This window comes from Pseudomonas sp. SWI44, from assembly GCF_002947915.1.
Classification (GTDB): Bacteria; Pseudomonadota; Gammaproteobacteria; order Pseudomonadales; family Pseudomonadaceae; genus Aquipseudomonas; species Aquipseudomonas taiwanensis.
The window spans coordinates 3,603,649-3,718,322 of the sequence record NZ_CP026674.1 but is presented as its reverse complement, the minus strand read 5'-3'; the positions used below and the strand labels follow the sequence as shown (position 1 = coordinate 3,718,322).

Annotated in this window: 106 protein-coding genes (2 of these 106 only partly in view); 55 read left to right on the top strand and 51 right to left on the bottom strand. The window is 62.7% G+C overall.

Annotated features, from left to right (window positions below; all coding sequences use genetic code 11):
* The 4 genes from guaA to C4Q26_RS17480 form a co-directional block, all read right to left on the bottom strand.
* Window positions 1-1,060: the 5' portion of a glutamine-hydrolyzing GMP synthase gene (guaA, locus tag C4Q26_RS17495; protein ID WP_023382078.1), read on the bottom strand. The gene continues 518 nt to the left of window position 1, outside the view; the window shows 1,060 of its 1,578 coding nt (coding positions 1-1,060); the start codon lies at window positions 1,058-1,060; its stop codon lies beyond the left edge, outside the window.
* A 78-nt stretch (window positions 1,061-1,138) separates the two neighbouring features.
* Complete coding sequence (guaB, locus tag C4Q26_RS17490; protein ID WP_023382079.1) at window positions 1,139-2,608, bottom strand: IMP dehydrogenase; 1,470 nt, start codon at window positions 2,606-2,608, stop codon at window positions 1,139-1,141.
* An 86-nt stretch (window positions 2,609-2,694) separates the two neighbouring features.
* The gene (locus C4Q26_RS17485) at window positions 2,695-3,252 is read right to left on the bottom strand and encodes a hypothetical protein (protein WP_023382080.1); all 558 of its coding nucleotides are present in this window, start codon (window positions 3,250-3,252) and stop codon (window positions 2,695-2,697) included.
* A gap of 46 nt (window positions 3,253-3,298) precedes the next feature.
* Window positions 3,299-4,054 carry a sulfite exporter TauE/SafE family protein gene (locus C4Q26_RS17480; protein WP_023382081.1) on the bottom strand — a complete coding sequence of 252 codons (756 nt, stop codon included), beginning with the start codon at window positions 4,052-4,054 and terminating at the stop codon, window positions 3,299-3,301.
* A gap of 294 nt (window positions 4,055-4,348) precedes the next feature.
* Between C4Q26_RS17480 and xseA the strand changes: the two genes are divergently transcribed.
* From xseA to leuA, 3 genes are all read left to right on the top strand, one after another.
* Entirely contained in the window at window positions 4,349-5,728 is a 1,380-nt protein-coding gene (gene xseA / locus C4Q26_RS17475) for an exodeoxyribonuclease VII large subunit (RefSeq protein WP_104884055.1), read from the top strand.
* A gap of 3 nt (window positions 5,729-5,731) precedes the next feature.
* The gene (locus C4Q26_RS17470; RefSeq protein ID WP_027906566.1) at window positions 5,732-6,559 is read left to right on the top strand and encodes a M23 family metallopeptidase; all 828 of its coding nucleotides are present in this window, start codon (window positions 5,732-5,734) and stop codon (window positions 6,557-6,559) included.
* A 412-nt stretch (window positions 6,560-6,971) separates the two neighbouring features.
* Window positions 6,972-8,645, top strand: a complete 1,674-nt coding sequence (gene leuA, locus C4Q26_RS17465) for a 2-isopropylmalate synthase (protein ID WP_023382084.1) — start codon at window positions 6,972-6,974, stop codon at window positions 8,643-8,645.
* A gap of 280 nt (window positions 8,646-8,925) precedes the next feature.
* Here leuA and C4Q26_RS17460 read toward each other — a convergent pair whose 3' ends face one another.
* The 3 genes from C4Q26_RS17460 to zwf are packed head-to-tail and all read right to left on the bottom strand — an operon-like array spanning window position 8,926 to window position 11,793.
* Window positions 8,926-9,606 carry a bifunctional 4-hydroxy-2-oxoglutarate aldolase/2-dehydro-3-deoxy-phosphogluconate aldolase gene (locus C4Q26_RS17460; protein ID WP_027906568.1) on the bottom strand — a complete coding sequence of 227 codons (681 nt, stop codon included), beginning with the start codon at window positions 9,604-9,606 and terminating at the stop codon, window positions 8,926-8,928.
* 17 nt (window positions 9,607-9,623) lie between these two features.
* A complete protein-coding gene (gene pgl, locus C4Q26_RS17455) occupies window positions 9,624-10,337 on the bottom strand; it encodes a 6-phosphogluconolactonase (protein ID WP_104883352.1) in 714 nt (237 codons plus the stop codon).
* On the bottom strand, window positions 10,324-11,793 hold the full coding sequence (gene zwf / locus C4Q26_RS17450) for a glucose-6-phosphate dehydrogenase (RefSeq protein ID WP_027906570.1): 1,470 nt from the start codon (window positions 11,791-11,793) through the stop codon (window positions 10,324-10,326). The genes pgl and zwf overlap by 14 nt, the downstream gene beginning before the upstream one ends.
* Before the next feature lie 210 nt (window positions 11,794-12,003).
* Here zwf and hexR point away from each other — a divergent pair, with 210 nt between their 5' ends.
* Window positions 12,004-12,867 carry a DNA-binding transcriptional regulator HexR gene (gene hexR / locus C4Q26_RS17445; RefSeq protein ID WP_177325267.1) on the top strand — a complete coding sequence of 288 codons (864 nt, stop codon included), beginning with the start codon at window positions 12,004-12,006 and terminating at the stop codon, window positions 12,865-12,867.
* Here the strand turns inward: hexR and C4Q26_RS17440 are convergent.
* From C4Q26_RS17440 to C4Q26_RS27900, 11 genes are all read right to left on the bottom strand, one after another.
* Window positions 12,860-13,714: a D-hexose-6-phosphate mutarotase gene (locus C4Q26_RS17440; protein WP_104881323.1), complete on the bottom strand. Its 855-nt coding sequence runs from the start codon at window positions 13,712-13,714 to the stop codon at window positions 12,860-12,862. The two genes, hexR and C4Q26_RS17440, sit on opposite strands and share 8 nt — an antisense overlap.
* 116 nt (window positions 13,715-13,830) lie before the next feature.
* Complete coding sequence (locus C4Q26_RS17435) at window positions 13,831-15,123, bottom strand: carbohydrate porin (RefSeq protein WP_256583408.1); 1,293 nt, start codon at window positions 15,121-15,123, stop codon at window positions 13,831-13,833.
* A 102-nt stretch (window positions 15,124-15,225) separates the two neighbouring features.
* Entirely contained in the window at window positions 15,226-16,380 is a 1,155-nt protein-coding gene (locus C4Q26_RS17430; protein WP_023382091.1) for an ABC transporter ATP-binding protein, read from the bottom strand.
* Between the two features lie 3 nt (window positions 16,381-16,383).
* Window positions 16,384-17,229 carry a carbohydrate ABC transporter permease gene (locus tag C4Q26_RS17425; RefSeq protein WP_023382093.1) on the bottom strand — a complete coding sequence of 282 codons (846 nt, stop codon included), beginning with the start codon at window positions 17,227-17,229 and terminating at the stop codon, window positions 16,384-16,386.
* Complete coding sequence (locus C4Q26_RS17420; RefSeq protein WP_023382094.1) at window positions 17,222-18,130, bottom strand: carbohydrate ABC transporter permease; 909 nt, start codon at window positions 18,128-18,130, stop codon at window positions 17,222-17,224. Before C4Q26_RS17420 ends, C4Q26_RS17425 begins: the two co-directional genes overlap by 8 nt.
* A 167-nt stretch (window positions 18,131-18,297) precedes the next feature.
* A complete protein-coding gene (locus C4Q26_RS17415) occupies window positions 18,298-19,584 on the bottom strand; it encodes an ABC transporter substrate-binding protein (protein WP_023382095.1) in 1,287 nt (428 codons plus the stop codon).
* Window positions 19,585-19,769: 185 nt separating this feature from the next.
* Window positions 19,770-21,224: an ATP-binding protein gene (locus C4Q26_RS17410; RefSeq protein WP_023382096.1), complete on the bottom strand. Its 1,455-nt coding sequence runs from the start codon at window positions 21,222-21,224 to the stop codon at window positions 19,770-19,772.
* A complete protein-coding gene (locus C4Q26_RS17405) occupies window positions 21,205-21,930 on the bottom strand; it encodes a response regulator (RefSeq protein WP_027906573.1) in 726 nt (241 codons plus the stop codon). Before C4Q26_RS17405 ends, C4Q26_RS17410 begins: the two co-directional genes overlap by 20 nt.
* Window positions 21,931-22,057: 127 nt before the next feature.
* Window positions 22,058-23,017 (bottom strand): glucokinase, encoded by a 960-nt coding sequence (locus C4Q26_RS17400; RefSeq protein WP_023382098.1) that lies wholly within the window; start codon window positions 23,015-23,017, stop codon window positions 22,058-22,060.
* Window positions 23,014-24,840 carry a phosphogluconate dehydratase gene (gene edd / locus C4Q26_RS17395; RefSeq protein ID WP_023382099.1) on the bottom strand — a complete coding sequence of 609 codons (1,827 nt, stop codon included), beginning with the start codon at window positions 24,838-24,840 and terminating at the stop codon, window positions 23,014-23,016. Before edd ends, C4Q26_RS17400 begins: the two co-directional genes overlap by 4 nt.
* A 72-nt stretch (window positions 24,841-24,912) precedes the next feature.
* A complete protein-coding gene (locus C4Q26_RS27900; RefSeq protein ID WP_148299931.1) occupies window positions 24,913-25,107 on the bottom strand; it encodes a hypothetical protein in 195 nt (64 codons plus the stop codon).
* Here C4Q26_RS27900 and gap point away from each other — a divergent pair.
* The 6 genes from gap to C4Q26_RS17365 all read left to right on the top strand — a co-directional run bounded on the left by gap (window position 25,106) and on the right by C4Q26_RS17365 (window position 31,848).
* Window positions 25,106-26,107: a type I glyceraldehyde-3-phosphate dehydrogenase gene (gene gap, locus C4Q26_RS17390; protein ID WP_023382100.1), complete on the top strand. Its 1,002-nt coding sequence runs from the start codon at window positions 25,106-25,108 to the stop codon at window positions 26,105-26,107. The genes C4Q26_RS27900 and gap overlap by 2 nt on opposite strands.
* A gap of 188 nt (window positions 26,108-26,295) precedes the next feature.
* Window positions 26,296-26,808, top strand: coding sequence for an RNA polymerase sigma factor (locus C4Q26_RS17385; RefSeq protein WP_104883350.1), 513 nt, complete (start codon window positions 26,296-26,298; stop codon window positions 26,806-26,808).
* Window positions 26,809-26,899: 91 nt separating this feature from the next.
* On the top strand, window positions 26,900-27,862 hold the full coding sequence (locus C4Q26_RS17380) for a FecR domain-containing protein (RefSeq protein WP_104883349.1): 963 nt from the start codon (window positions 26,900-26,902) through the stop codon (window positions 27,860-27,862).
* A gap of 178 nt (window positions 27,863-28,040) precedes the next feature.
* Window positions 28,041-30,632 (top strand): TonB-dependent receptor, encoded by a 2,592-nt coding sequence (locus C4Q26_RS17375; RefSeq protein ID WP_104883348.1) that lies wholly within the window; start codon window positions 28,041-28,043, stop codon window positions 30,630-30,632.
* Window positions 30,633-30,775: 143 nt separating this feature from the next.
* Complete coding sequence (locus C4Q26_RS17370; protein ID WP_104881320.1) at window positions 30,776-31,372, top strand: biliverdin-producing heme oxygenase; 597 nt, start codon at window positions 30,776-30,778, stop codon at window positions 31,370-31,372.
* A 53-nt stretch (window positions 31,373-31,425) separates the two neighbouring features.
* Window positions 31,426-31,848: a YbaN family protein gene (locus tag C4Q26_RS17365; RefSeq protein ID WP_023382105.1), complete on the top strand. Its 423-nt coding sequence runs from the start codon at window positions 31,426-31,428 to the stop codon at window positions 31,846-31,848.
* On the opposite strand, the gene arcD (C4Q26_RS17360) is transcribed toward C4Q26_RS17365, so the two are convergent.
* Entirely contained in the window at window positions 31,828-33,255 is a 1,428-nt protein-coding gene (gene arcD, locus C4Q26_RS17360) for an arginine-ornithine antiporter (RefSeq protein WP_104881319.1), read from the bottom strand. The genes C4Q26_RS17365 and arcD (C4Q26_RS17360) overlap by 21 nt on opposite strands.
* Window positions 33,256-33,684: 429 nt before the next feature.
* Here arcD (C4Q26_RS17360) and arcD (C4Q26_RS17355) point away from each other — a divergent pair, with 429 nt between their 5' ends.
* The 12 genes from arcD (C4Q26_RS17355) (at window position 33,685) to C4Q26_RS17300 (ending at window position 48,027) form a co-directional block, all read left to right on the top strand.
* A complete protein-coding gene (arcD, locus tag C4Q26_RS17355) occupies window positions 33,685-35,112 on the top strand; it encodes an arginine-ornithine antiporter (protein WP_023382107.1) in 1,428 nt (475 codons plus the stop codon).
* 33 nt (window positions 35,113-35,145) lie between these two features.
* Entirely contained in the window at window positions 35,146-36,399 is a 1,254-nt protein-coding gene (gene arcA / locus C4Q26_RS17350; RefSeq protein WP_023382108.1) for an arginine deiminase, read from the top strand.
* A 69-nt stretch (window positions 36,400-36,468) separates the two neighbouring features.
* The gene (locus C4Q26_RS17345; RefSeq protein ID WP_023382109.1) at window positions 36,469-37,479 is read left to right on the top strand and encodes an ornithine carbamoyltransferase; all 1,011 of its coding nucleotides are present in this window, start codon (window positions 36,469-36,471) and stop codon (window positions 37,477-37,479) included.
* Between the two features lie 155 nt (window positions 37,480-37,634).
* Window positions 37,635-38,564, top strand: coding sequence for a carbamate kinase (arcC, locus tag C4Q26_RS17340; protein WP_023382110.1), 930 nt, complete (start codon window positions 37,635-37,637; stop codon window positions 38,562-38,564).
* A 57-nt stretch (window positions 38,565-38,621) separates the two neighbouring features.
* Complete coding sequence (locus C4Q26_RS17335) at window positions 38,622-38,990, top strand: DUF5064 family protein (protein ID WP_023382111.1); 369 nt, start codon at window positions 38,622-38,624, stop codon at window positions 38,988-38,990.
* Window positions 38,991-39,182: 192 nt separating this feature from the next.
* Window positions 39,183-40,691 carry a sigma-54-dependent transcriptional regulator gene (locus C4Q26_RS17330; protein ID WP_023382112.1) on the top strand — a complete coding sequence of 503 codons (1,509 nt, stop codon included), beginning with the start codon at window positions 39,183-39,185 and terminating at the stop codon, window positions 40,689-40,691.
* Between the two features lie 289 nt (window positions 40,692-40,980).
* Window positions 40,981-41,364, top strand: a complete 384-nt coding sequence (gcvH, locus tag C4Q26_RS17325) for a glycine cleavage system protein GcvH (protein ID WP_023382113.1) — start codon at window positions 40,981-40,983, stop codon at window positions 41,362-41,364.
* Between the two features lie 10 nt (window positions 41,365-41,374).
* Entirely contained in the window at window positions 41,375-44,230 is a 2,856-nt protein-coding gene (gcvP, locus tag C4Q26_RS17320; protein WP_027906578.1) for an aminomethyl-transferring glycine dehydrogenase, read from the top strand.
* Between the two features lie 132 nt (window positions 44,231-44,362).
* Window positions 44,363-45,739: an L-serine ammonia-lyase gene (locus tag C4Q26_RS17315; RefSeq protein ID WP_023382115.1), complete on the top strand. Its 1,377-nt coding sequence runs from the start codon at window positions 44,363-44,365 to the stop codon at window positions 45,737-45,739.
* Window positions 45,740-45,765: 26 nt separating this feature from the next.
* Window positions 45,766-46,887: a glycine cleavage system aminomethyltransferase GcvT gene (gene gcvT / locus C4Q26_RS17310; RefSeq protein ID WP_104883347.1), complete on the top strand. Its 1,122-nt coding sequence runs from the start codon at window positions 45,766-45,768 to the stop codon at window positions 46,885-46,887.
* A gap of 346 nt (window positions 46,888-47,233) precedes the next feature.
* Window positions 47,234-47,446: a cold-shock protein gene (locus C4Q26_RS17305; protein WP_003257941.1), complete on the top strand. Its 213-nt coding sequence runs from the start codon at window positions 47,234-47,236 to the stop codon at window positions 47,444-47,446.
* A gap of 92 nt (window positions 47,447-47,538) precedes the next feature.
* Entirely contained in the window at window positions 47,539-48,027 is a 489-nt protein-coding gene (locus C4Q26_RS17300; RefSeq protein WP_023382117.1) for an RDD family protein, read from the top strand.
* A gap of 256 nt (window positions 48,028-48,283) precedes the next feature.
* Here C4Q26_RS17300 and lptG read toward each other — a convergent pair whose 3' ends face one another.
* Window positions 48,284-49,345, bottom strand: coding sequence for an LPS export ABC transporter permease LptG (gene lptG, locus C4Q26_RS17295; protein ID WP_023382118.1), 1,062 nt, complete (start codon window positions 49,343-49,345; stop codon window positions 48,284-48,286).
* The gene (gene lptF, locus C4Q26_RS17290; protein WP_023382119.1) at window positions 49,338-50,453 is read right to left on the bottom strand and encodes an LPS export ABC transporter permease LptF; all 1,116 of its coding nucleotides are present in this window, start codon (window positions 50,451-50,453) and stop codon (window positions 49,338-49,340) included. Before lptF ends, lptG begins: the two co-directional genes overlap by 8 nt.
* Before the next feature lie 300 nt (window positions 50,454-50,753).
* Between lptF and C4Q26_RS17280 the strand changes: the two genes are divergently transcribed.
* From C4Q26_RS17280 to rlmF, 5 genes are all read left to right on the top strand, one after another.
* Window positions 50,754-52,247: a leucyl aminopeptidase gene (locus tag C4Q26_RS17280; protein WP_104883346.1), complete on the top strand. Its 1,494-nt coding sequence runs from the start codon at window positions 50,754-50,756 to the stop codon at window positions 52,245-52,247.
* Window positions 52,248-52,297: 50 nt separating this feature from the next.
* Window positions 52,298-52,726, top strand: coding sequence for a DNA polymerase III subunit chi (locus C4Q26_RS17275; RefSeq protein WP_023382121.1), 429 nt, complete (start codon window positions 52,298-52,300; stop codon window positions 52,724-52,726).
* Between the two features lie 5 nt (window positions 52,727-52,731).
* Window positions 52,732-53,097 (top strand): hypothetical protein, encoded by a 366-nt coding sequence (locus C4Q26_RS17270; RefSeq protein ID WP_023382122.1) that lies wholly within the window; start codon window positions 52,732-52,734, stop codon window positions 53,095-53,097.
* Window positions 53,098-53,294: 197 nt separating this feature from the next.
* On the top strand, window positions 53,295-56,141 hold the full coding sequence (locus C4Q26_RS17265; protein ID WP_023382123.1) for a valine--tRNA ligase: 2,847 nt from the start codon (window positions 53,295-53,297) through the stop codon (window positions 56,139-56,141).
* Between the two features lie 172 nt (window positions 56,142-56,313).
* Window positions 56,314-57,267 carry a 23S rRNA (adenine(1618)-N(6))-methyltransferase RlmF gene (gene rlmF, locus C4Q26_RS17260; RefSeq protein ID WP_023382124.1) on the top strand — a complete coding sequence of 318 codons (954 nt, stop codon included), beginning with the start codon at window positions 56,314-56,316 and terminating at the stop codon, window positions 57,265-57,267.
* A 50-nt stretch (window positions 57,268-57,317) separates the two neighbouring features.
* Here rlmF and C4Q26_RS17255 read toward each other — a convergent pair whose 3' ends face one another.
* Window positions 57,318-57,599 (bottom strand): HU family DNA-binding protein, encoded by a 282-nt coding sequence (locus tag C4Q26_RS17255; RefSeq protein ID WP_023382125.1) that lies wholly within the window; start codon window positions 57,597-57,599, stop codon window positions 57,318-57,320.
* Between the two features lie 392 nt (window positions 57,600-57,991).
* Between C4Q26_RS17255 and yejK the strand changes: the two genes are divergently transcribed.
* Complete coding sequence (gene yejK / locus C4Q26_RS17250) at window positions 57,992-58,999, top strand: nucleoid-associated protein YejK (RefSeq protein ID WP_023382126.1); 1,008 nt, start codon at window positions 57,992-57,994, stop codon at window positions 58,997-58,999.
* Window positions 59,000-59,030: 31 nt separating this feature from the next.
* Here yejK and C4Q26_RS17245 read toward each other — a convergent pair whose 3' ends face one another.
* The 4 genes from C4Q26_RS17245 to C4Q26_RS17230 form a co-directional block, all read right to left on the bottom strand.
* Window positions 59,031-59,321 (bottom strand): GIY-YIG nuclease family protein, encoded by a 291-nt coding sequence (locus C4Q26_RS17245; protein WP_023382127.1) that lies wholly within the window; start codon window positions 59,319-59,321, stop codon window positions 59,031-59,033.
* 39 nt (window positions 59,322-59,360) lie between these two features.
* Window positions 59,361-59,831 carry a nuclear transport factor 2 family protein gene (locus tag C4Q26_RS17240; RefSeq protein WP_023382128.1) on the bottom strand — a complete coding sequence of 157 codons (471 nt, stop codon included), beginning with the start codon at window positions 59,829-59,831 and terminating at the stop codon, window positions 59,361-59,363.
* Window positions 59,832-59,983: 152 nt separating this feature from the next.
* Window positions 59,984-61,264 (bottom strand): MFS transporter, encoded by a 1,281-nt coding sequence (locus C4Q26_RS17235; protein WP_104883345.1) that lies wholly within the window; start codon window positions 61,262-61,264, stop codon window positions 59,984-59,986.
* 13 nt (window positions 61,265-61,277) lie between these two features.
* The gene (locus C4Q26_RS17230; RefSeq protein WP_023382130.1) at window positions 61,278-61,928 is read right to left on the bottom strand and encodes a FadR/GntR family transcriptional regulator; all 651 of its coding nucleotides are present in this window, start codon (window positions 61,926-61,928) and stop codon (window positions 61,278-61,280) included.
* A 141-nt stretch (window positions 61,929-62,069) separates the two neighbouring features.
* On the opposite strand from C4Q26_RS17230, the gene C4Q26_RS17225 reads away from it, so the two are divergent.
* Window positions 62,070-63,227: an alkaline phosphatase family protein gene (locus C4Q26_RS17225; protein ID WP_104881315.1), complete on the top strand. Its 1,158-nt coding sequence runs from the start codon at window positions 62,070-62,072 to the stop codon at window positions 63,225-63,227.
* Window positions 63,228-63,327: 100 nt separating this feature from the next.
* Here C4Q26_RS17225 and hisC read toward each other — a convergent pair whose 3' ends face one another.
* The 10 genes from hisC to C4Q26_RS17175 all read right to left on the bottom strand — a co-directional run bounded on the left by hisC (window position 63,328) and on the right by C4Q26_RS17175 (window position 71,253).
* A complete protein-coding gene (gene hisC / locus C4Q26_RS17220) occupies window positions 63,328-64,374 on the bottom strand; it encodes a histidinol-phosphate transaminase (protein ID WP_023382132.1) in 1,047 nt (348 codons plus the stop codon).
* Between the two features lie 2 nt (window positions 64,375-64,376).
* On the bottom strand, window positions 64,377-65,702 hold the full coding sequence (gene hisD, locus C4Q26_RS17215) for a histidinol dehydrogenase (protein WP_023382133.1): 1,326 nt from the start codon (window positions 65,700-65,702) through the stop codon (window positions 64,377-64,379).
* Window positions 65,703-65,828: 126 nt separating this feature from the next.
* Window positions 65,829-66,464 (bottom strand): ATP phosphoribosyltransferase, encoded by a 636-nt coding sequence (gene hisG, locus C4Q26_RS17210; RefSeq protein WP_023382134.1) that lies wholly within the window; start codon window positions 66,462-66,464, stop codon window positions 65,829-65,831.
* Window positions 66,465-66,557: 93 nt separating this feature from the next.
* Window positions 66,558-67,823 (bottom strand): UDP-N-acetylglucosamine 1-carboxyvinyltransferase, encoded by a 1,266-nt coding sequence (gene murA / locus C4Q26_RS17205; protein WP_023382135.1) that lies wholly within the window; start codon window positions 67,821-67,823, stop codon window positions 66,558-66,560.
* Window positions 67,824-67,846: 23 nt separating this feature from the next.
* A complete protein-coding gene (locus C4Q26_RS17200; RefSeq protein WP_003255121.1) occupies window positions 67,847-68,086 on the bottom strand; it encodes a BolA family protein in 240 nt (79 codons plus the stop codon).
* Between the two features lie 119 nt (window positions 68,087-68,205).
* Window positions 68,206-68,508 (bottom strand): lipid asymmetry maintenance protein MlaB, encoded by a 303-nt coding sequence (locus C4Q26_RS17195; protein WP_023382138.1) that lies wholly within the window; start codon window positions 68,506-68,508, stop codon window positions 68,206-68,208.
* Window positions 68,505-69,152: a phospholipid-binding protein MlaC gene (locus C4Q26_RS17190; protein ID WP_023382139.1), complete on the bottom strand. Its 648-nt coding sequence runs from the start codon at window positions 69,150-69,152 to the stop codon at window positions 68,505-68,507. Before C4Q26_RS17190 ends, C4Q26_RS17195 begins: the two co-directional genes overlap by 4 nt.
* 9 nt (window positions 69,153-69,161) lie before the next feature.
* Complete coding sequence (gene mlaD / locus C4Q26_RS17185; protein WP_023382140.1) at window positions 69,162-69,647, bottom strand: outer membrane lipid asymmetry maintenance protein MlaD; 486 nt, start codon at window positions 69,645-69,647, stop codon at window positions 69,162-69,164.
* Window positions 69,647-70,444 (bottom strand): lipid asymmetry maintenance ABC transporter permease subunit MlaE, encoded by a 798-nt coding sequence (mlaE, locus tag C4Q26_RS17180; protein WP_023382141.1) that lies wholly within the window; start codon window positions 70,442-70,444, stop codon window positions 69,647-69,649. The genes mlaD and mlaE overlap by 1 nt, the downstream gene beginning before the upstream one ends.
* Window positions 70,444-71,253 carry an ATP-binding cassette domain-containing protein gene (locus C4Q26_RS17175; protein WP_012270662.1) on the bottom strand — a complete coding sequence of 270 codons (810 nt, stop codon included), beginning with the start codon at window positions 71,251-71,253 and terminating at the stop codon, window positions 70,444-70,446. The genes mlaE and C4Q26_RS17175 overlap by 1 nt, the downstream gene beginning before the upstream one ends.
* A 248-nt stretch (window positions 71,254-71,501) precedes the next feature.
* Here C4Q26_RS17175 and C4Q26_RS17170 point away from each other — a divergent pair, with 248 nt between their 5' ends.
* The 10 genes from C4Q26_RS17170 to C4Q26_RS17125 all read left to right on the top strand — a co-directional run bounded on the left by C4Q26_RS17170 (window position 71,502) and on the right by C4Q26_RS17125 (window position 78,512).
* Window positions 71,502-72,476, top strand: a complete 975-nt coding sequence (locus C4Q26_RS17170) for a KpsF/GutQ family sugar-phosphate isomerase (protein ID WP_023382142.1) — start codon at window positions 71,502-71,504, stop codon at window positions 72,474-72,476.
* Between the two features lie 13 nt (window positions 72,477-72,489).
* A complete protein-coding gene (locus tag C4Q26_RS17165; protein WP_023382143.1) occupies window positions 72,490-73,014 on the top strand; it encodes an HAD family hydrolase in 525 nt (174 codons plus the stop codon).
* Window positions 73,015-73,022: 8 nt separating this feature from the next.
* Window positions 73,023-73,595, top strand: coding sequence for an LPS export ABC transporter periplasmic protein LptC (lptC, locus tag C4Q26_RS17160; RefSeq protein WP_023382144.1), 573 nt, complete (start codon window positions 73,023-73,025; stop codon window positions 73,593-73,595).
* Window positions 73,582-74,106 carry a lipopolysaccharide transport periplasmic protein LptA gene (gene lptA, locus C4Q26_RS17155; protein ID WP_023382145.1) on the top strand — a complete coding sequence of 175 codons (525 nt, stop codon included), beginning with the start codon at window positions 73,582-73,584 and terminating at the stop codon, window positions 74,104-74,106. The genes lptC and lptA overlap by 14 nt, the downstream gene beginning before the upstream one ends.
* Window positions 74,107-74,832 carry an LPS export ABC transporter ATP-binding protein gene (gene lptB, locus C4Q26_RS17150; protein ID WP_003257916.1) on the top strand — a complete coding sequence of 242 codons (726 nt, stop codon included), beginning with the start codon at window positions 74,107-74,109 and terminating at the stop codon, window positions 74,830-74,832.
* Window positions 74,833-75,004: 172 nt separating this feature from the next.
* Complete coding sequence (locus C4Q26_RS17145; protein ID WP_023382146.1) at window positions 75,005-76,498, top strand: RNA polymerase factor sigma-54; 1,494 nt, start codon at window positions 75,005-75,007, stop codon at window positions 76,496-76,498.
* Window positions 76,499-76,576: 78 nt separating this feature from the next.
* Complete coding sequence (gene hpf / locus C4Q26_RS17140; protein ID WP_023382147.1) at window positions 76,577-76,885, top strand: ribosome hibernation-promoting factor, HPF/YfiA family; 309 nt, start codon at window positions 76,577-76,579, stop codon at window positions 76,883-76,885.
* A 12-nt stretch (window positions 76,886-76,897) separates the two neighbouring features.
* Window positions 76,898-77,362: a PTS IIA-like nitrogen regulatory protein PtsN gene (gene ptsN / locus C4Q26_RS17135; RefSeq protein ID WP_023382148.1), complete on the top strand. Its 465-nt coding sequence runs from the start codon at window positions 76,898-76,900 to the stop codon at window positions 77,360-77,362.
* Window positions 77,363-77,364: 2 nt separating this feature from the next.
* Window positions 77,365-78,219, top strand: a complete 855-nt coding sequence (rapZ, locus tag C4Q26_RS17130; RefSeq protein WP_023382149.1) for an RNase adapter RapZ — start codon at window positions 77,365-77,367, stop codon at window positions 78,217-78,219.
* Between the two features lie 20 nt (window positions 78,220-78,239).
* Window positions 78,240-78,512, top strand: coding sequence for an HPr family phosphocarrier protein (locus C4Q26_RS17125; RefSeq protein ID WP_023382150.1), 273 nt, complete (start codon window positions 78,240-78,242; stop codon window positions 78,510-78,512).
* Window positions 78,513-78,653: 141 nt separating this feature from the next.
* Here C4Q26_RS17125 and C4Q26_RS17120 read toward each other — a convergent pair whose 3' ends face one another.
* From C4Q26_RS17120 to pmbA, 3 genes are all read right to left on the bottom strand, one after another.
* Window positions 78,654-80,030: a lyase family protein gene (locus C4Q26_RS17120; RefSeq protein WP_027906583.1), complete on the bottom strand. Its 1,377-nt coding sequence runs from the start codon at window positions 80,028-80,030 to the stop codon at window positions 78,654-78,656.
* Window positions 80,023-80,424, bottom strand: coding sequence for a hypothetical protein (locus C4Q26_RS17115; RefSeq protein WP_027906584.1), 402 nt, complete (start codon window positions 80,422-80,424; stop codon window positions 80,023-80,025). Before C4Q26_RS17115 ends, C4Q26_RS17120 begins: the two co-directional genes overlap by 8 nt.
* 161 nt (window positions 80,425-80,585) lie before the next feature.
* Window positions 80,586-81,932 carry a metalloprotease PmbA gene (pmbA, locus tag C4Q26_RS17110; protein WP_023382153.1) on the bottom strand — a complete coding sequence of 449 codons (1,347 nt, stop codon included), beginning with the start codon at window positions 81,930-81,932 and terminating at the stop codon, window positions 80,586-80,588.
* 108 nt (window positions 81,933-82,040) lie between these two features.
* Between pmbA and yjgA the strand changes: the two genes are divergently transcribed.
* Window positions 82,041-82,562, top strand: coding sequence for a ribosome biogenesis factor YjgA (gene yjgA, locus C4Q26_RS17105; RefSeq protein WP_023382154.1), 522 nt, complete (start codon window positions 82,041-82,043; stop codon window positions 82,560-82,562).
* Window positions 82,563-82,653: 91 nt separating this feature from the next.
* Here the strand turns inward: yjgA and tldD are convergent, their stop codons facing one another.
* The 8 genes from tldD to mreB form a co-directional block, all read right to left on the bottom strand.
* Window positions 82,654-84,093, bottom strand: a complete 1,440-nt coding sequence (tldD, locus tag C4Q26_RS17100) for a metalloprotease TldD (RefSeq protein WP_027906586.1) — start codon at window positions 84,091-84,093, stop codon at window positions 82,654-82,656.
* 2 nt (window positions 84,094-84,095) lie between these two features.
* A complete protein-coding gene (locus C4Q26_RS17095; RefSeq protein WP_027906587.1) occupies window positions 84,096-84,947 on the bottom strand; it encodes a carbon-nitrogen hydrolase family protein in 852 nt (283 codons plus the stop codon).
* 14 nt (window positions 84,948-84,961) lie between these two features.
* Window positions 84,962-88,777, bottom strand: a complete 3,816-nt coding sequence (locus tag C4Q26_RS17090; RefSeq protein ID WP_104883344.1) for a YhdP family protein — start codon at window positions 88,775-88,777, stop codon at window positions 84,962-84,964.
* A gap of 82 nt (window positions 88,778-88,859) precedes the next feature.
* Complete coding sequence (gene rng / locus C4Q26_RS17085; protein WP_023382158.1) at window positions 88,860-90,317, bottom strand: ribonuclease G; 1,458 nt, start codon at window positions 90,315-90,317, stop codon at window positions 88,860-88,862.
* A 54-nt stretch (window positions 90,318-90,371) separates the two neighbouring features.
* Entirely contained in the window at window positions 90,372-90,983 is a 612-nt protein-coding gene (locus C4Q26_RS17080; RefSeq protein ID WP_023382159.1) for a nucleoside triphosphate pyrophosphatase, read from the bottom strand.
* 33 nt (window positions 90,984-91,016) lie between these two features.
* Window positions 91,017-91,505 carry a rod shape-determining protein MreD gene (gene mreD / locus C4Q26_RS17075; protein ID WP_023382160.1) on the bottom strand — a complete coding sequence of 163 codons (489 nt, stop codon included), beginning with the start codon at window positions 91,503-91,505 and terminating at the stop codon, window positions 91,017-91,019.
* Complete coding sequence (mreC, locus tag C4Q26_RS17070; RefSeq protein ID WP_238546530.1) at window positions 91,505-92,530, bottom strand: rod shape-determining protein MreC; 1,026 nt, start codon at window positions 92,528-92,530, stop codon at window positions 91,505-91,507. Before mreC ends, mreD begins: the two co-directional genes overlap by 1 nt.
* A 196-nt stretch (window positions 92,531-92,726) precedes the next feature.
* Window positions 92,727-93,764 (bottom strand): rod shape-determining protein MreB, encoded by a 1,038-nt coding sequence (gene mreB, locus C4Q26_RS17065; protein WP_003255163.1) that lies wholly within the window; start codon window positions 93,762-93,764, stop codon window positions 92,727-92,729.
* Window positions 93,765-93,967: 203 nt separating this feature from the next.
* Here mreB and gatC point away from each other — a divergent pair, with 203 nt between their 5' ends.
* From gatC to C4Q26_RS17035, 6 genes are all read left to right on the top strand, one after another.
* Window positions 93,968-94,255: an Asp-tRNA(Asn)/Glu-tRNA(Gln) amidotransferase subunit GatC gene (gene gatC, locus C4Q26_RS17060; RefSeq protein ID WP_023382162.1), complete on the top strand. Its 288-nt coding sequence runs from the start codon at window positions 93,968-93,970 to the stop codon at window positions 94,253-94,255.
* Window positions 94,256-94,270: 15 nt separating this feature from the next.
* Window positions 94,271-95,722, top strand: coding sequence for an Asp-tRNA(Asn)/Glu-tRNA(Gln) amidotransferase subunit GatA (gatA, locus tag C4Q26_RS17055; protein ID WP_023382163.1), 1,452 nt, complete (start codon window positions 94,271-94,273; stop codon window positions 95,720-95,722).
* A gap of 11 nt (window positions 95,723-95,733) precedes the next feature.
* On the top strand, window positions 95,734-97,179 hold the full coding sequence (gatB, locus tag C4Q26_RS17050; protein WP_023382164.1) for an Asp-tRNA(Asn)/Glu-tRNA(Gln) amidotransferase subunit GatB: 1,446 nt from the start codon (window positions 95,734-95,736) through the stop codon (window positions 97,177-97,179).
* A gap of 138 nt (window positions 97,180-97,317) precedes the next feature.
* Entirely contained in the window at window positions 97,318-97,692 is a 375-nt protein-coding gene (locus C4Q26_RS17045) for a septal ring lytic transglycosylase RlpA family protein (RefSeq protein ID WP_023382165.1), read from the top strand.
* Between the two features lie 61 nt (window positions 97,693-97,753).
* The gene (locus C4Q26_RS17040; RefSeq protein WP_027906590.1) at window positions 97,754-98,797 is read left to right on the top strand and encodes a calcium/sodium antiporter; all 1,044 of its coding nucleotides are present in this window, start codon (window positions 97,754-97,756) and stop codon (window positions 98,795-98,797) included.
* Between the two features lie 10 nt (window positions 98,798-98,807).
* The gene (locus C4Q26_RS17035; RefSeq protein WP_023382167.1) at window positions 98,808-99,179 is read left to right on the top strand and encodes a carboxymuconolactone decarboxylase family protein; all 372 of its coding nucleotides are present in this window, start codon (window positions 98,808-98,810) and stop codon (window positions 99,177-99,179) included.
* Between the two features lie 70 nt (window positions 99,180-99,249).
* On the opposite strand, the gene C4Q26_RS17030 is transcribed toward C4Q26_RS17035, so the two are convergent.
* From C4Q26_RS17030 to C4Q26_RS17015, 4 genes are all read right to left on the bottom strand, one after another.
* Window positions 99,250-100,608, bottom strand: coding sequence for an amino acid permease (locus C4Q26_RS17030; RefSeq protein WP_023382168.1), 1,359 nt, complete (start codon window positions 100,606-100,608; stop codon window positions 99,250-99,252).
* 54 nt (window positions 100,609-100,662) lie between these two features.
* Window positions 100,663-101,604: an AEC family transporter gene (locus tag C4Q26_RS17025; RefSeq protein ID WP_023382169.1), complete on the bottom strand. Its 942-nt coding sequence runs from the start codon at window positions 101,602-101,604 to the stop codon at window positions 100,663-100,665.
* A gap of 197 nt (window positions 101,605-101,801) precedes the next feature.
* Entirely contained in the window at window positions 101,802-102,362 is a 561-nt protein-coding gene (locus C4Q26_RS17020; RefSeq protein ID WP_016391130.1) for a response regulator transcription factor, read from the bottom strand.
* On the bottom strand, window positions 102,359-103,618 hold the full coding sequence (locus C4Q26_RS17015; protein WP_023382170.1) for an ATP-binding protein: 1,260 nt from the start codon (window positions 103,616-103,618) through the stop codon (window positions 102,359-102,361). Before C4Q26_RS17015 ends, C4Q26_RS17020 begins: the two co-directional genes overlap by 4 nt.
* Before the next feature lie 202 nt (window positions 103,619-103,820).
* On the opposite strand from C4Q26_RS17015, the gene C4Q26_RS17010 reads away from it, so the two are divergent.
* The 9 genes from C4Q26_RS17010 to C4Q26_RS16970 form a co-directional block, all read left to right on the top strand.
* On the top strand, window positions 103,821-104,537 hold the full coding sequence (locus tag C4Q26_RS17010) for an SIMPL domain-containing protein (RefSeq protein ID WP_023382171.1): 717 nt from the start codon (window positions 103,821-103,823) through the stop codon (window positions 104,535-104,537).
* A 337-nt stretch (window positions 104,538-104,874) separates the two neighbouring features.
* A complete protein-coding gene (locus C4Q26_RS17005) occupies window positions 104,875-106,500 on the top strand; it encodes an ABC transporter substrate-binding protein (protein ID WP_023382172.1) in 1,626 nt (541 codons plus the stop codon).
* A gap of 123 nt (window positions 106,501-106,623) precedes the next feature.
* Window positions 106,624-108,216, top strand: coding sequence for an ABC transporter substrate-binding protein (locus C4Q26_RS17000; RefSeq protein WP_104881313.1), 1,593 nt, complete (start codon window positions 106,624-106,626; stop codon window positions 108,214-108,216).
* A gap of 200 nt (window positions 108,217-108,416) precedes the next feature.
* Window positions 108,417-109,796: an OprD family porin gene (locus tag C4Q26_RS16995; protein WP_023382174.1), complete on the top strand. Its 1,380-nt coding sequence runs from the start codon at window positions 108,417-108,419 to the stop codon at window positions 109,794-109,796.
* Between the two features lie 73 nt (window positions 109,797-109,869).
* Complete coding sequence (locus C4Q26_RS16990; RefSeq protein WP_104883343.1) at window positions 109,870-111,465, top strand: ABC transporter substrate-binding protein; 1,596 nt, start codon at window positions 109,870-109,872, stop codon at window positions 111,463-111,465.
* Window positions 111,466-111,540: 75 nt separating this feature from the next.
* Window positions 111,541-112,551 (top strand): ABC transporter permease subunit, encoded by a 1,011-nt coding sequence (locus C4Q26_RS16985; RefSeq protein WP_023382176.1) that lies wholly within the window; start codon window positions 111,541-111,543, stop codon window positions 112,549-112,551.
* Between the two features lie 10 nt (window positions 112,552-112,561).
* Window positions 112,562-113,488, top strand: a complete 927-nt coding sequence (locus C4Q26_RS16980) for an ABC transporter permease subunit (protein ID WP_023382177.1) — start codon at window positions 112,562-112,564, stop codon at window positions 113,486-113,488.
* Between the two features lie 10 nt (window positions 113,489-113,498).
* Window positions 113,499-114,467 (top strand): ABC transporter ATP-binding protein, encoded by a 969-nt coding sequence (locus tag C4Q26_RS16975; RefSeq protein ID WP_023382178.1) that lies wholly within the window; start codon window positions 113,499-113,501, stop codon window positions 114,465-114,467.
* Window positions 114,467-114,674, top strand: the 5' portion of a protein-coding gene (locus C4Q26_RS16970; RefSeq protein ID WP_023382179.1) for a peptide ABC transporter ATP-binding protein. It continues 761 nt past the right edge of the window; only the first 208 of its 969 coding nucleotides appear in the window; it begins with the start codon at window positions 114,467-114,469; its stop codon lies beyond the right edge, outside the window. Before C4Q26_RS16975 ends, C4Q26_RS16970 begins: the two co-directional genes overlap by 1 nt.

Sequence of the window (114,674 nt, the reverse complement as noted above, 5' to 3'; positions counted from 1 at the left end):
CGTGAGCCTTGCCGCTCTTGGCGCCAGCCGACTCGATCACGTCCGGGTAGATGGTGCCTTGGGCGAGGAACTGAATGTTCTCCAGCTTGCTGGCTTCGGCATCGAACACGTCGATGAAGGTGCGGCCGATGATCTTGCGCTTCTTCTCTGGGTCGGCTTCGCCGGCCAGATTGTCGAGGAACTGTTTTTCAGCGTCGGCGCGGATGACCTTGACGCCCATGTTTTCCTTGAACATGGCCATGACCTGGTCGCCTTCGTGCAAGCGCAACAGACCGTTGTCGACGAACACGCAGGTCAGCTGGTCGCCGATGGCGCGGTGCAGCAGCGCGGCGACCACGGAGGAATCGACGCCGCCGGACAGACCCAGCAGGACGTTGGCCGAACCGACTTGCTCGCGAACCTGGGCAATGGCGTCTTCGACGATGTTGGACGGGGTCCACAGGGCTTCACAGCCGCAGATGTCCTGAACGAAACGGGACAGGATGCGACCGCCTTGCTTGGTGTGGGTCACTTCCGGGTGGAACTGCACGCCGTAGTAGCCCAGGGCATCGTCGTACATGCCGGCGATCGGGCAGCTCGGGGTGCTGGCCAGCACGTGGAAGTTGCCCGGCATCTGGGTAACCTTGTCGCCGTGGCTCATCCACACGTCCAGGCCCAGTACACCGTCGTCATCGACGTGGTCTTCGATGCCATCGAGCAGGCGGCTCTTGCCTACTACATCAACGCGGGCATAGCCGAACTCACGCAGGTCGGAACCTTCGACCTTGCCGCCCATCTGCTCGGCCATGGTTTGCATGCCATAGCAGATACCCAGCACCGGGACCTTCAGGTCGAATACCGCTTGTGGAGCGCGGGGGCTGTTGGCTTCGTGGACCGACTCGGGGCCGCCGGCGAGGATGATACCGCGCGGGTTGAATTCGCGGATCGCTTCATCGGCCATGTCGAACGGATGCAGCTCGCAGTACACGCCGATTTCGCGCACGCGGCGGGCGATCAGCTGGGTGTACTGGGAACCGAAATCGAGGATCAGGATGCGGTGAGCGTGAATGTCGAGGGCCATGACTCAATCTCGTCAGTGGAAATCGGAAACGACGCGGGGCTGTCATGACAGCCCCGCTTTCTGTTGTAGCTGGAAGCCTCAACCTACGCGGTAGTTAGGGGCTTCTTTGGTGATCTGCACGTCATGCACGTGGGACTCGGCCATGCCGGCACCGGTGATGCGCACGAACTCCGGCTTGGTACGCATCTCTTCGATGGTCGCGCTGCCGGTGTAGCCCATGGACGAACGCAGGCCGCCCATCAGCTGGTGGATGATCGCAGCCAGGGCGCCTTTGTAAGGGACGCGGCCTTCGATGCCTTCCGGAACCAGCTTCTCGGCACCGGCCGAGGAGTCCTGGAAGTAACGGTCCGAGGAGCCTTGCGCCTGTGCCATCGCGCCCAGCGAGCCCATGCCGCGGTAAGCCTTGTAGGAACGGCCCTGGAACAGCTCGACTTCACCCGGTGCTTCTTCGGTACCGGCGAACATCGAACCCATCATCACGCACGAGGCGCCAGCAACGATGGCCTTGGACAGGTCACCGGAGAAGCGAATGCCACCGTCGGCGATCAGCGGGACACCCGTGCCTTCCAGTGCAGCGGCAACGTTGGCGATGGCGCTGATCTGCGGCACGCCGACACCGGCGACGATACGGGTGGTGCAGATGGAACCTGGGCCGATACCGACCTTGACCGCATCGGCGCCGGCTTCAGCCAGGGCCTTGGCAGCAGCGCCGGTGGCGATGTTGCCGCCGATCACCTGCACGTGCGGGTAGTTTTCCTTGACCCAGCGAACGCGGTCGATGACACCCTTGGAGTGACCGTGGGCAGTGTCGACGACGACGACGTCAACGCCAGCGGCAACCAGGGCGGCAACGCGCTCGCCGGTGTCCTTGCCGGTACCGACGGCGGCGCCAACGCGCAGACGACCCTGGTCGTCCTTGCTGGCCAGCGGGTAGGCCTTGGCCTTTTCGATGTCCTTGACGGTCATCATGCCCTTGAGGTTGAACTTGTCGTCGACGATCAGGACTTTTTCCAGACGGTGCTTGTGCAGCAACTCGCGGACTTCGTTCTTGTCGGCGCCTTCGCGAACGGTGACCAGACGCTCTTTTGGCGTCATCACGTCGCGGACCTTGGCGTCCAGACGGCTTTCGAAGCGCACGTCACGGGAGGTCACGATACCGACCAGGTCACCGTTCGCCAGCACCGGAACGCCGGAGATGTTGTTCAGGCGGGTCAGGTCGAACAGGTCGCGCACGGTGGCGTCGGCGTCGATGGTGATCGGGTCCTTGACCACGCCAGCCTCGAACTTCTTGACCTTGCGGACTTCGCCGGCCTGCTGTTCGATGGTCATGTTCTTGTGGATGATGCCGATGCCGCCTTCCTGGGCCATGGCGATGGCCAGGCGCGCTTCGGTCACGGTATCCATGGCAGCGGAAACCAGCGGAATGTTCAGCTCGATGCCACGGGTCAAACGGGTCTTGAGACTGACTTCATTGGGCAGTACCTCGGAATAACCAGGTACAAGGAGGATATCGTCGAAGGTCAGGGCTTCTTGGCTGATACGCAGCATCGCGGGGGCTCCCGGGCGGGAAAAATGGAAGCGCGCCATTATACTCATCCACGGCGCGCCGCTCAATGCAAAAAAGGGGCCTTCGGTCAGGCGCGTGGCACTTTTACCTGTACCACCGCCACCGGCTGGTCGAGCCAGTCGGCGAAGCTGTCAAGGAAGGCTTGGGTGAATCCGGCCTCGCCCCAGTTGTTGAAGATGAATCCCAGGTTGGAAAAGGCACATGGCTGGAGGAAGAGAAAGCCATTGATGTCATCTTCGAAACCACACAGCGGGCAGGTGAAGTTATCGCTGACGCCGGGCATCCACTCCTCCAGGCTTTCGAACAGCGGCTCGCCCACTTCGCGGCGGCACTCCGGACAGCCGGCCTCTTCGAGAAAACCTTCGGTCGGGGTATAGATGCAGCGCTTGAGCACCACTTCCAGCCCGTTGACCTGCTCGCCGAAAGGCAGTTTCTCGGGATGCAGCGCGACCTTGCGCGCGCCTTCGGACAGGGCATGGCCCATGCGGTTCCCGGTTCGACCACAGGTGGTCAGGTGCTCCTCGACGATCTTCTCGCGCACCAGCCAGCGCAGGATGGCCCTGGCACGGGCTTCGTGCACGGGCACGGTGGAAAGTTTCGGAACGATGATGCTTTGGGTGTTCATCAAGCAAGCGAGCCTACGGACTGCGGTAATGAGGCAATTCTAACGCTCACGCACTCAGGTAGCGACCGATCAGGGCCAGGCCGCTGGCCAGGACCAGCCAGGTGACCAGGCGCACGAAGGCTTCGCGGGACAGCTTCGTGGTCAGCCGGCGCCCGGACCACAGGCCTATGAACATCACCGGCAGCAGGGAGACTGCCAGCAGTAGCAGGCTCGCATCGGCATAGACACCGGCGATCAGGAACAGCGACAAGCGCACCACCGTGCTGCAACTGATCAGCGCGCTCTGGGTTGCCCTGACCTGCTCTTTCGCGTCCAGCCGTGCGCTCAGGTAAATGGCATACAGGAAACCACCACTGCCGAACAACGCCCCGAACAGGCCGCCGACCGTTCCCATCGGCACCGCCCACCAGCCGGCCAGCCTGGCCGGTCGCACCTTCACAGCCAGGCCATAGATCGCGTAGGCGGTGACGAACAGCCCCATCAGTAACAGCAGCAGGTCGGACTTGAGCCCCAGCAGGAACACCACGCCCAACGTGCAGCCCACCGCCATGCATGGCAGCAGGCGCAGCAGCTCACCGCGCACCACATCACGGCGTGACGGCAGCAGGTTGCCGAATGCGGCGACGAAGTCGAGCAACACCAACAGCGGGATGATGCGGGACAGCGGCATGAAGTGGATCAGCACCGGGCCGGCCACCAATGCCGTGCCGAAGCCAGCGATACCGAAGACGATGTAGGCAACGCCAATGGCGAGGAGAATGGGTAGCCAGTCGAGAGGGCTAAGTGACAGCTGGGTCAGCATCTTGCTTGATTCCTGTGGAGTCCTTGGTGTGTCCGTCACCGGATTGCGCCGAGGCGGACAGGGTCATGCCTTTAGGGTTATAGCGCGTGGGTAATCGAGCGCCGCCCGCGCGGCGCATCGCGAGCAAGGCTCGCTCCTACCGTTGTTTCGGGCCAATAATGCCTGTCGAAGGCGCGCGCGACCGCCCGGTATCTCGCAGGAAAAACAAGCGTAGGCGGCGCTCGATCGCGACAGCATCATAATTCTCCCGCCATGCACTTGGCGCCCCCCACCCTCCCCCTTATCATGCCCACCATGATCAAAGACCCCTTCGAACGACTCGGCCTGGACCGCGAGGTCCTCACCGTCAGCCAGCTCAACGGCCGCGCCCGGGTGCTGCTGGAAGATGTATTCCGCAGTGTCTGGGTGGAAGGCGAAATTTCCAACCTCGCCCGCCCGGCCTCCGGCCACATGTACTTCACCCTCAAGGACAGCGGGGCGCAGGTGCGCTGCGCGCTGTTCCGGCAGAATGCCGCGCGCGTGCGCCAGGCCCTGCGCGATGGCCTGGCGGTACGCGTACGCGGCAAGGTCTCGCTGTTCGAAGGGCGTGGCGACTATCAGCTGATTCTCGACACCGTCGAGCCCGCTGGCGACGGCGCCTTGCGCCTGGCATTCGAGGCCTTGAAGGAAAAGCTCGGCGCCGAAGGCCTGTTCAGCGCCGAACGCAAGAAGCCGCTGCCGGCCCATCCGCAACGCATCGGCATCATCACCTCGCCCACCGGCGCGGTGATCCGCGACATCATCAGTGTGTTCCGCCGCCGCGCACCACAGGTCGAGCTGAACCTGATCCCCACTGCGGTGCAAGGACGTGAAGCCATCGGCCAGATCGTCCGGGCCCTGCGACTGGCCGATAGCCGTGGCTTCGATGCATTGATCCTGGCCCGTGGCGGCGGCTCGCTGGAGGACCTCTGGTGCTTCAACGAAGAAGCCGTGGCCCGCGCGGTGGCCGCCTGTGCCACGCCAATCGTCAGTGCGGTAGGCCATGAAACCGATGTATCGATCAGTGATTTCGTCGCCGACGTGCGGGCTCCGACACCTTCGGCGGCCGCTGAACTGCTGGCCCCGGACAACAGTGGCCTGCAACAGCGCCTGGACGGTTTGCAGCGGCGCTTGCTGCTGCGCATGCAAAACCGCCTGACCCATGACCGTCTGCGCCTGGAGTCCCTGACCCGTCGCCTGCGCCACCCTGGCGAACGCCTGCGCCAGCAAGCCCAGCGCCTGGACGACCTGGACATGCGCCTGCGCCGAGCGTTCATGCTAGACCTGAACCAGCGCCGCGAACGCCTGGCACGCCTGGACACCCGCCTGGCCACGCAGCATCCGGGCCGCGCCCTGAAACTGCTGGGCCAGCGCCTGGACAGCCTCGCCGAGCGCCTGCCAAGGGCCATGCGCGAAGTGCTCAAGGACCGCCGTCAGCGCTTCCAGGCGCAACTGCAGACGTTGCAGGTGGTCAGCCCACTGGCGACCCTGGCCCGCGGTTACAGCATCCTGCTCGACGAACGCGGCAAGGCCATCCGCAGTGCCGATCAGACCCACAACGGCCAGCGCCTGACCGCCCGCCTCAACGAGGGCGAACTGCAGGTGCGGGTCGAAGACAACCACCTGACCCCGGTCACCCTCCCCCTACTGGACTGACTCATGCCTCGCCTGATCGCGCCCCTGCTCGCCCTTTCCCTGCTGCTGCTTGCCGGCGGCGCCCAGGCCAGCTACATCACCCGCACCTTGAACAAGCCGGTGCCCGGTGGCGTCGCAGTCATCGACCTGGGCCCCTCGGCAACCGCACCCAGCGCACGTTTCGATGGCAAACCGGTGCTGGTGGTCAAGGAACAGGACAACTGGCTGGCCATCGTCGGCATTCCGCTGACCCAGAAGCCGGGCACCGCCGTCCTCAACCAGGGCGGTCGCAACCTGCGCTTCACCGTCGGCAGCAAGAAGTACCCCGAGCAGCACATCACCCTGAAGAACAAGCGCCAGGTCAACCCCAACCCCGCCGACCTGAAACGCATCGACCGCGAACTGGCCGAACAGATCAACGCCTACCGCAGCTTCAGCCCGGCCCTGCCGAGCAACCTGATCCTCGACAAGCCGGTCAACGGCCCGCTGTCGAGCAAGTTCGGCGTGCGTCGTTTCTTCAATGGCGAAGAACGCAACCCGCACGCAGGCCTGGACTTCGCGGTACCTGCCGGCACGCCGATCAAGACGCCCGCCAACGGCAAGGTGATTCTGGTGGGCGACTACTTCTTCAACGGCCGCACCGTTTTCGTCGACCACGGCCAAGGCTTCATCAGCATGTTCTGCCACCTGTCGAAGATCGACGTACAACCAGGCCAGACGCTGCGCAGAGGTGATGTGATCGGGCGAGTGGGTTCGACCGGGCGGGCTACCGGGCCACATATGCACTGGAATGTCAGCCTGAACGATGCCCGAGTGGATCCGGCGATTTTCATCGGTGCGTTCCAGCCCTGATATCGACGGCGCTTTTTTCGCGGGTAAACCCGCTCCCACGGGGGTATCACACCTGTAGGAGCGGGTTTACCCGCGAACGGGACCGCCTAATTGAACCCCTCTTCACCTTGTTGCGCCATTGAAAAATACCGCGCAAGAAATCCAAATACACAGACGAATATCAGCGATAAAATCTCGTCACTGCGCTTTTTTTAAGCATTCCTCTCAATTTTTTCTGAACACTTGCCATCCCCCACCCCACTGGTTAGGGTTGAAGGCATGAAAACCTTCAGCACCCTCATTCTGCTCCGACAACATCGCAGCCTCTGCCTGGTCAGCGCCCGACTACCAGGTTGAATCGCGTCGCCTCGCCTCTTCATCTCGTTATCGCTCGGCAGGCCCGATCTCGGCCGCACACAAAAGGATTGCTTCCATGACCATGCTCAAAGACCCTTCGAAGAAATACCGCGCCTTCCCGACTATCGACCTGCCCGACCGTACCTGGCCGTCGAAAACCATCACCCAGGCGCCGATCTGGTGCAGCTCCGACCTGCGTGATGGCAACCAGTCGCTGATCGAGCCGATGGACTCGGAGAAGAAACTGCGCTTCTGGAAGACCCTGGTGCAGGTTGGCGTGAAAGAAATCGAGGCATCGTTCCCGTCCGCTTCGCAAACCGATTTCGACTTCGTGCGCATGCTGATCGAAGAAGGCCACATTCCCGACGACACCACCATCCAGGTGTTGACCCAGGCCCGCGAAGACCTGATCGCCCGCACCTTCGAGTCGCTGCGCGGCGCGAAAAAGGCCATCGTCCACCTGTACAACGCCACCAGCCCGTCGTTCCGCCGCATTGTCTTCAACCAGGACAAGCAAGGCGTGAAGGACATCGCGGTGAACGCAGCCAAGCTGTTCGTCAAATATGCCGCCCAGCAGCCGGAAACCCAGTGGACCTTCCAATACTCGCCTGAAACGTTCAGCGCGACCGAGCTGGAGTTCGCCAAGGAAGTCTGCGACGCAGTCATCGACGTGTGGAACCCGACCCCTGAGCACAAGATCATCCTCAACCTGCCGGCCACCGTGGAAGTTGCCACGCCGAACATCTACGCCGACCAGATCGAGTGGTTCTGCCGCAACATCAACCGCCGTGACAGCGTGATCATCAGCTTGCACTGCCATAACGACCGCGGCACCGGCATCGCCGCCACCGAGCTGGGCCTGATGGCCGGTGCCGACCGCGCCGAAGGCTGCCTGTTCGGCAACGGCGAGCGTACCGGCAACGTCGACCTGGTGACCCTGGCGTTGAACCTCTACACCCAGGGCATCGACCCAGGGCTGGACTTCTCCGACATCGACGGCGTGCGCAAGGTGGTCGAAGAGTGCAACCAGCTGCCGGTACACCCACGCCACCCGTACGTTGGCGACCTGGTCCACACCGCATTCTCCGGCTCGCACCAGGACGCCATCCGCAAGGGCTTCGCCAAGCAGAAGGAAGGCGAGCTGTGGGAAGTGCCGTACCTGCCGATCGACCCGGCCGACATCGGCCGCAGCTACGAGGCGGTGATCCGCGTCAACAGCCAGTCGGGCAAAGGTGGCATCACCTACCTGCTCGAGCAGGAATACGGCATCAGCCTGCCACGCCGCATGCAGATCGAATTCAGCCAGGTGGTTCAAGGAGAAACCGACCGTCTGGGCCTGGAGATGACCGCCCAGCAGATCTACAGCCTGCTGCACAAGGAATACCTCCAGGCCAACAGCCCTTATGCGCTGGTCAGCCATCGTCTGCAGGAAGAGAACGGCCACAGCGCCGTGGAAGTGGAAGTCGCCGGTGAAGGCGAGACCACCCTGCACTGGCGCGGCAAGGGCAATGGCGCCCTGGAAGCCCTGGTAGCCGGCCTGCCGGTTGCAGTGGAAATCATGGACTACAACGAGCACGCCATCGGCGCGGGCACCAACGCCAAGGCGGCGGCCTACATCGAGCTGCGCGTGGCCGGTGGCCGTCCGGTGCACGGCGTGGGTATCGATGAGAACATCACCACCGCCAGCTTCAAGGCCCTGTTCAGCGCGCTGAACCGCTCGCTGAGCCAGCAGGAAGCCAAGGCCGCCTGAGCCTTACCCTGATGGACAAGAAAGCCCGCATCATTGGATGCGGGTTTTTTTTGCGTTCGCCACAGCATTTTTAGCGTCGATGCAATCGAGCGCCGCCCGCGCGGCGCATCGCGAGCTGCGCTCGCTCCTACGTTTGTCTCGGGCCAGTAACGCCTGTGAAAGGCGCTCGCGATGTGCCGCGCGGGCGGCGCTGGATCTCACAGGCGCCACCCAACCCACGCCAGGCAAAAAAAAGGGGCGCCGACCAAGCGCCCCATAAGCCGTAAAGCACACAACAAATTCAGTTGGCATCCAACAGCGCAATCGCCTCGGCACTGCATGCCTCGATCCGCGCCCAGTCGCCATTCTTGATCCAGCTGCTGTCGAGCATCCACGTACCGCCCACGCACATCACGTTGGGCAGGGCCATGTAGTTACGCACGTTGGCCGGGTTCACGCCGCCAGTCGGGCAGAAACGAATATCGCCGAACGGGCCAGCAAAGGCCTTGATTGCCGCCACGCCACCGCTGATTTCCGCCGGGAACAGCTTGAAGCGGCGGTAACCCAGGGCATAGCCCATCATGATTTCAGACGGTGTGCTGATACCTGGCAGCAGCGGGATCTCACTGTCCACGCCCGCTTCGAGAATGTCCTGGGTGATGCCAGGGGTAACGACGAACTGCGCACCTGCAGCTTCGACGGCAGCGAACATGCTGCGATCGAGCACGGTACCGGCGCCAACGCACAACTCCGGGCGCTGCTCACGCAGCACTTGGATGGCCTTAAGACCGTGCTGCGAGCGCAGGGTCACTTCCAGGGTACGGATGCCGCCAACGGCCAGAGCGTCGGCCAGAGGCAGGATGTCTTCCTCACGGGCGATGGTGATCACCGGCAGGATGCGCGCCGCTTTGCAGATGGCATCGATCCGTGCAGCTTTCTCGGCCATCGAGAGCTTGGGCTGTGGGCGTTCGAGGGTGGTCATGACAGTGGATCCTTGGCTCATGGGCACCAGTAGATGTCCAGGGGGTCGTGAAGAAAAGCGCGAATGGGCATTTCGGAAAGGTCGTTGCCCGCCAGGGCGGCGCGCAGGGTAGCGAGTTTGCCCTCGCCTTGCACGGACAGCGCGATGAATGCGGCGCTGGCGAGCAGTGAACGGGTCATGGTCAGGCGTTGGCGCGGCACGCTCGGCGCCAGCATCGGCAGGATGCGGCGCGGGCTTGAAAGGTTCAGGCCTTCGCGCAACAACGGGCTACCTGGGAACAGCGAAGCGGTATGGCCATCATCGCCCATGCCCAGCACCAGCACGTCGATGGGTGGCAGTTCGGCCATCAGCTGGTCAGCCAGCTCGGACGCAGCTTCGAGGTTGACCGCACTCTGGTACAGGCCGACAAAACGCGCCTTGGCCGCAGGCCCCTTGAGCAGGTGCCGGGCCAACAGGCCCGCATTGCTGTCGGCATGTTCCACCGGCACCCAACGCTCATCGGCCAGGCTCACCGTCACCTTCGACCAATCCAGCGATTGCACCGCCAGTTGCTCGAGGAAGGGTACCGGGCTGCGCCCCCCCGACAGCACCACGCAGGCGTGGCCCTTGGCGGCGATGGCAGCGCGCAAGCGGTCGGCGACATCCTCGGCCAGCGTGGTCGCCAGGGCCTTGGCGTCGGCTAATTGATGGGCCTTGATCGCCGCCGGCAGATTCAGTTCAGATATCGCCATACCATGCCCTCCCATCGCGGGTAATCAATGCAATCGAGCTCATCGGCCCCCAGGACCCCGCCGCGTATGGTTTGGGCGCGTCCCCGGCGTTGCGCCAGCCTGCGATCAGCTGGTCACACCACTTCCAGGCGTACTCGATCTCGTCCTTGCGCACGAACAGGTTCTGGTTGCCGCGCATCACTTCGAGCAACAAGCGCTCATAGGCATCCGGGATTCGTGTACTGCGCCAGGTGTCGGAAAAATTCAGCTGCAGAGGGCCACTGCGCAGTTGCATGCCCTTGTCCAGGCCCTGCTCCTTGGTCATTACCCGCAGGGAGATGCCTTCATCCGGTTGCAGGCGAATGATCAGCTTGTTACCGATCTGCAAACGCTGTTCCGGAGCGAAGATGTAATGCGGCGTCTCCTTGAAGTGGATGACGATCTGCGAGAGCTTCTGCGGCATGCGCTTGCCGGTACGCAGGTAGAACGGCACGCCCGACCAGCGCCAGTTGCGGATGTCGGCACGCAGAGCGACGAAGGTCTCGGTATCGCTCTGGGCGTTGGCGTTATCCTCTTCAAGGTACCCTGGCACCGGTTTACCGTCGCTGTAGCCGGCAATGTACTGGCCACGCACCACGGCAGTGCTCAGACGCTCGCCGGTGATCGGTGCCAGTGCCTTGAGCACCTTGACCTTCTCATCGCGGATGCTGTCGGCAGACAGGTCGCTGGGCGGGTCCATGGCGATCAGGCACAGCAGCTGCAGCAGGTGGTTCTGGATCATGTCACGCAGCTGGCCGGCCTTGTCGAAGTAACCCCAACGGCCTTCGATGCCAACCTTCTCGGCCACGGTGATTTCCACGTGGGAGATGGAATTCTGGTTCCACTGGGTTTCGAACAGGCTGTTGGCAAAACGCAGGGCAATCAGGTTCTGCACCGTCTCTTTGCCCAGGTAATGGTCGATGCGGTAGACCCGGCTTTCGGGGAAGAACCTGGCCACGGCGTCATTGACCCGGCGCGACGACTCCAAGTCATGGCCGATGGGCTTTTCCAGCACCACGCGGGTACGTGCGGCGAGCCCAACCTTGTCGAGGTTCTCGCAGATCGCCCCGTAAACCGCCGCCGCGGTGGCGAAATAGGCGATCAACGGCAGCTCGTCCGGCAGTTGCTCGGCCAGGGCCTGGTAGCCCTCAGGCTGCAGGAAGTCCAGGTGCTGATAGCTCAGGCGCCCAAGGAAACGCCCAAGCGCGGCCGGCTCGATGTCGGCCTCCGTCACGTGCCGACGCAGATGGGCTTCGATGGTACCCAGATGCTCCTGCGCACTCCCAGGCTCACGGGCCAGCGCCAGCAAGCGGGTATCCGGGTGCAGCAGGTTGGCACGGTCTAGTTGGTAAAGCGCAGGAAACAGCTTGCGCAATGCCAGGTCGCCCAGGGCGCCAAACAAGGCAAATGTGCAAGGTTCGACACTGATCGCAGCCATGATGTTGGTTCTTTCCTAAAGTTGGTCTAGGAATACCGCTTTCACATACGGTTTTCAAGGGATAATGTAGTAAAAAACACAACATTATCGGTAAGCGTAACAGACAAGTGGTGCGCCAACCGCACCGACAGTACGATAGACGACCGTGCAAAAAGCCTGCTGCCCAGGCAGCCGGCTGTCTTCCCGACCCAAGGACATACCATGGACCGCGTGCGAAACCTCCTGGAGCAGATCCAGGGACGCCTCGACGAGCTGAACAAGGCCGAACGCAAAGTCGCCGAAGTCATCCTGCTCAACCCGCAACAAGCCACCCGCTTCAGCATTGCCGCGCTGGCCCAAGCGGCCAAGGTCAGCGAGCCGACCGTCAACCGCTTCTGCCGCTCGTTCGGCGTCAGCGGCTACCCCGAGCTCAAGCTGCAACTGGCGCAGAGCCTGGCCAGTGGCGCAGCCTATGTCAGCCGCGCCGTGGAGGCCGACGACGATCCGGCGGCCTACACGCAGAAGATCTTCGGCAGCGCCATCGCCTCCCTGGACAGCGCCTGCCAGCAGCTCGACCCGCAGCAGGTCAGCCGCGCCGTGGACATGATGATCCAGGCCCGGCAGATCCACTTCTTCGGCCTCGGCGCCTCAGCCCCGGTGGCGCTTGATGCGCAACACAAGTTCTTCCGCTTCAACCTCGCCGTGTCGGCCCATGCCGACGTGCTGATGCAACGCATGCTGGCCTCGGTTGCCCACACCGGCGACCTGTTCGTGATCATTTCCTACACCGGGCGCACCCGCGAACTGGTCGAGGTGGCACGCCTGGCGCGGGAAAACGGCGCTTCGGTGCTGGGCCTGACCGCCGCAGGCTCCCCGCTGGCCAACGCCTGCAGCCTGAGCCTGCACATCCCGCTGCCCGAGGACACCGACATCTACATGCCGATGACCTCGCGGATCATCCAGCTGACAGTGCTCGACGTCCTGGCCACCGGCATGACCCTGCGCCGTGGCGTGGACTTCCAGCCGCACCTGCGCAAGATCAAGGAAAGCCTGAACGCCAGCCGCTACCCCATCGAGGATGACGAACTCAGCTGAGCCGGTGCGCCTGCAGACGCAGGTGGGCGCGTTGCCCCGGCGCCAGGCTCAGGCCCTCGCCGCTGCCGCTGGCAGCCTCGACACAGACGAACCCCTGGCATTCTCGCCCGCTCACACCCATTAGCGGCCGGTTGCCGGGGTGCCAGACCACCGTGTCGTCGCTGTCGCCAGTGTCGATGCACAATTCACGCTGCCAGGCCGGGTCCTGCAACTGAACACGAGGGGTACCCGGAAACACCTTCTGGCAACCGCCCTTGAGCTTGAGCGCGCCGTCTTCGCGGCAAACCTGACGGTTCAGGCGGTCGTAGCCCTCGATGTCTTCAAGCCCAGACAGCGCTATCTCGGACACGTCGCTAATACGCCAGTAAGCCAGCAGCGCATGACTCAGCTGGCAGGGTTCGCTGTCCTGATGCTCGGTGCTCAGGCTCAGTTCCATGCGACTGCCCAGCTTGGCATGCAAGTCGACCTGCCAGTCGCACAGGTCCAGACGCCACTTGAGCGTCACCCCCTCTTCGTCCTCTCGGCTGTCTACCAGCTTCCAGTCGAGCAGGCGCGCCCAACCATGGGCAGGCCACAGGTCCTCACTGGGGTGACGGCCGTACCAAGGCCAACACACCGGCACACCACCGCGGATGGCCCCCACTTGCGGCCACTGTTCGGCACACCACAGCCATGGCCGCTCGCCAGCCGGCTGGAAATGCAACAGCTGCGCCCCCTGGCGACTGAACACCGCCTGGCAGCGGGGGTGATCGATGATCAGCACATCGCGCTGCTGGTAACGCTCCCACTCGAAGGTCGGCCTGGGCCGTTGCGAGGAAAAGAAGCGATGTAGCGGATGTTCAGGCATGGTTCCAAGCTCTTGTTGTTTGAGATAGCGCTGTCTTTCCGTATCCCCAACATCCACTGCAAGCCAGTGGATGCCGGGTACCGGATTGGATTGGCGTAAATTTACAACAAGTACCCTCAGAATGACGACTGAATCTTCAAGCCAGCGACCAGCGCGTTGTCCACCTCGTCGACACCGCCCGGGCTCTTGATGTACTGAAGGTTGGGGCGCACCGTCAGCCAATTGGTCACATGGAAACCGTAGTAGAGCTCGGCGTTGTATTCGGTGCGCTGCAGCGGCACGAAGCCGGGGTTGTCGTAATCGCTGATACCGCTCTGGGCATTGAGCAGCTCGGCGCGTTTTTTCACATCATCGTTGACATGGATACGGGCGACGCCGAAGCCGATGTCATCCTTGGGCCGGGCATCGAAGGCGCCTTTGTAAACCATCCCGACCTGCTGGTAGTTGTCGACCACGTTGGTGGCCTTGTCGTGAACCGTGAAGTTGGCGAACAGGCTCAGACCACGGTTGACATCGCCACCATGGGCGGTGACCTGCTGCTGCGCCACCACCCACCAACCGTGCTTGCTGGAATGCGACTTGAAGGCCTCGCCGGTCAGCGCCTGTGGGTTGCCGTTGACGTCGTCGTACACGTCGTCCGCCTTGGCCGTGCTGTAGTAGTAACCCAGGCGGTACTCGCCCGGCAGCCCATTGACCTGGGGCGACCAGACCATCTCTACCGGCAGGATCGCGCCCTTGGTACCACTGCCGCTGAGTTTGAAGCCATTGCCGGTTTCCAGGTTGGAAGGGTTCTGCTCGAAGGCCCCCACCTGCACGAAGAATTCCGGAATGATGTTGTACTTGACCCGCAGCGCCCACTGGCTGACTGGCCAGTTGTACCAGATGCCGCCCACCCAGTTGCCCACCTGCGAGCCACAGAACGCCAGGTTCTGGAAGTCGCACGGGAAGCTGTTGAAGTCCTCCCCCTCGCCAAAGCGGCCGAATTTCACATCCAGGGCACCGTCGAAGTACTTCTGCTTGATCCACATCTGGGTCAGCCGCCAGGTCTGGCCGCGCCCCCAGACTTCCTGCACCGAACTGAACTGTCCGGCACGCGGGTCGCTGATCCGGTCGTTGGACAGGTTACGACCGCTACGCTCGGTGATCGCCAGCTTGAACTCGGTGTCGTTCCAGCCAAAGATCTTTTCCAGGTCCAGGTGCGCACCGAGGGCGAACTGGTCGCTGTAACGGGCCGTCTTGTCGTCGTTGTAGCCTCCGTTGAGGTTGCCAGCCACCTCACCGACGTAATCGAGGGTGAAGTCGTAACCCTTTTCCAGCAGTTCGGTACGCGTGCCACCCCAGTCGCCGGTCATCCACTTCGACTCGCTGGAAAATGCCTCGGCAGCTTGCGCCCCGCCGCTGCCGAGCATGGCCAATGGCGCCAGCAAGGCCAGCGAGCCTAATGTCTTGATGCGATTGCGCTGTTCCATCCTTTTGCGTCCTCTTTGTTCTTATTTGATGGTGTAGACGTTTCAACGTCCCTTGAAGCGGGCCACGTTGTCCTTTACTGCAGCGCTGCTGGCGGCAGGGTCCAGGCGCTCGCCGGTGGCGGCGTCGAACAGCAGCACCCTGGCCGGGTCGAACTGCAGGTTGAGGTTGTCACCGACCCGGCACGCCACATCCGGCGCCAGTCGGCAGCAGACCTTGGTCTGGTTGAGGGTGACGAACACCAGCAGGTCCGGCCCGGTGGGCTCGGTAACTTCGACCTCGGCGCGAATCCCTGGCAAGCCATTGCCCTCGCCGGCTCCCAGCGAGATCTGCTCCGGGCGGATACCAAGGATGATCTCGCGCCCATCGAGCGTATCGCTGGCCGCCCCCAGCGGCAGCTCGCACCGTGCCTGGCCACTGTCGAGCAAGGCCAGCAGGCGGCCCTCCTGCTTGGTCAGACGCACAGGGATGAAATTCATTGGCGGCGAACCAATGAAACTGGCCACGAACTGGTTGGCGGGGTCGTTATAGATCTGCTGTGGCGTGCCGAACTGTTGAATGATGCCGTCCTTCATCACCGCTACCTTGTCGCCCAGGGTCATGGCCTCGATCTGGTCGTGGGTCACGTACACCGTGGTGGTGCGCAGGCGTTGGTGCATGAGTTTCATCTCGGTGCGCATCTCTACCCGCAGCTTGGCATCGAGGTTCGATAACGGCTCGTCGAACAGGTAGATCTTCGGCCGCCGCGCCAGGGCCCGGCCCATGGCTACCCGCTGCTGCTGACCGCCGGACAGCTGGGCCGGCTTGCGGGCGAGCAAGTGCTCGATCTGCAGCAACTTGGACACCCGCGCCACCTCCTCATCGATGGCGGCCTGTGGCATCTTGCGAATCTTCAGGCCGAACTCGATGTTCTCGCGCACGCTCATGGTCGGATACAGGGCATAGGACTGGAACACCATGGCGATATCGCGATCCTTCGGACTCATGCCGCTGACATCCTGGTCGTCGATCAGGATCGCGCCCCCGGTGATCTGCTCAAGACCCGCGATGCAGTTCATCAAGGTCGATTTGCCACAGCCCGAAGGGCCCACCAGGATCAGGAACTCACCGTCCTTGATCGACAGCTGAATGTCCTTGAGGGTGTCCGGCAAACCGCTGCCGTAGGTCTTGTTGACGTTGCGAAGTTCAAGCGTTGCCATGACTTACCCCTTGACGGCGCCGGCGGTCAGCCCGCGGACGAAATACTTGCCTGCCACCACATAGACCAGCAGGGTTGGCAGGCCGGCGATCATCGCCGCCGCCATGTCGACGTTGTATTCCTTGGCCCCGGTGCTGGTGTTGACCAGGTTGTTCAGGGCCACGGTGATCGGTTGCGAATCGCCACTGGAGAACACCACCCCGAACAGGAAGTCGTTCCAGATCTGAGTGAACTGCCAGATCAGGCAGACCATGATGATCGGCGTCGACATCGGCAGGATGATGCGGCGGAAGATGGTGAAGAACCCCGCGCCATCAAGACGCGCCGCCTTGACCAGCGCATCCGGGACGCTTACGTAGAAGTTGCGGAAGAACAACGTGGTGAAGGCCAGGCCATACACCACGTGCACCAGCACCAAGCCACTGGTGGTACTGGCCAGGCCGAGCTTGCCGAGGGTGAACGAAGCTGGCAGCAAGACGGTCTGGAACGGCAGGAAGCAGCCGAACAGCAACAACCCGAAGAACAGCTGCGAACCACGGAAGCGCCACATCGACAGCACGTAACCGTTCAGCGCACCGATGGCCGTGGAGATCACCACGGCCGGGACGGTGATCAGGATCGAGTTCCAGAAGTAACCGCTTACCGTGCTCCAGGCCTTGACCCAGCCGATGCCGGTGAACACCGCCGGCCAGCTCAACAGGTTGCCGCTGCCGATGTCTTCCGGGGTCTTGAAACTGGTCAGCACCATCACCACCAGTGGTACCAGGTACAGCAGCACGGCCATCAGCAGCACTGCATGGATGGCGAGACGACCAAGGCTCATCGCCGGTTTGTCCAAAGGGCTATGCATGGCGCTTGCTCCTGAGCTCGGAGTACAGGTACGGCACCAGGATCGCGAGAATCGCCCCGAGCATCAGGATGGCGCTGGCCGACCCCATGCCCATCTGACCGCGACTGAAGGTGAAGGAATACATGAACATGGCCGGCAAGTCGGAGGAGTAACCCGGCCCGCCCGCAGTCATCGCCGCCACCAGGTCAAAGCTCTTGATGGCGATGTGCGAGAGGATCATCAACGCGCTGAAGAACACCGGGCGCAGGCTTGGCAGCACCACGGTCCAGTAGATGCGCGGCAGACTGGCCCCGTCGATCTGGGCGGCACGGATGATCGACTGGTCGACACCCCGAAGCCCGGCGAGAAACATCGCCATGATGAACCCCGAAGCCTGCCAGACAGCGGCGATGACCAGGCAGTACACCACCCGATCGGGGTCGATCAGCCAATCCAGGCGAAAACCCTCCCATCCCCAGTCACGCAGCAGCTTGTCCAACCCCATGCCAGGGTTGAGCAACCACTTCCAGGCGGTGCCGGTGACGATCATCGACAGCGCCATCGGGTACAGGTAGATGGTGCGGATGAAGCCCTCGCGACGGATGCGCTGATCGAGCAGCACCGCCAGCAGGACGCCAATGGCCAGGGTGATGGCGATGAACAGCCCGCCGAACACCAGCAGGTTCTTGCTGGCTACCCACCAGCGGTCGTTGTCGAACAGACGGGCGTATTGCGCCAGGCCTGCCCATTTGTACGTCGGCAGGAAGGTGGACGTGGTGAACGAGAGGACGAAGGTCCACAGGATATAGCCATAGAAGCCCACCAGGACGATGAACATGCTCGGCGCCAGCACCAGTTTCGGTAGCCAGCGCTGTAGAGCGTCCAGGGGCGAGGCCCGCAGTCGGGCGGTTGTCGTAGTCATGATTGAAACCCCGATTCAGGAATGGGACGTCCTGGTGTAGGAGTGACCTGTGGAAGCGGGCCTATCTGCGAACAAAGGCCAAGCCCTTGACCTGCAATCGCGGTGTACGCTTCGCGGGTGAGCCCGCTCCCACAGGGACCGTGCCGGATCTACGGCTGTGACATCGGCTACTGGGCAGCCTGGATCGCCGCTGCCAGCTTCTTCGCCGCATCGGCCGGGTCGGCCTTGGGGTCGTTGATGTAGTTGGTCACCACATCGAAGAACGCGCCCTGCACGGCCAGGGTCGTGGCCATGTTGTGCGCCATGCTCGGTTGCAGACCGCCGTTGCCAGCATCGGCAAGGAAGTCCTTGGCAGAGGCCTGGGCGCAGGCATCGAAGCCGTACTGCCCCATCTGCGCGAGCATGTCGTTGCGTACCGGAATCGACCCCTTGTTGGTGCTGAAGAGTTTCTGGAAGTCCTTGCCGAGCACGATCCGGGCAATATCCTGCTGGCCTGCTGCGGTGCCCTCATCCTTCTGCTTGAACACCACCAACGAGTCGATGTTGTACAGGAAGGCCTTTTCGGTACCGGGGAATGGCACGCACTGGTAGTCCTTGCCGGCGGTTTTCTTCGCCAGGGTCCACTCGCTCTTGGCCCAGTCGCCCATGATCTGCATGCCTGCCTTGCCGTTGATGACCTTGGCCGCTTCGAGGTTCCAGTCCTGGCCCTTGCCGTCAGGGTCCATGTAGGTGGCGAGTTTCTTCAGCTCGGTCAGGGTCTTGACCATTCCAGGCCCGGTCAGGGCGTCCTTGTCGAGTTCGACCAGTGCCTTCTTGTAGCCGTCGACGCCCATGACCGAGAGCGCCACGCTCTCGAACACGGTGCTGTCCTGCCAGGGTTGGCCGCCATGGGCGAGCGCAATGAAGCCAGCAGCCTTGAGCTTGTCGGCAGCGGCGTAGAATTCCTCGAGCGTTGCCGGTGCCTTGTCGATGCCGGCTTTCTTGAACACCTCAGGGTTGATCCACAGCCAGTTGGTGCGGTGAATATTCACCGGCACCGCCACGTAGTCACCGTCGTACTTCACGGTGGCAGCGACTTTCTTGTCGAGCAGGGTGTCCCATTTTTCCTGCTCGGCGACAGGCTTGAGCACATCGGCGTCGAGCAGACCGGTGGCGGCCCAATCCTGGATGTCGGGGCCCTTGATCTGGGCCACGGCGGGCGGGTTGCCGGCCACTGCGCGACTCTTGAGCACGGTCATGGCCGTGGCACCACCACCGCCTGCGACGGCGCCATCCTTCCAGGTGAAGCCATCTTTCTCGACCTGGGCCTTGAGCACATCGGCTGCGGCTTTTTCTCCACCCGACGTCCACCAGTGCACCACCTCGACATTGCCTTTGGAATCGGCAGCAAGGGCGCTTAATGGGAGGAGCGAAGCGAGGGAGATCGCGGCAGCGAGGCGGAGCGTGGAATACATGAGAGCACCTTTTCTTGTTGTTATGCCGGGCAAGACTGTCGCTTGCATGGCATGAGTCTAATCAGCGCACGGACCACGCCAGGTAACGAAGCGATGTGCGAATGTCATCGTTTGGTTACATTCACTGTCCACTGCGCGCACAACCGCCTAGGAGCACCCGTGGAGGGCCGCCACCGACCGCCCAGTCAATCGGCCCCACGCGGCAGGTACAACGTCACCCTCAACCCACCCTCGCGCAGGTTGAGCAGACTCACCTCTCCCCCATGGCTATGGGCGATGTTGCGCGCAATCCCCAGGCCCAATCCGTACCCTTGCTGCTGCCCGGCCAAGCGGAAGTGGGGCTCGAACACCTGCTCCAGGCGCTGCTCCGGCACCCCGGGGCCCTGGTCATCCACTTGCAGGACAAACCCCTCGGCACTGTCGAGGATGCGCAAATGCGCCCGCTCGCCGTACTTGATGGCATTGTCGATCAGGTTGCCGATACACCGGCGCAAGGCAAGCGGCTTGCCCGGATACGCCGCCAGGGCGCGCCCCTCGAGCGTGATCCTGCCATCGCCCAGGTATGGCTCGGCGAGGATTTCCAACACCTGGTTGAGGTCGATCGGCTCGATGTTCTCGTGAATGTCGGTGTCCTTCACGCATTGCAACGCACCCTTGACCAGCAACTCCAGCTCATCCAGGTCCTGGCTGAACTTGGCTTGCAGGCGCTCGTCCTCCAACAGTTCGACCCGCAGACGCAAGCGAGTGATGGGCGTTCGCAGGTCATGGGAAATGGCGCTGAACAGCTGGGAGCGCTCCGTGAGGTAGCGGCTGATGCGCTCGCGCATGTTGTTGAAGGCGCGGCCCACTTCGGCCACCTCGCTGCCACCACCTTCGACCACGGGCGCCACATCGGCCCCCAGCGACATCTCCCGCGCCGCCCGGGCCAGACGCTTGAGCGGCCAGCTCTGCCAGTGCACCAACAGACCGATGAACAGCAACAGCAATGCAGTGGTCAGCACGATGAAACCGATCTGCTGGCGTGGCAGGCGCTCGGCCTCCAGGCTGGTATAGGGCTCGGGCAGCAGCGACGCGATGTACAGCCACTCGCCCTCGCCCAGACGGATCTGCGTCACCAGCACAGGCGGGTTGAGCGGTTCCAGGGTCAGCGAATAGTGCGCCCAGGAGCGCGGCAGCTCGTCGAGCTTCAGGCCGCTATTGAAGATACGCAGGTCATCGGGGCTGACGAACTCGACGGAGATCTCCATCTGCGGCCCGAGCCGTTCGTGCAGCACTTGCTGAAACACCTCGATCACTGCCTGCTTACGCGGCGTGATGGGCAGCACCGGCATCTCCAGTGGCTTGTCGTTGAGCGAGACGAAGAAGCGCGTGCCACCCATGCTGCGCAACTGGTCCAGGACCATCGGCCGGAAAGCCACCGGCAACGAGCGGAAATAGCTGACACTGGCACTCATGGAATGGGCAAGGCTGGCGGCGCTGGCACGCAGCCCCTGCAACTGGCTGGCCCGCAACTGAGCCACCCAGATCACGCTCGACAGGCCCTGGGCGACCAGCACCACCAACAGGGTCAGCAGCAGCATGCGCCCCAGCAACGAGCGAGGCAGCAGGCGCCAGCGCCGCTCAGGACGTGCAGTGGACATTGGCGGCCAGCAGGTAACCACTGCCGCGCACAGTACGGATCAACCGCGGCGGCTTGTCGGTATCACGCAAGCGTTGACGCAGGCGGCTCACGCCCATGTCGACGATGCGATCCAGGGGCATCGGCTCGCGGCCACGGGTGGCGTTGCCAATGGTGTCGCGGTCGAGAATCTGCTGGGGGTGATCGAGAAACAGCTTGAGCAAGGCGAAGTCGGCGCCGGACAGGGTCACTTCCTCGCCATCGCGGTGGAACAGGCGGTGACTGACCGTGTCCAGACGCCAGTCGTCGAAGGCCAGCACCACCCCGTTGGGCGTGGCCTGGCCAAACTCGGCACGACGCAATAGCGCCTTGATGCGCGCCTGAAGTTCACGGGGGCTGAACGGCTTGCCCAGGTAATCGTCGGCCCCCAGTTCCAGGCCGATCACCCGGTCGGCTTCGTCGGAGCTGGCGGTGAGCATGATGATCGGCACCCGCGATTGACGAGGGTGCTGGCGAATCCAGCGGCACAGGCTGAAACCGTCTTCGTCGGGCAGCATGACATCCAGGATCACCAGGTCGCAGGGGGTGTTTTCCAGTGCCCGGCGAAATCCCTGACCGTCGGCTTCGGCATGCACCTGGAAACCGGCACGGCTCAAGTAGGTTTGCAACAGTTCACGGATCTCCTGGTCATCGTCGACCATGAGGATCGATTTTCCGGCAGTGCTCAAGGTATCCCGCCCTCTCGTTGTCGCAGGTCTTGGTCGCCTGCTGCATGGGCCGCTTCGCGCCCCAATCGCCGGCAAGCCGGCTCCTCTCTGCCAATCGGGGGCGCAACAGCGCCCCTTTTCTGGAAACTCAGTGATCCAGCGCCTGCCCTAACGCCACCCCAGCGCCCAGCAAGCCGGAAAACTCAGCCGTCACCAACCACACTGGGACGCCAGCGAAGTAACCGCTCATGCAGCCCTTGTCAGCGAAGCTCGTGGCAAAACCGCTGCTCAGGAACAACTCGGCAAAACGCGGAATCACACCGCCGACAATATAGACTCCGCCCCGCGCGCCCAAGGTAAGAACATTGTTACCGGCCACCCGTCCGAGGAACCGGCAGAACTGCTCGATCACCTCCAGCGCCCGCGGCTCACCGGCCAGCGCGGCGTCGGTGACCTCGGCCGGGGTCTTGTGTCGCGGGGCTTGGCCATCCAGCGCGCAAATGGCTTGATACAAGCGCACCAGCCCCCCCCCACTGAGCACGGTCTCGGCGCTCACATGGCCAATCTGGCTGTGGATCTGCTGATGGATAGCCGCTTCACGGGCATTGCCCACCGGCAGGTCAACATGCCCGCCCTCGCCCGGCAAAGCCAGCCAACGCTGATCCTCCAGGCGCAACAAGCTACCGACTCCCAGACCCGTTCCCGGGCCGATGACCAGCGCGGGTCGCGAGAGGTCTGGCGTCCCTGGACAAACCTCGCGGAACTCGCCTTCACGCAGGCGGGTCATCCCCAGGGCCATGGCGGAAAAGTCATTGAGCAGCAGCAACCGTTCGACCTGCAACGTCTGGCAGAAGGCGCTACGACTCAGGCGCCAGTGATTGTTGGTGAAGCGAAACTCGTCGCCACTCACAGGCCCTGCCACTGCCAGGCACACGGCCTCAAGGCCGCCGCGGGCGATACCCTGCTCGGCCAGGTAAGCCTCGATGGCCTGTTCGGGGCTGGTGTAGTCCGCTGTCGCCAGTACCTTCACGGCCTTGAGCTGGTTATCGCGCCACAGGGCAAAACGTGCATTGGTGCCACCGATGTCGCCGACCAGCAATGCCTTCATTTGAGGTTCTCCAGAGCCGAGGTAAAGGCGCTTGCCCCCTTCTCGGCCGGGCTGAACGCCATACGCATGAAGCCGAACAGCTCGCGCCCGCAGCCCAGGTCGTTGCCCTGGGGCGCTGGCGGCAGATCGCGGCTGGCCAGTTCCTCATTGGAAACCATCACCCGCAGCGTGCCTTCGACACCATCGACGCGCACGATATCACCATCGCGCACCCGTGCCAGCGGGCCACCGTCAAAGGCTTCGGGACAAACGTGGATCGCTGCCGGGATCTTGCCCGAAGCACCGGACATGCGCCCGTCGGTCACCAGTGCCACCTTGTAGCCGCGGTCTTGCAGCACCCCGAGGAACGGCGTCAGCTTGTGCAGCTCTGGCATGCCATTGCAACGTGGCCCCTGGAAGCGCACCACAGCAACGAAATCGCGCTCCAGCTCGCCGGCCTTGAAGGCATCGGCCAGGGATTGCTGGTCGTGGAACACCCGGGCCGGAGCCTCGACGACCTGATGTTCAGCCGCCACGGCAGACACCTTCATCACACCACGGCCGAGGTTGCCCTCCATCACCCGCAGGCCACCTTCGGCCGAAAACGGCCGCGCCACCGGACGCAGGATGCTTTCGTCCAGGCTTTGAGTCGGGCCTTCGCGCCATACCAACTTGCCATCCTCCAGGAACGGCTCCTGCGTATAACGGCGCAGGCCGTGGCCAGCCACGGTGTTGACGTCCTCGTGCAGCAGCCCGGCATCGAGCAGCTCGCGGATCAGGAACGACATGCCGCCCGCCGCCTGGAAGTGGTTGATGTCAGCCTTACCGTTCGGATAGACGTGAGACAAGGTCGGCACCACCTCGGACAGGTCGGCCATGTCCTGCCACGTCAGCTGAATGCCCGCCGCCTGGGCAATGGCAGGAATGTGCAGGGTGTGATTGGTGGAGCCACCGGTGGCATGCAAGGCGACGATGGAATTGACCAGCGCTTTCTCATCGACGATTTCGCCCAAGGGCATGAAGTTGCCGCTGGCCTTGGTCATCCGGGTGACCTGCTGGGCGGCCTCGGCAGTCAGCGCCTCGCGCAGTGGGGTGTAAGGGTTTACGAACGAGGCTCCCGGCAGGTGCAGGCCCATCACTTCCATGACCAGCTGGTTGGTGTTGGCGGTGCCGTAGAAGGTGCAGGTCCCGGGGCTGTGGTAGGACTTCATTTCCGATTCCAGCAGCTGCTCGCGGGTGGCCTTGCCCTCGGCGTAACGCTGGCGCACATCGGCCTTCTCCTTGTTGGAGATACCCGAGGGCATGGGGCCACCTGGCACGAAGATGGTCGGCAGATGCCCGAAGCGCAGTGCCCCCATCATCAATCCGGGCACGATCTTGTCGCAGATACCCAGCATCAATGCGGCGTCGAACATGTTGTGCGACAGGGCGACCGCTGTGGACATGGCGATCACTTCGCGGCTGGCAATGGCCAACTCCATGCCCGGCTCACCCTGGGTCACGCCATCGCACATGGCAGGTACGCCACCTGCGAACTGGCCGACCGAGCCGACCTCACGAAGGGCTCGCTTGATCTGGTCGGGGAAGTGCAGATAGGGCTGATGCGCCGAGAGCATGTCGTTGTAGGCCGAGACGATGGCGACGTTGGCCGCGTTCATCATTCGCAGGCTTTGCTTGTCCTGAGCGCCGCAACCGGCCACACCGTGGGCGAAGTTAGCGCACTGCAGGCTGGCACGCATGGGTCCGTCGGTCGCCGCCCCTCGAATCAGCTGCAAGTAGCGTTCACGGGTGGCACGGCTGCGCTCGACCAGCCGTTGGGTAACCTCAAGGATGCGCGGATGCATGTACTGGACTCCAGACTAACGGTAAGGGCGGTTTACCGGGGCATTTCCCCTTCAAACGATTGCCACCTAGGCTCATGGAAACAGGGCCTGACGCATCGACAAAGGGGCTTTCCCAACCACTCGTTGTATATTTAAACAAAATACTGCCATCAAAAAGGCTTGTTTTCTATCTGCCAGTGAATAATCTTGTAATTCCAACAACAAAACCGTTTCAGTGAAGCTCCTTTTTGCCACAAGCTTCACTCGGACTGCCAGAGGTAATGCCATGACCCTTCGTATCGCGATCAATGGATTCGGCCGCATCGGGCGCAATGTCCTGCGCGCACTGTATACCCAAGGCTACCGCCAGGACTTGCAGGTCGTCGCCATCAACGACCTGGGTGACAGCGCGATGAACGCCCATCTGCTCAAATACGACAGCGTGCATGGCACCTTCGACGCCATCGTCGAGGCAGACCATGAGAGCATCACGGTCAACGGCGACCGCATCGCCGTCAGTGCCATCCGCAACCCGGCCGAACTGCCCTGGAAAGCCGAAGCGATCGACGTGGTATTCGAATGCACCGGCCTGTTCACCGAACGGGCCAAGGCGGCTGCCCACCTGGCCGCGGGAGCCGGCAAGGTGATTGTCTCGGCACCGGCCAAGGGCGCCGATGCCACCGTGGTCTATGGCGTCAACCACGACATCCTGCGCGCCTCGCACCAGATCATCTCCAATGCCTCGTGCACCACCAACTGCCTGGCGCCGATCGCCCAGGTGCTGCACCGTGAGTTCGGCATCGAGCAAGGGCTGATGACCACCATCCACGCCTACACCAATGACCAGGTGCTGACCGATGTGTACCACAGCGACCCGTACCGGGCACGCTCGGCCACCCAGTCGATGATTCCGAGCAAGACCGGCGCGGCCGAAGCGGTCGGCCTGGTACTCCCGGAACTGGCCGGCAAGCTCACCGGCATGGCCGTGCGAGTGCCGGTGATCAACGTGTCGCTGGTCGACCTCACCGTCAACCTCAAGCGCGAGGTCAGCAGCGACGAGGTCAACCAACTGTTCCTGGAGGCGAGCCGGCATTCCAAGGTGCTGGGCTACAACGCCCTGCCGCTGGTGTCGTGCGACTTCAACCATAACCCGCTGTCGTCGATCTTCGACGCCAACCACACCCGCGCCAACGGACGCATGCTCAAGGTACTGGCCTGGTACGACAACGAGTGGGGGTTCTCCAACCGCATGCTGGATAACTGCCTGGCTTTGTGCAGCGCGCGCTGATCCCTCGGCCGTGTCGCCGGCAAGCCTGCTCCCAGTGGGAGCAGGCAGGCTTGTCTCGCGAGAGGCCTCTACAGCAACTCATTTAACTGCACTGCCGACAATCTTTACCTTTTACTAACACTTTCGGGCTTGACCCTGCGAGCGGATGATAAGCATTATCATTAACTTTTCATCGGCCAGGTCCCACCGTGAGTCAGTCCCGGTTCAACTCCGTCTTCCTCGTTCAGCGCCTTAGCTTGCTGCGCACCCTGCAGCGCATGGTGGGCAACCCCAGCACCGCCGAGGACTTGCTGCAGGAAACCTACCTGCGGGTTTCCCGTGCTCTGAGCGAGCGTCCCATCGAACACCTGGAACCGTTCGTTTTCCAGACCGCGCGCAACCTGGCACTGGACCACCTGCGTACGCGCCGGATGCAGTCGCGTACCCTGGTCGATGACGTGCCCGAAGAGGTCTTGCACAACGTCGCCGCACCGACCAGCAGCAGCGAAGACGCCGCCTACGCCGAACAGATGCTCAAACGCCTGAGCGTGAGCCTTGGCCAGCTTACCCCTCGCCAGCAACGCATCTTCATTCTCAGCCGCCTGCAGGGCGCCAGCTACCTGGAAATCGCCGAGCAACTGAACGTCTCGGCCAGCACGGTACAGAAGGAACTGAAGCTGATCATGGCCATCTGCATGGGTGTGGCCGACCGCCTCAAGTAAGCCGACCGCCCGCCTGATTGGCACGGCCAGGCCCTTGCCATGCCTGACCCAAGCCTTGATCATTCGTGGAAAATCATTTCAAGGATTACCCGTGACCGACAGCCCCGTCACTCACTCGTCACCTGCCGGGCCTGACGCCCGTGCCCGTGCCATGGACGAGGCGCTGGACTGGCTCATCCGCCTGCAATGCGCTGACCAAGACGATACCCGTGCCTTCGAGGCATGGCTGAGCGCCGCGCCGGAAAACGCCGAGGCCTATGTCGAAGCAGAGGCGCTGTGGAATGGTGCCGCTTTGCGCAAGGCGGCGCTGCAACTGAACCAGGAGCAGCGCCGCTCCTTGCATGGGCGCCTGCGACGTCACTGGAAACCCTTGGCCACCGCTGCCGTCCTGATGGTGGGTCTGTTCGCCTTCGGCAACCTGCCGATACGCCTGCAAGCCGATCATCTGACCGTGGTTGGCGAACGTCAGCGGCTGGCATTGGACGGTGGCGCCAAGGTGCTGCTCAACACCCATTCAGCCTTGGCCAGCGACCAGCGCGACGGCCGGTCGATCGCGCGGCTGCTACAAGGCGAGGCTTACTTCCAGGTACCCGGCGGCGCCCAACTGCCGCTGGAAGTGCAAGCAGGCCCACTACGCGCCCAGGTGCGGGACACCGATTTCGCCGTACGCTACCTCGATGGCGAAGCCCAGGTGCGCGTCCAGCGTGGCGATGTGGACTTGCTGGCTGCCAGCGACCAGCGTATCCGCCTCAATGCTGGCGACAGCATCAGTGTCGGCCCCAAGGGGTTCGGCCAGCGCCAACGTCCAGACATGGACAAGGACCTGGCCTGGGTCGACGGCCGCCTGGTGTTCGAAAACTGCCCACTGAGCCAGGTGCTGGCGGAGGTCCGGCGCTACTACCCCGGTTGGATCATCAACCGCAACAGCCAGCTGGACGATGTAGCCGTCACTGGCAACTACCGCCTCGATCAGCCATTGGAAACCTTGCGTGCCCTGGCTCATATCACGTCGGCCCAGTTGCATGAGTACCCGGCCCTGGTCATTCTCAACTAGAAATCCTGCCCTGGCCCCATCGCCGCAATCCGTCGCCAAGCCGAATCACCGACGGCCAGATTATTTTTACGCGATCGCAGCACCCCGCCCGTCACGTTATAGCCAATGCAACTGATTCTTGTTTAAAAACAAGAACAGACATCACCTATAACAGTTCGCGCGTCAGGGAGCGCTTTCGATGTCCACAGCCCCAGCTCGTCCGTCCACCCTTCCCCGCCGTACCGGGCAATTGTCCCTACTGACCCTGGCCCTGCTTGCCAGCGGCGCCTGCTGCTTGCCGGCGCTGGCCGCCGAGCCGGCCCAAGCCAGTAGCCCGCGCATGGGCGACTACCGCTTCGACATTGCCCAGCAACCGCTGGTGGCGGCGATCAATGCGTTCAGCCAGGTCACCGGGTGGCAGGTCGGGTTCAGCGCGCCGCTGGCCGAGGGGATCGCCTCCCCAGGCGTGCAAGGCTCTCTGCCGCCAGATGCTGCGCTCAAGCAGTTGTTGCATGGCACCGGCCTGGGCTTTCGCAAGATCGGCAACGGCAACGTGGTGCTCGAGCGCCAGTCGGCCGGTAAGGCCATCGCCCTGCAGCAGTTGACCGTCAGCGCCACCCGCAGCGCCCAGGAAGTCAGCCAGGTGCCCAGCACCGTGACCGTGCAGAACCGTGAACAGCTGGACCGCCAAAACGTCAACAACATCCAGGACCTGGTGCGCTACGAGCCAGGTGTTTCGGTGGCTGGCACCGGCCAGCGCAGTGGCCTGAACGGCTACAACATCCGCGGCATCGACGGTGAACGCATCCTCACCCAGGTCGATGGCGTGTCCATTCCCGACAGTTTCTTCTATGGCCCCTACGCTCAGACCCAGCGCAATTATGTAGACCCAGAGATCGTCAAGCGGGTGGAGATTCTGCGTGGCCCAGCCTCAGTGCTGTACGGCAGCAACGCCATCGGTGGCGCGGTAAGCTACTTCACCCTCGACCCGGACGACATCATCAAGCCCGGCAAGGACGCCGGTGTGCGCCTGAAGACCGGCTACAGCTCGGCCGACGACAGCTGGCTGACCTCCGCCACGGTGGCCGGTCGCCAGGGCGATTTCGACGCTCTGCTGCACCTGAGCCAGCGCAATGGCCACGAGACCGAGTCCTACGGCAGCCACGGCGGCACCGGCCTGGACCGCACCGAAGCCAACCCGCAGGATGCGCGTACCACCAACGTGCTGGCCAAACTGGGCTGGGACTATGCCGACGATGCACGCCTGGGTTTCACCTACGAGCGTTACAAGGATGACCGCGACCAGAATATCCTCAGCGCCGTGGGCGGACCGTTCATTCCGGGCTTCGGCGGCATGAACGCCTATCGCATGCGTCAGGGTAACGACACCATCACCCGGGAACGCTTCGGCATCGATCACCAGTTCGGTCTCGACAGCCTGGTCGCCGACCATGTGAAGTGGAGCCTGAACTACCAAATCGCCAAGACCGACCAGCGCACCGACGAACTGTACGCGGCATCGGGCCGTGAAGTTATGCGCGAACGCCAGACCACTTACAAGGACCGCCAGTGGGTGTTCGATGCGCAGCTGGACAAGGCCTTCAGCCTCGGCCAGACCGACCACGTGCTGACATACGGCACCACCGTGAAACACGAAAAGGTCACCGGCTCGCGCAGCGGCACCGGCACCTGCCTCAACATCGGAGGCTCCTGCACCTTCGTCGGCCAGGACAGTTCGCGTGACGGCCAGGTGTTGGTCAGCGATTTCCCGGACCCAACCGTCAACACCTACAGCCTGTTCGCCCAGGATGAGATCCGCTGGAACAACTGGACGTTCATGCCCGGCGCTCGCTATGACTACACCCGCATGGAGCCCAAGTTCACCGCAGCGTACCTGCGCGGCCTGCAAGGCTCCGGCACCTCGGCACCTACCGACAGCGACGACTCGGACAAGAAGTGGCACCGCGTGTCGCCCAAGTTCGGCATCACCTATGCCTTCAATGACAACTACACCTGGTACGGCCAATACGCCGAAGGCTTCCGCACACCGACCGCCAAGTCCATGTATGGCCGCTTCGAAAACCAGACCCTGGGCTACAGCGTCAAGGGCAACCCTGGGCTTGAGCCGGAAAAAAGCAAGAGCTACGAGACCGGCCTGCGCGGCAACTTCGATGCCGGTCACTTCGATGTGGCGGTGTTCTACAACAAGTACCGCGACTTCATCGATGAGGACGCCGTGCAAAGCGCCAACCTGGAGCAGACCTTCCAGGCCAACAACATCAGGCATGCCACCATCAAGGGCGCCGAATTCAAGGGCCGCTTGAACCTGGACCACTTCGGCGCGCCGCAGGGCCTGTACACCCAGACGTCGATCGCCTATGCCTATGGTCGCAACGACGACACCGGCCAACCGCTGAATACCGTCAACCCGCTGACCGGTGTGTTCGGACTGGGTTACGAGCAGCCGAATTTCGGCGGCCTGCTGAGCTGGACGCTGGTCAAGCGCAAGACTCGCGTGGACGACACCGCCTTCTATGCTCCGGACGGTTCGAGCACGAAATTCCGCACACCAGGCTACGGTGTCCTGGACCTGACCGGCTTCTACAAAGTGACCGACGACGTCACCCTCAACGCCGGCTTGTATAACCTCACCGACAAGAAGTACTGGCAGTGGGATTCGGTACGCAGCTACGACGGCCAGGGCGAAGCGGCGGTGACCCAGCCGGCCAACCTCGATCGCCTCACCATGCCGGGGCGTAACTTCGCCATCAATGTGGTCTGGGACATCTGATCACCCGTTTTGGTTACCCTATCGCACGGCACCTGCAAGAACCCGCTTGCCGGCGATAGGGCCATCACTGACAAAAACGTTTACGCTCCAATGCACGCTGCTTCGTTATGTCATTAGAAGCCCAAATTTCCCAAGGATTGCCCATGACCACCGAACGCCCAGCCCTGCGCTCCAAGCGACTGAACCAAGTAACCCAGGCCCCCCACTCCGATCTGGACGCCCTGGTCCAATCCCACGCACCGTTCGATACCCGCGAAAGCTTCGCCCGCTTCGTCGCTGCCCAGTACCTGTTCCAGTCCGAACTGCAGGCGCTGTACAACGATCCGAAACTGATCGCCATCGTCCCGGACCTCGCCGCGCGTTGCCGCGCCGAGCAGGCCAGGCTGGACCTCGCTGACCTCGATACGCCGGTGCCAGCGCCAGCGCCCGGTGCACTGCAAAACCCCAGCCTGGGTGAAGCCATGGGCTGGATCTTCGTCTCCGAAGGCTCCAAACTGGGCGCCGCGTTTCTGATCAAGCGCGCCGTGGCGCTGGGGTTGTCCGACCATTTCGGCGCACGTCACCTGGGTGAGCCGGTCGGCGGTCGCGCCGAAGGCTGGAAGCAATTCACGCGTATACTCGATGGCCTGGAGCTGTCGGCCGAGGAAGATGCTGCTGTCGAACGCGGTGCTGTCGCGGCATTCGAACGCTTCACCGAACTGCTTAAGCACGCCTACGCCGCCGATGCTGCGCTGGCCTGATACGCTCTACCCGGCCACCCTTGCGGTGGCCAACCGTTTTTCGCAGTGAGACCATGACACGACCTGCCCGCTCGAAACTGTCCCGCTTGCTTTACGCCACCCTGGCTTATGTCAGCCTGGGCATCGGCCTGGTCGCGATCGTCATTCCCGGTCTGCCAACCACCGAATTCATTCTCCTGGCCGCCTGGGCCGCCACCCGCAGTTCCCCGCGCCTCTCGGCCTGGCTGGAGAATCATGGGGTGTTCGGGCCGATTCTGCGCAACTGGCGCAATGGCAAGGTGATCCAGCGTCGCGCCAAGATCAGCGCCACCTTCAGCATGCTGGTGTGTGCGGCCTTGATGCTGATTTTTCTCGAACACCGCTGGCCGGTGTTCCTGGCCATTACCGGCATGACGCTCGGCAACCTGTGGATCTGGTCACGCCCCGAGCGAGCAGCAGCGCTCGACACTGAAGCATCACAGGCTCAGCAACCCTGAATACAGGGCATACGCCGCCAACCCCGCCCCCACCAGCACGGCAGTGAAAATCAGCTTTTCCCAGGTGGTGAACAAGACCTCCCCCTGCTCTCGCTTGGCGCGGGCGAACAGGATCACCCCCGGGGCATACAGCAGCGCCGACAGCAGCAAATACTTGAGCCCACCGGCATACAGCAGCCAGATCGCATAGAGCAGCGCCACCATCGCCACCAGCAGGTCCTTGCGCCGCAGTGCGCCCTGGCCGGTATAGGTTTCACCACGCAGCGCCAGCAACACCGCATAAGCCGCCGACCACAGGTACGGCACCAGGATCATGGACGATGCCAGGTAGATCAGGCTGGTATACGTACCGGCCGAGAACAGGGTAATCAGCAGGAAGCCCTGGATCATGCAGTTGGTCAGCCAAAGCGCGTTTGCGGGCACGTGGTTGGCGTTTTCCTTCGCCAGGAATCGCGGCATGGTCTTGTCCCGCGCCGTGGCGTAGAGAATCTCGGCGCACAACAAGGCCCAGGACAACAAGGCCCCAAGCAGCGAGATCGCCAGGCCGATACTGATCAGCAATGCCCCCCACGGCCCGACGATATGCTCGAGAACCGATGCCAGCGACGGGTTCTGTAGGCCGGCGAGTTCTGGTTGGGTCATTACCCCCAGAGACAGCACGTTCACCAACACCAACAGCGCCAGTACGCCGAGAAAGCCGATCACCGTGGCCTTGCCGACATCCGAACGGCGCTGCGCACGACCGGAGTACACGCTGGCGCCTTCGATACCGATGAACACGAACACCGTCACCAGCATCATGTTGCGCACCTGGTTCAGCACGTTGCCGAACTGCGGGTTGCTCAAGCCCCAGATATCGCGGGTAAAGATGTCGGCGCGAAAAGCGAAGGCGGCGATCACGATGAAGATCAGCAACGGCACCACCTTGGCCACCGTGGTCACCTGGTTGATGAATGCCGCTTCCTTGATGCCACGCAGTACCAGGAAGTGCACCGCCCACAGCAACAGCGAGGCGCAACCGATGGCCACCGGCGTGTTGCCCTCGCCGAACACGGGGAAATAGAAGCCCAGGGTGCTGAACAGCAGGACGAAGTAGCCGACGTTGCCCAGCCAGGCACTGATCCAGTAACCCCAGGCCGAGGAGAAACCCATGTACTCGCCAAAGCCCGCCTTGGCGTAGGCGTACACCCCAGAGTCAAGCTCCGGCTTGCGGTTGGCCAGCGTCTGGAACACGAAGGCCAACGCCAGCATGCCCACGGCAGTGATGGCCCAACCGATGAGCACGGCACCGACATCGGCGCGGGCCGCCATGTTCTGCGGCAGCGAGAAGATGCCGCCACCAATCATCGAACCGACCACCAACGCGATCAATGCGCCAAGGCGCAGCTTTTGTCCCGGTTCGCTCATGGGCCTCCTTCTTGTGCGCTGTCATTCATTTGAAACAGCTACACACTCATATAACAAAGCCGGTTTATATGAGCGCAAGCCATTAAAGCTATAGCACTCAGAACTGCGTTGTCTATGCCAAGCCTGCGGAAAAAACCGCCATTGAGAGGTCGCCAGAAAAGAAAGTGATAGCACTCGAAATTATCGTGAAAAATTTGCGAAAGCGGCAAAAGCGGCTAGTTTCAGACTTCGCAGGCTGAACAGAGCGTTTGCTCTAGAAAGACATGGAGGTGCCAGCGCACGAGGCCTGCAGCAGAGCTGTCGGCACGCTCCAGGAGCTACGTGAAGGAATTTTCCCACTTCACGTCGTCATCAGCTGACCCACGTCAGCTAATGATCCAGGCGTCAGATTTACTCTGACGTCAACTTTCTCCTGGTAGGAGTTGTTAAATGTCTGATTCGTCCGGAAAACTAAAACTTGGTGCGTTAGTTGCACTTGTCGTCGGCTCGATGATTGGCGGCGGCATCTTCTCGCTGCCGCAAAACATGGCGGCCAGCGCCGGTGTCGGTGCCGTGTTGATCGGCTGGGCCATCACCGCCGTGGGGATGCTGACCCTGGCCTTCGTGTTCCAGACCCTGGCCAACCGCAAGCCTGACCTGGATGGCGGGGTGTACGCCTACGCCAAGGCGGGCTTTGGCGACTACATGGGCTTCTCCTCGGCCTGGGGTTACTGGATCAGTGCCTGGCTGGGCAACGTCGGCTACTTCGTCCTGCTGTTCAGTACCTTGGGGTACTTCTTCCCGATCTTTGGCGAAGGCAATACGCCTGCCGCCATCGTCGGCGCGTCGGTCCTGCTCTGGGCAGTACACTTCCTGGTACTGCGCGGCATCAAGGAAGCGGCGTTCATCAACCTGGTGACCACGGTGGCCAAGGTCGTGCCGCTGGTGCTGTTCGCCCTGATCTGCCTGTTCGCCTTCAGGCTCGATATCTTCACCGCCGACATCTGGGCCCTGGGCACGCCAGAGCTTGGCAGCGTGATGAATCAGGTGCGCAACATGATGCTGGTCACCGTCTGGGTGTTCATCGGCATCGAAGGCGCAAGCATCTTCTCGTCTCGTGCGGAAAAACGCTCGGACGTCGGCAAGGCCACTGTCATCGGTTTCATCACGGTGCTGCTGTTCCTGGTGTTGGTCAATGTGCTGTCGCTGGGCGTGATGACCCAACCAGAGCTGGCCAAGCTGCAAAACCCATCGATGGCTGCGGTGCTCGAGCATGTAGTCGGCCACTGGGGTGCCGTGCTGATCAGCGTCGGGCTGGTCATCTCCTTGCTCGGTGCCCTGCTGTCGTGGGTACTGCTGTGCGCCGAAATCATGTTCGCCGCCGCCAAAGACCACACCATGCCGGAGTTCCTGCGCCGCGAGAACGCCAAGCAGGTGCCGGCCAATGCCCTGTGGCTGACCAACGCCATGGTGCAGATCTTCCTGGTAATCACGCTGTTCTCGAGCAGTACCTACCTGTCGCTGATCTACCTCGCCACCTCGATGATCCTGGTGCCTTACCTGTGGTCGGCGGCCTATGCCTTCCTGCTGGCCCTGCGTAGCGAAACCTATGAACAGGCCCTGGCCGAACGCAAGAAAGACCTGATCATCGGCGCCATCGCGCTGCTGTATGCCATCTGGCTGCTGTATGCCGGCGGTGTGAAATACCTGCTGCTCTCGGCGCTGCTGTATGCCCCGGGCGTGATCCTGTTCGCCAAGGCCAAGCGTGAAGTTGGCCGACCTGTCTTCACCAACGTGGAAAAGCTGATCTTCGCCGCCGTGGTCATCGGTGCTCTGGTGGCAGCCTATGGCCTGTATGACGGCTTCCTGACGCTTTGATCCACGTCTTCGTTCAATTGGAGGAATGAAACCATGTCCGCTGAAAAACAGAAGTACGGTGTCCACTCCGAAGCCGGCAAACTGCGCAAAGTGATGGTGTGCTCGCCCGGCCTGGCGCACCAGCGTCTGACGCCAAGCAACTGTGACGAGCTGCTGTTCGATGACGTGATCTGGGTCGAACAGGCCAAGCGTGACCATTTCGACTTCGTCACCAAGATGCGCGAGCGCGGTGTGGATGTACTGGAAATGCACAACCTGCTGACCGACATCGTGCAGCAACCAGAGGCCCTCAAGTGGATCCTCGACCGCAAGATCACTCCAGACACTGTCGGTGTGGGGCTGACCAACGAAGTACGCCACTGGCTCGAAGGGCTTGAACCTCGGCGCCTGGCGGAGTACCTGATCGGCGGCGTGGCCGGCCAGGACCTGCCGGATACCGAAGGTGCCGAAGTGGTCAAGATGTACAACGAATACCTGGGCCACTCCAGCTTCATCTTGCCGCCACTGCCCAACACCCAGTTCACCCGCGACACCACTTGCTGGATCTACGGCGGCGTGACGCTGAACCCGATGTACTGGCCGGCGCGACGCCAGGAAACCCTGCTGACCACCGCCATCTACAAATTCCACAAGGCGTTCACCGGTGCCGACTTCCAGGTGTGGTACGGCGATCCGGACAAGGACCATGGCCAGTCTACCCTCGAAGGCGGTGACGTGATGCCGATTGGTAAGGGCATCGTGCTGATCGGCATGGGCGAGCGCACTTCGCGCCAGGCCATCGGCCAGCTGGCACAGAGCCTGTTCGCCAAGGGCGCAGTCAAGGAAGTGATCGTCGCCGGCCTGCCGAAATCCCGCGCCGCCATGCACCTGGACACCGTCTTCAGCTTCTGCGACCGCGACCTGGTCACAGTCTTCCCGGAAGTGGTGAAAGAGATCGTGCCGTTCATCATCCGCCCGGACGAAAGCAAGCCATACGGCATGGACGTGCGTCGCGAGAACAAGTCGTTCATCGAGGTGGTCGGCGAGCACCTGGGCGTCAAGCTGCGTGTGGTCGAGACCGGCGGCAACAGCTTCGCCGCCGAGCGCGAGCAGTGGGATGACGGCAACAACGTGGTGGCGATCGAGCCCGGCGTGGTCATCGGCTACGACCGCAACACCTACACCAACACCCTGCTGCGCAAGGCCGGGATCGAGGTCATCACCATCAGCGCCGGCGAACTGGGCCGTGGCCGCGGCGGTGGCCACTGCATGACCTGCCCGATCGTACGCGACCCCATCGACTACTAACGTCCATCACGCCCGGCCATCCCCACAAGGTGGTGGCCGGAACATCACCGAACTCAAGGAGAAACTGTCATGGCGTTCAATATCCACAACCGCAACCTGCTCAGCCTGGAACACCACACCACCCGCGAGCTGAAGTACCTGCTGGACCTGTCCCGCGACCTCAAGCGCGCCAAGTACACCGGCACCGAGCAGCAGCACTTGAAGGGCAACAATATCGCCCTGATCTTCGAAAAGACCTCGACCCGTACCCGCTGCGCCTTCGAAGTCGCCGCCTACGACCAGGGCGCCAACGTCACCTACATCGACCCCAATTCGTCGCAGATCGGCCACAAGGAAAGCATGAAGGACACCGCCCGCGTGCTTGGGCGCATGTATGACGCCATCGAGTACCGGGGCTTCAAGCAGGAGATCGTCGAAGAACTGGCCAAGTTCGCGGGCGTTCCGGTCTTCAACGGCCTGACCGACGAATACCACCCGACCCAGATGATCGCCGACGTGCTGACCATGCGCGAGCACAGCGACAAACCGCTGCACGACATCAGCTACGCCTACCTGGGCGATGCCCGCAACAACATGGGCAACTCGCTGCTGTTGATCGGTGCCAAGCTCGGCATGGACGTACGCATCGCTGCGCCCAAGGCCCTGTGGCCCCACGACGACTTGGTCGAACGCTGCCACAAGTACGCCGAAGAAAGCGGTGCTCGCATCACCCTCACAGAAGACCCGAAAGCCGCGGTCAAGGGCGTGGACTTCGTGCACACCGACGTCTGGGTGTCGATGGGTGAACCTGTCGAAGCCTGGGGCGAGCGTATCAAGCAGTTGCTGCCCTACCAGGTGAACAAGGAACTGATGAAGTCCACCGGCAACCCACGGACCAAGTTCATGCACTGCTTGCCGGCGTTCCACAACTCCGAGACCAAGGTTGGCAAGCAGATCGCCGAACAGTACCCACACCTGGCCAACGGTATCGAAGTGACCGAGGACGTGTTCGAGTCGCCAGCATGCATCGCCTTCGAACAGGCAGAAAACCGCATGCACACCATCAAGGCGATTCTGGTGTCGACCCTGGCTGATCTCTAACCGCAATCCCTGTGGGCGCTGGTTCACCCGCGAAAGCGTCAGTCCCGGATTCGCCACGGATGCTGCTCACGCATTCACGGGTAAACCGGTGCCCACAGGGGGCGGTGTCCAGCCCCTGAGCTTCACTCACCTCTTTACATGAAAGGACATTCCCCATGCGTATCGTTGTTGCATTGGGCGGCAACGCCCTGCTACGCCGCGGCGAGCCCATGACCGCTGACAACCAGCGCGCCAATATCCGTACCGCCACCGAACAGATCGCCAAGATTCACCCCGGCAACGAATTGGTCATTGCCCATGGCAACGGCCCGCAAGTCGGCCTGCTGTCACTCCAGGGGCTGGCCTACAAACCCGATGAAGCCTACCCACTGGATGTGCTGGGCGCCGAAACCGAAGGCATGATCGGCTACATGATCGAACAGGAACTGGGCAACCTGCTGGCCTTCGAAGTGCCTTTCGCCACCCTGCTCACCCAGGTGGAAGTCGACGCCAACGACCCGGCCTTCAAGGACCCGACCAAGTTCATCGGCCCGGTCTACAGCAAGGAAGAAGCCGAACGCCTGGCCAAGGAAAAGGGCTGGGTGGTAAAGGCCGACGGCGACAAGTACCGCCGTGTGGTGGCCAGCCCGAAACCCAAGCGCATTTTCGAGATTCGTCCGATCAAGTGGCTGCTGGAAAAGAACAGCATCGTGATCTGCGCCGGCGGTGGCGGCATCCCCACCATGTACGATGAAAATCGCAAGCTCAAAGGCATCGAAGCTGTCATCGACAAGGACCTGTGCTCGTCGCTGCTGGCCGAACAGTTGGATGCCGACCTTCTGATAATCGCCACGGATGTGGATGCGGCGTACATTGACTGGGGCAAGCCGACGCAGAAAGCCATTGCCCAGGCGCATCCCGACGAACTCGAACGCCTGGGCTTCGCTGCCGGCTCGATGGGACCGAAAGTCCAGGCCGCCTGTGATTTCGCCCGTCATACCGGCAAAGTGGCAGTGATCAGCTCGCTGGAGAACATCGAAGACATCGTCAAAGGCACCGCCGGCACGCGGGTGAGCACCGCTACGCCGGGAATCAGCTACCGTTGATGGCAGTCGGCGGGTGCTACGGTGCCCGCCGTTATCAACCTTCCAGAGGATTTCGCCATGGCTCAGTTCAAGCCAGGTCATGTACATATCGAGCGCGACGCGCTGAACAAGAATGACCACAGCTACGACCTCAACATCGAGTACGAAGCATCGCAGGACCCACGGGAAGGCCGGGGCATCCAGTTCCGCATGCATGGCAGCATCGAGGGCAAGGATGTCGATGAAAAGTTCTTCCTGGCCAAAGACCAGGTGCTGCCCAGCTTTCTCATGGTACTGAGCCGTAAAGCGCAGGCACACCTTCCCCCACCGAAGAAATTCGAGACGCTCTCTTCGCCCCACAAGATCTACGACGCGATGTTCGAAGACATTCGCATCAAGCTGGACGTGAAATCGGGCGACCCGATCAAGCCAGAACACCTGGAATGACCGCAAGCCGCGCAGGAGCCCGCTTACCGGCGACGCCGCCGGTACAGCCAATGCACGACAGCCAATCCCACAGGTGCTCCGCCGCTTCAGATAATGCGGAATACCTGTGGCAGCTGGCCCGTCGTGGCGATTGGGCTTAATCCCCCTCCCAAGGCATACTACCGCCCTCCACGGCCACAAGCTCTGCCCCCCATGCGCATCCACGTCAGCTTCATCGACCGCGTCGGCATCACCCAGGAAGTCCTGGCCCTGCTCGGTGCCCGCAACCTCAATCTGGACGCCGTGGAGATGGTCCCGCCGAACGTCTACATCGACGCGCCGACCCTCAGCCCTGCTGTACTGGAAGAGCTGCACGACGCGCTGTTCGAAGTCCGTGGCGTGCAGTCGGTGGAGGTCGTCGACATCCTCCCCGGCCAACGCCGCCACCTGCAACTCGATGCCCTGCTGGCGGCAATGAGCGACCCGGTGCTGGCTGTCGACAGCGCCGGCAAGGTGTTGCTGGCCAACCCCGCCCTGATCGCCCTGTGCGGGCGCGAATCGGCTGGCCGCTCAGTGGGGGAGCTGTTCGGGGATCCGGGGCTGCTTCAGGCCCTGCTGGACAATAACTTCCACTTGCCGATGCGCGAAATGCAGCTCAACGGCCAGAGCCTGCTGCTGGACGCCACGCCGATCACCAATGCCGGCGGCCTGTTGACCCTGTACCCACCCACCCGCATGGGTGAGCGGCTTTCGGCCCTGCACCACGACCATGCCGAAGGCTTCGACGCTCTGCTCGGCGAGTCCCCGGTGATCCGCACCCTCAAGGCCCGAGCCTTGCGCGTGGCAACCCTGGACGCACCGTTGCTGATCCACGGTGAGACCGGTACCGGCAAGGAACTGGTGGCCCGCGCCTGTCACGCGATCAGCAGTCGCCATGCGGCGCCCTTCCTGGCCCTGAACTGCGCTGCGCTACCCGAGAGCCTGGCCGAAAGCGAACTGTTCGGTTACGCCCCGGGCGCCTTCACCGGGGCCCAGCGCGGCGGCAAACCGGGGCTGATGGAACTGGCCAACCAAGGCACGGTGTTCCTCGATGAAATTGGCGAGATGTCACCCTACCTACAGGCCAAGCTGCTACGGTTTCTCAGCGATGGCAGCTTCCGCCGGGTCGGCGGTGACCGCGAGGTGAAGGTCGATGTACGCATCATCAGCGCTACTCACCGCGACCTGGAACGCATGGTGGCCGAAGGCAGCTTCCGCGAAGACTTGTTCTACCGGCTGAACGTGCTGAACCTGCAGGTGCCTCCCCTGCGCGAACGTGGCCAGGACATCCTGATGCTCGCCCACTTCTTCATGCAGCAGGCCTGCACCCAGATCCAGCGCCCGCCATGCCGCCTGGCGCCCGCCACCCATTCGGCGCTGCTGGCCAACCCTTGGCCAGGCAACGTGCGCCAACTACAGAACGTGATCTTTCGCGCCGCCGCCATTTGCGAGGGTAACCTGGTAGACATTGGCGATCTGGACATCGCCGGTACCTCGGTGGCGCGGGGGCAGGATGGCGACGTGGCCAGCCTTGAGCAGGCGGTGGGAGATTTCGAGCGCGAACTGTTGCAGCGCTTGTACGCAAGCTACCCCTCCACCCGGCAACTGGCAGGACGACTACAAACCTCGCATACCGCAATTGCCCAGCGCTTGCGCAAGTACGGCATACCCAGCAAAGCCTGAACCTGGCCTGGGCGTTGCGACTGTTCCGTATCGAAATCAATACACCGTATCGAAACCAATACACCCTCCTGCAAATGCCACTACGCAAGGGTTTGATCCGCCAACCCTTTTGCTACCCACGCCTTCTGTAGCGTTTTCATTCCACCGAAATGTCAGAAACATTTCTGTAATCGCGCAAGTCTTTGATTTAAATGAATTTTTAAATACTGGCCGCATATTTGCTAAGGGAATTCCAACCCCAAGAGCGCGGAGCCACCGCGCCCAACGCCCTGCTTCCCGAGGAATTCCCATGAGCGAGTTGCGTTTCACCGAAGATCACGAATGGCTGCGCGTCGAAGCCGATGGCAGCGTCACCGTGGGCATCACTGCCTACGCTCAGAACGCCCTTGGCGATGTGGTCTACGTGCAACTGCCGGAGCTGCAGTCGTACGACAAAGGCGCCGAAGCGTCCACCGTCGAATCGGTCAAGGCTGCCAGCGGCGTGTACATGCCCCTGAGCGGTGAAGTGGTCGCCGTCAACGAAGGCCTCAACGACAGCCCCGAGCGGGTCAACGAAGATCCGCTGGGCGAGGGCTGGTTCTTCCGCTTCGTCCCCGCCGACATGAGCGAAGTGGCTGCCCTGCTCGACCAGGACGCCTACGACCGTCTGATCAAAGCCAACGACGACGCCTGAGGAACCGACCATGACCATCAACCTCGGCACCGCCAACGAATTCATCGCCCGTCACATCGGCCCCCGCGCCGCCGACGAGCAAGCCATGCTCGCCAGCCTGGGCTTCGACTCGCTGGAAGCGATGACCGCCGCCGTCATCCCCGACAGCATCAAGGGCACCAGCGTGCTGGGCAGCGAAGACGGCCAGAGTGAAGCCGACGCCCTCGCCGCACTGAAAGCCATCGCCGGCAAGAACCAGCTGTTCAAGAGCTATATCGGCCAGGGTTACTACAACACCCACACGCCGGCACCGATCCTGCGCAACCTGCTGGAGAACCCGGCCTGGTACACCGCCTACACCCCTTACCAGCCAGAAATCTCCCAGGGCCGCCTGGAAGCGCTGCTGAACTTCCAGACCCTGATCAGCGACCTCACCGGCCTGCCGATCGCCAACGCCTCCCTGCTCGACGAAGCCACCGCCGCTGCCGAGGCCATGACCTTCTGCAAACGCCTGTCGAAGAACAAGGCCAGCCATGCCTTCTTCGCCTCCCGCCATTGCCACCCGCAAACCCTGGACGTGCTGCGCACCCGTGCCGAGCCACTGGGCATCGAGATCGTGGTTGGCGACGAACGTGAACTGACCGATGTCAGTGCCTTCTTCGGCGCCCTACTGCAGTACCCGGCCAGCAACGGTGAAGTGTTCGACTACCGGGAACTGGTCCAGCGCTTGCACGCCGCCAACGCGCTGGTTGCCGTTGCTGCCGACCTGCTGGCCCTGACCCTGCTGACCCCGCCTGGCGAGTTCGACGCCGACGTCGCCATCGGCAGCGCCCAGCGCTTCGGTGTGCCGCTGGGCTTCGGTGGCCCGCACGCGGCCTACTTCGCCACCCGTGACGCGTTCAAGCGTGACATGCCGGGCCGCCTGGTGGGCGTATCGATCGACCGCTTCGGCAAGACTGCCCTGCGCCTGGCCATGCAAACCCGCGAGCAGCACATCCGCCGCGAGAAGGCCACCAGCAACATCTGCACCGCTCAGGTACTGCTGGCCAACATCGCCAGCATGTACGCCGTTTACCACGGTCCGGAAGGCCTCAAGCGCATCGCCGAGCGCACCCATGCGCTGACCGCGATCCTGGCTGCCGGCCTGAAGAGCCTGGGCATCGAGGTGCTGGGCGAGACCGCCTTCGACACCCTGACCCTGGCCACCGGTGCTGCCACTGCCAACCTGCATGAAAAAGCCCGCGCCCAGCGCATCAACCTGCGCCAGATCGACGCCGGCCACCTGGGCCTGTCCCTTGACGAAACCAGCACCCAGGCTGACGTCGAAGCCCTCTGGCAACTGCTGGCTGGCGACAAGGTCCAGCCTGACTTCGCCGCCCTCGCCGCCAGCACCGGCTCGCGCCTGCCGGCTGCGCTGCAGCGTCAATCGGCGATTCTTCAGCACCCGGTGTTCAATCGCTACCACAGCGAAACCGAATTGATGCGCTACCTGCGTCGCCTGGCCGACAAAGACCTGGCGCTGGACCGCAGCATGATCCCGCTGGGCTCGTGCACCATGAAGCTCAATGCCGCCAGTGAAATGATCCCGGTCACCTGGGCCGAGTTCGGCAACCTGCACCCGTTCGCCCCCGCCGAGCAAAGCCAGGGCTACCTGCAGATGACCACCGAGCTGGAAGCCATGCTGTGCGCCGCCACTGGCTACGACGCCGTGTCGCTGCAACCTAACGCCGGTTCCCAGGGCGAGTACGCAGGCCTGCTGGCCATCCGCGCCTATCACCGCAGCCGTGGCGAAGGCCACCGCGACATCTGCCTGATCCCTTCGTCGGCCCACGGTACCAACCCTGCGACCGCCCACATGGCCGGCATGCGCGTGGTGGTCACCGCCTGCGATGCCCGCGGTAACGTCGATGTCGAAGACCTTCGCGCCAAGGCCATCGAACACCGCGAGCGCCTCGCCGCGATCATGATCACCTACCCGTCGACCCACGGCGTGTTCGAGGAAGCGATTGGCGAAATCTGCGCGATCATCCATGACAACGGCGGCCAGGTGTACATCGACGGTGCCAACATGAACGCCATGGTCGGCCTGTGCGCCCCAGGTAAGTTCGGCGGCGACGTTTCGCACCTGAACCTGCACAAGACCTTCTGCATTCCCCACGGCGGTGGCGGCCCGGGTGTCGGCCCGATCGGCGTCAAGTCGCACCTGGCACCGTTCCTGCCAGGCCATGCCGCGCTCGAGAACACCGAAGGGGCGGTATGCGCCGCGCCGTTCGGCAGCGCCAGCATCCTGCCGATCACCTGGATGTACATCCGCATGATGGGCGGTGCCGGTCTCAAGCGTGCTTCGCAGATGGCCATTCTCAATGCCAACTACATCGCCCGCCGCCTGGAAGAGCACTATCCTGTTCTGTACACCGGCGGCAATGGCCTGGTCGCCCACGAGTGCATCCTCGACTTGCGCCCGCTCAAGGACACCAGTGGCATCAGTGTCGACGACGTGGCCAAGCGCCTGATCGACTTCGGCTTCCACGCGCCGACCATGTCCTTCCCGGTGGCTGGCACGCTGATGATCGAACCGACCGAAAGTGAATCCAAGGAAGAACTGGATCGCTTCTGTGATGCGATGATCCAGATCCGCGAGGAAATCCGCGCGGTGGAAAACGGCAGCCTGGACAAGGACGACAACCCGCTGAAGAACGCCCCGCACACGGCAGCTGAGCTGGTGGGCGAGTGGGCTCACGGCTATAGCCGCGAGCAAGCGGTCTACCCGCTGCCGAGCCTGGTGGAGGCCAAGTACTGGCCGCCCGTAGGCCGGGTCGACAACGTGTTCGGCGACCGTAACCTGGTCTGCGCGTGCCCGTCGATCGAGAGCTACCAGGACGCCTGAGGCGGCCTGTGGCACTCAGGGGTCGCGTCGCGGCCCCATCGCGACACAAGGCCGCTCCGACAAAGAGCGGGGAGCGGCCTTGTGTCGCGGTCGGGCGGCACACCAGTCGCACAATCTTCAGGAGGAACCACCATGTCATTGAGCGTCTTCGACCTGTTCAAGATCGGCATAGGCCCCTCCAGCTCCCACACGGTCGGCCCGATGCGCGCCGCCGCGCGCTTTGCCGAAGGGCTGCGCCGCGACGACCTGTTGAGCCACACTGTCAGCGTCAAGGCCGAGTTGTATGGCTCGCTAGGCGCCACCGGCAAGGGCCACGGCAGTGACAAAGCGGTATTGCTCGGCCTTGAAGGCGAGCACCCCGATACCGTCGATACCGAATCCATCCCCGCCCGCCTGCAAGCGATCCGCGACAGCGGTCAACTGCGCCTGCTGGGCGAGCACGACATCGCGTTCATCGAAAAACAGCACCTTGCGATGATCCGTAAACCGTTGGCATATCACCCCAACGGCATGATCTTCCGCGCCTTCGATGCAGCCGGATTGCAAATCCGCAGCAGGGAGTACTACTCGGTGGGCGGCGGTTTCGTCGTCGATGAGGACGCGGCAGGCCACGACCGCATCGTCGAGGACCGCACGGTCCTCACCTACCCTTTCAAGACCGCCAAGGCGCTGCTCGGTCATTGCGTCGCACAGCAGATGCCGGTGAGCCAGGTCATGCTCGCCAACGAGTCCGCCTGGCGCCCGGAAGCCGAGACCCGTGCGGGGCTGCTGCGCATCTGGCAAGTGATGCAGGACTGCGTCGCGGCCGGCTGCCGCCATGAGGGCATCCTGCCCGGCGGGCTGAAGGTCAAGCGCCGGGCCCCGGCGCTGTACCGTCAACTGAGCAGCAACCCGGAAGCCAGCCTGCGCGATGCGCTGTCGGTGCTCGACTGGGTCAACCTCTATGCCCTGGCGGTGAACGAAGAAAACGCCTACGGCGGGCGAGTGGTCACTGCGCCGACCAACGGCGCAGCAGGCATCGTCCCAGCGGTGCTGCATTACTACATGCGCTTCATCCCCGGTGCCAGCGAGGACGGCGTGGTGCGCTTCCTGCTCACCGCCGCTGCCATCGGCATCCTCTACAAGGAGAACGCCTCGATCTCGGGCGCCGAGGTTGGCTGCCAGGGCGAGGTCGGGGTCGCCTGCTCGATGGCGGCCGGTGCCTTGTGCGAGGTGATGGGCGGCACCCCGCAGCAAGTGGAGAACGCCGCCGAGATTGGCATGGAACACAACCTGGGTCTGACCTGCGATCCCATTGGCGGTCTGGTCCAGGTGCCTTGCATCGAACGCAACGCCATGGGCTCGGTGAAGGCCATCAACGCGGTGCGCATGGCTTTACGCGGAGACGGGCAGCACTACGTGTCACTCGACAAGGTCATCCGCACCATGCGCCAGACCGGCGCCGACATGAAAAGCAAGTACAAGGAGACCGCCCGAGGCGGTCTGGCCGTCAACATCATCGAATGTTGACCCGACAAACAACTAAGGAGTCATCGATGTCCGAAACACTGCTCAAGACCCCGCTGCACGCTCTGCACCTCGAATTGGGCGCGCGCATGGTGCCGTTCGCCGGCTATGACATGCCAGTGCAGTACCCACTGGGCGTGCTCAAGGAGCACCTGCACACCCGCGAGCAGGCCGGCCTGTTCGATGTTTCGCACATGGGCCAGATCATCCTGCGCGGCAGCGATGCGGCCAAAGCCCTGGAAACCCTGGTGCCCGTGGACATCGTCGACCTGCCAGTAGGCATGCAGCGCTATGCCATGTTCACCAACGCCCAAGGTGGCATCCTCGATGACCTGATGGTCGCCAACCTGGGCAACGATGTGCTGTTCCTGGTGGTCAACGCTGCCTGCAAGGACCAGGACCTGGCTCACCTGCAAGCGCACATCGGTAACCGCTGCGAGGTGCAACCGCTGTTCGAGGAACGTGCCCTGCTGGCCCTGCAAGGCCCGACCGCCGTCGAGGTGCTGAAACGCCTGGCGCCGGAAGTGGCCGACATGACCTTCATGCAGTTGCGCTCGGTCAAGCTGCTGGGTGAAGACTGCTACGTCAGCCGCTCGGGCTATACCGGTGAAGACGGTTATGAAATCTCGGTGCCAGTCAACGCTGCCGAAGCCTTGGCCCGCCGCCTGCTGACCGAGCCGCAGGTGCAGCCTATCGGCCTGGGTGCGCGGGACTCGCTGCGCCTGGAAGCCGGGCTGTGCCTGTACGGCCACGACATGGACACCGAGACCACGCCGGTCGAAGCCAGCCTGCTATGGGCCATCTCCAAGGTCCGCCGCGCCGACGGTGCACGCGCAGGTGGTTTCCCCGGTGCCGAACGGGTTTATGCCCAACAGCAGCAAGGCGTGGCACGCAAGCGGGTCGGCTTGCTTCCCCAGGAACGCACTCCGGTACGTGAAGGGGCGGAGATTGTCGACGCCAACGGCAAGACTGTCGGCAAGGTATGCAGCGGCGGCTTTGGTCCGACACTCGGTGCACCGGTGGCCATGGGTTATGTCGATAACGAACACAGCGCTATCGATACGCCTCTGTTTGCCGTTGTCCGCGGCAAGCAGGTTGCCCTGAAAGTCAGCAAAATGCCTTTTGTTCCGCAACGTTACTATCGCGGTTGAAAGCCCTTGGGAGAGGTTCGACATATTCGTTTTCGAACCTGTCCAATAACTTTTGAACATGGCGCCAGGCCAGGCGCCATGCCGTTTCCGACAATTTGGTCGGTTATCGGCAAATCGCTGATTTCCTACAGTGCGAAGGGCTTGTTTTTCTCTCGGGAGTTGGCGTAGAGTCACAGCACTGTGTTTGCATGGGTCGCAACAGTTCGTGACCTGGGCCAGTAGCCGCAATTTGCTACAACCCGTTCGACGTCTCTTACTTTCCTGCAACCCAGCCCAGTACTCTTTCACCCCGAATTATGTGAAAGAAACTGTCATTAAAAATTTAAGCTTCATAGGAAATAAGACAATGGCTGAGCGTCAGAACGGTACCGTCAAGTGGTTCAATGACGAGAAAGGTTACGGCTTCATCACCCCAGAAAGCGGTCCGGATCTGTTCGTACACTTCCGCGCTATCGAAGGCAACGGCTTCAAGAGCCTGAAAGAAGGCCAAAAGGTCACCTTCGAAGCCGTGCAAGGCCAGAAAGGCATGCAGGCTGACAAGGTTCAGGTCGCCGGCTAAGCCGAACCCGACTTCGAAGAAAAGCCCCTGCCAAGTGCAGGGGCTTTTTTTTGCCCGTAGAATACCGGCTTCGCCATTCGGAGCTGCAACGCATGTCCAAGCCTCTGCTCACACCCCAGGGAGATTTCCCACCCGCAGGCCTCGGCCGGCGCCTGGCGGCGATGTTCTATGACTTTCTGTTGTGTACGGCCCTGCTGATCGTCACCGCAGGCGCCTACAAGATGATCCAGATGAGCATCATCGGTGAAGCCCGCATGCGTGAACTGACCGATGCCGGCGCACTGGATGGAGACCCGCTGCTGTCGACGATTCTGCTGTTCGCGCTGTTCGGCTTCTTCGCCAAGTTCTGGACCCATGGCGGGCAAACCCTGGGCATGCAGGTGTGGGGCGTGCGGGTACAGAACGCCGATGGCAGCGCCATTAGCCTGTGGCAGGCGCTGTTGCGCTTCGTGGTGTCGATCGCTTCGTGGCTGTGTCTGGGGATGGGGTTCTTCTGGGCGCTGATCGACAAGCGCAAGCGCGGCTGGCATGACATCTATTCCGAGACACAGTTGGTGCGGGTGCCGAAGCAGAAGAATTGATCGGTAGCGTTCGGGTGTAGGCCGTGAAGGATAGGGTGTCCGATAGGTCGAGCGCCGCCCGCGCGGCGCATCGCGAGCAAGGCTCGCTCCTACGGTTATTTCGGGCCAGCTACACCTGTGGGATTTGCGCGCGACCGCTTTGGTGCAAGGCACAGTATCGCGGGCGTCTGTAGGAGCGAGCCTTGCTCGCGATGCGCCGCGCGGGCGGCGCTCGATCCGGCACACACCGCAACACTCACGGCATGCACCACTGACCTCAACCAGCTCTGCGCAACAGCCACAAACCGGCCACCGCACAGATACCGGCGGGGATCACCACCGCCAGCAGCGGCGGGAAGCCGAACACCTGGCTCGAAGGGCCAAGCAGGTCCTGGCCAATGCGGAACACGAAGCCCACCAGCACACCGGTAAATACCCGCTGTCCCAGGGTCACAGAGCGCAGTGGGCCGAAGATGAAGGAAATCGCCATCAGCACCAGCGCCGCGGTCACCGCCGGCTGCAGCACCTTGGTCCAAAACGCCAGCCAGTAACGCGCGTTGTTCAGGCCCTGGTCGGACAGGTAATGGATGTAGTCCCACAGCCCGGTGATCGACAGCGATTCAGGCGCCAGCACCACGGTGTTGAGCAGTTGCGGCGTGACCGAGACATCCCAACGCTCCTGCGGCGCCTTCACCACTTCAGTGTGGTCGCCACGGAAATACGTGGTGCTGACGTCGCTGAGCACCCAGTGATCCTGGTTGTATTGCGCACGGCGGGCGAAGCTCGACGTGATGATCTTGCGCTCGTTGTCGAAGCGGTAACGGGTCACGCCCAGCAGCAGGCCGTTGGGCTGCACGGCGTTGATGTGCACGAACTCGTCACCCTGACGGTGCCACATGCCGCGCTTGGAACTTTGTGCCTCTCCCCCGCCTTGGGCCAGGGAACGGTCGGCCTGGGCCTTGTTTTCGGTGACCGGCGCCACGTACTCGCCAATCAGGAGGCCCACCAGCATCAGCACCAGCATCGGCTTCATCACCGCCCAGACGATACGGCCGATGGAAACGCCAGCGGCGCGCATGATGGTCAGCTCACTACTGCTGGCCAGGCTGCCCAGGCCGACCAGGCAGCCGATCAGCGCGGCCATCGGCAGCATTTCGTACAGACGACGCGGTGCGGTCAGCAGGACGAAGTTACCTGCCTCCATCACCGTGTAGGTGTCGCTCAGGTCGCCCATCTCGTCGATGAAGGCAAACAGCGAGGCCAGGCCGAGGATGATCCCCAGCACCGCCAGAATGGCCAGCAGCACGCTCTGGCCGATATAGCGATCGAGCTTAGCCATGGGCCACCTCCGCACGACGGGCAGCGCGCTTGAGACGCAGCGGTTCCCAATACATCAGGCCCAGGCCGATGAGCAGGAACAGTCCATGCACCCACCAGATACCCAGGCCAATCGGCAACTTGCCCTTCTCAAGGGCGCCACGTACGGAAATCAGCATCGTCAGGTAGGCCATGTACAGAAGAATCGCCGGCAGCAGCTTGAGGAAGCGGCCCTGGCGTGGGTTGACCTTGGCCAGCGGCACTGCCAGCACGGTCACGATGAACACCAGGATCGGCAGCGACAGACGCCATTGCAGCTCGGCGCGCTCACGCAGGCCTTTCTGGCCGATCAGTTGGGAGGTCGGGATCGCTTCGCGCTCGGTCACTTCCTCGCTGACTTCAGGCTTGGGTAGCAATACGCCGTAGGTGTCGTACTTGATGGCACGGTAGTCAGCCTGGCCAGGGTTGCCGTCATAGCGATAGCCATTTTCCAGGATCAGGTAGCGGTTGCCGTCGGCCTGCACTTCCTGGTGACCTTTCTCGGCGACCAGCACCGAAGGAGCGCGGTCCTTGGTCTTGTCCTGGTTGAAGCGTTTCTCGGAGATGAACACGCCACCCAAGTTGATGCGGTCGTCCGAAAGCTGCTCGGTGTAGGTCACCCGCGAGCCATCACGCAAGGTCTGGAAACGCCCCGGCACCAGGGTGTCGAATTCGGTCAGCGCGTCCTGCTGGCTGATGATTTGCTGCACCTGGGCAACGCCCAGCGGCGCAAGGCTCAGGCTCAGCCACGCGACCAGCAATGCCACCAGCGCCGCCGGGGCCATGGTCAGGCCCAGCAGGCGCTGCTGGCTCATGCCGGTGGCCGACAGCACGGTCATCTCGCTTTCCAGGTATAACCGGCCATAGGCCAGCAGGATGCCGAGGAACAGGCCCAGTGGGAGAATCAGCTGCAGGAAACCCGGCAGGCGGAAACCCATGATCAGGAACAGTACACTCGGGTCGAGCACGCCTTGGGCGGCCTGGGCCAGGTACTTGATGAAGCGCCCGCTCATGATGATCACCAGCAGCACAGCGCTGACGGCGCTCAAGGTCACCAGGACCTCGCGGGACAGATAACGAAAGACGATCAAACCAGACACTCCTGGGTTGTCAGGGGCGGACTGCCAAACAATGGCGCCAGACTATGACGTAGTACAGCCAGACCAATGCTGGTTCGCCAAAGGCGAACCTCCATAAAAGTGCGCGCATTATCCTGTGATTGACCGCGCCTGTCACTTGGCCGCGCATGAAGCCGCACGTCGGGGTTGTCAGCACGCTTGTCGCAGGCTCAAACTGGCAGCTTTTCCACTGGCACGCGACCACGCGGCCAAGCCTGCCCGGCGCACGCGAACATTCAGCGCCTACGGTAAAGATCATTCGGGGACCCTGACATGGAACTGGTTGTAAAAAGCGTAGCTGCTGCATCTGTGAAAACCGCAACGCTGGTCGTACCAGTAGGCGAAGGTCGTAAGCTCGGCGCTGTCGCCAAGGCCGTCGACCAAGCCTCCGACGGCGCCATTGCTGCCCTGCTCAAGCGTGGCGACCTGGCCGGCAAGCCTGGCCAGACCCTGCTCCTGCACAGCCTGCCAGGGCTCAAGGCCGAACGCGTGCTGCTGGTTGGCAGCGGCAAGGAAGAAGCCCTTGGCGATCGCGCCTGGCGCAAGCTGGTAGCCAGCGTGGCCGGCGTGTTGAAAAACCTGGGCGGCGGAGATGCCGTACTGGCCCTGGACGACATCGCTGTCAGCAACCGCGACGCTCACTACGGCAAGTACCGCCTGCTGGCCGAAACCCTGCTCGACGGCGAGTACGTGTTCGATCGTTTCAAGAGCCAGAAGGCTGAGCCGCGGGCCCTGAAGAAAGTCACCCTGCTGACCGACAAGGCCGGCCAGACCGAAGCCGAGCGCGCCGTAAAGCACGCCAGCGCCATCGCCACCGGCATGGCCTTCACCCGCGACCTGGGCAACTTGCCGCCGAACGTCTGCCATCCAAGCTACCTGGCGGACCAAGCCAAGGAGCTGGGCAAGGCACACAAGTCGCTGAAAGTCGAAGTGCTGGACGAGAAGAAGATCAAGGACCTGGGCATGGGCGCCTTCTATGCCGTGGGCCAGGGCAGCGACCAGCCTCCACGGCTGATCGTGATGAACTACCAGGGCGGCAAGAAAAGCGAGAAACCCTTCGTGCTGGTCGGCAAGGGCATCACCTTCGACACCGGCGGCATCAGCCTAAAGCCTGGCGCCGGCATGGATGAAATGAAGTTCGACATGTGCGGTTCGGCAAGTGTGTTCGGCACCCTGCGCGCAGTGCTGGAACTGCAACTGCCGATCAACCTGGTGTGCCTGCTGGCCTGTGCCGAGAACATGCCTAGCGGCGGCGCGACTCGCCCGGGCGACATCGTCACCACCATGAGCGGCCAGACCGTGGAAATCCTCAACACCGACGCCGAAGGCCGCCTGGTGCTGTGCGACACCCTGACCTACGCCGAGCGCTTCAAGCCTCAGGCCGTGATCGATATCGCCACCCTGACCGGCGCCTGCATCGTCGCCCTGGGCAGCCACACCTCGGGACTGATGGGCAACAACGACGAGCTGATCGATCAATTGCTCGACGCCGGCAAGCGCGCCGACGACCGCGCCTGGCAGCTGCCACTGTTCGATGAATACCAGGAACAACTGGACAGCCCGTTCGCCGACATGGGCAACATCGGCGGCCCAAAAGCCGGCACCATCACCGCAGGGTGCTTCCTGTCGCGCTTCGCCAAGGCCTACAACTGGGCGCACCTGGACATCGCCGGCACCGCCTGGATCAGCGGCGGCAAGGACAAAGGCGCCACGGGTCGCCCGGTTCCATTGCTGACGCAGTACCTGCTGGACCGCGCCGGCGCCTGAAACCGTGAAACCGGTGGCGCCCAATGCGCCACCGGCCGGTAGACCAAACCATGAGCAAAGTCGATTTCTACATCCTGCCCACCGACGCCTTGTCGGCACGCTTGGATTTCGCCTGCAAGCTGTGCGAGAAGGCCTGGCGGCTCGGCCATCGCGTCTACCTGCATTGCCAGGACGCCGAACAACGCGACGAGCTGGACCTGCGCCTGTGGCGTTTCAAGGGCGAGGCTTTCGTGCCTCACGACCGGGCCGAAGCGCATGCCGATGCCCAAGTGGCCTTGGGCCTGGCTGACGATGCAGGCGACCACCGCGACCTGCTGATCAACCTCGGCGCCTCGGTGCCAGGGTTCGTCGACCAGTTCGAACGGGTTGCCGAGATCGTCGTCGAGGAGCCTGGCATCCGCCAGTCAGCGCGCGAACGATTCCGTTTCTACCGCGAACGGGGCTATGCTCTGCAAGACCACCGCTTACAGCGACTTTGACGACGATGGACAAGCCTTCCGCCCTACCCGATTCCGCCCATCTGCTCGACGACCTGGAGTCGATTCGCCAGCTGCTGGGAGATGCCAACCTGCAACCGCCTCTGCTGACCGAGACGGTGGAACAGATTCCGCTGTTGCTCGATGTACCGGCAGGCAACCCGCCGGTCGAACCCGAGCCTGTGCCTGCAGCCACCGCGGATGACCCGCAGACCCGCCGCCAGGACACGCTGCTGCACCTGGAAAGCGAGTTGCGCGCAGCCGCGCAACAGATCATGCAGGACGTGATCAACGACTTTACCCCGCATATCGAGACCGAAATCAAGCGCCGGCTGGATGCGCGCATGGAACGCCTGATCAAGCGCTCCGAGTAAGGTCCACGTCTCGCGGCGCCCCTTCGCGGGTAAGCCCTCTCCCACCGGCAGGCGCCTGCGCGGTCCCGATGGGAGCGGGTTTACCTGCGAAGCAGGCATCGCCGCGCCAACAGATGACAGAGGCGTGTCGCTTGCGGCCCCCACCTTGGTTATACTTCCCGGCTTTCCCGAATAAATGCCATAGGGTCCCGCCGCGCATGGATAAGACCTACCAGCCGCACGCCATCGAAACTTCCTGGTACAACACCTGGGAGTCCGAGAACTATTTCGCCCCGCAAGGTGCAGGCGAGTCCTACACCATCATGATCCCGCCGCCGAACGTGACGGGCAGCCTGCACATGGGCCACGGCTTCAACAACGCGATCATGGACGCCCTGATCCGTTTCCGCCGTATGCAAGGCCGCAACACCCTGTGGCAGCCAGGTACCGACCACGCCGGTATCGCCACCCAGATGCTGGTCGAGCGCCAGCTCGAGGCCAAGGGCCAGAACCGTCATGACCTGGGCCGTGAAGCCTTCCTCGAGAAAGTCTGGGAATGGAAAGAGCAGTCCGGCGGCAACATCAGCCGTCAGATCCGCCGCCTGGGCTCGTCCGTGGACTGGAGCCGCGAGCGCTTCACCATGGATGACGGCCTGTCCGAAGCGGTCAAGGAAGCCTTCGTACGCCTGCACGAAGACGGCCTGATCTATCGCGGCAAGCGCCTGGTCAACTGGGACACCAAGCTGCACACCGCCATCTCCGACCTGGAAGTCGAAAACCACGACGAGAAAGGCCACCTGTGGAACCTGCGCTACCCGCTGGCCGACGGCGCCAAAACCGCTGAAGGCAAGGACCACCTGGTCGTTGCCACCACCCGTCCGGAAACCCTGCTGGGCGACGTGGCGGTTGCCGTCAACCCGAACGACGAGCGCTATCAGGCGCTGATCGGCAAGTTCGTCGAACTGCCGTTGGTCGGTCGTCGCATTCCGATCATCGCCGACGACTACTGCGACCCGGAATTCGGCACCGGCTGCGTGAAGATCACCCCGGCCCACGACTTCAACGACTACGAAGTCGGCAAGCGCCACAACCTGCCGCTGCTCAACATCTTCGACAAGAACGCCATGGTGCTGGCAAGCGCCCAGGCCTTCAACCTCGACGGCTCCGTCAACGAGCAGATCGACACCCGCCTGCCTGCCCAGTACGCCAACCTGGACCGTTTCGTCGCGCGTAAGCAGATCGTCGCCGACCTGGACGCCCAAGGCCTGCTGGTGAGCATCGATGACCATGCCCTGAAAGTGCCGAAAGGCGACCGTTCGGGCACCGTCATCGAGCCATGGCTGACCGACCAGTGGTACGTTTCCACCAAGCCGCTGGCAGAACCTGCCATCGCCGCGGTCGAAGATGGCCGTATCCAGTTCGTGCCCAAGCAGTACGAGAACATGTACTTCTCGTGGATGCGCGATATCCAGGACTGGTGCATCAGCCGCCAGCTGTGGTGGGGCCACCGCATCCCAGCCTGGTACGACGAGACTGGCCAGGTCTACGTCGGCCGCAACGAAGAAGAAGTCCGTGCCAAGCACAACCTCGGCGCCGACGTGGTGCTGCGCCAGGACGACGACGTGCTCGACACCTGGTTCAGCTCGGGCCTGTGGACCTTCTCCACCCTGGGCTGGCCGGAGCAGACCGAGTTCCTGAAGACCTTCCACTCCACGGACGTGCTGGTCACCGGCTTCGACATCATCTTCTTCTGGGTTGCGCGCATGATCATGCTGACCATGCACCTGATCAAGAACGAAGACGGCACCCCGCAGGTACCGTTCAAGACCGTCTACGTGCACGGTTTAGTGCGTGACGGCCAGGGCCAGAAGATGTCCAAGTCCAAGGGCAACGTGCTGGACCCGCTGGACATCGTCGACGGCATCACCCTCGACGCCCTGCTGGAAAAACGCACCAGCGGCATGATGCAACCCAAGCTGGCCGAGAAAATCGCCAAGCAGACCAAGGCCGAGTTCCCGGAAGGCATCGCCAGCTACGGTACCGACGCCCTGCGTTTCACCTTCTGCTCGCTGGCTTCCACCGGTCGTGACATCAAGTTCGACATGGGCCGCGTCGAGGGCTACCGCAACTTCTGCAACAAAATCTGGAACGCCGCCCGCTACGTGCTGGACAAAGGCGAGGACTGCGGCCAGAACGGCGAAGCCGTCGAGCTGTCGCTGGCCGACCGCTGGATCATCTCGCAGCTGCAGCGCACCGAAGCCGAAGTGACTCGCCAACTCGAGCAGTTCCGTTTCGACCTGGCCAGCCAAGCCCTGTACGAGTTCATCTGGAACCAGTACTGCGACTGGTACCTGGAGCTGTCCAAGCCCGTGCTGTGGGACGAGAACGCCCCGGTCGAACGTGCCCGCGGCACTCGCCGTACTCTGGTTCGCGTGCTGGAAGTGGCCCTGCGCCTGGCCCACCCGTTCATGCCGTTCATCACCGAAGAGATCTGGCAGCGCATCGCGCCGCTGGCAGGCATCCAAGGCAAGACCATCATGCTGCAACCCTGGCCGGTGGCGAACGAAGAACGCATCGACGTCGCCGCCGAAGGCGATATCGAGTGGCTGCAACAGCTGATGGTCGGCCTGCGCAACATCCGCGCCGAGATGAACATCGGTCCTGGCAAGCCGCTGCCGCTGTTCCTCAAGAACGCCAATGCCGACGATCAACGTCGCCTGCAGGAAAACGAAGCACTGCTGAAGAAGCTGGCCAAGGTCGAGTCGTTCACCGTTCTCGGTGAGCAGGACGAAGCCCCGCTGTCGGCCACCGCGCTGGTGGGTGACCTGCAGGTGCTGGTACCGATGGCCGGCCTGATCGACAAGGACGCCGAACTGGCTCGCCTGAACAAGGAGATCCAGCGTCTACAAGGCGAAGTGGCCCGTGTGGGTGGCAAGCTGTCCAATGCCGCCTTCGTCGACAAGGCACCGCCTGCAGTGATCGAGAAGGAGCGCGCCAAGCTGGCCGAGTCCGAGCAGGCCCTGGCCAACTTCACCGAGCAGCATGCGCGGATTGCAGCGCTGTAACCTGACATTGCTGATCTGACCGGCGAGGGCTTCGCCCTCGTTCGCGGCCAAGGCCGCTCCCACAGGAATGAGGCTGCCTTGAAGTAGCACCACTATCCTGTGGGAGCGGCCTTGGCCGTGAATGGGCCGCACAGCGGCCCTCTGGCCAGCGCAAGCAACACCGGACCCGAGCATGACCCCGAACAAACCCACCCTGCACCCGCGCAACCGCCACCAGGGCCGCTATGACTTCCCCAGCCTGATCAAGGCCCACCCTGACCTGGCCCGTTTCACCATCACCAACCCCTACGGCAAACCCAGCATCGACTTCGCCAACCCCGAAGCCGTGCGGGTGTTTAACCGCGCCCTGCTCAAGGCACAGTACGGCATCCAGCACTGGGATATCCCTGCCGACTACCTGTGCCCGCCGATTCCAGGCCGCGCCGACTACATCCACGTCGCCGCCGACCTGCTGGCCGAGGACAATGCCGGCGACATCCCCAAGGGCGCCCAAGTGCGCGCACTGGACATCGGCGTCGGCGCCAACTGCATCTACCCCCTGCTGGGCCACAGCGACTATCGCTGGCGCTTCCTGGGTTCGGACATCGACCCCGTGGCCCTGGCCTCGGCCAAGGCCATCGTCCAGGCCAATGGCCTGAGCAAGGCAATCGCCCTGCGTCAGCAGGCCAACCGCAAGCGCATCCTCAGCGGCCTGCTGCAAGAGGACGAACGCTTCGACCTGACCCTGTGCAACCCACCTTTTCACGCTTCACGCGACGAAGCCACCCGTGGCAGCCAGCGCAAATGGAAGAACCTGGGCAAGCAGGATCCCCAGCGTAGGTTGCCTGTGCTGAACTTCGGCGGACAGAACAACGAGCTATGGTGCGAGGGCGGCGAGATCCGCTTCGTCACCCAGCTGGTCGAGGAAAGCGCGCAATACGCCGAGCGAGTGCTGTGGTTCACCAGCCTGGTGTCCAAGGCCAGCAACCTGCCTGGCATCGAGGCCGCCCTGAAGAAGGTCGGAACCAAGGCCGTGCGTATCGTCGAGATGGGCCAGGGACAGAAGCAGAGCCGCATGGTCGCCTGGAGCTTCCAGGATGACGCAGCGCGCCAGGCCTGGCATGCGCGGCGTAAATCGCAGGCATGAAAAAACCGCGCCCGGACAAGCCGGGCGCGGTTTCATCAAGACATCGACAATTACTTGTTGATGGCGTCGGTCAGAGCTTTGGCCGGAACGAACTTGACGACTTTCTTGGCAGCGATTTCGATGGCAGCGCCAGTCGAAGGGTTGCGGCCAGTGCGGGCAGGACGCTCGGAGACTTTCAGCTTGCCGATGCCTGGCAGGGTGATCTCAGCGCCGTTTTCCAGTTGGTCAGCAACGATCTGGCCCAGTTGCTCCAGAGCGTTTTTAGCGGTGGCTTTTGGCGCGGCGATCGATTCGGCGATGTCGGCAATCAGTTGGTCTTTGGTCAATGCCATGATGGTGTTCCTTCCCTAAAAAATTCAGAGGTTATGCAGCGTGCTACGTCGTTATCGGGCCAGCCCCTGAATACTGGAGGGCCGCGCCAATCGCGTATGTAGATTCGAAAATCGGCGTTTGGTTCGACACGACGCCAGCAACTGCCAGCAATGCGCCACTTCAGGGGGCGCAAGACCGCGCAAAGCTACCACAGGAATGGATAAATATCCGCTGCCAACTTTGATTTTGTGCTGGTTTTTCGGGGGTTTAGCCCGAAAACGCACAAAATTGAACAAAAAACGAACAACAGGCATTTACGCCAACATCTGGCCACTGCATCACCGGTTCACTCAGGTAAACTTGGCGACTTTGCAGCGCGGCCATGCACCGCCCAACCCCATTCGAGAATTCCATGCCAATCCGTCATTGCATTGTTCACCTGATCGACAAGAAGCCCGATGGCAGCCCCGCCGTGCTCCATGCACGTGATAGCGAGCTTGGCGCATCGGACGCCATCGAAAACCTGCTGGCCGACCTCAACGACAGCTACAACGCCAAGCAAGGCAAAGCCTGGGGCTTCTTCCACGGCGAGTCCGGCGCCTATCCGCTCAGCGGCTGGTTGAAGCAGTACCTCGATGGCGAGAAAGACTTCACCGCCTTCAGCCGGGTGGCAGTCGAACACCTGCAAAAACTGATGGAAGAATCCAACCTCTCCACTGGAGGGCACATCCTCTTCGCCCACTACCAGCAAGGCATGACCGAGTACCTGGCCATCGCCCTGCTGCACCACAGTGAAGGCGTGGCGGTGAACGCCGAGCTGGATGTCACCCCTTCACGCCACCTGGACCTGGGCCAACTGCACCTTGCCGCCCGCATCAACCTGTCCGAGTGGAAGAACAACCAGAATTCCAAACAGTACATCTCGTTCATCAAGGGCAAGAATGGGAAGAAGGTTTCGGATTACTTCCGTGATTTCATCGGCTGCCAGGAAGGGGTCGACGGCCCAGGGGAAACCCGCACCCTGCTCAAGGCATTCAGCGATTTCGTCGAGAGCGAAGACCTGCCTGAGGAATCCGCACGCGAGAAGACCCAGACGCTGGTCGAGTACGCCACCACGCAAACCAAGCTCGGCGAACCTGTCACACTGGAAGAGCTGTCCAGCCTGATCGACGAGGACCGCCCCAAGGCATTCTACGATCACATTCGCAACAAGGACTACGGGCTCTCGCCGGAGATTCCGGCCGATAAGCGCACCCTCAATCAGTTCCGCCGCTTCACGGGTCGCGCCGAGGGGCTGTCGATCAGCTTCGAGGCGCATTTGCTGGGAGACAAGGTGGAGTATGACGAGGCGGCCGGAACCTTGATCATCAAGGGCCTGCCAACGCAGCTGGTCGATCAGCTCAAGCGACGCAAGGACTGACAGGGCCGGGCCAGTCAAGGGCCCCAACTTCTCAGGCGATACCGGCGCCATAGGAGGCTACCAACGCCTCCTTCGCCGACTTGCGCAGTTTCTTCACCAGCCGCTCCTGGCGCAGCGCCTCGCCTTTGTCCGGCCACTGTTCGACGTAGACCAGCGCCTGGGCCGGGCTGGTCTTGAAATAGCGGGCGCCCTGCCCCTTCTGATGCGCGATGAACCGCCGCTGCGGGTCATCACTGATGCCGCAGTACAAAGAGCCATTGGCGGCGCGTACCAGGTAGACGTACCAGGGTTTGCCGGTGGTGTTTTCGACGACTTCGCTCACGAGGCTTCGCACTGAGGATAAAGCCGACAGCTTACCCGCTCAGCGCGCTTGCTGGAACGCACGCAGCCCTTTGAACGCTTGTTGACGTACCTTGTTCTGTAGCATGGGTGACCAGCCCAGCAGCACACCTGGCAGACCCAACGCCTGACGCGACCAGCGCCACAGGTCGAAGCTGTCGTCATGCTGGCAGATCAGCCCATCACGAATCACGAAGCGGGCCTGGATATCGTTGATCACGACGCGCCCGGTCTGACTGAACAGGTAGGTGGCCACCCAGTGCGCGCAGCCGCTGTCATGGTTGGCCTGGACCTGGTCGAAGGTCAGCGAAAAGTCTTTGGCGCGGGTGGTGAGCATGCGCCACATGTCACCTGCGTCGTCGCCACGCAGCATGCCGAACACCGGGTCGCTGAAGACGATATCGTCGCTGTAGCACGCCACCATGGCCTCGGCGTCCAGGCGCTGGAAGGCCTGGTAGAAGCGGTTGATCAGGTCACGGTTGGCGTCGCTCATGGGCTCAGGTCCATCTTGGAGGGGGCGAAGGCTGCACGATAATCCGCCAGCGCCTGCAACGCCATGCCCATTTGCGCCATGAATACCCATCGCCAGCAACCACCGCTGCCAGCGCCAACTTGCCGGCCACAGGCGCAGTGCAGCCGCCCACCTCACACTTTTTCGCAGGTTACCTGCACATGCTCAGCCCGACCCGCCCCAAGCCCGAACACGAGGGCACCGATACCCAGAACGGCGAAGATCCAACCCACAGCCGCCCAGCCTCCCGTCAAGTCATGCACCACCCCCACGGCGAAAGGCCCCATGGAGGCCAGCGTGTAGCCGCCCCCCTGGGCCATGCTGGACAGGTTGGCAGCTACGTGCGCATCCCCAGAGCGCAGTACGATCAAGGTCAGTGCCAGGGCGAAGGTGCCGCCCTGGCCCAGCCCCAACACCACCGCCCACCCCCAGAGGCCGGAAAGCGGCGCATACAGGCAACCGAACAAGCCGGCCAGGGTGAGCAGCATGACAATCACGATCGCCAGGCGCTGGTCTTTGCCCCTGGTCGCCAGCCAAGGTGCACTGAGCGAACTGACCAGCTGCAGGATCACCGAACCGGACAACACCAACCCCGCCTCTGTCGGGCTCAAGCCGCGCCCGATCAGAATCGACGGCAACCAGCCGAAGACGATATACGCCAACGACGACTGCAACCCCATGTACAGCGTGACCTGCCAGGCCAGCGGATCACGCCACAGCCCACGCACGCGATAGGCGACCTTGTGCAGGCCATGTCCTTGGCGCGCCTGGGGCAACCACACCAGCATCGCCAACAATGCCGGCACCAACCAGAACCCGAGCCCCATTGCCCAGCTACCGTCGAAGCGCGTGGCCAAAGGTACCGTGGCACCCGCCGCCATCGCAGCACCGAGGCATAGCGCCATGGTATAGACACCGGTCAGCGTGCCGGCATGCCGCGGGAAGTCTCGCTTGACGATGCCCGGTAGCAGAACACCGATGATGCCGATGCTCGCACCGGCCATCAGGCTGCCCAGGAAGACACCCGCAACCCCCAGGGTGCTGCGCACCAGAATGCCCAGGGCCAGGGTGAACAGGATACCGAGAATCACGCGCTCGCCACCAAAACGACGCGCCAGAATCGGTGCCAGGGGTGCGAACAGGCCAAGACAGAGGACTGGCAACGTGGTCAGCAGCCCGGCCTCGGAGCCCGTCAAGCCCAGGCCTGCAGAGACCTGCCCCAGCACAGGCGCCATGCTCGACAACGCGGGACGCAGGTTCAGCGCCACCAGTACCAGCCCGAGCAACAGCAGCCACGGGCGCGCCAGCGCCACCGGTTGCTGTTGTACTTGCGCGTCGTTGGCTTCAGCGTCGATCAGCAGTTCATCGAACTCCCGCTCGCCGTCGGAAGTATTTCGGGTCATTGGTTCGGCCATGGCCTTCTCGATATCAGGATTCAATGAGGGTTCGGCTCAGGCGCTTGGCCCGCTCAGGATCACGCTGCTCGACGGCCTGGAGAATCTCTCCGTGCAGATCGAAGGTCACCTGGGAGCGCGGCACCGTGCTCATGTTGCGTTGCAGCGCAGCCGCCACCACACCGGAGAAATAGCGATACAGCTCGCTCAGCGACGGGTTGTGCGCGGCATCCACCAGCCGCTGGTGAAACACCAGGTCGCAGTTCACATAGGCATCGATGTCGCCGTGAAAGTGCTTACCGCTGTCTTCCAATGCCTCACGCAGCCCCTGCACATCCGCTTCGGTACGGCGCAAGGCTGCCAGGCCGATGGCTTCGGTCTCCAGGATGTGCCGCGTTTCGCGGGCTTGTTCAGGCGTGCAGCGCGACATGGCCAGCACGGCCTGCAATGGGTCCTGGGCCGTGCGCAGGTAGCTGCCATCGCCCTGGCGGATTTCCACCAGGCCACTGAATGCCAGGACGCGCATGGCTTCACGCACGGTGTTGCGGCTGATGCCCAGCTCCAGGGCGAGCTCGGGCTCGGTCGGCAAGCGCTGGCCGACCTGCCAGTCACCCTGGAGGATCCGCTCACGCATGCGCTCGACCGCCAGCTCGACCAGCGAGCGCTTGGACAATTCACTGCTCATGTTACTCAACCAATCATCCGATGAATTTTCGAAAGCTTAAAGCAAGGCGCCAGCAACAGCAAACCACCTGGCATTTTTGCCAGTTGTGGTCAGCCCGCGTTGTTGCAACGCTTGGCGCGTTGCGCTGGAGGACATGTACCGATGCCGTTTCACCGATGGCCCCTGCTTCTGTGCCTGCTTTTGGCCGGCTGCGACCTGTCGCCAAAGGCCGCTCAACCCAAGACGCTGATCGTTGGCCTGGACGGTGTCCAGTTGCAGCGTTACGAGCAACTGGGAGAAGACACCAACCTCAAGCGGCGACTGCACTACGGCAAGGCGTATAGCGGAGGCATCACTGGCCGTGCGAGCGAGCAGGCAACCCTCAGCGGCCCAGGGTGGATGACACTGCTGACCGGCGTCTGGGCGAGCAAGCACGGCGTGGTGTCCAACGAGCCGTCACTGAGGCTCGACCCGGCCTACCCAAGCCTGTTCCGACGGCTCAGACAGGCCCTGCCCCACGCCTACCTTTCCAGCATTGTGAACTGGTCGCCCATCAACACCGCGTTCCTGCTGGAAGATGCCCAGGGCAACGATGTGCGCGAAAGCGGGTTGACCGACGAGCAAGTTATCGAGCGTACCCTGGCAATCCTCGACAGCACTCCGGCGGATTTCACTTTCATCCAGCTGGATGAGCCTGACCAGGTCGGTCACGACCACGGCTTCGGCGCCCGCTACCAGCAGGCCCTGCAGAATGCGGACAGCCGTCTGGGCCGCCTGCTGGACAAACTGGACGAGCGACGCCACAAGCATCCGCTGGAAGATTGGCTGGTGGTCGTCAGCACCGACCATGGCCGGGACTATTGGGGCACGGGTCACGGCGGCGTGAGCGAGCAGGAAAAGACCGTGTTCATCGCCAGCAACAAACCGCTGAACGAAGAACTGACCGAGCCCAGCACTGCGCAAGACCACCCCGGGCCGAACAATCTGTACAGCTTTGCCGCTCAAACGTCGGTGGTGCCCACGGTGCTGCGGCACATGGGGCTCGACGTGCTACCCGACTGGAAACTCGATGGCACGCCGTTGCTGGGCGACACGGGAGTGCGCAAGGCAAGGGTAAGGGAAAGTGAGTCCAAGCTGCTGTGGAACAGTTCATCACAGCAGATGGTTGTCATCTACCGCAATGGCCAATTGGCCGCTCACGTACAGGCGAGCGTTCAGCAATGGATTGACCCGCAAGGCATGCGCCAGGCCAACGACTACGTCCTGGTGCTGGATGGAATACCGGTGGCTGTGCGCAACAAGCCGACCATTGCCCCTTGAAAGCAAACGCCGGCAAGCCGGCTCCCACAGAAACCGTACCGACCTTGGAGATCAGCACAGTGCCTGCGGGAGCTGGCTTGCCGGCGAGTGGACTACCGGCTCAATTCAGCGCATCGAGCAACGCCTGGTTCATTTCCGGCGTGCCGATGGTGATGCGCAGGAACTGGGCAATGCGCGCCTGCTTGAAATGACGCACGATCACGCCCTGCTCACGCAGCCGCGCCGCCAACTGCGCCGCATCCTGCTGCGGGTGGCGGGCGAAGATGAAGTTGGCGGCCGACGGCAGCACTTCGAAGCCCTTGGCCGTAAGTTGTTCGACCAGTGCCTGGCGGCTGTCGATCACCTTGCGGCAGGTTTCCTCGAAGTAAGCCCGGTCCTCGAAGGCCGCAGCCGCGCCAACGATGGCCATGCGGTCGAGGGGATAGGAGTTGAAACTGTTCTTGATCCGCTCCAAGGCCTCGATCAGGTCCGGGTGCCCCACAGCCAGGCCCACGCGCAAACCGGCCAACGAGCGCGACTTCGACAGGGTCTGGGTCACCAGCAGGTTGTCGTAGCGGTCCACCAGCTTGATCGCGGTTTCGCCACCGAAATCGATGTAGGCCTCATCGACCACGACCACCGAATCACGGTTGGCCTGCAGCAGTTGCTCGACCTGCTCAAGCGGCATCAGGCAGCCGGTCGGCGCATTGGGGTTGGGGAAGATGATGCCGGCATTGGGCTTGGCATAGTCCGCGACGCGAATCTGGAACTGCTCATCCAGCGGCACCTGTTCGAACGCGATGCCGTACAGGCCGCAGTACACGGGGTAGAAGCTGTAGCTGACATCCGGGAACAGCAACGGCGCGCCGTGCTGGAACAGGCCGTGGAAAATGTGCGCCAGCACCTCGTCCGAGCCGTTGCCGACGAACACCTGCTGCGGCGTCACGGCGTAGTAATCGGCGACCGCCTGCTTGAGCCGGTCACTGTTCGGATCCGGGTACAGACGCAAGTTGTCGCTGAGTTCACCGCGCATGGCTTCCAGTGCCTTGGGCGACGGACCGTAGGGGTTCTCGTTGGTGTTCAGCTTGACCAGTCTGGCCAGCTTAGGCTGCTCGCCCGGGACGTAAGGCACCAGGTCCTTGACGAAGGGGCTCCAGAATCGACTCATGCTCAGTTCCCCTTGTCTTGGGTCAGGATACGGTATTCAGCGCTGCGGGCGTGGGCGGTCAGCGACTCGCCACGGGCCAGGACCGAGGCGGTTCGCCCCAGCTCGGATGCGCCCTGCTCGGAGCAGAAGATGATCGACGAACGCTTCTGGAAGTCATAAACGCCCAGCGGCGAGGAAAAGCGGGCGGTGCCGGAGGTGGGCAACACGTGGTTGGGGCCGGCGCAGTAATCGCCCAGCGCTTCGCTGGTGTGACGACCCATGAAGATCGCGCCAGCGTGGCGGATCTGTGGCAGCCATGCCTGGGGGTCGGCGACCGACAGTTCCAGGTGCTCTGGGGCGATGCGGTTGGCCACTTCGATGGCCTGCTGCATGTCGCGCACCTGGACCAAGGCACCGCGGCCATTGATCGACTTCTCGATGATCTCGGCGCGCTCCATGGTCGGCATCAGCTTGTCGATGCTGGCGGCAACACGATCGAGGAAGGCGGCATCCGGGCTGACCAGGATGGCCTGGGCGTCTTCGTCGTGCTCGGCCTGGGAGAACAGGTCCATGGCGATCCAGTCCGGGTCGGTCTGGCCGTCGCACACCACGAGAATCTCCGACGGGCCGGCGATCATGTCGATGCCCACCTGGCCGAACACATGACGCTTGGCGGTGGCCACGTAGATGTTGCCCGGACCGACGATCTTGTCCACCTGCGGCACGCTTTCGGTGCCATAGGCCAGGGCCGCGACCGCCTGGGCCCCCCCGACGGTGAAGACCCGGTCGACACCCGCGATGCACGCGGCTGCCAGGACCAGCTCATTGACCTCGCCACGCGGGGTCGGTACCACCATCACCACCTCGCCCACGCCTGCGACCTTGGCCGGGATGGCGTTCATCAGCACCGAGGATGGATAGGACGCCTTGCCTCCGGGTACATACAGGCCGGCGCGGTCCAGCGGGGTCACTTTCTGGCCAAGCACCGTGCCATCGGCCTCCGTGTACTGCCAGGAGTCCTGTTTCTGCCGTTCATGGTAAAGGCGAACGCGGCTGGCGGCCTTCTCCAGGGCTTCGCGCTGGGCGGGAGTAATGCGGGTCAACGCCAGTTCGAGGCGTTCACGGCCGAGAATCAGGTCGTCGATGCGCTTGGCATCCACACCATCGAAGCGCTGGGTGAACTCCACCAGCGCCGCATCGCCGCGTTCGCGCACGGCCTTGATGATGTCGAGCACACGCTGGTTGACCGCATCATCGGACACGCTTTCCCAGCTCAGCAGATGATCCAGATGTCGGGCGAAATCCGGATCAGCAGCGTTGAGACGGGCAATTGCAGTGGACACGGTCATGGCGAGGGCCTCGATTGTTAGCGAATGCTCAGGCGCCCTAGGCTACCAGTCCATCCGCGCGGGCACCCGAGAAAAATGGCTATGACGCGGATAGACGGGCGCGACAGCGGAGGTCGCGCGCAGAAGTCAGCCGCGGTGTCGCGATTCGACGGCTTGGCGCAGGGTGTCGATCAAGCTCTGGATGCGGGCGTGCTGCATCTTCATGGAGGCTTTGTTGACGACCAGGCGCGAGCTGATCGTGGCGATCAGTTCCTGAGGCTCCAGGCCGTTGGCGCGCAGGGTGTTACCGGTGTCGACCACGTCGATGATCTTGTCGGCCAGGTTGATCAGCGGTGCCAGCTCCATGGAGCCGTACAGCTTGATGATGTCGACCTGACGGCCCTGTTCGGCGTAGTAACGCTTGGCTACGTTGACGAACTTGGTGGCCACACGCAGGCGCCCCTTGGGCTCCGGCGCACCGACGACACCCGCGGTCATCAGCTTGCAGCGGGCAATCTGCAGGTCCAGCGGCTCGTACAGGCCCTGGCCGCCGTACTCCATCAGCACGTCCTTGCCGGCCACGCCCAGGTCGGCGGCGCCATGCTCGACATAGGTCGGCACGTCGGTGGCACGCACGATCAGCAGGCGCACATCGTCCTGCGTGGTGGGAATGATCAGCTTGCGGCTCTTGTCCGGATTCTCGGTCGGCACGATACCGGCCTCGGCCAGCAACGGCAGGGTATCGTCGAGAATACGGCCTTTGGAAAGCGCGATGGTCAGCATTGGAACGTCGGTCCTTAAGCGGCTACTGCCGGCCGGGCGTGTTTCGCCCGACCGCATTCAATTCGAATGGCGCGTCCCTGCGCCAGCGGGCGACTAGCCCGGTACGCGGCGGATTTTCGCGCCGAGCATCTGCAGTTTTTCTTCGATGCACTCGTAACCACGGTCGATGTGGTAGATGCGGTCGATCAGGGTATCGCCTTCGGCGACCAGCGCCGACAGCACCAGGCTGGCCGATGCACGCAGGTCGGTGGCCATGACCGGGGCGCCCTTGAGTACAGGTACGCCGGTGACGATGGCGGTGTTGCCTTCGACCTGGATCTGCGCGCCCATGCGGTGCATTTCGTACACGTGCATGAAGCGGTTCTCGAAGATCGTCTCGATCACGGCGCCGGTGCCCTCGGCAATGGCATTGAGCGAGATGAACTGCGCCTGCATGTCGGTCGGGAACGCTGGGTACGGCGCGGTACGCAGGTTCACGGCTTTCGGCCGCTTGCCGTGCATGTCCAGCTCGATCCAGTCTTCACCGGTGGTGATGTCGGCGCCGGCTTCCTTGAGCTTTTCCAGCACCGCTTCAAGGATGGTCGGATCGGTGTCCTTGACCTTGACGCGACCACCGGTCACGGCAGCAGCGACCAGGTAGGTACCGGTTTCGATACGGTCGGGCATGACGCGGTAGTTGGCCGAACCCAGGCGCTCGACGCCATCGATGGTGATGGTATCGGTACCGGCGCCCTGGATCTTGCCGCCCATGGCATTGATGAAGTTGGCCAGGTCGACCACCTCAGGCTCACGCGCGGCGTTCTGCAGCACGCTGCGGCCCTTGGCCAGGGCAGCGGCCATCATGATGTTTTCGGTACCGGTCACGCTGACGGTATCGAAGAAGAAGTGTGCGCCACGCAGGCCGCCTTCTGGCGCCTTGGCCTTGATATAGCCGCCTTCGACTTCGATTTTCGCGCCCATGGCCTCCAGGCCACGGATGTGCAGGTCCACCGGACGCGAACCGATGGCGCAACCGCCCGGCAGGGCGACTTCGGCCTCACCGAAGCGGGCGACCATCGGGCCAAGCACGAGGATCGACGCCCGCATGGTCTTGACCAGCTCGTAGGGCGCTACCAGGGTCTTGATGGTGCGTGGATCGATCTCGACCGACAGCTTTTCGTCGATCACAGGCTCGATGCCCATGCGACCGAACAGCTCGATCATGGTGGTGATGTCGTGCAGGTGTGGCAGGTTGCCCACGGTCACCGGGCCATCGGCCAGCAGGGTGGCCGACAGAATCGGCAGGGCCGCGTTCTTCGCGCCCGAAATGCGGATCTCGCCGTCGAGACGAGCGCCGCCAGTAATAATCAGTTTGTCCATTGGAATCTCGCCGCCAAGTTGGCTCAGGTGCGCTCAGCCCAGGCTGCGCTGCTGAAAAATTTCATGGTTACCGCATGGATGCTGCCATTGGCGATCCAGGGATTCAGGTGAGCATAGATCGCCTGCTGACGCTTGACCGGGCTCAGGCCAGCCAACTCATCGCTGATCACGTTCAACTGGAAGTTGCAGCCTTCGCCTTCAACTTCGACCCGGGATCCCGGCAATTTCTCTTCAAGGAAGCTTTTAACTTCTACGGCCTGCATGCTCAACCTCAATCGGCGCCCGATGCGCGCGGGTCGGCCATCATACAAAAAAGCCCCTCGCCTGCGAAGCCCATAAAGGGCATGTGCTGACCGAGGGGCCCACCTTCACCGACGAGCGTTCAGCTCGCCAGCACCTCATCCAGATCGTAGACGCCGGCAATTTCGCGCATGTCGTCGGGCATGCCGCGCACTTCCCAGCGTTTGCCGCCGGCCTGGGCATCGCGCATGAAGCCCAGCAGCAGCGACAGACCGACACTGGAAGACTTGCTGACCGCCGTGCAATCCAACACCACGTGCGTTTCGCGACATGCCGCGATCAGCGCCTGGCCCTGCTTGCGCAAAGCCGGGCCGCTGCGGTAATCCAGCACCCCAGCCAGGCGCAGAACGCCAGGCTCGGCCATGCTCACGCCGGTCTCGCTCATTTCACTTCCTTGTCAGGAGAGTTGTCGGCGGCCTCCTTGGCCTTGGCCACTTCACCGGCCCAGCCATTGATGGTCTTGTCCAGGTCGTTGCCGTTGCGCTGCATGGCGTCGGCGAACTGGTCGCGGAACAGCTTGCCGATGTTGATGCCGTTGACGATGACGTTACGTACTTTCCACTCGCCGCCAAGGTTCTCCAGGGTGTACTGCACGGGGTACACGGCACCGTTGTTGCCGGTGACCTTCATGCCGACGCTGGCGCGCTTGCCATCATCAGGCTTAGCCGGGTCGACGGTGATGCCTTGGTTGTTGTACTCAAGCAGTGCATTGCCATAGAACTGCATCAGGCTGCGCTTGAAGTTCTCCTGGAAGCGCTGCATTTGCTCCGGCGTGGCCTTGCGCGAATACTTGACGGTCATGATGCTTTTGGAGATGCCGTCAGCGTCCACCACCGGGCCCAGGATGCGGTTGAGCGCATCGTAGAAGGCATTCGGGTTGGTCTTGTACTGTTCTTTGTTGGCCTTGAGGTCGCTCAATAGCTCGGTGGTAGTGCCTTGAACCACGTCACGCGGCGACTGCGCAGCGAAGGTCAGCAGGGGGAAGGCCGCCAGCAGGACCAGCAGGCCACGTCGCAGAATCGAAATCATGGAAACTCCTTAATTAGCCGGTTGCGCTTCTTTCGGTTCCTTGCCAACGGAGTTGAGCAGGAACTTGCCAATCAGATCTTCGAGCACCAGTGCGGACTGGGTGTCATGGATGGTGGCGCCATCCTTGAGCACGTCTTCCTCACCGCCCACGCTGATGCCGATGTACTTCTCGCCAAGCAGACCAGCGGTCAGGATCGACGCAGTGGAGTCGACAGGCAGGTTGTCGACATTCTTGTCCAGCTGCAGCGTCACCCGACCGGTGTAGGAATCACGGTCCAGGTCGATGGCGGTGACCTTGCCGATGGTTACCCCGGCCATGGTCACCTTAGCTCTGACAGTCAAACCGGCGATATTGTCGAAGTAGGCATAAACTTTATAGGTATCGCTGCTCGGGCTGGCCGACAACCCGCTGACACGCAGGGCCAGCAGCAGCAGCGCCAGGATCCCGGCCAGAAGGAACAGGCCGACACCGATTTCCAGGGTGCGGTTTTGCATCAGAAATCTCCAAACATCAAGGCGGTCAGAATAAAGTCCAGACCCAGGACAGCCAGCGAGGCATAGACCACGGTCTTGGTGGTGGCACGGCTGATCCCTTCTGAGGTGGGCTCACAGTCGTACCCCTGGAATACGGCGATCCAGGTGACGACGAAGGCGAACACCAGGCTCTTGATCAGCCCGTTGAGCACGTCGTCGGTAAAGGAAACACTGTTCTGCATGTTGGCCCAGAACGAGCCCTCGTAGACACCCAGCCAGTCGACGGCGACCCAGGACCCACCCCAGATACCGACCACGCTGAAGATCAACGCCAGCATCGGCAACGAGATGAAGCCGGCCCACAGGCGCGGCGCGACGATGTACTTGAGCGGGTCGACACCGATCATTTCCAGGCTCGACAGTTGCTCGGTGGACTTCATGTTGCCGATTTCGGCGGTCAGCGCCGAGCCTGCGCGACCGGCGAACAGCAGCGCAGTCACCACCGGGCCGAGCTCACGCAGCAAGGTCAGCGCGACCATCTGCCCCACCGCCTGCTCGGAACCGTACTTGGTCAGGATGCTGTAGCCCTGCAGCGCCAGCACCATGCCGATGAACACACCGGAAACGACGATGATCGCCAGCGACAGCACGCCGACCGAATACAACTGCTTGGTCAGCAGCTGGAAGCCGCCACCGATACCCCCACGCCCTACCAGTGCGTGGAACAGGAACAGGCAGGAACGCCCCAGCACCGCCAGCACGTCGATCGCCGAGCGACCGAACAGACGGATACGTTCGAGTAAGGATTTTCTGCGCATCAACGCGCCCCCAGCAGATCGGCGCGGTAGTCAGGCGCGGGAAAGTGGAATGGCACCGGACCGTCCGGGTCACCCTTCATGAACTGGCGGATGCGTGGATTGTCGGAGCCCATCAGTTCGTCCGGAGTGCCCTGCCCCAGTACCTGCCCATCACCGACCACATAGATGTAGTCAGCGATGCTGGCGGTTTCGGCCAGATCGTGGGAAACGACGATGCTGGTGATACCCAGCGCATCGTTGAGCAGGCGGATCAGCCGCACCAATACGCCCATGGCGATTGGGTCCTGGCCGACGAAGGGCTCGTCGTACATCAGGATCTGCGGATCCAGCGCAATCGCGCGGGCCAGCGCCACGCGGCGCTTCATGCCACCCGACAGTTCGTCCGGCATCAGGTCGATGGCGCCGCGCAGGCCGACGGCCTGAAGCTTCATCAACACGATGTCACGAATCATTTCGTCGGACAGCTGGGTATGCACACGCAGCGGGAATGCGACATTCTCGAACACGTCGAGGTCGGTGAACAAGGCGCCGCTCTGGAACAGCACCCCCATTTGCTTGCGCGCATCGAACAGGTCGCTTCGGGACAGCGTAGGCAGGTTCTGCCCGGCCACCCAGACTTCTCCACTGGAAGGACGCAACTGCGCGCCCATCAGGCGCAGCAATGTGGTCTTGCCGCAACCCGATGGCCCCATGATGCCGGTGACCTTGCCGCGCGGAATGCGTATGTCGACATTGCTGAAAATGCTGCGCGAACCGCGCTTGAAGGTGACGCCCTTCAACTCGACCGCGTAGGCGCTATCCACACTCATCTAGACTCCTTGCTAGTGCAACCTCGTCCTAATGGACGCCGGCCTCCTTCTTGAAGGCACAAGCGCCCCTGGCGGGCCGAATAGCGGGAAACTATATCACCGCTGACAGGGCTGCCCCAAGGCCATGCCTTGACTCGTTCAGCCCAGGGACAGACTTTCATGACATTCGATAGGACGATGGAAAGGATGAGGGTTTCTTCCATTGCGGCTATAATCGCCGCCTTTTCATCAGGCATTGCTTTCCGAACATGAGCCAATCCAGCGAGCTGATCCAATCCGCCCAGCGCACCCTGCGCCTTGAACTCGAAGCCGTCCAGAGCCTGATGGCCCGCATCGACGCCAATTTCGTCAAGGCTTGCGAACTGATCCTGGCGAGCAAGGGCCGGGTCGTCGTGGTCGGCATGGGCAAGTCGGGGCACATCGGCAACAAGATCGCCGCCACCTTGGCCAGCACCGGCACGCCGGCATTTTTCGTGCACCCTGCCGAAGCCAGCCATGGCGACATGGGCATGATCACCCGCGACGATGTCATTCTCGCCCTGTCCAACTCCGGCAGCACCGCCGAAATCATTACCCTGCTGCCGTTGATCAAGCGCCTGGGCATCCAGATGATCAGCCTCACCGGTAACCCGGACTCGCCCCTGGCGCAGGCCGCCGAGGTCAACCTCGACGCCAGCGTCGCCCAGGAAGCCTGCCCGCTGAACCTGGCGCCCACATCCTCGACCACCGCCGCACTGGTGCTGGGCGATGCCTTGGCCATCGCGCTGCTCGAAGCCCGCGGTTTCACCGCCGAGGATTTCGCCTTCTCGCACCCCGGTGGCGCCTTGGGCCGTCGCCTGCTGCTGAAAGTCGAGAACGTGATGCACTCGGGCGATGACCTGCCGAAGGTCCAGCGTGGCACCCTGCTCAAGGACGCGCTGCTGGAAATGTCGCGCAAAGGCCTGGGCATGACCGTGATCCTCGAGCCGGATGGCAAGCTGGCCGGGATCTTCACCGACGGCGACCTGCGCCGCAGCCTGGATCGCAACATCGACGTGCACACCACCCTGATCGACCAGGTGATGACCGTGCATGGCAAGACCGCTCGCGCCGAAATGCTGGCCGCCGAAGCCCTGAAAATCATGGAAGACCACAAGATCAGTGCATTGGTGGTAGTCGACCAGAACGACCGCCCGACCGGCGCCCTGAACATGCACGACCTGCTGCGCGCCGGGGTCATGTAAGGAGAGCATGGACATGAACCAAGACCTCATGCAACGCGGCAAGGCCATCAAGCTGGCCGTCTTCGACGTCGACGGCGTCCTCACCGACGGCCGCCTGTACTTCCTCGAAGACGGCAGTGAGTTCAAGACCTTCAACACCCTCGATGGCCAGGGCATCAAGATGCTCATGGCCACGGGCGTGACCACGGCCATCATCAGCGGACGCAAGACGCCAGTGGTCGAGCGTCGGGCCAGGAACCTGGGCATCCCGCACCTGTACCAAGGCCGGGAAGACAAACTGGTGGTGCTCGACGGCCTGCTCGCCGAACTGGGCCTAAGCTATGAACAGGTCGCCTACCTGGGCGACGACCTGCCCGACCTCCCCGTGATTCGCCGGGTGGGCCTGGGCATGGCGGTGGCCAGCGCCGCACCGTTCGTTCGCCAGCACGCCCATGGCGTGACCCAGGCACGCGGCGGCGAAGGCGCCGCCCGCGAGTTCTGTGAACTGATCATGCAGGCCCAGGGCACCCTGGACGCTGCCAACGCAAATTACCTGTAGAGCCGCCCATGTTCAGCAAGAAAGCCCGCACCATCGCGCTGCTCGCGGTCATTGCCGCCCTGCTGGTGGCAATCGGCTACTGGAACGTCAGCCCGGAGAGTTTCCTCGACAAGCCTGCGGCCCAGGTGGACGAGAGCGCGATCGACTACTATGCGATCAATGCCCATAGCCTGCAGTTTCTGCCCGACGGCAAGCTGCAGTACGAAATGACCGCCGACAAGGTCGAGCACCTGACCGCCAGCGAAGTCACCCTGGTGACCAAGCCTGACCTGCACCTGTACCGCGGCACCGAGTTCCCCTGGCACGTGCAGAGCGCGCGCGCCGAGGTCAACCCGGATGGCACCGAGGTCGAACTGATCGACCAGGTTCGCGTTGCCCGTACCGACGAGAAGCAGCGCGAAACCATCATTACCAGCTCACGCATGACCGTGTTCCCGCAGAAGCAATATGCGCAGACCGAGCAAGCCGTTAGAATCGACGGCGCCGGTGGCACAACTACGGGCAAAGGAATGAAAGCGTATTTGAAAGAAGGCAGGATGGACCTGCTCTCTAACGTAAGAGGACAGTATGAGGCTCGTTAAAACCCTCCCCCTTTTGCTCAGCCTGAGCGCAGCACTGGGAAGCGCGAGCGCCTTCGCCCTGCCGAACGACCGTGACCAGCCGATCCGCATCCAGGCCGACAACGCTCACCTGGACGACAAGCAAGGCGTGGCGACCTACACCGGCGATGTGATCATCACCCAAGGTTCGATGATGATCAAAGGCAACACCGTGACCATCACTCGCGCCCAGTCGGGCGACATCGACGTGGTGACTTCGGTTGGCAACCTGGCCTACTTCGAGCAGCAGCAGAGCGCCGCCAAGCCCGACAAGATGAAAGGCTGGGCCGTGACCATTCAGTACCAGGCGCAGAAAGACATGGTGATCCTCACCGACCGCGCCAAGGTCGAGAACGAAGGCAACACCACCGAAGGCGAGAAGATCGTCTACAACACCAAGACCCAGGTTGCGACCGCGGGCCGAGGTGGCAACGTGACTGCACCGCGTCAGCGTATCGACATGGTGATCCAGCCGAAGAAGAAGGCCGAGTAAATGGCAACCCTCAAAGCCCAGCACCTGGCCAAGAGCTACAAGGGGCGGCAAGTCGTACGCGACGTCAGCCTGTCGATCGACAGCGGCCAGATCGTCGGTCTGCTCGGCCCCAACGGCGCCGGCAAGACCACGTGCTTCTACATGATCGTAGGCCTGGTCCAGGCCGACCAGGGCCGCGTGCTCATCGACAACCTCGATGTCAGCCACCAGCCGATGCACGGTCGCGCCCGCGCCGGTATCGGTTACCTGCCCCAGGAGGCCTCGATCTTCCGCAAGCTGTCGGTGGCCGACAACATCATGGCGATTCTCGAGACCCGCAAGGACCTGGACCGCGATGGCCGTCGCAAGGAGCTGGAAAGCCTGCTGCAGGAATTCCACATCAGCCACATCCGCGACAACCTCGGCATGAGCCTGTCCGGCGGCGAGCGTCGCCGCGTGGAAATCGCCCGGGCCCTGGCGACCGCGCCGAAGTTCATCCTGCTGGACGAACCTTTCGCCGGTGTCGACCCGATTTCCGTAGGCGACATCAAGCAGATCATCCACCACCTCAAGGCCAAGGGCATCGGTGTACTGATCACCGACCACAACGTCCGCGAGACCCTGGACATCTGCGAAACCGCGTACATCGTCAACGATGGTCGACTGATCGCCGAGGGCGATGCCGAGACCATCCTGGCCAACGATCTGGTCAAGGAAGTTTACCTGGGTCACGAGTTCCGACTCTGACCCCGGCGCGCCTGGAGCACTGGCAATCCCGCCTCATCGAGGCTTAAGTTGTTACAGCGCTCTAGGCAAACGCTACAATTTAAGGCATAAAACTTGCTTGATTTGGCGCTCCGGCGCCCTCGTGTAGTGGATGGCGCATGCGCGCCGGCGAACAAGGTATTTAGCCCCAGCCATGAAACCATCGCTCGTCCTAAAAATGGGCCAGCAACTGACGATGACACCGCAGTTGCAACAGGCCATCCGCCTGCTTCAGCTCTCTACCCTGGACCTCCAGCAGGAAATCCAGGAAGCGCTGGAGTCCAATCCGATGCTCGAACGTCAGGAAGACGGCGACGACTTCGACAACAGCGACCCGATGGCGGACAACGCCGAGAACAAACCGGTCGCCGAAGTTCAGGACAACAGTTTCCAGGAAAGCGCACCAAGCGCCGAGAACCTGGAAGACGGTGAGTGGAACGAGCGCATTCCCAACGAGCTTCCCGTCGACACCGCGTGGGAAGATATCTACCAGACCAGTGCCAGCAGCCTGCCCAGCAACGATGATGACGAGTGGGACTTCACCACCCGCACCTCCGCGGGCGAGAGCCTGCAGAGCCACCTGCTGTGGCAACTGAACCTGGCGCCGATGTCCGACACCGACCGCCTGATCGCCGTGACCCTGATCGACAGCATCAACGACCAGGGCTACCTCGAGGATACCCTCGAAGAAATCTGCGAGGGCTTCGACCCAGAGCTGGACATCGAGCTGGACGAGGTCGAAGCCGTCCTGCACCGCATCCAGCAATTCGAGCCTGCCGGGGTGGGCGCTCGCAATCTTGGCGAGTGCCTGCTGCTGCAACTGCGCCAACTGCCCGCCAGCACACCGTGGATGAGCGAAGCCAAGCGCCTGGTGGTCGATTTCATCGACCTGCTCGGCAGCCGCGACTACAGCCAGCTGATGCGCCGCATGAAGCTCAAGGAAGACGAACTGCGCCAGGTCATCGAACTGGTACAGAGCCTCAACCCACGACCGGGCTCGCAGATCGAATCCAGTGAGCCGGAGTATGTGGTCCCCGACGTGATCGTGCGCAAGGACAACGACCGCTGGCTGGTCGAGCTGAACCAGGAGGCGATCCCACGGCTGCGGGTCAATCCGCAGTATGCCGGTTTCGTCCGCCGTGCCGACACCAGCGCCGACAACACCTTCATGCGCAATCAGCTGCAAGAGGCGCGCTGGTTCATCAAGAGCCTGCAAAGCCGCAATGAGACCCTGATGAAGGTCGCCACCCAGATCGTCGAACACCAGCGCGGTTTCCTCGACCACGGCGACGAAGCGATGAAGCCGTTGGTCCTGCACGACATCGCCGAAGCGGTGGGCATGCACGAGTCGACCATTTCCCGGGTAACCACCCAGAAATACATGCACACGCCGCGCGGCATCTACGAACTGAAATACTTTTTCTCCAGCCATGTGAGCACCTCCGAAGGCGGAGAATGCTCGTCTACGGCGATCCGCGCGATCATCAAGAAACTGGTTGCGGCGGAAAATCAGAAAAAGCCATTGAGTGACAGCAAGATCGCTGGTTTACTGGAGGCACAAGGCATTCAGGTAGCCCGTCGCACCGTCGCCAAGTACCGCGAGTCCCTCGGCATCGCGCCGTCGAGCGAGCGCAAGCGACTGATGTAGCCCCTGAATGTGCCACAGCGTTTGCGGGGCAGGTGCAATACCTGCCTCTTTATGCACGGGCAACAAAGGAGAAGCTGTATGCAAGTCAACATCAGTGGACACCATGTAGAAGTCACCTCCCCTCTGCGCGAATACGTAGAGCAAAAGCTTAAGCGCGTGGAGGGTCACTTCGACAAGATCACCAACGTGCAGGTCATCCTGAAAGTCGAGAAGCTGCAACAGAAGGTCGAAGCGACCCTGCAGATTCCTGGTGGCGAAGTGGTCGCAAACGCGGAACACGAAGACATGTATGCAGCGATCGACGCCATGGCCGACAAGCTCGACCGCCAACTGAAAAAACACAAGGAAAAACAGCAAAGCCTGCTGCAAGGTGCAGCCGCCCGCTGATCCCCCTCATCCATGATCCGACTTGAAACCATCCTGACCCCCGGCCGTTCCCTCGTGAACGTGCCGGGAGGCAGTAAAAAGCGCGCCCTCGAGAAGGTCGCCACACTGATTGCCGAACAAGTTCCAGAACTGGAGATGCAAGACGTCTTCGAAAAACTGGTCGGTCGTGAAAAGCTCGGCTCGACCGGTTTCGGCAACGGTATTGCCATCCCCCACTGCCGACTCGAAGGCTGCACGGCACCTGTCAGCGCACTGCTGCATCTGGATGCCCCTATCGACTACGACGCCATTGATGGCGCACCGGTAGACCTGCTGTTCGTCCTGCTGGTCCCCGAAGCGGCCACCGATGCCCACCTTGAACTGCTGCGCCAGATCGCCAGCATGCTCGATCGCAAGGAGGTCCGCGATCGCCTGCGTGCCGCCGACAGCAGCGAGGCCCTGTTCCAGGTAGTCCTGGACGTACAGAACGAGCACTGAACATGCGCCTGATCATCGTCAGCGGCCGCTCCGGTTCGGGCAAGAGTACCGCCCTTGATGTGCTGGAAGACAACGGCTACTACTGCATCGACAACCTCCCCGCCGGGCTGCTGCCGCAGTTGGCGGAGAACGCGCTGATCAACACCGAGTTGCAGCAGCCCAAGGTTGCTGTCTCCATCGATGCCCGCAACCTGCCCAGCCACCTGACGCGGTTTCCCGAGTTGCTCGAAGAAGCTCGTGGCAGGCACATCCAGTGCGATGTCCTGTTTCTGGACGCTGATGAAGAAACGCTGCTCAAACGCTTCTCGGAGACCCGGCGACGCCATCCGCTGACCAATGCCAACCGTTCGCTGGCCGAGGCGATCCGTGTCGAAAGCGAGCTGCTAGGGCCGATTTCCGACCTGGCCGACCTCAAGATCGACACCACCAACCTCAACCTGTACCAACTACGCGACTCGATCAAGCTGCGCCTGCTCAACCAGCCTGAACCTGGAACGGCATTCCTGGTCGAATCGTTCGGTTTCAAGCGCGGCATGCCGGTCGACGCCGACCTGGTGTTCGATGTGCGCTGCCTGCCTAATCCTTACTGGAAGCCAGAGCTGCGCGAACATTCCGGCCTCGATCAACCGGTTATCGACTACCTGGCTGCCCAGCCGGATGTCGAAGAGATGTTCAACGATATCTCCAGCTACCTGCTCAAGTGGTTACCCCGCTTCGCCGCCAGCAACCGCGCCTACGTCACCATTGCCATTGGTTGCACCGGTGGCCACCACCGCTCTGTGTACCTGACCGAACGTCTCGGCCAGTTGCTCCAGCAATCTTTGAAAAACGTCCAGGTCCGCCACCGCGACCTATAGCCCACAGGATCCGCACCACGATGCCCGCCCGCGAAATAACCATCATCAACAAGCTGGGTCTGCATGCCCGGGCGGCAGCCAAGTTCGTCGGCGTGGCCGGTCGATTCCCCTGCCAGGTCAGGGTCGGCCGAGCTCCGGACAAGATGGTGGACGGCAAGAGCATCATGGCCGTGATGATGCTGGCGGCGGGCAAAGGCACCCAGGTGCATCTGCTCACCGAGGGCGAGCAGGATGATGAAGCCATGGAAGCGCTGGTAGCGCTGATCAACAACTATTTCGACGAAGGCGAGTAATCGCCGGGGCTCGACACAGTGTCTCCGCGATTGTGAGATCGAGCGCCTGCGCGACGCCTCGCGAGCAAAGCTCGCTCCTACCCCGATCGCGAGGGTCTGTAGGAGCGAGCCTTGCTCGCTATACACCGCACAGGCGCAAGATCAGATACCACCGGCAGTCAGTTTTTCAGGATCCAGCAGCGCTTCGAGCTGATCACGCGACAAGTCGGTGTGCTCCAGCGCCACGTCGATGATCGGGCGACCCTGCTTGTACGCGGTCTTGGCGATCTCGGCGGCCTTGAGGTAGCCAATGATCGGGTTCAGTGCGGTCACCAGGATCGGATTGCGCGCCAAGGCCTCCTTGAGCTTGCCTTCATTGACCTTGAAGCTGGCAATGGCCTTGTCGGCCAGCAGGCGGCTGGCATTGGCCATCAGCTCGATGCTCTCCAGCAGGTTGCGGGCAATCACCGGCAACATGACGTTCAGCTCGAAGTTGCCCGACTGACCGGCCACGGCGATGGTCGCGTCGTTGCCGATCACCTGCGCGGCAACCATGGCGGTGGCTTCTGGAATCACCGGGTTGACCTTGCCCGGCATGATCGACGACCCAGGCTGCAGCGCTTGCAGCTCGATCTCCCCCAGACCGGCCAACGGTCCGGAGTTCATCCAGCGCAGGTCATTGGCGATTTTCATCAACGCAACGGCGGTGGTCTTGAGCTGGCCTGAAAGCGCTACTGCGGTGTCCTGCGAGCCGATCAGCGCGAACAGGTTCTGCCCAGGCGTGAACGGAACCTGGCTCAGGTCACTCAAGTGGTGGGCGAAGCAGGCCGCGAACCGTGGGTGGGCGTTGATTCCGGTACCGACGGCCGTGCCCCCCTGGGCCAGGGCCTGCAAGCTGGGCAACGTCGCCTCGATATGGCCCCGCGCGCCGCTGATCTGAGCCGCCCAGCCATCGAGCACCTGGCTCATGCGCACCGGCATGGCATCCATAAGGTGGGTACGACCGGTCTTGACGAACTGATGGACTTGCAGCGACTTCGCTTCGATCACCTGCACCAAATGGTCCAGCGCAGGCAGCAGTTGGCCATGCAAGGCCAAGGCGGCACTGACATGGAGGGTGGTCGGGATGATGTCGTTGCTGCTCTGGCCGCAATTGACGTGATCGTTGGCATTGACCGGCGCTCCGAGCACACGGCTGGCCAAGGTGGCGATCACCTCGTTGGCGTTCATATTGGAGCTGGTACCCGAGCCGGTCTGGTAGACATCTACCGGGAAGTGCTGGATGAAGTCACCGGCCAACAACTGCTCGACTGCCGTGACGATGGCCTGGCCCTGCGCGACGCTCAGTTGCTCGAGCTCGATATTGGCCTTGGCCGCCGCAGCCTTTGCCAGCAGCAATGCACGGATGAACTGGGCGGGCATGCGCTGACCGCTGATCGGGAAATTGTCGACCGCGCGTTGGGTCTGGGCACCGTACAGGGCCTGGGCCGGCACCTGGAGTTCGCCCATGCTGTCACGCTCGATACGGGTATCACTCATCTTCAAATCCTTGCATCAGTTCATCGGGAGAAATCGAAGGCAGCAGCACGCAGTTCGCCAATTGCAGGGCGTAGGGCTGCCAGCGTTGGTTCTGTTCGCGGCGATCGAGGTTGCGCAGGTCCAACAGCGGGCGCCAGGCCTGGTCCAGGCACAGGCAGCGCCAATGCCAGGGCAGCATGCGATCACAGGCGGTATCCCGCAGGAGACGGAAGGAGGTCAACGCCACCGTCCAGGCCGACGTTTCGGTACAGCACACCAGATAACGGCCTTCGGCCAGGTAGTGCTCTATCAGGCGCGGCTCGTCGGGTTCGAGGGCGCAACGGATGCGTCGGCTGAGCCAACGCCAGTTTTCCAGGTAGGGCAGTTCGCGCAGGACGGGTTTCATGAACATCATCGCCGAGTTACTGGATAATGATATTCATTATTAATTGATAAGCAATGTCACTTCAAGCAGGGAATGACTAAACAAGAAACCCGGCATGGGGCCGGGTTACTGTGCCCCTTGCACAGCCTGTTCACGGATCAACCCGCGAACAGGCCGATGCAGGTGAAAGATCAGCTACCTGCCACAGTCATCCGCTCGATCAACACCGACCCTGTATGAATGTTGCTGCGGGTTTCGAGATCGCTGCCAATCGCGACAATCTGCTGGAACATGTCCTTCATGTTGCCGGCAATGGTTACTTCCTGCACCGCGTGCTGGATCTCGCCATTCTCGACCCAGAAACCGGCTGCGCCGCGGGAATAATCGCCAGTCACCATGTTCAGCCCATGGCCCATCAGCTCGGTGACCAGCAGGCCACGGCCCATGCGGCGGATCAACGCGGCCTGGTCCTCGACACCATGGGTCACGTACAGGTTATGCACGCCTCCAGCGTTGGCCGTGCTCGGCAGGCCCAGTTTGCGACCAGAATAGGTGCCCAGCAGGTACGACACCAGCTCGCCTTTTTCGACGAACGGCTTGGCATAGGTGGCCAGGCCATCGCCGTCGAACGCGGCACTGCCCAAGGCCCGGGGAATGTGCGGACGCTCGTCGAGGGTCAGCCAGGTAGGGAACAGGCGCTGCCCCAAGGCACCGTCGAGGAACGATGACTTGCGGTACAGGTTGCCCCCGGAAATGGCCGAAAGGAAGCTGCCGAACAGGCCACCGGCCAGCTCCGCAGAAAACAGTACCGGCACCTCGCACGTGGGTACCGGTCGCGCACCAAGGCGGCTGGCGGCTCGCTTGGCCGCACGCTGGCCGATACTACGTGGGTCGGCCAGCAGGTTGCCCTGGCGATTCACGTCGTACCAGTAGTCCCGCTGCATCTGACCGTCACCCTCGGCAATCATCACGCAGCTCAGACTGTGCCGAGTGGACGCGTAACCACCGATGAAACCATGGCTGTTGCCGTACACGCGGCAGCCTTGGTGCGTGTTGAGGGTAGTGCCATCGGCATTGAGAATGCGGGGATCGGCCTCGAATGCCGCGGCTTCGCAGGTCAACGCCATCTCAATGGCTTGCTCCGGCTCGATGTCCCAGTCATGGTAGAGGTCCAGGTCCGGGATCTCACGCGCCATCAGCGCCGCGTCGGCCAGGCCCGCGCACTCGTCCTCGGAGGTGTGCCTGGCGATTGCCAAGGCGGCTGCCACTGTCTCGCGGATCGCATCCTGGCCGCTTGCCGAGGTACTGGCCGAGCCTTTGCGCTGGCCGACATAAAGGGTGATACCGAAGCCTTGGTCGCGGTTGAACTCGACCGTCTCCACCTCACGCTGGCGCACGCTGGTGGACAACCCCTGCTCCAGCGATACGGCCACCTCGCAGGCACTGGCACCCTGCCGCTTGGCCTCGGCGATGATCGCTTCGACCTGCTCCTGCAATGCCGGCAGGTTCTTGGGGCCTACGCTCTGGACTGCACTCATGGTTATCTCCACTCAAATTCTGCGTTCGGCAAGGGTCATTCTACGACCGGGCCGGACAAGCGGCCCCCGACTGGTTATCATGGCGGCGATTTCTAGCGGACTGCCACCATGGTTGATTCATACGACGACGCCTTCGACGGCGAAAAAAGCAAAACCCAGATCAAGCGCGAGCTGCATGCATTGGTCGAACTCGGCGAGCGCCTAACCACGCTCAAGGCCGATACACTGGCGCGCCTGCCGTTGACCGACGAGTTGCGCAAGGCCCTGGCCGAAGCCAGCAAGCACACGGCGCACGGCGCACGTAAACGCCACATGTCGTTCGTCGGCAAGCTGATGCGCGTGCAGGACCTGGACGCCATCCACGCCTTGCTCGAACAGATCGACAGCTCGACCCGCCAGTACAACGAGCGATTCCACAACCTTGAGCGCTGGCGCGATCGTTTGATCGACGGTAACGACGAAGACCTCGAGCGCTTCGTCAACGAATACCCCGATACCGACCGTCAGCAACTGCGCTCGCTGATCCGTCATGCCCAGCACGAAAAGGCGCGGAACAAGCCGCCGGCCGCTGCACGCAAGGTGTTCAAGTACATCCGCGACCTCGACGAGATCCAGCGCGGCCTGCGATGAGTCCGACGCACCGCTCCCAGGGCATCTGCTGTGCGACCCCATGGGAGCGGCCTTGCAGCGCGAAAGGACCGCGATGCGGTCCCACGATCCTTCACGCGCCCGTACCACCTACGGTAATCGCATCCAGCTTCAAGGTCGGCTGGCCAACCCCCACCGGAACCGACTGCCCATCCTTGCCACAGGTGCCCACACCGCTATCCAGGGCCAGGTCGTTACCTACCATCGACACTCGGCTCATCGCCTCAGGGCCGTTGCCAATCAGGGTTGCGCCTTTGACCGGTGCGGTGATCTTGCCGTCTTCGATCAGGTAAGCCTCGCTGGTCGAGAACACGAACTTGCCGCTGGTGATGTCCACCTGCCCACCGCCGAGGTTGGCGCAATAGATGCCCTTTTTCACCGACGCGATGATCTCCTGCGGGTCGCTCTCGCCAGCACGCATGTAAGTGTTGGTCATGCGCGGCATCGGCAGGTGCGCATAGGATTCCCGGCGCCCGTTGCCGGTCACCGCCATGCCCATCAGGCGCGCGTTGAGCTTGTCTTGCATATAGCCCTTGAGCACACCGTTCTCGATCAGCGTGGTGCATTCGGTTGGCGTGCCTTCGTCATCCACGCTCAGAGAACCCCGGCGGCCTTCAAGGGTGCCATCGTCGACGATGGTGCACAGGCTCGACGCGACTTTCTCGCCGAGACGACCGCTGAAGGCCGAACTGCCCTTGCGGTTGAAGTCGCCTTCCAGGCCATGGCCGACCGCTTCATGCAACAGCACGCCAGACCAACCGGAACCCAGTACCACCGGCAAGGTGCCCGCCGGGGCGGGAATCGCCTCCAGGTTCACCAGCGCCTGGCGCAATGCCTCGCGGGCATAGCCCATGACCCGCTCCTCGGTGAAGAAGCGATAGTCGGTACGCCCACCACCGCCCTGCCCGCCGCGTTCGCGACGGCCGTTCTGCTCGACGATGACACTGACGTTGAAGCGCACCAGCGGACGCACGTCAGCCGCCAGGCTACCGTCCGCTGCGGCGATCAGAATCCGCTCCCAGACGCCGGCCATGCTCACGCTGACCTGCTGGATACGCGGGTCCAGGGCGCGGGTGGCGGCGTCGACACGCTTGAGCAGGTCGACCTTTTCTGCGCGCGTCAGCACATCCAACGGATTGTCCGGTGAATACAGTGCCGGCACAGCCTGGCTGCGGAAGGCCTGTACCTTGCCGTTCTGCCCGGCGCGGGAAATCGAACGGGCGGCACGGGCCGCCGAGTTCAGGGCTTCAAGGTTGATCGCATTGCTGTAGGCAAAGCCGGTTTTCTCACCGGACTGGGCGCGCACGCCCACCCCTTGGTCAAGGTTGAAGCTGCCTTCCTTGACGATGCCGTCCTCCAGTGCCCAGGTTTCCGAAATCTGACCTTGGAAATACAGGTCGGCGGCGTCGATACCGGGGCCTGCCAACTCGCCAAGGACAGACTGCAGGCTGTCCAGGCTCAGGCCGCCCGGTGCCAGGAGCTGCTCGCTGACGGTGGATAACATCTGGCTCATAGTCACTCCGAGGTGTGCGCAGGCCGCAAGGCGTCCTGCGAGAAAAAGCGCCGGTGCAACGCAACCGGCATGCGCGCCCGGATGGACGCTTGTTCATCAATATCGCGCTCGGCCAGCAGGACTGCCTCGCCTCGCGCCTGTTCGGCGACGATCCTCCCCCAAGGGTCGACGATCGCCGCCTGGCCATGGGTTTCCCGTGGCCCTGGATGGATGCCGCCCTGTGCGGCGGCCAGCACGTAGCACTGGGTCTCGATGGCCCGTGCACGAATCAGCACTTCCCAATGGGCTGCCCCGGTGACTGCGGTGAAGGCAGCCGGCGCCGTGATCAGCTCCGCGCCGGCAGCGCGTAAAGCGCTGTACAGCTCGGGAAAGCGCAAGTCATAGCATACGCTCAGCCCCACACGGCCGACCGGGGTATCGGCCACCACCACCCGAGCCCCGTGCGCATAGTCGTCAGACTCGCGGTAACGGCCTCGGTTGTCGGCCACGTCGACATCGAACAGGTGTAGCTTGTCGTAACGCGCCACCACCTCACCCTGCTCATCGACCAACAGCGAGCAGGCATGCGCCTTGGCATCGGGTTGACCGGCGGGAGGCAACGGCAAGGTACCGGCGACTATCCATAACTTGAGGTCGCGGGCGGTACGTTTCAACCATGGCAGGATCGGCCCGTCACCCAGAGCCTCCGCCCGTCCGATGGCCGCCGCATCCTTGCGCCCCATGGCCGCGAAGTTTTCCGGCAGGACAGCGAGCCTGGCGCCACCGAAGGCTGCCTGCTCAAGCAGTGCGCCAGCACGTTGCAGGTTGGCCAGTACATCGTCCTGGCTGACCATCTGGATCACCGCTGCCTTCATGGGCACTCCCGACGCTATTTGTTGAAGGGTTTCACAAATGTGATTCTAGGCTCTTTCCACGGCCCCTCGACGCGGTAGTGCACGCTGGCAAAACGCGACACGCGGTCACCGATCAACCGATCGACCAGGAACAACGCCCCGCCAACCGCTGGCGCACCGACAATCAGGGCGGCCAAGGGCAGGTTGTTGGTCACTGGCAACGTCACTTGCAAGTTGGCATCGACACGGTCACGAACCATGTCCAGCGTACCGTCGAGCTCGAAGTTGCTCGACGGCCCGGTCACCGTGATCGGCTCGCGAGTTACATAGACACCATCACTTGCCACCAACAAGCCTTTGACCCGGTCATAGGCCAAGCCTTTGTCGAACAGATCGGAGAAGTCCAGGCGCAAGCGACGGCCGATGGAGTTGAAGTTGAGCAGGCCGAACACGCGCAGGGCCTGGGCACTGCCTTCCACCTCGACGAACTGGCCGGTGCGCAACGCCGCGTCCATGCTCCCCGAGAAACGCTTGAGGCCAACCCAGGCCGGTGAGCCAGGCCAACGGCCATCGACATCCAGGCGGAAATCGCGGCTGGTGACCGTAGGCGCGAAGCCCCAGGCCTTGAGGACATCAGCCAGGTTCTTGCCATCGAGGCGACCTTTGTACCAGCTGCTGCTGGCCCCCGGCAGGCCTTCCCAGCCGCCACTGCCATCAATGCGCAGCCCTTTGAAATCGAGGTCGATATCACTGGCCGACACCCCACGGGCGGTCGGGCGCAGCTTGACCGCCGCATTGCCGTAGAAGTCATCCCCCCGGTAGAGCTTGTCGATGGTCAGGTCCAGCGCCGGGACCTTGCGTGGGTCGAAGGTGGCCAAGGGGTCGGGTCCATCTTCGGCCTGGACCTGAGCCGGGTCGGCCGCGGGCAGACGCAAGGTCTGCAGGCGGACGGTCATGGGCGCGGCCTTGGCATCCGGAACCCTTGCGTTACCGATGACTTCCTTGCTGTCCAGACGCAGATCCCATGCTGGGCCGCCGCGAGCCAGGCGAACCACGGCCTGGTTCAAGTCCATGCCGAACGCCTTGAGCTGGCCGATGCTCAGGTCGACGCTCTGTAGGTTCTGCCGGGCATTGCCGCTCGGGTCATCGCCAGCCAGTCGGTTCATCTGTTCCTGCCAGGGCGCCAGGTCCAGGGACTCCAGGCGTCCGCGCACACGCAAACCCGGGCTGGCCGGTACCTGCGCGTCGCCCGTGCCGAGCAGCAACTCACCGCGCCCTTGGGTCAGCTTGTCGGCAGGCGCGGCGTAGGCAAAACGCGCAAGGTCCGCGTAGCCTGCATCGAAGCGACGCTCTGCGCCTTGCAGGCCCATGCTGAAACGGCTGTCACGGGTTTCGGACGCGGCCTTGCCGAACGGTGCCGGCAGGTCTATCGCCAGCCCTTTGAGCGACGAGTTGACACTCAGGCTGTTGTCGCGGCTGCCCAGATTGACCTGCAGTCGGTAAGGCACATCACCCGAAGCAGGCAGCGCCTGCTTGAACTGCAACCAGTCAGTCAGGGACTTGAGCGCCACCTGGCCAGTGGCATTGATCCGGGTCTGCATCTGCCCTGGCTTGCCTTCGGCGACGATCTGCGCGGACACCGGTTTGCCGAATGCTTGCAGGCTGATGTCCTTGCCGCTCAGGCCCTTGTCCAGGTCAAAACTGAAGTCGCCCTTCAATTGGCTCAGGTCAAGGCTCGGCGGTGCCACCTTGAGTTGCGCATCGGCGGTAGCGAAGTCCACCTGCACGTTGGGCCGATCACCGCGGACCAAGGGGATGTCGAGCTTGACCTTGCCCTTGAGCGGCCCCTCTCCTTCCCAGCCGGCGAATATCTCACCTGTGCCGATCGGCGCTTCCTTGAGGATCTTCAAGCCATCGCCAAGGCTGCCGTCGAAATTGCCATCCAGGTACAGATGGCTATGCTGGTCGCCGTCGACATGGGGAATATCGACACTGACGTCGCTCACCTTCGTATCGAGCAATGTACCCTGACTGGCCTTGATGCGAATGCCGCTGTCCTCTATCAGCACATCCCCGGCGACCTGCTGCACCTGCGGCCAACCCGGCTGGAAGTCCAGCGCCGCATCGCGGACCTTGAAGAACAGGCTGATGCTTCGCGCCTCGGGCGCTGCCCCATGGTTGAGCGACCCTTGGTACTGGAAATAACCTTCGTCCACGGTCCCCTTGACGATGGCGGTGCGCAGCCACTCGTCCAGGGCCGGACTAAGCACTTCGGGCAGGTACTTCGCGGTATAGCGGCCGTCGCCTTCGGTCAGGCCGACACGCAGGTCCATGTAGTCTTCGCGCCCTTCCTCGAACAGCAGTCGAATGAGGAAATCGCCGGCAATCTTGCCCTCCTCGCCCAACACCTTGAGGTAGGGAGCGATGAGGGTGAAGCCCTCCTTGTCGAGGCTCCAGGTAAGGCGGGCATTGGCCTTCTGGTAGTGCCAGGGTTTGGCGAAGATCGGATACAGATGCAGCATGAATGCATCGGTATCCAGTCGCAGTTCACCGTGCCCCAAGTTACCGCTGATACTGCCGCTGACGTTTCCGGCGGCAGGAGCACCGTGGTACGCGTCGAAACCTACCTTTTCAAGATTGGCGGCGAACTGCAGCCGCTCGTCGCCCTCGACCTTTGGCCGGATATCGAGGCGTACGTTGCGCAGTGCGCCGGTGACCTTCAGCGCGTCGACCACGGTCATCAGTTTTTCAGGCAGTGGCGCCAGGGCATCGACCAGCGGGGTGAGCGGAGTCAGGTCGAGCCGATCGGCCTGCACCTGCCAGCTCTCCTGTGCGGGCTCTTCGCCATCGCGATGACGCACTTGCAGATGCGACTCCCATCGCGTCTTGCCAATGCTGGCAGCCAACGAATCGACCACCACATCGAAGCCCTGCTCCTGGCGCTGGAACCAGGCAGTCAGCGCCAGGTTATCCAACGTGGCAGATTTGCGCCCGGCATAGGCACCCGTGAGCTTGGGTGCATTGAGCCGTACAACTGCCTGTTGCAACTGACCCTGGCTCCAGTCGATCCACAATTCGCCACCCGAGCGCAGGGTGTGTGCTTGCCACTGGCCCAGCAGGCGCGGCGGCAACCAACGCGCCCAATCACTCTGCGGCAGGCTCAGGTAAGCCTGGACCTGCCCGTCACGCCATTGGTTGGCCGCAGCCCGGCTGCGCAGGTTCACCGCCAAGGGCTGGCCATCCGGGAGGGTCGCGCGCAGGTCCAGAGCCTGACGCGAAGCACCGGCCTTCAGGCCAAGACTCACATAGGTCAGGGTCAGCGGGTCACGTTGCCAGGGGTGCAGGGTAACCTGGCTGTCGAACACATCGATGCGCCCCAGCTGGCGCATGCGCTGGAGAATCTCGGCAGGATCGATTGCGGCGTCGTCTTTTTTCGGCAGACCTTCCAGCGCCCAGCTGCCCTGGGCGTCCTCACGCAGGATCAACTGCAAGCCACCCAGCTGAATACGCGCCAGCTGCACTTCACGGCTGGTCAGGCTGGCCCAGAGGTCAGGCACCAGCTTGACCTCATCCAGGCGCAATGCCGCCGAGCCTTCGCCCACTTGTAGATCGCGCACGCGCAATACAGGTGCCAGGCCGCTCCAACGCCCCTCGAGCGCACCGATGTGCACCGGCAGGCCCAAGGTTTGCTCCGCCTTGGCTTCTACATCGGCGCGGTATTCGGCAACCAGCGGTACCAGTTGCCGCCCCGCGCTCACGTACAGTGCCACCAGCACCGCAAGCAGAGCACACAAGCCCAGCCCCCAGCGGGTCAAGGCGACAAGAACGCGGGTCAGACGTCCCATGGCCATGGCCCTCCAAGTCGTTTATCCATGATGGCCCCTGGCAGCGGTTTTGCCAGCTCGACCTGCATGGGGTGGGGTTCGAAACGCGTCAGAGCAGCACCACGTCGTATTGCTCCTGCGAATACATCGACTCGACCTGGAAGCGAATGGTTCGACCAATGAACGCTTCCAGCTCGGCCACGTTGCCGGATTCTTCATCGAGCAGACGGTCGACCACCTTCTGGTTGGCCAGCACACGGTAACCTTCGGCCTGGTAGGCACGGGCCTCACGCAGGATTTCACGGAAAATTTCGTAACAGATCGTCTCTGGGGTTTTCAGTTTGCCCCGCCCCTGGCAGGCGATGCAGGGCTCGCACAGCACCTGCTCAAGGCTTTCCCGCGTGCGCTTGCGGGTCATCTGCACCAGTCCCAGCTCGGTGATGCCGATGATGTTGGTCTTGGCATGGTCGCGCTCGAGCTGTTTTTCCAGGGTACGCAGTACCTGGCGCTGGTGCTCTTCATCCTCCATGTCGATGAAGTCGATGATGATGATCCCGCCGATATTGCGCAGGCGCAGTTGCCGGGCAATGGCGGTTGCCGCTTCGAGATTGGTCTTGAAGATGGTCTCTTCGAGGTTGCGATGACCGACGAAGGCGCCAGTGTTGACGTCGATGGTGGTCATCGCCTCGGCCGGGTCGACCACCAGGTAACCACCGGACTTGAGCGGCACCTTGCGCTCCAGCGCTCGCTGGATCTCATCCTCGACGCCATACAGGTCGAAGATCGGTCGCTCGCCCGGGTAGTGCTCAAGGCGGTCGGCAATCTCTGGCATGAGTTCGGCGACGAACTGCGTGGTTTTTTGGAACGTTTCCCGCGAGTCGATACGGATTTTCTCGATCTTCGGGTTGACCAGGTCGCGCAAGGTACGCAGGGCCAGGCCCAGGTCTTCGTAGATGACCGTTGGCGCACCGCAAGTCTGTATCTGGCTGCCGATCTGCTCCCACAGCCGGCGCAGGTAACGGATGTCCTGGAGTATTTCCTCGGCGCGCGCGCCTTCGGCGGCTGTGCGCAGGATGAAGCCCCCGGCGTCCTTGATGTTCTCGCTTGCCATGCAGTCGCTGACCACCTGCTTGAGGCGGTCACGCTCGGCTTCGTCCTCGATCTTCAGGGAGATACCGACGTGACTGCTGCGGGGCATGTACACCAGGTAGCGCGAGGGAATAGACAACTGGGTCGTCAGGCGCGCGCCCTTGGTGCCGATGGGGTCTTTGGTCACCTGCACCACCAACGCCTGCCCTTCATGCACCAGGGCGGTGATGCTCTCGACCGCCGAACCTTCGCGCTGAGAAATTTCAGAAGCATGGATGAACGCGGCCCGTTCCAGGCCGATGTCGACGAACGCCGCCTGCATGCCTGGCAGCACGCGCACTACCTTGCCTTTGTAGATATTGCCAACGATGCCTCGGCGCTGCGTGCGCTCAACGTGCACTTCCTGCAGCACGCCGTTCTCCACCACTGCCACACGTGATTCCATCGGGGTGATGTTGATCAGGATCTCTTCACTCATGGCAGGCTCTCGTCAAAGGTCTTGGCTAATGATGGATGTCGTACGCAGGGCTGGCTACTGTGGGTGTGTTACCTCTGGCAAAAGCCCTGGCACCTGCCAACTGGCAATGCCGAATTGCGCAAGCAGATCGGAAGTCTCGGCGAGCGGCAGGCCAACGACCGAGGAGTAACTGCCGACCAAGGCGGTGACGAACACCGCGCCCAGTCCCTGTATGGCATACCCACCGGCCTTGTCCAGGGGTTCGCCGCTGGCCCAGTAGCGTTCGGCCTCATCACCGGTAATCGGGCGAAAACGCACGCTGCTCGAAACGCACAGACTGAGGCAGCGCTGGCCATCGCTCACGGCGATGCCAGTCAGGACCTGGTGTTCGCGCCCCGACAGGTCGGCCAGCATGGCCAAGGCATGTTCGCGGTTTTCCGGTTTGCCGAGAATACGACCATCGAGCACCACCGCAGTGTCTGCGCCAAGGGTTACAGCCGGGCCGTCGACTCTGGCGAAACCGGCCTTGGCCTTGGCCTGGGCCAGGCGCTCGACATAGGCCTCGGCGCTTTCGTGAGGGAGTGGGGTTTCATCGACAGGTGCGCTGACCGTGGTGAACGGCACGCCGATCTGGGTCAGCAGTTCACGACGGCGTGGCGAGCCCGAGGCCAGGTAAAGCGGAGTCATGCGGACATCTCCCTGTCAGTCGCGGCATCGCCGTCAGTTTATGTGCAATCGGCGGCGCAAGTCGCGCAGGGCGAAGCTGACCCAAGGCCATAGCAAGGCACTGATCACCGCCGACCACACCAACGCCAGGGTCGGCAGGCGGTTGCCGGTGAGCGCGCTGAGCCATAGCTGGATCAATTGGGCGATACCGAAGATCACCAGAATCACAAGGCTCTGCTGCCACATGGGGAACATGCGCAGGCGTTGCTGCAGGGACAATACCAGGAAGGTGATCAGGGTCAGGATGAGGGCGTTTTGCCCCAGCAAGGTACCATAGAGCACATCCTCGGCCAGGCCGAGCAGGAAAGCCGTGGTCATGCCGACCTTGTTCGGCACCATGAGGGTCCAGAACGACACCAGCAGTGCCAGCCACATGGGCCGGAACACTTCCAGGAACTGAGGCATCGGCGAGACGCTCAGCAGCAGACCGATGACGAATGTCAGCCAGATCACCCACCCGTTGTTACGGCGCGAAGCTGCCATCATGGTCTCCGGTGTTGAGCCGGCGCGGCAGGCGCGGCGGCTGGGGTAGCGGGCGCGGCCGTCGGGGTCGGCGCTGGCGTGGCCGGTACGGCGGGAGCAGTGCCGGCAGGGGCGGCGCCGTTGGCCGGGGCAGCGTGATCGGCGGGTGCAGCTGGCTGGCCACTGGCCGGGGCGCCCTTGCGGTCGGCTTCTTCCTGGGCGATGGCGGCGTCGGTGGCACGCTGCTCCGGGCTGCGTCGATCGCTGAACACCAGCAGCATATAGCGGCTGCGGTTAAGGGCGGCGGTTGGAATCGCGCGCACGATGGCGAACGGCTGGCCCGAGTCATGGATCACTTCGTTGACCGTGGCCACCGGGTAGCCGGCCGGGAAGCGCTGCCCCATACCGGAACTGACCAGCAAGTCGCCTTCCTTGATGTCGGCAGTGTCTGCCACGTGGCGCAACTCCAGGCGCTCGGGGTTACCCGTGCCGCTGGCGATGGCGCGCAGGCCGTTGCGGTTGACCTGCACCGGAATGCTATGGGTGGTGTCGGTCAGCAGCAGCACCCGTGAGGTGTAGGGCATCAGTTCGACCACCTGGCCCATCAGGCCACGGGCATCGAGTACCGGCTGGCCAAGAAACACACCATCACGCTCGCCCTTGTTGATCAGTATGCGATGGGTGAACGGGTTGGGGTCGACACCGATCAGCTCGGCCACCTCGACCTTTTCATTGACCAGGGCCGAGGAGTTCAGCAGCTCACGCAGGCGCACGTTCTGCTCGGTGAGGGCCGCCAGCTTTTGCAGGCGCCCCTGCAACAGCAGGGCCTCGGTCTTGAGCTTTTCGTTTTCCGCGATCAGTTCGGTGCGGCTGCCGAACTGGCCGGCCACGCCTTGCCACAGGCGCTGCGGCAGGTCAGTGACCCAGTAGGATTCCATCAGCACCAGGCCCATCTGGCTGCGGACTGGCTTGAGCACGTCGAAACGTGCGTCGACCACCATCAGCGCGACGGACAGCACTACGAGTACCAGTAGGCGAACGCCCAACGAGGGGCCCTTGGAGAAAAGCGGTTTAATGGGCCGTTCCTCGTGGACGACTCAGGAGGTCATTGGACATGGGACAACGCACCAGCCTGGTTGCGGGTTGACGGAAACGACGCCCGGATGGACGCCTGCCCAGCGCATACAGGTAGCACTGCTCGTGCTACCTGTAAACCGGGCGCTCAGAAGCAGCGGGTGGGAATCACTCGCTGGAGAGCAGGTCCATCGCGTGCTTGTCCATCATCTCCAGGGCGCGACCGCCGCCACGGGCAACGCAGGTCAGCGGGTCCTCGGCGACGATCACCGGCAAGCCGGTTTCCTGTGCCAGCAGCTTGTCGAGGTCACGCAGCAGTGCGCCACCACCAGTCAGCACCAGGCCGCGCTCGGCGATGTCGGAAGCCAGCTCGGGCGGCGACTGCTCCAGGGCGCTCTTGACGGCCTGGACGATGGTCGCCAGCGACTCTTGCAGGGCCTCGAGCACTTCGTTGGAGTTCAGGGTGAAGGCACGCGGTACGCCTTCGGCCAGGTTGCGGCCACGGACGTCGACTTCACGCACTTCGCCACCCGGGTAGGCGGTACCGATTTCCTGCTTGATGCGCTCGGCGGTGGACTCACCGATCAGGCTGCCGTAGTTGCGGCGCACATAGGTGACGATGGCTTCGTCGAAGCGGTCGCCGCCCACACGCACGGACTCGGCATAGACCACGCCGTTCAGCGAGATCAGCGCGATTTCGGTGGTACCGCCACCGATATCGACGACCATCGAACCACGGGCTTCCTCGACCGGCAGGCCGGCACCGATGGCGGCAGCCATCGGCTCTTCGATCAGGAACACCTCACGTGCACCGGCACCCAGGGCCGACTCGCGAATGGCGCGGCGCTCTACCTGGGTCGACTTGCACGGCACGCAGATCAGCACGCGTGGGCTGGGCTGCAGGAAGCTGTTCTCGTGAACCTTGTTGATGAAGTACTGCAACATTTTTTCACAAACGCTGAAGTCGGCGATGACGCCGTCCTTCATCGGACGAATGGCAGCAATGTTGCCAGGCGTACGGCCCAGCATGCGTTTGGCTTCGGTACCGACGGCGACGACGCTTTTCTGGTTGCCGTGGGTACGGATGGCAACAACCGAGGGCTCATTCAGGACGATACCGCGCTCACGCACGTAAATAAGGGTGTTGGCAGTACCCAGGTCGATGGAGAGATCGCTGGAAAACATGCCACGCAGTTTCTTGAACATGGGAAAGTGACCCTGGGGAAAGCGTGGGTAAAAAAGTGCGGCAAACTCTAACAATGGCAGGGATTTTGGGCAAGGAGCCAATATGTTAAATTGGCAGTTTTTCCGAGCAAGCCAGCAGATGATCGCGGCCGTATGACCGCCAAAATGCCGACATGTTCCTCACCACGGACCTCATTCCGTTCTTAGTTTTTCTGGAGATCCCCATGGCGCTTCAACGCTGCGACGTGGAAAAGATCGCCCATCTGGCCCGCCTGGGGCTGAATGAAGGCGAACTGCCACGCATTACCGATGCCTTGAACAGTATTCTCGGGCTGGTCGACCAGATGCAAGCGGTCGATACCAGCGGCATCGAACCCTTGGCCCACCCACTGGAAGCCAGCCAACGCCTGCGCCCTGACCAAGTCACCGAGCGCAATCAGCGCGACGCCTATCAGGCCATCGCACCGGCGACCGAAAGCGGTCTGTACCTGGTTCCAAAAGTCATCGAGTAAGGGAAAGAGCCTGCCATGCATCAATTGACCCTGGCCGAGATCGCCCGCGGACTCGCCGACAAGTCGTTTTCCTCCGAAGAGCTGACCGGCGCCCTGTTGGCGCGCATCAAGCAGCTCGACCCGCAGATCAACAGCTTCATCAGCGTCACCGAGGACCTGGCCCTGACCCAGGCCCGTGCTGCCGACGCCCGTCGCGCCGCCGGCGAGAACGGCGCCCTGCTCGGCGCACCGATCGCCCACAAGGACCTGTTCTGCACCAACGGCATCCGCACCAGCTGCGGCTCGAAGATGCTCGACAACTTCAAGGCGCCCTACGACGCCACCGTGGTCGCCAAACTGGCCGAAGCCGGCATGGTCACCCTGGGCAAGACCAACATGGACGAATTCGCCATGGGCTCGGCCAACGAGTCCAGCCACTACGGCCCGGTGAAAAATCCATGGAACCTTGAACACGTTCCCGGCGGCTCGTCCGGCGGTTCCGCCGCAGCGGTGGCCGCACGCCTGCTGCCGGCCACTACCGGCACCGACACCGGCGGCTCGATCCGTCAGCCAGCGGCGCTGACCAACCTCACCGGCCTGAAACCGACCTATGGCCGTGTTTCGCGCTGGGGCATGATCGCCTACGCCTCGAGCCTCGACCAGGGCGGCCCACTGGCCCGCACCGCCGAGGACTGCGCCCTGCTGCTGCAAGGTATGGCCGGCTTCGACGCCAAGGACTCCACCAGCATCGAAGAGCCGGTGCCGGACTACAGCGCCAACCTGAACGCCTCGCTGCAAGGTCTGCGCATCGGCCTGCCGAAGGAATACTTCGGTGCCGGCCTCGACCCGCGCATCGCCGACCTGGTCCAGGCCAGCGTCAAGGAGCTGGAAAAGCTCGGCGCGGTGGTCAAGGAAATCAGCCTGCCGAACATGCAGCACGCCATCCCGGCGTACTACGTGATCGCGCCGGCCGAAGCCTCCTCCAACCTGTCGCGTTTCGATGGCGTGCGCTTCGGCTACCGCTGCGAGAACCCGAAAGACCTGACCGACCTGTACAAGCGCTCCCGTGGCGAAGGCTTCGGCGCCGAAGTCCAGCGCCGCATCATGGTCGGCACCTACGCCCTGTCGGCCGGCTACTACGACGCCTACTACGTCAAGGCGCAGCAGATCCGTCGCCTGATCAAGAATGACTTCATGGCCGCGTTCAACGACGTCGACCTGATCCTCGGCCCGACCACGCCGAACCCGGCCTGGAAGCTCGGCGCCAAGAGCAACGACCCGGTCGCCGCCTACCTCGAGGACGTCTACACCATCACCGCCAACCTGGCGGGCCTGCCGGGCCTGTCGATGCCGGCCGGTTTCGTCGATGGCCTGCCGGTCGGCGTACAACTGCTGGCTCCCTATTTCCAGGAAGGCCGCCTGCTCAACGTCGCGCACCGCTACCAGCAAGTCACCGACTGGCACACCCGCGCCCCCAACGGCTTCTGAGGAACTGACACATGCAATGGGAAGTTGTGATCGGGCTGGAGATTCATACCCAGCTGGCCACCCAGTCGAAGATTTTCTCCGGCAGCGCCACCACCTTCGGTTCCGAGCCGAACACCCAGGCCAGCCTGGTTGACCTGGGGATGCCCGGCGTACTGCCGGTGCTCAACCAGGAAGCCGTGCGCATGGCCTGCATGTTCGGCCTGGCGATCGACGCCGAGATCGGCAAGCGCAACGTGTTCGCGCGCAAGAACTACTTCTACCCCGACCTGCCCAAGGGTTATCAGATCAGCCAGATGGACCTGCCGATCGTCGGCAAGGGGCACCTGGACATCGCCCTGGAAGACGGCACCATCAAGCGTATCGGCATTACCCGTGCGCACCTGGAAGAAGACGCCGGCAAGAGCCTGCACGAAGATTTCAGCGGCTCCACCGGCATCGACCTGAACCGCGCCGGCACACCGCTGCTGGAAATCGTCTCCGAGCCAGACATGCGCAGCGCCAAGGAAGCCGTCGCCTACGTCAAGGCGATCCATGCTCTGGTGCGCTACTTGGGCATCTGCGACGGCAACATGGCCGAAGGTTCGCTGCGCTGCGACTGCAACGTGTCGGTGCGCCCGAAAGGTCAGACCGAGTTCGGCACCCGCTGCGAGATCAAGAACGTCAACTCGTTCCGCTTCATCGAACGCGCGATCAACAGCGAGATCCAGCGCCAGATCGACCTGATCGAGGACGGCGGCAAGGTGGTCCAGGAAACTCGCCTGTACGACCCGAACAAGGACGAGACCCGCTCCATGCGCAGCAAGGAGGAAGCCAACGACTACCGTTACTTCCCCGACCCAGACCTGCTGCCAGTGGTCATCGAGGACAGTTTCCTGGAAACCGTTCGCGCCGGCCTGCCGGAACTGCCACAGCAAAAGGTCGAGCGCTTCCAGAGCCAATACGGCCTGTCTGCGTACGATGCCAACGTGCTGGCCTCCAGCCGTGAGCAAGCCGACTACTTCGAAGAAGTGGCACGCGTTGGTGGCGATGCCAAGCTGGCCGCCAACTGGGTCATGGTCGAACTGGGCAGCCTGCTGAACAAGCTTGGCGTGGAAATCGACCAGTCCCCGGTCAGCGCCGCGCAACTGGGTGGCATGCTGCTGCGTATTCGCGACAACACCATCAGCGGCAAGATCGCCAAGACTGTGTTCGAAGCGATGGCCGCCGGTGAAGGCGATGCCGATGCCATCATCGAGAGCAAAGGCCTCAAGCAGGTCACCGACACCGGCGCTATCGACAAGATGCTCGACGAGATGCTGGCAGCCAATGCCGAGCAGGTCGAACAGTACCGCGCCGCCGACGAGGCCAAGCGCGGCAAGATGTTCGGCTTCTTCGTCGGCCAGGCGATGAAGGCGTCCAAGGGCAAGGCCAACCCTGGGCAAGTGAACCAATTGCTCAAAGCCAAGCTCGAAGGGTGATTGTTTTCCCCCTGTAGCCTGCGAGGGCCTGGCCCTCGTTCGCAGGTAAACCCGCTCCCACAGGACCGCGCCACGCTCAAGGGCAGCGCGCCCCTGGGGAGCGGCCCCACCGGCGAATGCAGTACCGGAGCATCCGACTTGCTAAAACGATCCCTCGGCACCCTCGCTCTCTTCTCCGTCCTGGCCGGCTGCGCCAGCCACGACATTGACCCCAGCGGTTACGATAAGACCGGCACCGCCTCCTATTACGGCGCTCGCCACCACGGCAAGCGCACCGCCAGCGGCGAACCTTTCAACCAGCATGGCCTCACCGCCGCCCACCGTAGCCTGCCCTTCGGCAGCCGCGTTCTGGTCACCAACCTGGCCAACCAACGCAGTGTGGTTGTGCGAATCAACGACCGTGGCCCGCACACGCGCGGCCGCCTGATCGACCTTTCACGTGCCGCCGCAGAAAAAATCGGCATGCTCCGTAGCGGAACGGCGCGAGTCCGGGTACAAGGTCTGAGCGACTGACTCGACTGGAGCCTCGACCATTTTCGACCTGGCCACCCTCCCCACCTTCAGCCTGCTGCAACTGGGCCTGGCCCTGCTATTGCTGATCGGCGGTGCCGAACTGATGGTGCGCGCCGCCCTGCGCCTGGCCCAACGCCTGCATGTGCGGCCGCTGATCATCGGCTTGAGCCTGGTGGCTTTCGGCAGCACCGCACCGCAACTGACGGTGAGCCTGCAAGCTGCCTATCAGGGCGCCCCGGACGTCGCCGTGGGCAGCGTGATCGGCAGCAACATTTTCAACGTGCTGGTCATTCTTGGCCTGGCGGCACTGATCATCCCCTTGCGGGTATCACGCCAACTGGTGCGCCTGGACATTCCGCTGATGATCGCCGCCAGCGCCTTGGTCTACGCGCTTGCAGCCAATGGTTACCTAGGCCGCCTGGAAGGCGGCCTGTTGCTCTTCGGCCTGGCGGGCTACCTGGCCATGCTCTGGCACCAGTCCCGCCACTATGCCCGCACCTACCCCGCGCCCAGCGTGGCCACGATCAGCACCCGGCGCTTCTGGTTTACCGTGACGCTGCAGATCCTGTTGGGCCTGGGCCTGCTGAGCCTGGCCGGCCACTTGATGCTGGAAGCTGCCGTCGAAGTCGCCACCGACCTGGGACTGTCCGAACGTATCATCGGGCTCACCGTGGTGGCCGTGTGCACCTCCCTGCCAGAACTGGCCACCGCAATGATCGCCGCCTTGCGCGGCGAACGGGAAATCGCCGTGGGCACGGTCGTCGGCAGCAATCTGTTCAACCTGCTCGCGGTGCTCGGCCTGACCGCGACGATTGCCCCCGAGCCGCTTTCGATCTCGCCCAACGCCCTGGCCTTCGACCTGCCCGTGATGCTGGGCGTCGCAGCCCTGAGTCTGCCGGTGTTCTATTCCGGCTACCGGATCACCCGCGCCGAGGGCCTGGTGTTCCTGTGCCTGTACCTGGCCTATGGCCTGCACGTGGTGGCATTCACCACAGGCATGCCACTGGCCGGCCGCCTGGAACGGCTGATGCTGTTCTATGTCTTGCCGGTGCTGGGCGTGGTGCTGCTGTACACCACGTTGCGCGCCTGGCGTCGCCAACACTAAGGAAAACAACATGGCCGAACACAACACCGGCGAACAGATTCGCCGCCAGGTGATGGGGGATGCATTCGTCGACCGCGCCCTGAACAACGCCACCGACTTTACCCAACCGCTGCAGGACTTCGTCAACCAACACGCCTGGGGCAGTGTCTGGGCTCGCGATGGGTTGCCGTTGAAGACCCGCAGCCTGATCACCCTGGCGACCCTGACGGCACTCAAGTGCCCGCAAGAGCTCAAGGGGCATGTGCGCGGGGCCTTGAACAATGGCTGTACGGTGGAGGAGATCCGCGAGGCGTTGCTGCATTGCGCAGTGTATGCCGGAGTACCCGCGGCGATCGATGCCTTCAGGGCAGCCCAGGAAGTAATCGACACCCACCAGGGTTGAACGATATATCGCCGTCACGCCGGCTCCCAACGTGCAGGAGCCGACGTGCCGGCGATAACGCCAGACCGTCTTACTTGGCTTGGCGCGCCTTCTTCATCTTGAAGGCCACCCACAACACAGCGATCCACGCCGGAATCAACAACACCGAGATACGAATCGGCGGGGTCAGGTACATCACCACCAGAATCAGCACGATGAACGCCAGGCACAGGTAGTTGGTCACCGGGTGACCCCAGCTGCGGTAGAACGGGTTGATACCCGCCGCCAGCTTGGCTTTGCGGAACTTCAGGTGGGTAATGCTGATGCTGGCCCAGTTGATCACCAAGGCCGACACCGCCAGGGCCATCAACAGACCGAAGGCTTCACCTGGCATCAGGTAGTTGATCAGCACGCACATGCCGGTGGCGAACGCCGACACACCCAGCGCCGTCAGCGGCACGCCACGACGGCTGACCTTGAGCAGCTGCCGCGGCGCATCACCCTGGCTGGCCAGGCCGAACAGCATGCGGCTGTTGGCGTACACACAGCTGTTGTAGACCGACAGTGCAGCCGTCAGCACCACGATATTGAGGATGGTCGCGACCAGATCGCTGTCCAGCTCGTGGAAGATCATCACGAACGGGCTGCCGCCCTGCACGACCTTCTGCCACGGGTACAGCGACAGCAACACTGCCAGTGCACCGATGTAGAAAATCAGGATGCGGTACACCACCTGGTTGGTCGCCTTGGGGATGCTCTGGCGTGGGTTGTCTGCTTCGGCGGCGGTAATACCCACCAGCTCCAGGCCACCGAAGGAGAACATGATCACCGCCAAGGCCATGATCAAGCCAGTCACGCCGTTGGGGAAGAAACCACCGTACTGCCACAGGTTGGCCACGCTGGCGTCCGGCCCGCCGTGGCCACTGCTCAACAGCCAGGCACCAAAGCCGATCATGCTGACGATGGCTACCACCTTGACCAGCGCGAACCAGAACTCCAGCTCACCATAGACCTTAACCTGGGTCAGGTTGATGGCGTTGATCGCCACGAAGAAGATCGCCGCCGTGGCCCAGGTGGGAAAATCCGGCCACCAGTACTGCACGTAGATGCCCACGGCCGTCAGCTCGGCCATGCCTACCAGCACGTACACCACCCAGTAGTTCCAGCCCGATACGAAACCTGCGAACTCGCTCCAGTACTGGTGGGCGAAATGGCTGAAGCTGCCGGCGACCGGCTCTTCGACCACCATCTCGCCGAGCTGGCGCATGATGAAGAAGGCCATGAGGCCGGCAATGGCGTAGCCCAGCAGCACGGACGGGCCGGCCAGCTGGATGGTTTGGGCAATGCCCAGGAACAGCCCGGTGCCGATGGCCCCGCCCAGCGCGATCAACTGGATATGGCGATTCTTCAGCCCGCGCTGTAACCGCTCGGGCGTGCTCTGGTCTTGCATGAAGTGTCCTTTAGTCAGGAGGCCGTGTTGTTGGAGTTGTTTGCAGTCAAGGATCTAGATCCATCCGCCCCACTGCAAGATGAAAATGCCAATGTTGGTGGTAATCGCCGCCATTAGTGTGGTGATCACGATGATAGAAGCCGCCAGCTCATGATTGCCGTTGGCCGCCCGGGCCATGACATAACTGGCCGCAGCGGTCGGGCTGCCGATGTACAGGAACAGGATGCCCAGCTCGGCCCCACGGAACCCGCACAACCAGGCACCCAGGGTGCCGATCAACGGCAGCCAGAGCATCTTCACCAGGCTGGCGTCGATCGCCAGCCTGCCGCTGTCACGCAGGGCCGCCAGCGACAGGGTACCGCCGATACAGATGAGCGCCAGCGGCAGGGTCATCTGCGCCAGGTAATCACCCGAAGTCAAAAGCCAGTTAGGCAGCGGTACTTGCCCGTACGCCATGGGAGTGGCCACCAGCACGCTGATGATCAACGGGTTGCTGAAGATGCTCTTGCAAATGCTCCAGGGGTCGGACTTCAGGTCGGGGCTGTACACCGCCAGCACCACCGCCGACAGCGAGTTGTACATGAGGATGACCAGCCCCGCGAGCACCGCCCCCAGCGAGATGCCGTAGTCACCGTAGAGACTGGCCGCCAGGGCCAGGCCAATGACCCCGTTGTTGCCACGAAATGCCCCTTGGGTATAGATGCCCCGGTCGGCCAGCGGGCTACGCCAGATCGCCATGCCCCAGGCCAAGGCGAAACCGACCAGCGTGGCGACGATGAAATAGAGGATGACTCCAGGTTTGACTGCCGAAGCCAGGTCGGCGTGGTAGATACCCAGGAACAGCAACGCCGGCATGCAGACGTTGAACACCAACTGCGAGGCGACGCGATTGAAGTTGTCGTCGATCAGGTGAATGCGTTTGAGCAACACGCCCATGAACAACATGGCGAACACCGGGGCCGTGATGTTCAGCGTCTGGATAAGAAGGGCGAGCATGCGCAAGCGATCCTGATGGGAGTTGCCGTTAGGTGGCTAATGATACGCCAACGCGTCAGGAAATGCGGGGATCGTGGAGGACTATCGCGGACGTTTCTGCCTTTGCTGGCCTCCTCGCGGGCAAACCCGCTTCACAGGGATGTGCACCCCGTGGGCGTGGGTTTACCCGCGAAAGGGGCGGTGCAGGCAGCAGGAGGTCAACGGCGGACCGGGCGCTTCTGCAATTTGCGCTGCAAGGTCCGGCGGTGCATGCCCAGCGCCCGCGCAGTGGCGGAGATATTGCCTTCGTGTTCGTTGAGCACGCGCTGAATGTGTTCCCACTGCAAGCGGTCGACCGACATCGGGTTTTCCGGCACCAAGGTATCGAGGTCGGTATGTTCCGAGAGCAGCGCCGCCAGCACATCGTCCGCGTCGGCTGGCTTGCACAGGTAGTTGCAGGCACCGCGCTTGACCGCCTCGACCGCCGTGGCAATGCTCGAGTAACCGGTCAGGATCACCACACGCATTTCCGGGTCCAGCTCCAGAAGCTTGGGCAGCAGCACCAGACCGGAATCGCCTTCCATCTTCAGGTCCAACGTGGCGTAGTCCGGCAAGTCCTGCTGGGCCAGAATCAGCCCTTCTTCAGCGGAACTGGCCGTGCTGACACGGAACCCCCGACGGCTCATGGCACGGGCCATGACCCGAGTGAAGGTGGCATCGTCATCCACCAGCAACAGGTGGGGCAATTCTTCGCCTTCGACCTGGTTTTCTTCGCTCATCTTTCATCTCCTCGCTTGCCATAGGGCAGGCGCAGTTCGGTCAGGGTGCCACCCTGTTCATGACTATAGAGTTTCACCGAACCGCCCGCACGGGTCACGCTGGCCTTGCTCAAGAACAGGCCCAGGCCGAAGCCTTTGCCCTTGGTGGTGATAAAGGGTTTGCCGATGGCCTCGGCAATGGCCGGCGGCACGCCCGGGCCATGGTCACGGATGCTGATGACGATGTCCTGGGCGTCCCAGTCCAAGCGCACTTCCAAGTCATCCGGACAGGCATCGGCGGCATTGTTCAGCAGGTTCAGCAGGGCCTGGGTCAAATCCGGCGGCGGGGTCAGGCGAGGCACCTGGCCGTCTCGCAGGCGCTGGAACCGGTAGCTGGCTTCCGGGCGCATCAGGTGCCAGCGGTTGAGCGCCTCGTCGAGCCAGGCGGTAACGTCCTGCTCGACCACCGCCATGCGTCGGTTGGCCTCGGCTGCCCGCACCAGTTGCTGCAGGGTTTCCTTGCACAGTTTGACCTGGTCCTGAAGGATCTGCAGATCTTCCTGCAGCATCGGGTCCGAATGGTCCTGGCGCATTTCATTGAGCAGGACGCTCATGGTCGCCAGCGGCGTGCCCAACTCATGGGCCGCGCCTGCCGCCTGGGTGGCCACGGCCAGCAACTGCTCGTCGCGCAGGCTTTCTTCCCGCCGCTCGGAACGCAGTTGCTCCTGGCGACGCAGCTCTTCGGCCATGCGGGCAGCGAAGAAGGTGATCACCGCTGCCGCCAGCGCGATGCTCAGCCACATGCCGTACACCTGCATCTTGTCCCGCGCCATCGGCAACCCTTCGAGCGGGTAGAACTGCACCAGCAACAGGCTGTAGGCCGTCAGCGCGATGCCAGAGAGAATCAGCGAGTAGAGCCATGGCAGGGTCACTGCGGCAATCGCCAACGGCACCAGGTAATACGACACGAACGGGTTGGTCGAGCCGCCCGAGTAATAAAGCAACGCACTGTGAATCAGCAGGTCACAGGCCAGTTGCAAGGCGTATTCCAGCTCGGTGACTGGCAGCGACAGGCGCAGGCGCAACGCGGTGAACGCGCACAGGATGGATGAGAGTGCCAACGTCGCCGCCAGCGAGAACCAGGGCAGCGGCAGCAGTTCGGTCCAGTAGGCGACGCCCACCGAGCCGGCCTGGGCAGCCAGGACCAGCACGCGAATGACGGTCAGGCGCCAGAGGTTCTGACGGGTAGCGGATAGCGGTTGTACGGCGGCGAGCATGAGCTCTCCTGATGAGTGCTCCAGGAAAATCGGCTGGAGTATACCGAAGCCAGGCGCTTCGCTGCAGCGATGCGGCAAAGCGCCACACTTTGTCACAGGTTCATGATGGCACTTTTGAACCCACTACACTGTTCCCGGTCTGATGGGCCATGCGTGGAAAGGAACGCCCAAGCCCACGCCTTTTATTGCCAAGGAGTCCTACATGCAAATTTCCCGTCGCGGCGCCGCCCTGGTCATGTCTTGCGGCCTGCTCGCCAGCTTGCCTGCACTGGCCGCCGATGAGCCACGCTACAACCAGGTGTCGCTGCGCGCCGAAGTCAGCAAGGAAGTCCCACGCGACTTGATGGTGGTGACCCTTTACAGCGAAGCGCAGAACACCGACCCAGGCAAGCTGGCCAAGCAGATCACCGAAACCCTGAACACGTCCATCCAGCAGGCCCGTCAGGTCAAGGACGTGAAGATCAGCCAGGGCAGCCGCAACAGCTACCCGGTATACGACAGTAAAGGCCAGAAGATCACCGGCTGGCGCGAACGTGCCGAGCTGCGCCTTGAGAGCGCCGACTTCCCGGCCTTGTCGCAGCTGACCGCCGACTTGCTGCAGAACATGAAAATGGGCGGCATGGACTTCTCCATCGCCGCAGCCACCCGCAAGGCCAGCGAGGATGCCCTGCTCAAGGACGCCGTCGAGGCCTTCAAGGCACGCGCCCAACTGGCCACCGAGGCCCTGGGTGGCAAGGGCTACAAGGTGGTCAGCCTGAACCTCAACAGTAGCGGCTACCCACGCCCGTACCTGCGTAGCGCGCCCATGGCGATGAAAGCCATGGGTGCCGACGAAGCGGCCCCGGCGCCGGACATCGAGGCCGGCACCAGTGAAGTCAGCATGAACGCCGATGGCCTGATCGAAGTGCAAATGCCCTGACCCATCCCTTGAGGGGCGCCATGCGCCCCTCTCGCGGCACAAAGCCGCACACGCAGCGCTCTAACTTAGTAATTTCAGACATTTCCTACGCACGAAAACGGTGCGTCCTACGTATCATCCCGCCTCGAAATAATCAGCAAAATGCCATCTTTCGGCCTGCGCAAACGTTCAACTTGCGTGAAAGTTACATGAATGCGACATCCATGTACGGTCGTACTACTTTTCTGGCGCCAACTATCCTCCTGACTGTTGCATTGGGAATACCCCCTGCATAAGTATCCGCAGGTCGGCTCACGAGGCCACCTCAACTGAAAAAAATGACAACAATGAGGCCACCATGCTCAAACACGCAGTCATTCCGTTCCTGGTCGGCGCAGGCTTGCTAGCCGGCGCCCCCTTCGCCCAAGCCGCATCCAACCTGGTGTTCTGCTCCGAGGGCAGTCCAGCCGGCTTCGACCCTGGGCAGTACACCACGGGAACCGACTTCGACGCCTCGGCTGAAACCGTGTTCAACCGCCTGACCCAGTTCGAACGCGGCGGTACCGCGGTCATCCCGGGGCTCGCGACCAAGTGGGAAGTGTCTGACGACGGCAAGACCTATACCTTCCATCTGCGTGAAGGGGTCAAGTTCCACACCACCGACTACTTCAAGCCAACCCGGGCGTTCAACGCCGACGACGTGCTGTTCACCTTCAACCGCATGCTCGACAAGAACCACCCCTTCCGTAAAGCCTACCCCACCGAATTCCCGTACTTCACCGACATGGGCATGGACAAGAACATCGCCAAGGTGGAGAAACTCGACGATCACACCGTGCGTTTCACCCTCAATGAGGTCGATGCCGCGTTCATTCAGAACCTGGCCATGAGCTTCGCCTCCATTCAGTCGGCCGAGTACGCCGACCAGTTGCTCAAGCAAGGCAAGGCCGCCGACATCAACCAGAAGCCCATCGGCACGGGCCCGTTCGTGTTCAGCAAGTACCAGAAGGACGCGCAGATCCGCTTCAAGGGCAACAAGGACTACTGGAAGCCTGAGGACGTGAAGATCGACAACCTGATCTTCGCCATCACCACCGATGCCTCGGTGCGCATGCAGAAACTGAAGAAGAACGAGTGTCAGGTCACCCTGTTCCCGCGCCCGGCGGACATCGAGCCGCTCAAAGAGGACAAGAACCTGCAGATGCCACAGCAGGCCGGTTTCAACCTGGGCTATATCGCCTACAACGTGATGGACAAGGTCAAGGGCAGCAACGAACCCAACCCGCTGTCCCAGCTCAAGGTCCGCGAAGCGCTGGATATGGCCGTGGACAAGAAGAAGATCATCGAATCGGTCTACCAGGGCGCCGGCCAGCTTGCCGTCAACGCCATGCCGCCGACCCAGTGGTCCTACGACGACAGCATCAAGGACGCCGCCTACGACCCGGAGAAAGCCAAGCAACTGCTCAAGGAAGCGGGTATCAAGGAAGGCACCGAGATCACCCTGTGGGCGATGCCGGTTCAACGTCCCTACAACCCCAACGCCAAGTTGATGGCCGAAATGCTGCAGTCCGACTGGGGCAAGATTGGTATCAAGGCCAAGATCGTCAGCTACGAATGGGGTGAGTACATCAAGCGTTCCAAGGGCGGCGAGCAGGGTGCGATGCTGATTGGCTGGAGCGGCGACAACGGTGACCCGGACAACTGGCTCGGTACCCTCTACGGTTGCGATGCCATTGACGGCAACAACTTCTCCAAGTGGTGCTACAAGCCCTATGACGACCTGATCAAGCAGGCCAAGGCCACCTCCGACCAGGGCAAACGCACCGAGCTGTACCAGAAGGCGCAACACATCCTCAAGGAACAGGTACCCATCACACCTATCGCGCACTCCACCGTGTATCAGCCAATGAGCGCCAAGGTGAAGGACTTCAAGATCAGTCCGTTCGCGTTGAACTCGTTCTACGGCGTCAGCGTAGACAAGTAGCACCGCAACCTTCGCCCCTTCCCCTACATGCAGCCCACCCCGACGCTACCCGCGTCGGGTTTGGGTCCCTGTTGCCGCAATTCGTACCCCGAGGCGGCGAGAACAGCTGGAAAAGGAATTGCCATGCGCCACGTTACCCGTCTTTCGACCCTGCTTGCCCTCAGCCTGCTGGCCCAGGCCCCTGCCCTCCAGGCCAAGAGCCTGGTGTTCTGCTCGGAGGGCAGTCCGGCAGGGTTCGACACAGCCCAGTACACCAGCGCCACCGACAATGACGCCGCCGAGCCGATCTACAACCGACTGGTCGAGTTCGAGCGCGGCGGCACAGCGGTACAACCCGCCCTGGCTACCCGATGGGAAGTATCCGATGACGGCCTGCGCTACACCTTCCACCTGCGCGAAGGGGTCAAGTTCCACGCCAATAAGGTTTTCACCCCAAGCCGCGACTTCAATGCCGAGGATGTGCTGTTCACTTTCAACCGCATGCTCGACAAGCAGCACCCGTTCCGTACGGCCTACCCCACTGAGTTCCCCTACTTCGTCAGCATGGGCCTGGACAAGAACATCGCCCGTGTCGAGAAAACCGACCCGCACACCGTGGTGTTCACCCTCAACCGCGTCGATGCCGCGTTCATCCAGAACCTGGCCATGAGCTTCGCCTCGATACTGTCCGCCGAGTACGCCCAACAACTGCTGGCCAGCGGCCGCCCCAGCGACATCAACCAGCAACCGATCGGCACTGGCCCCTTCGTATTCCAGCGCTACCAGAAAGACGCGCAGATCCGCTTCAAGGGCAACAAAGACTACTGGGCAGCGGATGAGGTCAAGATCGACAACCTGGTGTTCTCGATCAACGTCGACCCTTCGGTGCGCATTCAGAAGCTGCGCCGCAATGAATGCCAGGTCACCCTGCACCCGCGCCCGGCAGACCTGCCAGCGCTCAGGGGAGACGACCGGTTGCAGGTGCTCCGGCAACCTGGCTTCAACCTCGGCTACATCGCCTACAACACCCAACATCCACCGTTCGACCGGCTGGAAGTCCGCCAGGCCATGGACATGGCGGTGAACAAACAGGCGATTCTCCAGGCGGTGTATCAGGACTCCGGCCAACAGGCGGTCAACGCCATGCCGCCCACTCAATGGTCCTATGACCAAACCATCAAGGATGCCCCGTTCGACCCGGCCAAAGCCAAGGCCCTGCTGCAACAGGCCGGTGTCAAGGAAGGCACCGAAGTCACCCTGTGGGCCATGCCGGTGCAACGCCCCTACAACCCCAACGCCAAGCTCATGGCCGAGATGCTGCAGGCCGACTGGAGCAAGCTCGGCTTCAAGGTGCGCATCGTCAGCTACGAGTGGGGCGAGTACCTCAAGCGCATGAAGAGCGGTGAGCACGATATCGCCCTGATCGGCTGGACCGGTGACAACGGCGACCCGGACAACTGGCTGGGCACCCTCTACAACTGTGATGCCATCGGCAGCAACAACTACTCGCTGTGGTGCGACCCGCAGTACGACAGCCTGGTGAAGAAAGCCAAGCAAGTCACCGACCGCGCCGAACGCACGGCGCTTTACCAACAGGCCCAGCAGCGCCTCAAGCAGCAGGTGCCGATCACGCCGGTGGCGCATTCCACCGTCAACCAGCCGATCAGCGCCAAGGTCGCCGACTTTCGGGTCAGCCCATTTGGCCGCAACGACTTCTCGGGTGTGAGCATCGACTGACCTGCAACCGATACCGGTCCTATCGCCGGCAAGCCAGCGCCTGCACGGGCTGTGGCTGCTGGAGCCGGCTTGCCGGCGAGAAGGCCGGTACAGACGAAGAACATGCCCGGCGATCCCGTGGCAACCCTGGCAACACCGCAGCAAACACCCCAGCCCACGAGGCCTGGTGAGAACTAAAAGAAAAGAAAGGGAGCTTTACTTTGAAACGTTTCACGATAACCGCGCTGGCCTTATCCATCGGCACCTTCTGCGCCATGGCACAGGCCGAAACCCAGAGCCAGGACTACGTTCCGTTCAGCCTGAAAAGCACCAGCGAGCAGGACGATGCCAAAGGCTTCATCGACGGCCAGAGCCTATCCGGCAGCACCCGTAACTGGTACGCCCGCGAGCGCGCCACCCGCGCTCCGCTGTGGAAGTATTACAAGAGCGATGGCACCCGCCACGACACCCACAGCCGGGACAACTGGCTGCAAGGCACCATCCTCAACTACAGCTCAGGCTTCACCCAGGGCACCGTGGGCTTCGCCGTGGAAGCGGCCGGCTACAACGCCATCGCCCTGGAACAGGGCCGCGCGGCAGTCGCCGGCCCCAACAACCGTACCCTGACCCACAGCGATGGCGACCCCATCGGCCAGTGGAGCAAGATGGGCCTGGCCAACGTCAAGGCACGCGTGTCCAACACCACCCTCACCGTGGGCCGCCAATCCGTCGACACACCGATGATCGCCTTCATCGGTAACCGTGCCCTGCCATCGAGCTTCCAGGGTGCATTCCTGCACAGCGCCGAGTTCGACAACCTTTCGTTCGATCTCGGCACCTTCGACCGGGTCTCCCCGCGTACCGAGCAGAGCCTGAGCAAATTCCGCAGCGAGTACAGCGCCACCGGTGTCGAAACCGACCGTGCCAGCACCGCCGGGGTCAACTACCAGCCGCTCAAGAGCCTGACTACCAGCCTGTATGCCACCAAGGTCGATGATTTCTGGAACCAGTACTACTTCGGTGCCAACCACGTGCTGGGCGACAGCGCGGTGCTTAGCCTGACCACCGGCCTGAACTACTACAAGACCGTGGACGAAGGCAGCAAGAAGATGGGTGACATCGACAACGACACCTACAGCCTGTCGCTTGGCCTGACTCACCAGGCCCACACCCTCGCCGCCTCGTGGCAGCAGGTGAACGGCAACGAGTACTTCGACTACCTGCACGAGACCAACGGCATCTACCTGGCCAACTCGCTGCTGTCGGACTTCAACGGCCCGAACGAGAAATCCCTGCAGATTTCCTACGTACTGAACATGGCGCCCTACGGCGTGCCTGGCCTGAAGTTCAACCTGTACAACGCCCGAGGCTGGGGCATCGACGGTACTCACTACCGCGGCACCGCCTACGACGTGAATGGACTGGATGGCGAGACCCATTACGAGTGGGGGATCGGCACCAGCTACGCGGTACAGAGCGGGCCACTGAAAGACACCAGCATCCGCGCCACCTACACCGCGCACCGGGCCAGCAAGGCCCAGGGTGATGGCAGCCTGGACGAACTGCGTATCGTCACCACCATTCCGTTCAACATTCTGTAACCGCTGACGCCACGGCCCGCTCCACCTCGGGCCGTGGCGGCTACGCTGGAAACAATGCAAGCAGGGAGTTTCCATGAAATCGTTACCGCTCCGCGCTGCCCTCGCAGCGGTCATCCTGGGCAGTGCCACGCACCTGGCGGCCAAGCCGCTGGTGGTATGCACCGAAGCCAGCCCGGAAGGCTTCGACATCGTCCAGTACACCACGGCGGTCACCGCCGACGCCGCGGCCGAGACCGTATTCAACCGTCTGGTCGACTTCAAGCCCGGCACCACTGATATCCAGCCCGCCCTGGCCGAGCGTTGGGACGTCTCAACAGACGGCCTGACCTATACCTTCCACCTGCGCGAAGGCGTCAAGTTCCACACCACCGACTACTTCACGCCTACCCGCGATTTCAACGCCGACGACGTGCTGTGGAGCCTGAACCGCCAGCTCGACCCGAACCACCCGTGGCACGCCAAGAGCAGCGTCGGCTACCCATACTTCGAAAGCATGGCCTTCAAGGAACTGCTCAAGTCGGTGGAAAAGACCGACGATCGCACCGTGGTGATCACACTCACTCGACCGGAGGCACCGTTCCTGCGTGACATGGCCATGGCCTTCACCTCGATCTACTCCGCCGAATACGGCGACCAGTTGCTCAAGGCGGGAAAGACCGGCGACCTTAACAGCAAGCCCATCGGCACCGGTCCCTTCGTCTTCCAGCGCTACAACAAGGACGCCCAGGTCCGCTACAAAGCCAACCCGGACTATTTCCGCGGCAAGCCACCGGCCGACTCGCTGATCTTCGCCATCGCCACCGACAGCAACGTGCGCCTGCAGAAACTGCGCGCCAACGAATGCCAGGTGGCGTTGTACCCCAAGCCAGACGATGTGCCGTCGATCAAGGCGGACCCCAAGCTGAAGGTCGACGAGATCGAAGCACTGGTCACCGGTTACATCTCGATGAATACCGAGCACAAGTACCTGAGCGATGTGCGCGTGCGCAAAGCCATCAACATGGCCTTCGACCGCCAGACCCATGTTGACCAGCTATTCGGCAAGGGCAACGCACTGGTCGGCGTGAACCCCTACCCACCGACCATGATCGGCTACAACACCGACAACAAGAACCCGCCTCGCGACTTGGCCAAGGCCCGCGAGTTGCTCAAGCAAGCGGGTGTACCCGAAGGCACCGTGATCACCCTGTTCACCCGCAATGGCGGCGGCCCGACCAACCCCAACCCACGGCTGTCCGCCGAGATGCTGCAGGCCGACCTCAAGCAGATCGGCCTCAAGCTGGATATCCGCGTGATGGAATGGGCCGAGATGCTGCGCAGGGCGAAGAACGGTGAAGCCGACCTGGTGTCCACCGGGTGGGCCGGCGACAACGGCGACCCGGACAACTTCCTCAGTCCACTGCTCAGCTGCGATGCCGCCAAAAGCGGCGAGAACTACGCGCGCTGGTGCAACCCCAGATTTCAGGAGCTGATCACCCGCGCCCGCGAAGTGATCGACAACGACCAACGCGCAAGGCTCTATGCCGAGGCTTTGAAGGTGTACGATGACGATCAACCCTGGATCAGCATGGCCCATCCGAAGATGTTCACCGCCATGCGTGACAACGTGGAGGGTTACGTGATCAACCCTCTGACCAACAACAACTTCGCCACCACCAAGGTGAAGTAGAACAACAACGACCGCCGGGACCCCACACGGGCACCGGCGGCACTGCCCTGACCGGCTGATGAGGTACCTCCGACAATGTTGAGTTTTATTGCCCGGCGTCTAGGCCTGCTGATTCCGACCTTCTTCGGTATCACCTTGCTGACCTTCGCGCTCATACGCCTGATCCCCGGCGACCCGGTGGAAGTCATGATGGGCGAGCGCAGGGTCGACCCTGAAATGCACGCCCAGGCCATGGAACGCCTGGGCCTGAACAAGCCCCTGCCGGTCCAGTACCTGGACTACGTCGGCAAACTCGCCCAGGGAGACCTGGGCGAGTCGCTGCGCACCCGCGAAAGTGTCTGGACCGAGTTTCTCACTCTGTTCCCGGCCACCCTCGAACTGGCCTTCGCCGCCCTGGTGTTCGCCGGAGTCGTCGGCCTGCTGGCCGGGGTGATCGCCGCGCTCAAGCGCGGTTCGCTGTTCGACCACGGGGTGATGGGCATTTCCCTGGCCGGCTATTCCATGCCGATCTTCTGGTGGGGCCTGATCCTGATCATGTTCTTCTCCGTGAGCCTGGGCTGGACCCCTGTGTCGGGGCGTATCGACCTGCTCTATGACATCGAGCCGAAGACCGGCTTCATGCTCATCGACACATTGCTCAGCGACGAAGAAGGCGCCTTCAAGGATGCCGTGATGCACCTGATCCTGCCAGCCATCGTGCTGGGCACCATCCCGCTGGCGGTGATCGCCCGCATGACCCGCTCGTCGATGCTCGAAGTGCTGCGCGAGGACTACATCCGTACCGCCCGCGCCAAAGGCCTGTCACCGGCCCGCGTGGTCTTCGTGCACGGTCTGCGTAACGCGTTGATCCCTGTGCTGACGGTGTTCGGCCTGCAGGTCGGCACCTTGCTGGCCGGTGCGGTGCTCACCGAAACCATCTTCTCCTGGCCGGGCATCGGCAAGTGGCTGATCGAAGCCATCGGCGCCCGTGACTACCCCGTGGTCCAGAATGGCATCCTGTTGATTGCCTGCCTGGTGATTCTGGTCAACTTCGTCGTGGACATCCTCTACGGCCTGGCCAACCCACGCATCCGTCATCAGCGCTGAGGTCTTCGCCATGACTAGCCCGATTCCAAAATCCGTCACGCCGGCCAGCCCGGTGGACCAAAGCCTGCTCTACCCGTCACCGTACAAAGAGTTCTGGCAGGCCTTTTCACGCAACAAAGGTGCAGTGCTGGGCCTGGCCTTCATGTGCCTGGTGGTGTTTTGCGCTGTGTTCGCCCCATGGGTCGCGCCGCACGACCCCAGCGAGCAGTACCGCGACTTCCTGCTGACCCCTCCGGTGTGGCTCGAAGGCGGTACCTGGCAGTTCATCCTCGGCACCGACGAACTGGGCCGCGACTTGCTCTCGCGGTTGATCCAGGGCGCTCGGCTGTCGCTGCTGATCGGCCTGTCGTCGGTGGTGATGTCGCTGATCCCCGGTATCCTGCTCGGCCTGCTGGCCGGGTTCTTCCCGCAGATCCTCGGCCCTTCGATCATGCGCCTGATGGACGTGATGCTGGCCCTGCCCTCGCTGCTGCTGGCCGTGGCCATCGTCGCCATCCTCGGCCCAGGCCTGATCAACACGGTGATCGCCATCGCCATCGTGTCACTGCCGTCCTACGTGCGCCTGACCCGCGCGGCGGTAATGGGCGAGTTGAACCGCGACTACGTCACCGCCGCGCGCCTGGCCGGTGCCGGCCTGCCACGCTTGATGTTCGTCACCGTGCTACCCAACTGCATGGCGCCGCTGATCGTGCAGGCGACCCTGAGTTTCTCCTCGGCGATTCTCGACGCCGCGGCCCTGGGCTTCCTCGGCTTGGGCGTGCAACCGCCCACCCCGGAATGGGGCACCATGCTGGCTTCGGCACGCGACTACATCGAGCGCGCCTGGTGGGTGGTGAGCCTGCCCGGCCTGACCATTCTGCTCAGTGTGCTGGCAATCAACCTGATGGGCGACGGCCTGCGCGATGCGCTGGACCCGAAACTCAAGAACGCCGCCTGAGGAGAACGCCATGTCACTGTTGCAGATCAACAACCTGAACGTGCGCTTCGGCGACACCAATGCAGTACCCGTGGTGGACGGCCTGGACCTGGCGGTAGATGCCGGCGAGATCCTGGCCATCGTCGGCGAGTCCGGCTCGGGCAAGTCGGTGACCATGATGGCCCTGATGGGCCTGATCGACGCCCCCGGGCGTATCACTGCCGACGCCCTCACCTTCGACGGCACCGACATGCTCAAGCTCAGCGGCCGCCAGCGGCGCAAGGTGGTGGGCAAGGACATCGCCATGGTCTTCCAGGACCCGATGACCGCGCTCAACCCCAGCTACACCGTGGGCTACCAGATCGAGGAGGTGCTGCGCCAACACCTGGGCCTCAAGGGCAAGGCCGCTCGCCAGCGTGCCCTGGAATTGCTCAAGAAGGTCGAGATTCCGGCTGCCGAAAGCCGCCTGGACGCCTACCCGCACCAGTTGTCCGGCGGCATGAGCCAACGGGTGGCGATCGCCATGGCGATCGCCGGCGAGCCCAAGCTGCTGATCGCCGACGAGCCGACCACCGCCCTGGACGTGACCATCCAGGCGCAGATCATGGAACTGCTGGTCAACTTGCAGAAAGAGCGCAACATGGCGCTCATCCTGATCACCCACGACCTGGCCGTGGTGGCCGAAACCGCCAAGCGCGTGTGCGTGATGTACGCCGGGCAAGCCGTGGAAGTGGGCCAGGTACCAGAGCTGTTCGACGTACCCGCCCACCCTTACAGCGAAGCCCTGTTGGCGGCCATCCCCGAGCACAGTCTCGGTGCCGAACGCCTGTCCACGCTACCCGGCATCGTACCCGGTCGTTACGACCGCCCAGCCGGCTGCCTGCTGTCGCCGCGCTGCCCGTACGTGCAGGAAAACTGCCGGCGCCAGCGCCCACCCCTTGATCCCCAGGCGCATAGCCTGGTGCGTTGCTTCTATCCGCTGAACCAGGAGGTGGCGTGATGGCCGTCGTTCTTTCCGCTCGGGAGCTGACCCGGCATTACGAAGTATCGCGTGGTCTGTTCAAAGGCCACGCCCTGGTACGCGCCCTCAATGGCGTGTCGTTCGAGCTAGAGGCTGGCAAGACCCTGGCCGTGGTCGGCGAATCCGGCTGTGGCAAGTCGACCCTGGCCCGCGCCCTGACACTCATCGAAGAGCCCTCCTCCGGTT

Bases quoted from the DNA above. Each gene is read 5' to 3' on its own strand.
- guaB (WP_023382079.1), bottom strand. From the start codon at position 2,608: ATGCTGCGTATCAGCCAAGAAGCCCTGACCTTCGACGATATCCTCCTT.
- C4Q26_RS17485 (WP_023382080.1), bottom strand. From the start codon at position 3,252: ATGAACACCCAAAGCATCATCGTTCCGAAACTTTCCACCGTGCCCGTG.
- C4Q26_RS17480 (WP_023382081.1), bottom strand. From the start codon at position 4,054: ATGCTGACCCAGCTGTCACTTAGCCCTCTCGACTGGCTACCCATTCTC.
- xseA (WP_104884055.1), top strand. From the start codon at position 4,349: ATGATCAAAGACCCCTTCGAACGACTCGGCCTGGACCGCGAGGTCCTC.
- C4Q26_RS17470 (WP_027906566.1), top strand. From the start codon at position 5,732: ATGCCTCGCCTGATCGCGCCCCTGCTCGCCCTTTCCCTGCTGCTGCTT.
- leuA (WP_023382084.1), top strand. From the start codon at position 6,972: ATGACCATGCTCAAAGACCCTTCGAAGAAATACCGCGCCTTCCCGACT.
- C4Q26_RS17460 (WP_027906568.1), bottom strand. From the start codon at position 9,606: ATGACCACCCTCGAACGCCCACAGCCCAAGCTCTCGATGGCCGAGAAA.
- pgl (WP_104883352.1), bottom strand. From the start codon at position 10,337: ATGGCGATATCTGAACTGAATCTGCCGGCGGCGATCAAGGCCCATCAA.
- zwf (WP_027906570.1), bottom strand. From the start codon at position 11,793: ATGGCTGCGATCAGTGTCGAACCTTGCACATTTGCCTTGTTTGGCGCC.
- C4Q26_RS17440 (WP_104881323.1), bottom strand. From the start codon at position 13,714: ATGCCTGAACATCCGCTACATCGCTTCTTTTCCTCGCAACGGCCCAGG.
- C4Q26_RS17435 (WP_256583408.1), bottom strand. From the start codon at position 15,123: ATGCTCGGCAGCGGCGGGGCGCAAGCTGCCGAGGCATTTTCCAGCGAG.
- C4Q26_RS17430 (WP_023382091.1), bottom strand. From the start codon at position 16,380: ATGGCAACGCTTGAACTTCGCAACGTCAACAAGACCTACGGCAGCGGT.
- C4Q26_RS17425 (WP_023382093.1), bottom strand. From the start codon at position 17,229: ATGCATAGCCCTTTGGACAAACCGGCGATGAGCCTTGGTCGTCTCGCC.
- C4Q26_RS17420 (WP_023382094.1), bottom strand. From the start codon at position 18,130: ATGACTACGACAACCGCCCGACTGCGGGCCTCGCCCCTGGACGCTCTA.
- C4Q26_RS17415 (WP_023382095.1), bottom strand. From the start codon at position 19,584: ATGTATTCCACGCTCCGCCTCGCTGCCGCGATCTCCCTCGCTTCGCTC.
- C4Q26_RS17410 (WP_023382096.1), bottom strand. From the start codon at position 21,224: ATGTCCACTGCACGTCCTGAGCGGCGCTGGCGCCTGCTGCCTCGCTCG.
- C4Q26_RS17400 (WP_023382098.1), bottom strand. From the start codon at position 23,017: ATGAAGGCATTGCTGGTCGGCGACATCGGTGGCACCAATGCACGTTTT.
- edd (WP_023382099.1), bottom strand. From the start codon at position 24,840: ATGCATCCGCGCATCCTTGAGGTTACCCAACGGCTGGTCGAGCGCAGC.
- gap (WP_023382100.1), top strand. From the start codon at position 25,106: ATGACCCTTCGTATCGCGATCAATGGATTCGGCCGCATCGGGCGCAAT.
- C4Q26_RS27900 (WP_148299931.1), bottom strand. From the start codon at position 25,107: ATGGCATTACCTCTGGCAGTCCGAGTGAAGCTTGTGGCAAAAAGGAGC.
- C4Q26_RS17375 (WP_104883348.1), top strand. From the start codon at position 28,041: ATGTCCACAGCCCCAGCTCGTCCGTCCACCCTTCCCCGCCGTACCGGG.
- C4Q26_RS17370 (WP_104881320.1), top strand. From the start codon at position 30,776: ATGACCACCGAACGCCCAGCCCTGCGCTCCAAGCGACTGAACCAAGTA.
- C4Q26_RS17365 (WP_023382105.1), top strand. From the start codon at position 31,426: ATGACACGACCTGCCCGCTCGAAACTGTCCCGCTTGCTTTACGCCACC.
- arcD (WP_104881319.1), bottom strand. From the start codon at position 33,255: ATGAGCGAACCGGGACAAAAGCTGCGCCTTGGCGCATTGATCGCGTTG.
- arcD (WP_023382107.1), top strand. From the start codon at position 33,685: ATGTCTGATTCGTCCGGAAAACTAAAACTTGGTGCGTTAGTTGCACTT.
- arcA (WP_023382108.1), top strand. From the start codon at position 35,146: ATGTCCGCTGAAAAACAGAAGTACGGTGTCCACTCCGAAGCCGGCAAA.
- C4Q26_RS17345 (WP_023382109.1), top strand. From the start codon at position 36,469: ATGGCGTTCAATATCCACAACCGCAACCTGCTCAGCCTGGAACACCAC.
- arcC (WP_023382110.1), top strand. From the start codon at position 37,635: ATGCGTATCGTTGTTGCATTGGGCGGCAACGCCCTGCTACGCCGCGGC.
- C4Q26_RS17335 (WP_023382111.1), top strand. From the start codon at position 38,622: ATGGCTCAGTTCAAGCCAGGTCATGTACATATCGAGCGCGACGCGCTG.
- C4Q26_RS17330 (WP_023382112.1), top strand. From the start codon at position 39,183: ATGCGCATCCACGTCAGCTTCATCGACCGCGTCGGCATCACCCAGGAA.
- gcvH (WP_023382113.1), top strand. From the start codon at position 40,981: ATGAGCGAGTTGCGTTTCACCGAAGATCACGAATGGCTGCGCGTCGAA.
- gcvP (WP_027906578.1), top strand. From the start codon at position 41,375: ATGACCATCAACCTCGGCACCGCCAACGAATTCATCGCCCGTCACATC.
- C4Q26_RS17315 (WP_023382115.1), top strand. From the start codon at position 44,363: ATGTCATTGAGCGTCTTCGACCTGTTCAAGATCGGCATAGGCCCCTCC.
- gcvT (WP_104883347.1), top strand. From the start codon at position 45,766: ATGTCCGAAACACTGCTCAAGACCCCGCTGCACGCTCTGCACCTCGAA.
- C4Q26_RS17305 (WP_003257941.1), top strand. From the start codon at position 47,234: ATGGCTGAGCGTCAGAACGGTACCGTCAAGTGGTTCAATGACGAGAAA.
- C4Q26_RS17300 (WP_023382117.1), top strand. From the start codon at position 47,539: ATGTCCAAGCCTCTGCTCACACCCCAGGGAGATTTCCCACCCGCAGGC.
- lptG (WP_023382118.1), bottom strand. From the start codon at position 49,345: ATGGCTAAGCTCGATCGCTATATCGGCCAGAGCGTGCTGCTGGCCATT.
- C4Q26_RS17280 (WP_104883346.1), top strand. From the start codon at position 50,754: ATGGAACTGGTTGTAAAAAGCGTAGCTGCTGCATCTGTGAAAACCGCA.
- C4Q26_RS17275 (WP_023382121.1), top strand. From the start codon at position 52,298: ATGAGCAAAGTCGATTTCTACATCCTGCCCACCGACGCCTTGTCGGCA.
- C4Q26_RS17270 (WP_023382122.1), top strand. From the start codon at position 52,732: ATGGACAAGCCTTCCGCCCTACCCGATTCCGCCCATCTGCTCGACGAC.
- C4Q26_RS17265 (WP_023382123.1), top strand. From the start codon at position 53,295: ATGGATAAGACCTACCAGCCGCACGCCATCGAAACTTCCTGGTACAAC.
- rlmF (WP_023382124.1), top strand. From the start codon at position 56,314: ATGACCCCGAACAAACCCACCCTGCACCCGCGCAACCGCCACCAGGGC.
- C4Q26_RS17255 (WP_023382125.1), bottom strand. From the start codon at position 57,599: ATGGCATTGACCAAAGACCAACTGATTGCCGACATCGCCGAATCGATC.
- yejK (WP_023382126.1), top strand. From the start codon at position 57,992: ATGCCAATCCGTCATTGCATTGTTCACCTGATCGACAAGAAGCCCGAT.
- C4Q26_RS17240 (WP_023382128.1), bottom strand. From the start codon at position 59,831: ATGAGCGACGCCAACCGTGACCTGATCAACCGCTTCTACCAGGCCTTC.
- C4Q26_RS17235 (WP_104883345.1), bottom strand. From the start codon at position 61,264: ATGGCCGAACCAATGACCCGAAATACTTCCGACGGCGAGCGGGAGTTC.
- C4Q26_RS17230 (WP_023382130.1), bottom strand. From the start codon at position 61,928: ATGAGCAGTGAATTGTCCAAGCGCTCGCTGGTCGAGCTGGCGGTCGAG.
- C4Q26_RS17225 (WP_104881315.1), top strand. From the start codon at position 62,070: ATGCCGTTTCACCGATGGCCCCTGCTTCTGTGCCTGCTTTTGGCCGGC.
- hisC (WP_023382132.1), bottom strand. From the start codon at position 64,374: ATGAGTCGATTCTGGAGCCCCTTCGTCAAGGACCTGGTGCCTTACGTC.
- hisD (WP_023382133.1), bottom strand. From the start codon at position 65,702: ATGACCGTGTCCACTGCAATTGCCCGTCTCAACGCTGCTGATCCGGAT.
- hisG (WP_023382134.1), bottom strand. From the start codon at position 66,464: ATGCTGACCATCGCGCTTTCCAAAGGCCGTATTCTCGACGATACCCTG.
- murA (WP_023382135.1), bottom strand. From the start codon at position 67,823: ATGGACAAACTGATTATTACTGGCGGCGCTCGTCTCGACGGCGAGATC.
- C4Q26_RS17200 (WP_003255121.1), bottom strand. From the start codon at position 68,086: ATGCAGGCCGTAGAAGTTAAAAGCTTCCTTGAAGAGAAATTGCCGGGA.
- C4Q26_RS17195 (WP_023382138.1), bottom strand. From the start codon at position 68,508: ATGAGCGAGACCGGCGTGAGCATGGCCGAGCCTGGCGTTCTGCGCCTG.
- C4Q26_RS17190 (WP_023382139.1), bottom strand. From the start codon at position 69,152: ATGATTTCGATTCTGCGACGTGGCCTGCTGGTCCTGCTGGCGGCCTTC.
- mlaD (WP_023382140.1), bottom strand. From the start codon at position 69,647: ATGCAAAACCGCACCCTGGAAATCGGTGTCGGCCTGTTCCTTCTGGCC.
- mlaE (WP_023382141.1), bottom strand. From the start codon at position 70,444: ATGCGCAGAAAATCCTTACTCGAACGTATCCGTCTGTTCGGTCGCTCG.
- C4Q26_RS17175 (WP_012270662.1), bottom strand. From the start codon at position 71,253: ATGAGTGTGGATAGCGCCTACGCGGTCGAGTTGAAGGGCGTCACCTTC.
- C4Q26_RS17170 (WP_023382142.1), top strand. From the start codon at position 71,502: ATGAGCCAATCCAGCGAGCTGATCCAATCCGCCCAGCGCACCCTGCGC.
- C4Q26_RS17165 (WP_023382143.1), top strand. From the start codon at position 72,490: ATGAACCAAGACCTCATGCAACGCGGCAAGGCCATCAAGCTGGCCGTC.
- lptC (WP_023382144.1), top strand. From the start codon at position 73,023: ATGTTCAGCAAGAAAGCCCGCACCATCGCGCTGCTCGCGGTCATTGCC.
- lptA (WP_023382145.1), top strand. From the start codon at position 73,582: ATGAGGCTCGTTAAAACCCTCCCCCTTTTGCTCAGCCTGAGCGCAGCA.
- lptB (WP_003257916.1), top strand. From the start codon at position 74,107: ATGGCAACCCTCAAAGCCCAGCACCTGGCCAAGAGCTACAAGGGGCGG.
- C4Q26_RS17145 (WP_023382146.1), top strand. From the start codon at position 75,005: ATGAAACCATCGCTCGTCCTAAAAATGGGCCAGCAACTGACGATGACA.
- hpf (WP_023382147.1), top strand. From the start codon at position 76,577: ATGCAAGTCAACATCAGTGGACACCATGTAGAAGTCACCTCCCCTCTG.
- ptsN (WP_023382148.1), top strand. From the start codon at position 76,898: ATGATCCGACTTGAAACCATCCTGACCCCCGGCCGTTCCCTCGTGAAC.
- rapZ (WP_023382149.1), top strand. From the start codon at position 77,365: ATGCGCCTGATCATCGTCAGCGGCCGCTCCGGTTCGGGCAAGAGTACC.
- C4Q26_RS17125 (WP_023382150.1), top strand. From the start codon at position 78,240: ATGCCCGCCCGCGAAATAACCATCATCAACAAGCTGGGTCTGCATGCC.
- C4Q26_RS17120 (WP_027906583.1), bottom strand. From the start codon at position 80,030: ATGAGTGATACCCGTATCGAGCGTGACAGCATGGGCGAACTCCAGGTG.
- C4Q26_RS17115 (WP_027906584.1), bottom strand. From the start codon at position 80,424: ATGATGTTCATGAAACCCGTCCTGCGCGAACTGCCCTACCTGGAAAAC.
- pmbA (WP_023382153.1), bottom strand. From the start codon at position 81,932: ATGAGTGCAGTCCAGAGCGTAGGCCCCAAGAACCTGCCGGCATTGCAG.
- yjgA (WP_023382154.1), top strand. From the start codon at position 82,041: ATGGTTGATTCATACGACGACGCCTTCGACGGCGAAAAAAGCAAAACC.
- tldD (WP_027906586.1), bottom strand. From the start codon at position 84,093: ATGAGCCAGATGTTATCCACCGTCAGCGAGCAGCTCCTGGCACCGGGC.
- C4Q26_RS17095 (WP_027906587.1), bottom strand. From the start codon at position 84,947: ATGAAGGCAGCGGTGATCCAGATGGTCAGCCAGGACGATGTACTGGCC.
- C4Q26_RS17090 (WP_104883344.1), bottom strand. From the start codon at position 88,777: ATGGCCATGGGACGTCTGACCCGCGTTCTTGTCGCCTTGACCCGCTGG.
- rng (WP_023382158.1), bottom strand. From the start codon at position 90,317: ATGAGTGAAGAGATCCTGATCAACATCACCCCGATGGAATCACGTGTG.
- C4Q26_RS17080 (WP_023382159.1), bottom strand. From the start codon at position 90,983: ATGACTCCGCTTTACCTGGCCTCGGGCTCGCCACGCCGTCGTGAACTG.
- mreD (WP_023382160.1), bottom strand. From the start codon at position 91,505: ATGGCAGCTTCGCGCCGTAACAACGGGTGGGTGATCTGGCTGACATTC.
- mreB (WP_003255163.1), bottom strand. From the start codon at position 93,764: ATGTTCAAGAAACTGCGTGGCATGTTTTCCAGCGATCTCTCCATCGAC.
- gatC (WP_023382162.1), top strand. From the start codon at position 93,968: ATGGCGCTTCAACGCTGCGACGTGGAAAAGATCGCCCATCTGGCCCGC.
- gatA (WP_023382163.1), top strand. From the start codon at position 94,271: ATGCATCAATTGACCCTGGCCGAGATCGCCCGCGGACTCGCCGACAAG.
- gatB (WP_023382164.1), top strand. From the start codon at position 95,734: ATGCAATGGGAAGTTGTGATCGGGCTGGAGATTCATACCCAGCTGGCC.
- C4Q26_RS17035 (WP_023382167.1), top strand. From the start codon at position 98,808: ATGGCCGAACACAACACCGGCGAACAGATTCGCCGCCAGGTGATGGGG.
- C4Q26_RS17030 (WP_023382168.1), bottom strand. From the start codon at position 100,608: ATGCAAGACCAGAGCACGCCCGAGCGGTTACAGCGCGGGCTGAAGAAT.
- C4Q26_RS17025 (WP_023382169.1), bottom strand. From the start codon at position 101,604: ATGCTCGCCCTTCTTATCCAGACGCTGAACATCACGGCCCCGGTGTTC.
- C4Q26_RS17020 (WP_016391130.1), bottom strand. From the start codon at position 102,362: ATGAGCGAAGAAAACCAGGTCGAAGGCGAAGAATTGCCCCACCTGTTG.
- C4Q26_RS17015 (WP_023382170.1), bottom strand. From the start codon at position 103,618: ATGCTCGCCGCCGTACAACCGCTATCCGCTACCCGTCAGAACCTCTGG.
- C4Q26_RS17010 (WP_023382171.1), top strand. From the start codon at position 103,821: ATGCAAATTTCCCGTCGCGGCGCCGCCCTGGTCATGTCTTGCGGCCTG.
- C4Q26_RS17005 (WP_023382172.1), top strand. From the start codon at position 104,875: ATGCTCAAACACGCAGTCATTCCGTTCCTGGTCGGCGCAGGCTTGCTA.
- C4Q26_RS17000 (WP_104881313.1), top strand. From the start codon at position 106,624: ATGCGCCACGTTACCCGTCTTTCGACCCTGCTTGCCCTCAGCCTGCTG.
- C4Q26_RS16990 (WP_104883343.1), top strand. From the start codon at position 109,870: ATGAAATCGTTACCGCTCCGCGCTGCCCTCGCAGCGGTCATCCTGGGC.
- C4Q26_RS16985 (WP_023382176.1), top strand. From the start codon at position 111,541: ATGTTGAGTTTTATTGCCCGGCGTCTAGGCCTGCTGATTCCGACCTTC.
- C4Q26_RS16980 (WP_023382177.1), top strand. From the start codon at position 112,562: ATGACTAGCCCGATTCCAAAATCCGTCACGCCGGCCAGCCCGGTGGAC.
- C4Q26_RS16975 (WP_023382178.1), top strand. From the start codon at position 113,499: ATGTCACTGTTGCAGATCAACAACCTGAACGTGCGCTTCGGCGACACC.